This window comes from Actinokineospora sp. UV203 (assembly GCF_056323665.1).
In genome coordinates this window covers 340,874-451,284 of record NZ_CM150484.1, presented here as the reverse complement: position 1 = coordinate 451,284, position 110,411 = coordinate 340,874, and the positions used below count along the sequence as shown (strand labels likewise).

Here is a 110,411-nt window from a genome sequence, read left to right as displayed (position 1 = left end):
CAGCAGCCGTTCATGCAGAAGAACCTGCCGAAATACACCCCGGACTGGGTCCGGCGGGCCACGGTGTGGGCAGAGGCGTCCAAGCGCGAGATCTCCTACGCCCTCTGCGATGACCGTCGAACCCTCCTGTGGTTCGCCAACCAGCGGTCCATCGAGTACCACCCGACCCTGACAATGCTGCGACGTCCGGACCATGTCACCCACATGATCCTCGACCTCGACCCGCCCACAGGCGACGACAGCTTCAGCGCCGCCGTCCAAGCCGCCCTGCTGGTGCGACAGGCCTTGGCCGACTCGGGCCTCACCGGGGTGGCCAAGACCAGCGGCGCGAAGGGCGTCCACGTCTTCATCCCGGTCGACCCGGAAGCGTCCATGGAGGACGTCGCCGCCGCCACCCGAGCCATCGCCGCCCGAGCGGAACGCATCGACCCGGCGCTGGCGACGACGGCCTACATCGTCGACGACCGGGCGGGAAAGGTCTTCCTCGACTCCACCCGGTCGGGCGGCGCCACCGTAGTCGCGGCCTACAGCCCCCGCATCCGCCCCGGCACCCCCGTCTCGTTCCCCGTGGCGTGGGAGGACCTGACCTCGGTCAAACCCGCGGACTTCACCGTGCGAACGGCGCCGGCGCTGCTCGCCGACACCGACCCGTGGGCCACCCGAATGCCCGACCCCCAGCCCCTCCCCACCGACCTGGTCGACGAAGGCCACACCATTCCCGTCGCCCGCGTCCAGGCGATGCACGAGGGCAAGCGGAGGGCAAGGGCCCGCAAAGCGGCGGAGGAGGAGTCCACGTCCGAGTAGCGGTCGTTTTGCCGAACGAGGACGGGGGTAGACCCCAGCCGTACCCCAGGGAGGCCATCATGAGCGACCGCGACCCCGCCGACACCGGCGCGGAAGACTTGGACGAGGACGCATTGCACGTGGACCCGCTGGAGGAGGGTATGGAACCCCCCGAACACTGGTCGGCGGCCGACAAGTACGGCACCACCCCCGCAGAGGCACTCGCAGGCGAGGGCCTGGAGCGAAAACTCCGGGCCGAACAGGCCGACGTGACCCCGGACGACATCCCGGACACCCCGGTGGCAGCCGCCCCGATCGACGACCTCGACGAATCCGTGGACGCCGGGGACGAACCCGAGGGTTACGACATGCCCGAACCCGAACGCCAAATCCCGAACGACGCCGCCCGGAGAGGCCAGTCGGCAGATGAGGCGGGCGGTTCGATGGCGGAGACCATCCGCACTCCTCCGAACGTTGAGTAAGACCGCGATCCGAAAATTGGGGCGCGGCACCCAGACGTCGCGACTCGGCGGCCGTCCCAGGCTGCCAGTGCGAGAACGACGGCCGATGTCCACTCGGCCACGATGGGTAGCCGCGACTCCCAGCGACAAACACGGCCCCACCGAAACTTGGCCAACCCCCGGCGAGCGAACCCGGCGCGTTCTTTGTCCTGCGCTCCGAACACGGTCACCTTCAGGGACAGCGCTCGGCCCTGCACCCCGGACAAGCAAGACTCAGGGGGATAGTTCTTCGCCCCTGCGCTTCCTCTTGCCCCTCGTCCTGGCCCCGAGTTCTCGTTGGCATCAAAGGGAAGTCTCCCGCGCGTCCATAATTGAAGATGGCCAGGACGAGGGGGCAGAGCAGGGATTAAAAGCGGCCCCGAGGTTTGCTCGTCCGGGGTGGGGCTTTGGCTGGTAGGGATTCGTTGAAAGGTGCTGTCGGGCGGCGCTGCCAGAGCGGGTGGGGATTGGCTGGTCAGGCCGCTCGGAACCCCTCGACTGCGGCGTCCGGCGAAAGGTCCTGATCGCTAGTACCGTCAATTCATGTCGATGAGGCGGGTCGCTGTGGTGCTCGCTGCCCTGGTGGGTCTCTCAGCTTGTGGGGGCGATCGGATCCGGGAGGCGGAAGACGTGGCGCGGGCCTTTCAAGGGGCGTTGACGGAGAGCCGCCCCGAAGACGCATGTGCCCCGTTCGGGCCGAAGGTGCTTGAGGATGAGGATTGTGCGGCTGTCCTTGAGAAATTGAAGCCCGCCACCATCGAGGACACCGAGGTCTGGGGCGACGGGACCATTGTCCGCGCCGGGTCCGACACGATGTTCCTCAACGAGTTCAACCAGGGGTGGTTGGTCACCGCCGCCGGGTGTGTCCGCAGCGGCGAGATTCCCCACGACTGCGCGGTGGGTGGGCCATGATCGCCCGGCTCATGTTCAACCTGACCCTCGCCGTCGTGATCGGGGGCTGTGTCTACTTCATCCTCATCGGGTTGCTCCACCGATGACGAACGACGAAAGTGAAGGCGACCGGCTGCGGCGCAACGTCAACGAGTTGCTGCAGGAGCTTCGGGTCGCTCAGTCCGGAGTGCAGATCCTCTTCGGTTTCCTGCTCGCCGTGACGTTCACCGACTCCTACGAACGCGCGACGGGGTTTCAGCATGTCGTGCACCTGGTGACAGTGCTTCTCGCCGTCTTGGCGATCGCGTTGTTCACCGCACCGGCCGCGTGGCATCGGGTGTTGTTCCGGCAGGGTAGGCGCGACCTGATCGTCCACAGCGCCAACACGTTCGCCATCGCCGGATTGGCCACGCTCGCCCTCGCGGTCACGGGGACCGTCCTGCTGCTCACCGATGTGATCATCGGTCAACCGGCGTCGACCATCCTGGCCGCGGTCACCGCTATCGGGTTCGGGACCCTGTGGTTCGCTGTGCCCGCGCGCCACCGGCACCGCGGTGGCGCCGAATAGCCCGCAAGCCTCGCGCGATGGTCTCGCGCGTCCCGCTCGACGGGGGTTCCGTCGCGGCGATCGTCTCCGCCACCCACGCGACCACCTCGGGCAGCCCAAGCGGCGCGGGCGGCGGTCTGCGCAGGTCCACGTCCTCCTGGGCGGTCTGGAAGCACCGGACCACCGCCCCCTCGTCTGCCAAGCCCCGGGCCCATTCATCCCACGGCGAGTCGGGTGCGCAGGACCGCGGGTCGACGGCGACGAAGGACTTCACCTTCCGTGCCTGCGCGCCCGCCACCCACAGGACAGGCTCGGTGGCCGCCCCAGCGGTGACGATGTGCACGCGCCTGCCTTCGGTCTCGCTCAGGATCGACGTCAGAGCCGCCAGCCCCGGGCCGTCCGCCGGTAGCCGCACCCAGCCGACCCGGAGTCGGTCGGTCAGCGGTCGCCAAGTCGCGGGCAGTTCCCCGTGGCCGGCCTCCCCCGCCGGGTCGAGCACCACCGCGAGGTCCGCGTCCACCGGTCCCCGCCACACGATGGCTGGTCCGCGCCCGGCCATGTCCGTCATCATCATCGCCCCCCTAAGTCCTCTGTGGACTCGCCGACACCCACCTGGACAGCCCAGACGAGGGCGTGCACCAGCATCGACATCCGGTCGTGGCTGTCGCCGGCGTCGATCACGAGCCGGATCTGGTCGGTGACGTCCTCCGGCCGGTCGTTGAGCCACGCCAGCTGCGCGCGCAGCACGGCGCGGACCGGCGGGGCGATGGAGTCGATGTCGACGGGCAGCCCGTCGGCGTTCTGCACCTCCACGGCGAAAGCCGCGTCGGGCAGCTGAACCGCCTCGGACTCCAGGATCTTCCGCCCACCCGCGCTGATCAGCGCGGTCACGATGGCGAGAAGATCGGAGTCCGAGGCGGGTCGGCACCACTGGGCGAGCAGGTCGGACACGACGTCGATGTCACGGTCTCGGACCGCGGCCACCAGAGTGTTGATCGCGTCCGCTACGCGAGGAGTGTGCTCGGCCATGGTCTTGGCCCCTCCGGTCGAATCGGTTACGCCGTCTCGCATGGTGGCTACCCCGGTGACCGGAGGGGAAACCCGTCAAGTGCGTCGGTAGCCGCTCGGCGGCGGCATCGGCGCTCCAGTGGGCGGAATCGGTGTGGTCGGCGCGCTCGGATCCACGGCGCCGGCGGGGACATGGCTCGCGGGCCTGGTCCCCATCTGGCTCGTCTCGCTCGTTTCCGGGGCGCCGTGTCGCGGCGCGGTGGCCGCGGCTTCGTCACGCATCTTCGGGATCTCCCGCTCGGCGCGGTTCAGCCAGCCGTCCCAGCGGCTCTGCATCGGCTTGATGAGACCACCGCCGACGCCGACGATCAGGATGCCCGCGACCGTGGCGAGGACCGCCACGAGAACCGGGGTGGTGACCGTGGTGGCGACACCGATCTGGTTCAGCGCGGCGATGATGCCCAGGGCCAGGATGAAGACCGAGGCGATCGTCCCGAGCAGCCGCCCGTAGGAAAGCCCGCCCAGGGTGTTGTTGATCAGGTCCTTGACACCGGTGGCGATCGCGCTGGCCACGACCACGATGATGATCGCCACGATGGCCCTCGGCAGCCACGCGACAACGGCGGTCAGCAGCTCGGAGACCGGGTTCGGCCCGAACACGCCGAACGCCATCTGCAGGGCGATCAGCAGGATCCCGTAGTAGACCAGTTTCGCGACGATGTCGGATGCGTCGTACTTGCCGCGGTCCAACATGCGTTTGATGCCGCCGCGCTCGACCGCACGATCGAATCCGACCTTCTCCAGGCCGAAATCGACGGCTTTGGCGATCGCTTTGGCGAGAAGCCAACCGATGAACAGAATGACCAGGAACATCAGCAGCTTCGGCACGAAGGTGATGATCGACGCCCACGCATCGGATAGGCCTTGGCCGAAGTCCATGGCTTTCTCCCTTCCAGCAGGGGTCGCGACGGTTCGCGGCCGCTGGCCGAGGAATTACCCACAACGCCGTCCGCTACACATCGCACTGGTGAGGTCGCCCGCCTACCCCGCGTTACCTACCGTCGACCTGGGAGGATTCGCGATGACCTATCTCGACGTGTTCCGGCTGGCCAAGGACGCGCTCAGCGCGCGGACCGTCTACACCGAACCGTGCGAACGCGACGGGGTCACCGTCATCGCCGCGGCCACCATCCACGGCGGCGGTGGCGGCGGGAGCGGCACCGGGCTGATCACCGAGGGGGCGGGCATCGGCGTCTTCGCCCGGCCCGCGGGCGCCTTCGTCATCCGCGGGTCGTCGGTGCGGTGGCGGCCCGCGATCGACGTCAACCGGCTCATCGGCACCGTCGGCGCGGTGGTCATCGCCGTGCTGATCACGAGGCGGTGACGGTCAGCCGCGCGACTTCAGCCGGATGTTGGGCAGGATCGGCGCGGGCAGCGTCTCGGCCCACTGCTCGGGGAACTCGCCGTAGCGGCCCGACTCCCCGCCGGAGCGGGCCCGCTGCCACTGCTCGCGGAAGGTGACGATCTCGTCGTGCGAGCGGGCGATGAAGTTCCACCACATGACAATCCGCTCCCCCAGCGGTTCGCCGCCGAGCACGAGCACCCGCGCCGGCTCGTCGCCCGCTTCGAGCGTGAGGACGGTCGACCCGGTCGGCTGGTAGACCAGCTTCCCCGCGCTCGCGGTGACGCCGGCGGCGCGGACCTCCCCGGTGTCGACGAGGACCCCGTGTTCGAACCCGGCTTCCACGTCCAGACGCAAGACCTGCCCTGGCCGCAGGGTGATCTCGGCCCCCAGCAGCGGCGTGTAGGTCGCCACCGGCGACGTGTGCCCCAGCAGGGTCCCGAGGAACACCACGACGCGCGCGCCTTCGTGGTCGTGCACGGGTGGCGCGTAGTGCTCGAAGCCCGGGTCGACGAACCGGTCGCGGTCCGGCAGCGCGATCCACAGCTGCGCCCCGTGCAGCACCGACGTCCCCGGCAGCGAGTGCTCGGAGTGCGCGATCCCCGACCCGGCCGTCATCAGGTTGATCTCACCCGGTCGGACGATCACGTGCGCCCCGGTGGTGTCGCGGTGCTCGACCTCGCCGCTGAACAGCCAGGACACGGTCTGCAGCCCGGTGTGCGGGTGGCCCGCCACGGCCATGCCGCCGGTGGCGGAGACGTCATCGGGGCCGTAGTGGTCGATGAAGCACCAGGCGCCGATCAGCGACTGCTCACGCTGCGGCAGCGTCCGGCGCACCAGCATCGACCGGGGCCCGCCCAGCGGCACCTCGCGCCCGTCGAGCAGCTTGCCGGTCGGCGCGGTGTCCGCCGAGCAGACCAGCTCGGCGGGCGCCTGCTCCAGGTTGCTCACTCCCGCACCCACTCCCAGTCGCGTCGGCGCTCGTCCGATCAGGCTATCCATACATGTGGTCCCAGTAGAAGAACCGTGGGCGGAGCCCCGCCAAGCCTCCGGTTGCGACCATCCGTGCCTGCCCCGACACTGTCAGCGACAGGTATCGGAGAGCCGAGAGGTGTTCGATGATCCGAGTTAAGCGCGCGGCCGATGGCCAACAGCGCGTGACGTTCGCGCTGGCCCAGGACGACCTGCCAGGGATCGCCAAGGCATCGGTGGTCGGCAACTTCAACGAGTGGGAGCCGGGCCGCCACGAACTGCGCAGGCGCAGCAACGGCACCCTGTCGACGACGGTGGAGGTCGCGGAGGGCACGACCCTGACGTTCCGCTACCTCGGCGACGACGGCGTGTGGTTCAACGACTCCCACGCCGAGGTCGACCACCTGGGCAACTGCCGCTTCACTGTTCCGCCTCCCCGGAATTCTTAATATTTGGTCACCTGCCGTGTTGCGCGCAGACTGGCGGTGGCCGTGGTCGGCTGGCGTCACGGTCCCCTTGGGTGCGGTCGGATGTAGGTCCTCCGCGGGGCGTCACGCTCGGGTGGCGATGACTACGCGGTTCGACTCGTAGCCGTCGGCGCCGCCCACCCAGCGACCGCCGCAGGTGACCAGGACCAGTCGGTGCCCGCCGCTCTGGCCGAAGAACTCCTCGGCGCGCGCGGGCAAGTCGCCCTTCGAGACCGTCTCCACCCGCGACACCCGGTAGTTCCACGTGCGACCCGCCGCGTCCACCACGGACACGGGGTCGCCGTCGCGCGCGTTCCACAGTTCGGCGAAGGGGCCCGGCTGCCCCTTCCAGTCCACATGCCCGGCGAGCACCGTCGCACCCGTGGCGGCGTCCAGACCGGCACCCCACCACGTCGCCTCACGCACGCCGTTCGGCACCGGCAGGGTCGCGTCCTGGCCGAGTTCCTGGCGCACCAGCGTCGCCGTGCCGCCCTTGGCCAACCGGACCGTGCCGGGCCGCTGTCCCACCGGCGCGGCGGTTGGTTCGACGGGCGCGGCACTCGCCGCAGGCGGCGCGGCCGTGGTGGTCGCGGGCGCCTGCGGCGGCTCGGTGGGCAGCACCGTGCCGAGTCCGCCGAGTGCGACCGCCTGCGGCGGTGACGGCTCGTGCCGGCCGGCGACCGCGGTCCCGGACACCGTCACCGCGCCGCCGAAGGCCACCGCGACGAACAGACCCGCCCCGCCCGCGACCGCGGGCAGGGCGAGCCACCAACTCTGTCGGGCCATCCGGGGTCAGCGCCCCCAGTCCCGGCGCATGCCCCGACCGACCACGACGCGCCGGCGCGACGGTCCGTGGAGCAGGAGCAGGGCCACGAGTGCGCCGCCGACGAGCACCAGCACACCGAGCCCGACGAGCAGGCCGGTCGACGGCCCGCCGTCGTCCAGTGCGGCCGCCGCGACGGCCTGGCCGTCGCCCGCGGGGATCGTCTTGGGCACCGTGGGCACGTTGGGCTTGTTCGCGACCGTGAGCGTGAGCGTCGCCCCCGGTGCGACCTCGCCGCACGCGGATGGGGGTGCCGCGGGGTCGAACGCCTGCTCGTATCCGGGCGGCGCGGCGACCTCGATGACGCAGATCTGTTGCGGGGTGCGCAGGTTCGGCACGGCGGCGGTCCCGTCGGCACCGGTCACCACGACCGAGGGCGTCCCGTCCGCGCCGGTCAGCGGCTTGCCGTCCTGGTCCACCGCGGGCTTGGTCTTGTCGGCGCCGGTGATCCGCAGCGACACACCCGCGATGCCCTTGCCGGTCTTCTCGTCGACCTTCGCCACCGCGACCTTGCCCGGCGCGGTGACGGCCGTGACGGCCTCGGCGCCGGTCAGCTGCTTCTCGCCGCCAGTGCTTACCACGCGCTGAGTGTCGACCTGGACCGCTTGGCGTACCACCGGTTTGTCGGCGGGAGCCGACAGCGAGATCGCGACCTTCGGGTTGGGGCCGGTCGGCGTGACGTTGAGCGTCAGCGGGCCGCCCGCCTCCGGGGTCGGCAGCGTCAGCGTCTTGCGGCCCTCGACGATGGCGTCGGTGAGGGTGATCGTGACCGGCACCGCGCCCACGCCCTTGCCCGCGGCGTTGACGACCTTGACGGTCCAGGCGTCAGGCGTGCCGATGACCTGCGGCGCGGTCGGCTTGGTGATGCCGGTCGTCCACGGGCCGCGGTTGGCCACGGCGTCGGCTTTGAGCCGGTCGACGGCGGCCTTGGCGCTCGCGGGCAACTTCGCGAGGTGGAAGGGGGCGTCGTAGGCGATCTCGCGGAACGTGTTGGTTTCGTCGGTTTGGCCGGCTTTCACCGGCCCCGAGGTCCACGAGTGCAGCAGGTGCGCCAGTGCGGCGGCCTCGTCGGCGCTCTTGGTGGTCGAGTGGCGCAGCAGCAGGTAGGAGATCTGGGCCGCGACGTCCGGGCTCAGCTCCGTTCCCCATTTGGTCTTGAGCACCTCACCCGGCTGGTACTGCTCGTCGGTGTCGGGTGCGAGGTGGGCGTACTGCACGCACCACACCTGCTGCCCGTTGACCAGGTACGACCCGGACCAGTCAGTCGCGTCGGGGTTGTCCTTGTACGGCTGCGAAGGCGAGGTCTTGTATCCGAGAGCTTCCTGCACGGCGGCCGCGGCGGTGGGTGCGGCGCTCACGAGGAGGGCACCCGCCAGCAGCGAGGCACTCGCCACCCCTGCGATCAGCCGGGCGCCGAAATTGGTTCGCCCCATGGTGATGTCGGCTCCTTGCCGCCGCGGCGTGACGCTGCGACGCTGATTGACGTCGGTGGGTGATTCCCTCGCGAGCCTGGTTTCTCGGCGACCGCCACACAATCCGCCACCGGGGCGACTCCGATCGGCGGGTCAGGCGGGCACGGCCGGGCCGGTTCTCGGGATCCACATGATCGTTACCCGCGAATGGCGGATCAACCCCGTCCATGTGGGTGTCTGTCGGTCACGGAGAGGAGATCAGGCGCCGCTCGGGCCCCCGCAACATGGGCACGCCGACCGGGTGATGTGCCCCACGCACCAAGATGACAAAGAACGCAGCTCGGTCGCGGTGACGTTTCGGGGGTCCCGCACGAACACGCCATCGAAGTTGGCAGTGTTCGTGCGGGACCCCCGAAACGTCACCATCAAGGCGACCGAGCCGCGCCGGCGGGCCGGCGCCAGGTCAGAGCGACCGAGCCGCGCCAGTAGGCTGGCGCCATGTTACTGAAGCGAACCATGATCGCCGTCATCACGGCACTTGTCGCTGGTGTCATCGTCTCGTCGCCCGCCACCGCGGAGACGGGCAAGCCCGCTCAGTGCGAGTTCACCCCGACCCCCGACAATCCCGCCGCCCGACCGGTGCGGGTGCCCCGCGCGAAAGCGAAGTCGCACGGGACCGTGGATGTCAGCATCTCCACCAACTACGGAACGCTCGACTTGCGGCTCGACCGCGATAACGCCCCCTGCGCGGTGCACAACATCGTTCACCTCGCGCGGGCCGACTTCTATGACGACAGCCGGTGTTTCCGCCTCACGAACAGCGCGCGCCTGGGTGTCCTGCAGTGCGGCGACATCTACCGCGCCGAGGAAGGCGGTCCGGGCTACAAGTTCCCGGACGAGGTGACCGGCCAGGAAACCTACCCGCGCGGCACCATCGCGATGGGCAACCAGGGGCCGGGAACCAACGGCAGTGAGTGGTTCATCGTGCATTCGGTGGCCAAGATCCGGCCGGTGTACACGGTGATGGGGCACGTGACCCGCGGCATCGAGGTCATGGACCGCATCGTCGCGGCGGGCATCGATCCGGATGGCGCGGTCGACGGGGCACCCCGGCATCCGGTTGTGATCCACGATGTGCGGGTCGGGCGTTCGCACGGCTGAAACCTCGATCCGATAACGAAAACACCCGGAAACGATCAGCGGGCTCCCTCCGTGCCAAGATCGCGCTGACGCGCGGAGGGAGTCCCCGGGGATGGCAAGAGCAGGCCGAAGGAAAGCTCGGTCGAAAGCGATCCCGCTCCGGACTCGGCTGTTGGTGGCGCTGGCCGCGCTGGCGGTGCTCAGCCTGACCGCGGTGACCATCGGGTGGCTGGAGTCGAGGTCGGCGGGCGCGACACCGGCGGACATGACACCCGCCAACGATCCCGGCACCGCCCGAACGCAGTTGGCGGAGTTGGAAGTTCGCCCCGGCAGGCCGATGGCGGGGTACTCGCGGGAGGCGTTCCCCCATTGGGCCACCGTCGAAGGTCAGTGCAACGCCCGCGAGGCGGTGCTGAAGCGCGATGGTCGTGACGTGGTGGTCGACGGGCGCTGCCGTGTGGTGTCGGGCCGCTGGGTCAGCCCGTTCGACGGGGCGACCTGGACCGAACCCACCGATGTGGATATCGACCACCTGGTGCCGCTGGCCAACGCTTGGCGCAGCGGCGCGGGCGAGTGGTCGAAGGAGCAGCGCCGCGACTTCGCCAACGACATGGTTCGCCCGCAGCTGATCGCGGTGACCGACAACGTCAACCAGGCCAAGGGAGACCAGGGACCCGACACCTGGAAGCCCCCGCTGATCAGCACTTGGTGCGGCTATTCGGTCAACTGGATCGCGGTCAAGCACCACTACAAGCTGTCGGTGAACCCCGCGGAGAAGACCGAGCTCGAGAAGATGCTCGACCGCTGCTGACTTGACCTGGAGCGCGCTCCAGGAGATTGACTGCTCTCGACGCCCGGAACCACACGGGCCCGTTGAGAGGACCTCAGCGTGAAGTACCGCACGATCGGCACGGACCCGCGAACCCGCCGCACCGTCAGCGTGCTGAGCCTGGGTGCCATGCTGTTCGGCACGACCGTCGACGAGCAGACGTCGTTCGCGATCCTGGACAGGTATGTCGAGGCGGGCGGCACGTTCATCGACACGTCGAACAATTACGCGTTCTGGGTGGGAAACACCCAGGGTGGCGAGAGCGAGGCGCTCCTCGGCCGCTGGCGTCGCAGCCGCGGTGTGGGTGACGAGGTCACCGTCGCCACCAAGCTCGGCGGCCGCCCGATCGCCCCCGGCCTGAGCTTCGCCGACACGGCGCTGCCGGACAACATCGAGGGCTTGTCCGCCAAGGTGATCCGCGAGTCCGCCGCGCGCAGTGCGGAAGCGCTCGGGATGTCCACAGTGGACTTGCTGTATGCGCACGTCGAGGACTACGCGACGCCGATGGACGAGACGGTGGCGGCGTTCGCCGAACTCGTCGCCGAGGGCATGGTGGGTCTGCTCGGGGTGAGCAACCACTGGGCTTGGCGGGTGGAGCGGGCCAGGGCGACGAGTGCGGCGGCGGGACTTCCCGGGTACGAAGTCCTGCAGTACCAGCACAGTTACCTGCGTCCGCGCACTGACTTGCCGGGGAGGCGGTCAGTCGATGGCAATCAGGGTTATCTCAGCGCGGATCTGCGGGCCTATCTGCGTACCGAGCCGGACCTGGCGCTGGTGGCGTACTCGCCGCTGCTCGGCGGTGCCTACACCCGCGCGGACAAGCCACTCGGCGTCGACTTCGACCACCCCGGCACCCAGTCCCGCCTCGCGGCGGCACGCAAGGTCGCCGAGGAAACCGGGGCGACGGTGAACCAGGTCGTGCTGGCGTGGATGATCGGCCACGAGATTCCGGCGATCCCGCTCGTGGGTGCTTCGTCGGTGGCCCAGCTCGACGAGAGTATCGCCGCGGTGGCCTTGGAATTGTCACCCGAGCAGCGCGCGACTCTGGACGAGGCGCGCTGATCGCGAAAGGGCGGGCCGAATAGCCCCCAACGCCATTCGGCCCGCCATTCATTCGAATCAGCAGGTCTCACCCTTGTACCAGGCGAACTTGATGATTCCCGCGTCCCCCAGATAGGTGCGGCCCGGTTCGACGCATTCGTCGTACCCGCTCAGCCCGTGGTGTCGTTCCACCCGGATCCACACCCACGAGCCCCCGCCGCAGTGGTTGTAGTAGGCCCGGCCGGACGGGCCATCGGGGTCCCAACCGCAGGCCAGCGGGCTGACCGCGACCCGAGGACTGTTCTGGTCGACAACCGCGGCGGCCGGGGCGGCGGCGAGTCCCGCGAAGGACAGAGCAATGGCCAGCGACGCCAGCGGGCGCAGGCTTACCAGTGAACGCATTTCATTTCCCCCTTGCCACATGGGGGAAGTTGATTTCCTCCCCCAAGGAGATTCCAGCGTCGCACGGGAATGGGGTGACGGAGTAGTCCCTGAAAGGGTGAAAAGAAAACGAAGGCCGACGGGGTGTCCCGTCGGCCTTCGGTAAGCGCTATTCGATCAGACAGTGAACCCAAGCGCGCGCAGCTGCTCGCGGCCGTCGTCGGTGATCTTCTCCGGACCCCACGGGGGCATCCAGACCCAGTTGATCCGGAAGTCGTTGACCAGGCCGCCGCCGGTCAGTGCCGCCCGCGTCTGGTCCTCGATCACGTCGGTCAGCGGACAGGCCGCCGACGTCAACGTCATGTCGATGGTCGCGGTGTTGTCGTCCTCGACCCGGATGTCATACACCAGGCCAAGGTCGACCACGTTGATCCCAAGCTCAGGGTCGACCACGTCGCGCATGGCCTCTTCGAGGTCGTCCAAGGTGGCCAGGTCGGCCCGGGGGGCCTGGTCGGGCATCCCCGCGGCGCCGCGCTGGACTTCTGCTGCGTCGTTCTCGGTGCTCATCGCGCTGTCACTCCTTCGCCCGAACGGGCAACCGCGTCCTTGAAAGCCATCCAGCCAAGCAGAGCACACTTCACCCGCGCCGGGTACTTGGCCACACCCGCGAAGGCGATGCCGTCCTCCAGCACGTCCTCATCCGGTTCGACCTGACCCCGGCCCTGCATCAGCTCCACGAACGCGTCCATAGTGGACAGTGCGTCCGCCACGTCCCGGCCGACCACCAAGTCCGTCAGCACCGACGTGGACGCCTGGCTGATCGAACAGCCCTGCCCCTCGTACGACACGTCCGCGACCTTGTCGCCGTCGAGCTTCACCCGGAGGGTGACCTCGTCGCCGCAAGTCGGGTTGACCTGAAAGGACTCCGCGTCGAACGGGTCGCGCAGACCGCGTCCGTGCGGGTTCTTGTAGTGGTCCAGGATGATCTCCTGGTACATCTGCTGCAGCTGCATCACGCCACCCCGAAGAACTTGCGGACCTGGTGCAGCCCCTCGATCATCGCGTCGATCTCGGCCTCGGTGGTGTAGAGGTAACCCGACACCCGGGTCGAGGACTGCGCGCCGAGCCTGCGGTGCGCGGGCTTGGCGCAGTGGTGCCCGCCGCGCACGGCGACGCCGTACGAGTCGAGCACCTGGCTGATGTCGTGCGGGTGCAGGCCTTCCATGGTGAAGCTGATCGCCCCGCCGCGGTCGACCATGTCGGTCGGACCGAGAATCCGCACACCCGGCACTTCGAGCATCCGCTCCAGCGCGTAGCCGGTGATCGCCCGCTCGTGCGCGGCCACGTTCTCCATGCCCAGCGCGCTGAGGTAGTCGATCGCCGCGCCCAGGCCGATCGCCTGCGCGATCGGCGGGGTGCCCGCCTCGAACTTGTGCGGAGCCGGAGCGTACGTCGAGCGCTCCATCCGGACGTCCTCGATCATCTCGCCGCCGCCATGGAACGGGGGCAGCGCCGCGAGCACCTCCGACCGTCCCCACAGGACACCGATGCCGGTGGGACCCAACAGCTTGTGCCCGGTGAAGCCGATCAGGTCGGCACCGGTCTCCAGGACGTTGTACGGCAGCTGCGGTCCGGCCTGCGCGGCGTCGAGCACGACGAGCGCGCCGACAGCCTTGGCGCGGCGGGCGATCTCGGCGACCGGGTTGATCGTGCCCAGCATGTTCGACACGTGCACGAGCGAGACGACCTTGGTGCGCTCGGTGATCAGCTCGTCGATGTTCGACAGGTCGAGCCTGCCGTCGTCGGTGATGCCGAACCACTTCAGCGTCGCGCCGGTCCGCTGCGTGAGCAGCTGCCACGGCACGATGTTGGAGTGGTGCTCCATCTCGGTGACGACGACCTCGTCGCCCGGCCCCACCCGGTACGGCTCATCGGCCCAGGCCAGCACATTGGCGACCAGGTTGATCGCCTCGGTGATGCCACGGGTGAAGATGATCTCGTCGCGGCTCGGGGCCCCGATGAACGCCGCGATCTTGTCGCGGGCGCCCTCGAACGCCGCCGTGGACTCCTCGCCGAGCTGGTGCACCGCGCGCGCCACGTTCGCGTTGTGGCGCTCGTAGTGCTCAGTGAGCGTGTCGATCACCGACTGCGGCTTCTGCGACGTGTTCGCGCTGTCGAGGTAGACCAGCGGCCTGTCCTCGGCAAGCCTGCGCTGCAGGATCGGGAAGTCCTTGCGGACCTGCTCGACGTCAAACCCGTGGCCGGTCACCTGACACCCCTCTCCGTGGATTCTGTCCTGTGCAACGTCAGGAAGTGGTCGCGGCTTCCTGGATGCCCGCGTATTTCACGTAACCCTCGGCCTCAAGCTGGTCGGCCAGCTCCTTGCCACCGGACTCGACGATCTTGCCCGCCGCGAAGACGTGCACGAAGTCGGGCGTGATGTGGCGCAGGATGCGGGTGTAGTGCGTGATCAGCAGGACACCGTGCTCGCCGGAGGCCTGGAACCGGTTGACGCCCTCGGACACGACACGCAGGGCGTCGACGTCGAGGCCCGAGTCGGTCTCGTCGAGGATGGCGATCTTCGGCTGCAGCAGCGCCAGCTGCAGGATCTCGTGGCGCTTCTTCTCGCCGCCGGAGAAACCCTCGTTGACGCTGCGCTCGGCGAAGGCCGGGTCGATGTCCAGCTCGCCCATGGCGGCCTTGACCTCCTTGACCCAGGTGCGCAGCTTCGGCGCCTCGCCGCGCACGGCGGTGGCCGCGGTGCGCAGGAAGTTCGACATCGACACACCGGGGACCTCGACCGGGTACTGCATGGCCAGGAACAGGCCCGCGCGGGCGCGCTCGTCCACGCTCATGGCCAGGACGTCCTCGCCGTCGAGCGTGATCGTGCCCGAGGTCACCTGGTACTTGGGGTGACCGGCGATCGCGTAGGACAGAGTGGACTTGCCGGACCCGTTGGGGCCCATGATCGCGTGGGTCTCGCCTGCCTTGATGGTCAGGTCGACGCCCTTGAGGATCTCCTTGGGACCTTCGTCGGTGCTGACCGAAACGTGCAGGTCCTTGATCTCCAGCGTGGCCATGTCGTGCGGTTTCCTTCAGTTCGTGGTGGTAGTGACGTCCACATGGACATCCCCGTCGACAATCCTCACGGCGTACACATCGACGGGTTCGGTCGCGGGCGGAGCCGAGGGGGCGCCGGTGCGCAGGTCGAAACACGACCCGTGCAGCCAGCACTCCAGACCCTTGCGGGTCAGCTCCCCTTCGGACAGTGCCAGTTCGGCGTGCGAGCACTCGTCGCGCAGTGCGTGCACCTCGTCACCTTGGCGCACCAGCACCACGGCGACATCATCGATCTCGACGGCGTGCGGTTTGCCGTCGTCCAGATCGGACAGTGCACACGCGCGACTCATACCCCGACTGCTTCCAGTTCGGCCTCGATCGCCGCCTCAAGGCGCTCGCGCACCTCGGGAACGGTGATCTTCATCAGCAGCTCGTGGAAGAAGCCGCGCACGACCAGGCGCCGGGCTTGGTCCTCCGGGATTCCGCGAGCCTGCAAGTAGAACAGTTGCTCGTCGTCGAAGCGGCCGGTCGCGCTGGCGTGGCCCGCCCCGGCGATCTCACCGGTCTCGATCTCCAGGTTCGGCACCGAGTCGGCGCGCGCGCCGTCGGTCAGCAGGAGGTTCCGGTTGAGCTCGTAGGTCTGGGTGCCCTCGGCGGCCACGCGGATCAGCACGTCGCCGATCCACACGGTGTGCGCGCCCTCCCCTTGCAGCGCGCCCTTGTACGTCACGTTCGACGTGCAGTTCGGCTGCGCGTGGTCCACAAAGGTCCGGTGCTCGAAGTGCTGCCCGGCGTCGGCGAAGTACAGACCGGTGAGGTCGACTTCCCCGCCCCGCTCGGCGAAGGACGCCGTCGGGGACACGCGGACCAGGTCGCCGCCAAGGGTGACAACGGTGTGCTTGAGCACCGCGTCCTTGCCGATCTTGGCGTGCTGCGCGGAAACGTGCACCGCGTCGTCAGCCCAGTCCTGAATGGACACCACGGTGAGCTTCGAGCCCTCGGCGAGGACGAACTCCACGTTGTCGGCGTACACACCGGAACCGCGGTGGTCGACGACCACGACGGCCTCGGCGTACAGCTCGGCGCGAATCTGCAGGTGGCCGTAGGCGAGCTTGCCCTCGCCCGGCCCGGTGACCTTGACGGTCGTCGGAGCGGACGCGCGCTGCTCCTTGGCCGCGGTCAGGATCGTGGCCTCGGCGAACGAGCTGAACGCCTGGGCGGCGACCCGGTCGGCGGGCGTGCCCGCCTCGCCGAGCCGCTTGTCGCCACGGGCGACCGTCTCGACGGTCAGCTCACCGGGCGCGTCGATCTCGACCGTCGCGACACCGGTGGCCTCGGCACCGTTGTGCAGGCCGGCCAGCCGCTTCATCGGCGTGAAGCGCCAAATCTCCTCGCGGCCGGTCGGCACCTCGAACGCGTTGACGTCGTAGGAGGAGAACCAGTCGGCGCGCGATGCCTCGGGAACCCGCGCTCCGCTCTCAGAGCGTGGGCTTTCAACAGCGGCAGTCATTTAGCCGACGGCCCCTTCCATCTGCAGTTCGATCAGGCGGTTCAGTTCCAGCGCGTACTCCATGGGCAGCTCACGCGCGATGGGCTCGACGAACCCGCGCACGATCATCGCCATGGCCTCGTCCTCGGACAGGCCGCGCGACATCAGGTAGAACAGCTGGTCGTCGCTGACCTTCGACACCGTGGCCTCGTGGCCCATCTGCACGTCGTCCTCGCGGATGTCGACGTACGGGTAGGTGTCGGAGCGGCTGATCGTGTCGACCAGCAGCGCGTCGCACTTGACCGTGGACTTCGAGTGGTGCGCCCGCTTGTTGACCTGGACCAGGCCGCGGTAGGACGTGCGACCGCCGCCGCGCGCCACCGACTTCGACTCGATCTTCGAGGTGGTGTGCGGCGCGAGGTGGACCATCTTGGCGCCCGCGTCCTGGTGCTGGCCCTCGCCGGCGAAGGCGATGGAGAGGACCTCACCGTGGGCGTGCTCGCCCATCAGGTAGACGGCCGGGTACTTCATGGTGACCTTGGAGCCGATGTTGCCGTCGATCCACTCCATGGTCGCGCCCTCTTCGGCCTTGGCGCGCTTGGTGACCAGGTTGTAGACGTTGTTCGACCAGTTCTGGATGGTCGTGTAGCGGCAGCGGCCGCCCTTCTTCACGATGATCTCCACGACCGCGGAGTGCAGCGAGTCCGAGGAGTAGATCGGCGCGGTGCAGCCCTCGACGTAGTGCACGTAGGCACCTTCGTCGACGATGATCAGCGTGCGCTCGAACTGGCCCATGTTCTCGGTGTTGATCCGGAAGTAGGCCTGCAGCGGGATCTCGACGTGGACGCCCTTGGGCACGTAGATGAACGAGCCACCCGACCACACGGCGCCGTTGAGCGCGGAGAACTTGTTGTCCCCGTGCGGGATCACCGAGCCGTAGTACTCGGCGAACAGCTCCGGGTGCTCCTTGAGCGCGGTGTCGGTGTCGAGGAAGATGACACCCTGCTTCTCGAGCTCCTCGTTGATCTTGTGATAGACCACTTCGGACTCGTACTGGGCGGCGACACCGGAGACCAGGCGGGCCTTCTCGGCCTCGGGGATGCCCAGCCTGTCGTAGGTGTTCTTGATGTCCTCGGGCAGGTCTTCCCAGGACTGGGCCTGCTTCTCCGTGGACCGCACGAAGTACTTGATGTTGTCGAAGTCGATCCCCGACAGGTCGGCGCCCCAGCTCGGCATGGGCTTGCGGTCGAAGAGCCGCAGACCCTTGAGCCGGGACTCCAGCATCCACTCGGGTTCGCTCTTCTTGGCCGAGATGTCCCGGACCACGGCCTCCGACAAGCCGCGCTGGGCGGCTGCGCCCGCGACGTCCTTGTCGGCCCAGCCGAATTCGTAGCGACCCAGGGAGTCGATGGTCTCTTCCTGGGTGAGCTGCGTGGTGGTGCGCTGCTCGGCAGCGGCAGTCATAGGGACTTCCCTCCATGCGGAACGGGTGAAGCGGTCTTGCCTGAGGACTGGAGCGGCACGTGCGTAGTGCACGCGGCGTCGCCGTTCGCGATCGTCGCCAGGCGCTGCACGTGGGTGCCGAGAAGCGCGGCGAACGCCGCCGTCTCGACCTCGCACAGCTGGGGGAACTCCGCCGCGACGTGCGCGACGGGGCAGTGGTGCTGGCAGAGCTGCTCACCGGCGCCGACACTTCGGGTCGACGCAGCGTAACCCTCGCGGGTCAGCGCGACGGCCAAGGCCCGCGCCCGCTCCGCCGGGTCCGCGACCGAGGTGATGGCGGCGCGGTGACGGTCGACCAGGGTGCCCATCCGGCGCTCCGCGAACGCGCGGACGGCCTGCTCTCCCCCGCTCTCGGCGAGGAAGCGCAGGGCGGAGATGGCCAGGTCGTCGTAGGCGTGGCCGAACCGGGAACGGCCCGACTCGGTCAGCAGGAAGAGCTTCGCCGGCCGGCCGCGGCCGCGGTGGCCCAGGCGCGGGGCCTCACGGGTGTGGGCCTCCCCATCGGCCACCAGGGCGTCGAGGTGCCTGCGGACGGCGGCGGGGCTGAGCCCCAGCGCGTCGGCGACCGCGACGGCCGAGATCGGTCCCTGCTCCAGCAGCAGACGGGCCACACCAACCCTGGTGCGGCCGTCCTGCTGCCCGACGCCGGCGAGACCATGGGTCTCCTCCGGGGTCCGCGGAGCGGGGGCGGTCTTTTTCACAACACAAGTGTGTCTTATTTCCGACGCAGGGGCAAAGGCGGGGTACCTCCCGGTGACCGGCATCACCCCGCGAGTCGCCCCTTCCAGCAGGTGAGTCGCCCCTCCAGGCAAGCGAGTTCGACATTCAGGCAGGTGAGTTGCGCATTCAGGCGGTGCCGGGTCGGCGAAACCATGGTCCGAATGTCGATGAGCGACCGCGAATGTCGAACTCGCTTGCCTGAATGTCGAACTCGCTTGCCTGAGCGGGCGACTCACTTGCCTGGAGGGGCGACTCGCGGGGTTGTGGTGACCGGGCTTGGGTGGGGGGTGGGGGTGGATAGGCTCTTCGGCGTGGTGACGGCAGAGACGGGGCGGCGCGTGCGGGTGTCCGACGACGAGGCGGGCGCGCTCAACGCTGTGGAGCGCAAGCAGCTCGACGTCGTGCGCCGGTTCGGCACAGTAGGCGCGCTGCTACTCGCCGTGGGCTCGCTGGGCGCGGGGGCCGCTCCGGTGTTCAACCCGGTGATCCGGCTCCCGGTGTTCAACCTGTTCATCCGGATGACCACGGTGTCGCTGGCGATCGGGTTCACCGGCGTGTTCATGATCGTGGTCGCCTGGCTGGCGCTGGGCAGGCTGTCGCGCCCCGGCCGCGAGCGCGTCGTGTCCGTGCCGCAGATGGCCCGGACGCTGGTGATGTGGATCGCGCCGCTGGTGTTCACCGTGCCCAGCTTCAGCCGCGACGTCTACAGCTACCTCGCGCAGAGCGAGATCGTGGCCCGCGGCATGGACCCGTACACGCTAGGGCCCGCTCAGGCGCTCGGTGTCGAGCACCCGCTCACCCAGGGTGTGCCGACGATCTGGCGGGAGACGCCGTCGCCGTACGGCCCGCTGTTCCTCACCCTGGGCAAGGCCATCAACTGGCTCACCGGCGACCACGTCGTCCACGGTGTCGCCTTGCACCGACTGCTGGCGCTGATCGGCCTGGCGATGATCGTGTGGTCGCTCCCCCGGCTGGCCAAGCGGTTCGGGGTGAGCCCGGTGAGCGCCCTGTGGCTGGGCGCGGCCAACCCGCTGGTGCTGTTCCACCTGGTCGTGGGCGTGCACAACGAGGCGCTGGCGATCGGGCTGATGCTGGTGGGCTTCGAGCTGGCGCTCACCCGGATGGCGAAGGTGACCTCGGACGGCCCGTTCCCGCCGTGGCAGCGCGGTGAGTTGGCCTGGTACGCCACCGGGGGCGCGGTGATCACGCTCGGCGCGGCGGTGAAGATCCCGGCGGCGCTGGCGTTGGGCTTCCTGGGAGTGATGATCGCCCGGCGGATGGGCGGGACGTGGAAACACCTGTTCCAGGTCGCGGGCGGGCTGGGCGTGGTGTTCCTGGTCGTGCTCACCGCCTGCTCCTTCGGCAGCGGCCTTGGCTACGGCTGGGTCAGCACGCTGAACACCGCGTCGACCATCAAGAGCTGGCTGGCGCCGATGACCGCGCTCGGCTTCGGCGCCGGCGGCCTCGGGATCCTGATGGGCCTGGGCAACCACACCGACGCGGCCATCACCGTGGCGCGGCTGTTCGGCGCCATCATCGGCCCGCTGATCGCGGCGAAGCTGCTGCTCGACAGCTTCCGGTGGAAGCTGCGGCCGCTGACCGGCCTCGGTGTGGCGCTGGGCGCGGTGCTGGTGTTCGGCGCGGCCGTGCACGCCTGGTACCTGCTGTGGGCGGCGGTCCCGCTGGCCGCCGCGGCGGGCAACACCCGGTTCCGCACGGCGGCGACGGTGATCAGCGCGAGTCTCGCGGTGGTGCTGGCGCCGACCGGGGGAACCTTCGACGGGCACATCTTCGTGCTCCCCTACGCCTACCTCGCCGCCGCGATCACCACCCTGGCAGCGGTCGCCGTGGTGTGGCGGCACCTGCCGTGGCCGCCCGCCCGCCGGGTGACCACCGGCACGCCTTAGGCTTTCGAGTCGTGAGTGTGCCCGCCGTCGAGGTGTCCGACCTGGCCAAGAGTTACGGGTCCACCCCTGCCGTCGACGGCATCGGGTTCACCGTGGAACGTGGCTCCGTGCTGGCCCTGCTCGGGCCCAACGGCGCGGGCAAGACCACCAGCATCGAGATCTGCGAGGGCTTCCTGCGCCGCGACGGCGGTTCGGTGCGCGTCCTCGGCCTCGACCCGGCCACCGACGGCGAGAAGCTGCGCCCCCGGATCGGCGTGATGCCCCAGGGCGGCGGCGCCTACCCCGGCGTGCGGGTCGACGAGATGCTCACCCTGGTCGCGGCCTGTGCGGCCAACCCACTCGACCCGGCCTGGCTGCTCGACATCCTCGGGCTCGCGGGCGCGACCCGGACCCCGTACAAGCGCCTCTCCGGCGGGCAGCAGCAGCGGCTGTCGCTGGCCTGCGCGCTGATCGGCAGGCCCGAGCTGGTGTTCCTCGACGAACCCACAGCCGGGATGGACCCGCAGGCCCGCAGGCTGGTCTGGGAACTGGTGGCCGCCCTGCGCGCCGACGGCGTGAGCGTCCTGCTCACCACCCACCTGATGGAGGAAGCCGAAGCGCTCGCCGACCAGGTGGTGATCATCGACCACGGCCGGGTGGTGGCCCAGGGGAGCCCGCGCGAGCTGACCGAGCAGGGTGAGGACGATCAGCACCTGAAGTTCCGGGCCAAGTCCGGACTGGACACCACGCTGCTGCTGGCGGCGCTGCCCCAGGGATGCCGGGTGAGTGAGCCGATGGCGGGCCAGTACCTGGTGACGGGCACGGTCGACCCCCAGGTCGTCTCGACGGTGACGTCGTGGTGCGCGCAGCAGGGCGTCCTCGCCCAGGAGCTGCAGGTGGGCAGGCGCAGCCTGGAGGACGTCTTCCTCGACCTGACCGGACGGGAGCTGCGCTCGTGACCGCACGATTCGAGCCCGGCACCTTCACTCCCGCGCCGGGGGCGGGCAAGCCCCTGCGGATGCTGCTCACGCACGCGCGCACCGAGGCCATGCTGACCCTGCGCAACGGTGAGCAGGTCCTGCTGACGGTGCTGATCCCACTGGCGCTGCTGATCGGCCTCAGTGTGCTGAAGATCATCGAGATGCCCGAACCCCGAGTCGACTCGGTGACGCCCCGGATCTTCGCCCTCGCGGTCATGTCGTCGGCCTTCACCGGCCAGGCGATCGCGTTGGGCTTCGACCGCCGCTACGGCGTCCTCAAGCGCCTCGCCGCGACGGCGCTGCCGCGCTGGCTGCTGGTCGCCGGCCGGGTGCTCGCGGCTTTGGCCGTGGTGGTCCTGCAGTTGGTGCTGCTGGCGGTGACCGCGGTCCTGCTGGGCTGGTCCCCGTCACCGTCCGGTCTGGTGTGGACAGTGCTGCTGGTGGTGCTGGGCACGGTGGCGTTCGGGGCACTCGGCGTGCTGCTCGGGGGCGCGTTGAAGGCTGAGGTCGTGCTGGCACTGGCCAACATCGTGTGGTTCGTGCTGCTGCTGGCAGGCGGCATCATCGTCGCCGCCGACTCACTGCCCGACGGCATGGCGACAGTGGTCCGACTCCTGCCCAGCGCGGCACTGACCGAGGGACTGACGACAGCCCTGGTCGAGGGCAAGGTGCCGGACTGGTCGGTGTTCGCGATCCTCGCGGGCTGGGGCGGCGGCGCGGCGCTGCTGGCCACACGCACGACAAAGCTCGTCTGACCGGCTGATGGGCGCTGCCGCCGGCCCTGGTCGAGGGGGGACGCGACTGAGCCGGCGACAGCTAAGAGAGGCGAAGGGGGAGTTCGCCCTCTGACGACCGAGTGTAGTAGCCCATGATCACCGCGTGGGAATGAACGGTGAAGATCTCCCCGTTCAGCGCACGATGGGAGTCCGGCCACATCGGCGGCCGGCCGCGGACGCGCTCTCAGGGGCGCCCGCCTACCATCGTCGCGTGCTGCCGCAATCGTTGAAGGACCGGATCGACCGTCTGCCCGCGCAGGGTGTCCGCACCCAGCGCGCCGTCGCGATCGCTGTCGTCGTCACGCAGGCGCTGATCGCGGTCACCGGGTCGGTGGTCCGGGTCACCGGGTCGGGGCTGGGCTGCACGACGTGGCCGCAGTGCCATCCGGGCAGCATGGTGCCGGTCGACCACCCGGAGTTCGCGGCCCTGCACCAGTGGATCGAGTTCGGCAACCGGATGCTGACCGGCGTCGTCGGCTTCATCGCCATCGCCGCGTTCTTCCTGGCCTACCTCGACCGCCCGCACCGCCGCCGCTACCTGCGGCTGGCTTTGATCATGCCGCTCGGGGTGCTCCTGCAGGCCGTCATCGGCGGCGCCACCGTACGGCTGGACCTGCTGTGGTGGACCGTGGCGGTGCACTTCATGGTCTCAGCCGTGATGGTGTGGCTGGCCGTGCTGCTCGTCCACGCGGTCGACGAGGGGGACGGGCCGAGAGTCGTTCGCGGGCCGACTGGATTGCGCGGGCTGCTGAGCGCCACGGTCGTGGTGCTCGCCGGGCTGCTCGTGGTCGGCACGATGGTCACCGGAGCGGGCCCGCACGCGGGCGACCCGGAGACGCCGCGACTGGGGCTGCCGGTGGAGACGCTGGCGCACGTGCACGCCGCGTTCCTGTTCGTCTACCTCGGCATGGTGCTCGCCGTCGGGTTCCTGCTGCACTCGCGCGCGGACCGTGCGCTGTGGCGCCGGTTCTACGCCTTGGTCGCCGTCGTGCTCGCGCAGGGCTCGCTGGGGTTCGTCCAGTTCTGGACGGGCGTGCCGGAGATGCTGGTATCGCTGCACGTTCTGGGCGCCATGGCGGTCATCGTGGCCACCGCGAGCCTGTGGTGCGCGACGCGCGACTACCCGCGCGCGCCCGCCGAGGCGGACGAAGCGCGGGCCGTCGCGGTCTAGGTCCTAGCTCAGCCTCGGGTCCTGGCGGCCATCTTGCGCCGGTGCCCGGCGCCGATCTTGGTGGCCGCCACGGTCTCGCGGTCCCACTCCGAGAGTTCGAGGCCCTCGATCGTCGCGACGAGGGCCTCCCCCGCGGCGGGGCCGGGCACGATGATGTCGCCCATCACGCCGTCGTCGCCGACGAGCACCACGCGGGCGCCGGTGCGCCCGATGTTCTGGACAACGGCCCGGCTCGGCTTGCCATGCTCCGCGACGAACGCGGTGGCGGCCTTGACGGCCTGGGCGGGGACCTGGGGTTCGGTGTTCTCGTCAGCCACGGACCGAGCTTAGGACCAACCGGGCGGTGAGACCCGTCCACCGTGAGCGGTTCCACTCGGGCATGCTTGGAACATGACAAAGGCAGTGGTGGTGACGCGCACCGGTGGCCCCGAGGTGCTGACCTACGCGGACCGGGATGTCCCCGCCCCGGGCCCCGGCGAGGTGCTCGTAGGGGTGGCCGCGGCGGGCGTCAACTACATCGACACCTACCACCGCGACGGCATCTATCCCCTGCCGCTGCCCTTCGGCCTCGGCCTCGAAGGCGCCGGGACGATCACCGCGGTCGGCGACGACGTCGGCGACCTCGCCGTGGGCGACCGGGTCGCCTGGGCCGACGCGATGGGCAGCTACGCCGAACACGTGCTGGTGAGATCCACGGTGGCGGTCCGCGTCCCCGACGGCGTCGACGACGAGACCGCCGCGGCCGCGATGCTGCAGGGACTCACCGCCCACTACCTGGTGACCTCGACCTATCCCGCCCGACCGGTGGACACGGTGTTGGTGCACGCGGCGGCGGGCGGCGTCGGGCTGCTGCTCGTGCAGCTGGCCAAGGCGCGCGGCGCCCGGGTCATCGGCACCGTGTCCACTTCGGACAAAGAGGCGCTGGCCCGGGAGGCGGGCGCCGACGAGGTGATCCGGTACACCGAAGAGGACTTCGTCGCCCGGACGCTGGAGCTGACCGACGACGAGGGCGTCGCGGCGGTGTACGACGGTGTCGGCCGCACGACGTTCGACGGCAGCCTGTCGGTGGTGAGGCGACGCGGGACGCTGGCGTTGTTCGGCGCCGCGAGCGGACCGGTGGACCCGGTGGACCCGCAGCGGCTCAAGAAGGGCGGTTCCCTGTTCCTGACCCGACCGAAGCTGGCTGATCACGTTGCCACGGAAGAGGAACTGCGGTGGCGGGCCGATGAGCTGTTTGGCTCGATCGTCGGCGGGAGCTTGAAGGTGCGGATCGGGGGCAGGTATCCGCTCTCCGAGGCACGGCAGGCCCATGAAGATCTGCAGGGCAGGCGCACCACCGGCAAGCTCCTGCTCATCCCCTAGCCCGTCCAACCCATTGGGCGAACTGAGGCCACCGCATACCGGCGCCCAAGGGGCACCGTGACGGCGGCCGACCACGGTTACCGACTATCCGCGGCGGCCGCTCGCCAAGGTGACTCGACTTTGAATTTCGGGGAGGCGGAACCTCAGGTGACCTGGACGGCGTCGATCACGAAGACGAGGGTTTCGTTCGCGGCGATGCCGTTGCCGCCCTGGCCGTAGCCCTTGTCCGGGGGAACGACCAGGAGCCTGCGGCCGCCCTGCTTGATGCCGACCAGGCCCTCGTTCCAGCCGTCGATGACCGAGGCCTCGCCGACGCCCTGGAGGGGGAAGGGCTGGTTGCGCTTCCAGGAGGAGTCCTTCTCGGTCTTGTTCGACCAGGTGACCAGCAGGTAGTGGGTCAGCATGTCGCTGCCCTTCACGACCTCCTTGCCCGTGCCCGGCGTCAAGTCCTTGACGATGAGCTTCTTGGGCGGCGCGCAGGTGGTGGGAACGGTGATCTCGGGCTTGGAGTTCGCGGCGCCGGTGACTTTGATGTCGTCGGCGGTGCACTCGGCGCCATTGGCGGCGGCGCTGGTCGGGGCGGAGGACTCGCTGGTCTTGGTGGGCTGGGCCGCGGCCGGGGTGCTGGGGCCACTCGGCGGCTGGGTGGAGGCCTGCTCCGTCGGGGCGCAAGCCGTCAGGCCCACCGCCACCGCCGCCGCGATCATGATCTTGCCGACGTTGTGCATGGTCAGCGAGTCTAGAAAAGGCCCTCGGACGAGCCGCACCCGGTCTACCCGAACGTGAATCCTCACCCGAATTTCGCAATCCACGGGCAGGAAATCGCGCGTAAAGTGACTCCGCGCGCCTGATCGGATACTGACCGCGTTCGCCCGTTCGTGTGCGCCCCAAGGAGGTGACCATCGTGCCCGCGGATGCCGAGGGCCTCCGCACCCACCCGATCCAGGAGCTCTTCTGGACCCGAACGGGTCTGCTGCTCCTGATCCTGCTCGTGGTGTCGGGAACGTCGATGTGGACTTCGAGCGGTCTCGACCCGGGTACGGCCAAGAATCTACTCGCCGCGCTCGGCACCGGGACCATGGTGTCCGCCGTCGTCGGGTTCGGCCAGACGCTGATCACCGCCACGGCCGCCCAGCGGGCGATGGTGACGCCGGTGATCGAAGAGAGCAGGCGCGCGCTTCGCGAGTTGTCGGCGGAGTACCGGGCCCTCAACCAGGAGTTCTTCCCCACCCACGTCTTCGAGGCGACCACCGACCCCGACCCGACGTTCAACGCCCTGATGATGCGCGACCTCAAGGACACCAGGCAGTTCTGCTTCCGCGGGTTCTCCGGCCGTCACGCCGCGGTCCGCCTGCTGCACTCCCACGCCGAGTGGGAAGTGCGGGCCGTCGTGGCCGATCCGCGGGAGCGGACGGCGATCAGCGGACGTGCCCGGCACCTGGTGCGCAACGCCGGGGTCGACGCGGACTACGAAGGCATCCAGGCGACGCTGCACGAGGAGATCCGCATCGGGCTCGTCGGCCTCTATCTGGCCCGCGCCCGGTGTTCGGTGATCGACGTGACCGTCATCGCCGATCCCCCGCTGGACCGCCTGGAGATGTTCGACGACAGCGTCTGGATCACCCTCTACAGCGACGTCGCGGGCGTCGCCTCGCTCTACCCGCGGACCCTGCGCTTCTCCGAGGGGTCGTTCATCTACTCCATGGAACGCGCCGATTTCGCGCGCCTGCGCGGCGCCCGGGAAGCGGGGCGGTTCCAGATCACCCCGGACACCACCCGGGCGGAGTTCCTGGCGCACTTCGAACGGGTCACCGGCACCGCGCTCACCGAGAAGCGGTTCCGTGAGCTGGAAGCGAAGTTCCACACCTTCCGCCATGACTTCTCCGCCAAAGCCGAACTGGAGGCCTGATCCCGTTGTCGACCGCGCTGTCCGAGCTCGCCGACCGGATGCGCACCACGCCCGCGCGCCGCTGGTCCGCCGTGCACGACTGCTTCGGCTCCTGGGTGGACGGTTCGACGCTGAGATCCGTTTTGCGCCAACACCTTATGAGCCTGGGACCGGACAAGGCCGCGGCCCTGATCGGCCGCTCCCGGGAGACCACGACCCACTTCGCCTGGTGCCTGCGCGACCGCGAGGCCGAGCCGTTCACCTTCTGGCTGCACGAGTACAAACCGCAGAGCGACTGGCGGCCCGGCTACGCCGATTCCGTGCACAACCACCGGTACCACTTCTGCACGGTCATCCTGCGCGGCGGCTACCTCCACGAGCGCTACGCCACCACGATCGACCCCGACACCGGCCTGATCTCGGCGGCGACCCTGCTGCGCCGCACCGAATGCGGTGTGGGCGAGTCCGGGTACCTGCTCGCCGACGAGTTCCACCGCATCCCCAGCGCGGCCGACCAGACGATGACGTTCCTGGTGAAATCCCGCCCGGTGAGCGCCGCCAGCCTCTCGTTCGACCCGGCCACCAAGATCGGCCACCGCCATGTCCCCGTCGAATCCAGACTTGAGGAGCTGACCAACAGGATCTGAAACGACTTACCATCAGCCCCACCCGATTCCACACCGCTCGGGAGGGGTTCCATGTCCACGCCAGTTCTGTCCACCGAGTCCGTCGGCGCCGCCGCCATCGCGCAGGTCAGCCGCCGGGTCCAAGTGCTGTGCAGGCGCTACGCCGACCGACTGCCGTTCCACGGCTGGCACCACGTCAGCTTCGTGCGCGACAAGGCTGTCGAGTTCGCCATGCTCAACGGGTCCGACGTGGCTGTCGTGGAGACGGCCGCGCTGGTCCACGACGTCAACTACCTCGTCCGGCGCAACTCCTTCGCCGCGGCGGGAAGCGCGCTGCGCAGGCGCATCCTGGCCGACGCGGGCATCGGCGCGGCCACGGTCGACTGGATCGACGCGCTCGTCGACGAAGCGGAGATGCGCACCCGGCACCGTGACATCTCGCTGGAAGCACAGGCACTCAGCGATGCCGACACGCTCTTCAAGGCGCTGCCGGTGACCCCGGTCGTGTTGGCGCACAAGTACTTGGCGGAGAACGGCGTCAGTTTGCGCGAGCTGGCGGACAAAATCGTCGGCGAACAGCGCGACGTGCACGACGAGGGCTTCTACTTCTACTCCCCCGCCGCCGCCGCGAGCTACTCCCGTTGGGCCACCGCGAACCTCGAACTGTGGTCCTGCATCAAGGAATCGCTGAACGACCCCACCGTCGAACGGCTACTCAGCGCGGTCGGGTGACCCCGCCGCCGAATGGGAAATCCCTGGCCCGACACGGGTGGCAGGCACGGCGAGTCAGCTGACAGCGAGCCGCTCGGCCGCGGCGCGCACGATCGACGCGGGGTCCAGGCTCACATCGATCTCCGTGCCCTGCTCGTCGACGTCGAGGGGCTCCAGGGTCGCGAGTTGTGAGTCGAGGAGGGACACCGTGGCGAAGTGGCCCTGGCGTCCCCGCAGGCGCTCCGCGAGCAGTGCGCGGTCGCCGCACAGGTGCAGGAACCAGAGTGGCACCCCGGCCTCGCGCAGTCGGTCGCGGTAGCGGCGGGTGAGCGCCGAACACGCGACCACGCACCCCGTGTCCGCATGGGTGGAGATCCACTCCGCGACCGCGGCCAGCCACGGTTCCCGGTCGGCGTCACGCAGCGGCAGGCCCGCCGCCATCCGGGCCACGTTCGCCGGGGAGTGGAAGACGTCGGCATCGCCCCAGGGCAGCCCCAACCGCTCGGCGAGCAGCGCGGCCACGGTGCTCTTCCCCGACCCCGCCACACCCATCACGACGACAACCGACACCTGTCCCCTCCCGGTCCGCAGCTCAAGAAGATCATGCTCCTGTCCACGCACCCGTGCACGTCCACCACCCCGCCCCCGGCCTACCCCGGCCGACCTGCTCCACCGACCGCCACCACCGACCGCCGCCTAAGGGGACCGTGACGCAAGCCGACCCCGGTAACCCAACCCATCCGCACCGTCACCCGCCAGGTGACCCGACGTTTAAATTCCGGGGAGGCGGAACAGCGGGAGCGACAGGGCCGAGTCGACGGCGAGGGCCACGAAGACCAGCGTCAGGTAGCTGTTCGACAGGTGGAACAGCTTCATCGGGTTGCCCGGCTCACCACGCCGGATGGCGCCGTTGAGGCGGTGGGCGAAGATCAGGAACCACAGCCCGGCCAGCAGCGCGAACGTCGCGTAGACCCAGCCGGTGGCGGGCACCAGCAGCAGCGTCCAGGCCACCATCACCCACGAGTAGATGACGATCTGCTTGGCCACTTGCCGCGGCGTCGCGACCACCGGCAGCATCGGCACACCGGCCGCCGCGTAGTCGTCGCGGAATTTCATCGCCAGTGCCCAGAAGTGCGGCGGGGTCCAGAAGAAGATCACGCCGAACATGACCAGCGCGGGCCAGCCGACGTCGCCGGTGACGGCCGACCAGCCGATGACCACGGGCATGCAGCCCGCCGCCCCGCCCCAGACGATGTTCTGGGCGGTGCGCCGCTTCAGGATCATCGTGTAGACGAGGACGTAGAACAGGATCGCGCCGACGGCCATCGCCGCGGCGAGCAGGTTCGTGGTGGCCCAGAGCCAGGCGAACGACAGCACGCCCAGGATGACGCCGAAGATGAGCGCGTTGCGCGTGGGCACGGTGTGCAGGGCCAGCGGGCGCTGCTTGGTGCGCTTCATCAGCGCGTCGATGTCGGCGTCGACCACGCAGTTCAGCGCGTTGGCGCTGCCCGCGGCCATGGTGCCGCCGAACAGGGTGGTCAGGACCAGCCACGGCGACGGGATGCCGCGCTCGGCGAGCAGCATCGCGGGGACGGTCGTGACCAGCAGCAACTCGATGATGCGCGGCTTGGTGAGCGCGACGTAGGCCTTGAACACCTCACCGCGGGTCGGCGCGGACGGGGGAACGGCATCGACGGGCACTGGCATCACCGACGACATCTCGCTCCTCTAATCTGCTCGCGAACCGGCTGAGACGCCGGTCACGGCGGTTGCGGTTGCGCCACGGGACGCCCGCGACACCGAAGGAAATGTTAACCGCGAGTCTCCTGGGTACCCGTATCGGGTGGCGGCGCGGACGCCGAAGTCGGTCGCGAATCACATCGGCGGACCTCGGCGACTACGCTGACCACGGACCAGGGATGGCATGCGGGTCCGGCCAGGTCGCCCCCTACGGTATTGATCTAGAATCCGGGGCAAAGGGTGATCATGAGCCGCGAACCCGCCAGACGTGGAAATGGGAGCTCAAGTCCGTGTCCGTCAGTGAAGTACCCAGTGAATTGACCGAACTCACCACCGCGGTGCTGCCCGAGGACTGGACTGACCTCGACAAGCGCGCGGTCGACACGATCCGCGTGCTCGCCGCCGACGCCGTGCAGAACGTCGGCAACGGCCACCCCGGCACGGCGATGAGCCTGGCGCCGCTGGCCTACTCGCTCTACCAGCGCGCGATGCGCCACGACCCCAGCGACCCGGACTGGATCGGCCGCGACCGGTTCGTGCTGTCCTGCGGGCACTCCAGCCTCACCCAGTACCTGCAGCTGTTCCTCTCCGGCTACGGCCTGGAGATCGAGGACATCGCCGCGCTGCGCACCTGGGGCTCCAAGACCCCGGGCCACCCCGAGCACGGCCACACCAAGGGCGTGGAGATCACCACCGGCCCGCTGGGCCAGGGCCTGGCCTCCGCGGTCGGCATGGCGATGGCCGCCCGCCGCGAGCGCGGCCTGTTCGACCCGGACGCCAAGCCGGGCGAGAGTGTCTTCGATCACCATGTGTACGCGGTCGCCTCCGACGGCGACATCGCCGAGGGCGTCACCTCCGAGGCGTCCGCGATCGCGGGCCGCCAGCAGTTGGGCAACCTGATCGTCTTCTACGACGACAACGAGATCTCGATCGAGGACGACACCAAGATCGCGATGGCCGAGGACACGGCCAAGCGCTACGAGTCCTACGGCTGGCACGTGCAGCGCGTCATCGGCGGCGAGAACGTCACCGGCATCCTCGAGGCGATCGAGAACGCCAAGGCCGAGACCGGCAAGCCGTCGTTCATCCTGCTGCGCACGGTGATCGGCTACCCGGCGCCGAAGCTGATGAACACGGGCAAGGCGCACGGCGCCGCGCTGGGCGACGAAGAGGTCGCCGCGGTCAAGAAGATCCTGGGCTTCGACCCGGAGCAGACCTTCGAGGTCGACCCGGCCGTGCTCGCCCATGCCCGCGAGGTCGCGGAGCGCGGCAAGGCCGCCCGCGCCGACTGGGAGACCGAGTTCGAGAAGTGGGCGCGGGCCAACCCGGAGCGCAAGGCGCTGCTGGACCGGGCGAGCGCCTACAAGCTCCCCGAGGGCTTCGTCGAGGCGCTTCCGAGCTGGGACCCGGACGCCAAGGGTGTCGCCACCCGCAAGGCCTCCGGCGAGGTGCTCAACGCCATCGGCGACCTGCTGCCCGAGCTGTGGGGCGGCTCGGCCGACCTGGCCGAGAGCAACAACACCACGATCTCCGGCGCCGACTCGTTCGGCCCGGTGGAGTCGGCCACGAAGCACTGGAACGCGCAGCCCTACGGCCGCACGCTGCACTTCGGTGTCCGCGAGCACGCCATGGGCTCGATCCTCAACGGCATCGTGCTGCACGGCCCGACCCGCCCCTACGGCGGCACGTTCCTGGTGTTCTCCGACTACATGCGCCCGGCGGTCCGACTCGCCGCGCTGATGAAGCTGCCGGTCACCTACGTCTGGACGCACGACTCCATCGGCCTCGGCGAGGACGGCCCGACGCACCAGCCGATCGAGCACCTGGCCGCGCTGCGTGCGATCCCAGGCCTGGTCGTGCTGCGCCCGGGTGACGCCAACGAGACCGCCGCGGCGTGGAAGGCGATCCTGTCGCAGTCCGACGCCCCGGTCGGCCTCGCGCTGACCCGGCAGAACCTGCCGGTGCTGGAAGGCACCAAGGAACTCGCGGGCGACAACGTCGCCAAGGGCGGCTACGTGTTGGCCGAGGAGACCGGTGGTCCGGCGCAGGTCGTGCTGATCGCCACCGGCTCGGAGCTGCAGCTCGCGGTCGAGGCCCGCAAGGTCCTCGAAGCCGACGGCGTGCCGACCCGTGTTGTTTCCATGCCGTCCATGGAGTGGTTCCAGGATCAGGACCAGGCCTACCGCGACACCGTCATCCCGCCGAACGTCAAGGCCCGAGTGGCCGTCGAGGCGGGCATCGCGCAGCCGTGGCACCGCTACGTCGGCGACACCGGCGAGGTCATCTCGATCGAGCACTTCGGCGCGTCGGCGGACCACCAGACGTTGTTCCGCGAGTTCGGCTTCACGACCGAGGCCGTCGTCGCCGCCGCCCGCCGCACCCTCACCGCCAACGGAGGCGCCAAGTGAGCGACAACCTGAAGACTCTTTCCGACGCCGGTGTGTCCATCTGGCTCGATGATCTCTCCCGCGAACGTCTCACCTCGGGCAACCTCGCCGAGCTGATCCGCGAGCAGCACGTGGTCGGCGTGACGACCAACCCGACGATCTTCGCCGGTGCTCTCTCGGCAGGCGAGGCCTACGACGAGCAGGTCCGTGAACTGGCCGCGCGCGGCGCGTCGCTCGACGCGGCCGTCCGCGAGCTGACCACCACGGACGTGCGCAACGCGTGCGACCTGTTCCGCAGCCACCACTCGGCCTCCGACGGTGTCGACGGCCGGGTGTCGATCGAGGTCGACCCGCGGCTCGCGGCCGACACCGAGGCCACCGTGGCCGAGGCGGCCGACCTGTGGAAGACCGTCGACCGACCGAACCTGCTGGTCAAGATCCCGGCCACGGTCGAGGGCATCCCCGCGATCGCGCGCACGCTCGCCGAGGGCATCAGCGTCAACGTCACGCTGATCTTCTCCGTCGAGCGCTACCGCGCGGTCATGGAGGCGTACCTGACCGGCCTGGAGCGGGCCAGGGAGAACGGCCACGATCTCAAGTCGATCGAGTCGGTCGCGTCCTTCTTCGTGTCCCGTGTGGACACCGAGATCGACAAGCGGCTCGACGCGCTGGGCACCGACGAAGCGAAGGCACTGCGCGGCAAGGCCGCCATCGCCAACGCCCGGCTGGCGTACGCGGCGTTCCAAGAGGTCTTCCAGGGCGAGCGCTGGGAAGCGCTGGCCGAGGAAGGCGCCCGTCCGCAGCGTCCGCTGTGGGCGTCGACCGGGGTCAAGAACCCGGACTACCGCGACACGATGTACGTCGACGACCTCGTCGTCGCCGACACGGTCAACACCATGCCCGAGAAGACGCTGCGCGCGGTCGCCGATCACGGCAAGATCACCGGTGACACCGTCACCGGCACCGCCGCGCAGGCGCAGGAGGTCTTCGACAAGCTCGCCGAGGTCGGGATCGATCTCGACGACGTCTTCCGGGTGCTGGAGACCGAGGGCGTCGACAAGTTCGAGAAGTCGTGGGCCGAATTGCTTGAGACAGTGCAGGGACAGCTCGACAAGGCGCACTAGGAAAGGCTGACGCCACGTGGCACACCCCGGAGAGACCGTCGCAGTAACCATCGTCGACCAGCGGCTCACCGAGGAAGCCGCCTCGCTCGTCCAACAACTCGTGGACGACGCCGTGGCGTCGAAACTCGCGGCTCAGGACCCCACGCTGTGGGGTCCTGAGGCCGAGTCCGAGTCGGCCGTCCGGCTGGCCTGGACCACGCTGCACGAGACCTCGCGCCCGCTGCTCGCCGAGATCGACGCCCTCCGCGCGGAACTGCACGCGGAGGGCGTCGACCGGGTGGTCCTCGCGGGCATGGGCGGCTCGTCGCTCGCCCCCGAGGTCATCACCGGCACGGCGGGTGTTCCGCTCGTCGTGCTCGACACCACCGACCCCGGCCAGGTGGCCGACGCGCTCGCGGGCGACCTGACCCGGACGGTGCTGGTGGTGTCGTCGAAGTCGGGTTCCACTGTGGAGACCGACAGCCACCGGCGGATCTTCGCCCAGGCGTTCGCCGCCGAGGGCATCGACGCGGCCTCGCGCATCGTCGTGGTCACCGACCCGGGTTCACCGATGGAAGCCGCGTCCGTGGAAGCCGGCTACCGCAAGGTGTTCCTGGCCAACCCGAACGTCGGCGGGCGCTACTCGGCCCTCACCGCGTTCGGCCTGGTGCCTTCCGGGCTCGCGGGCGCGGACGTCGCCGGACTGCTCGACGACGCGGCCGACGCGGCCCGAATCCTCGCCACGGACACTCTCGACAACCCGGCCCTGGTGCTGGCCGCCGCTCTCGGCGCGGCCCACTCGCGGGGCGCGGAGAAGATTGTCATCGCCGACACCGGCTCCGGCTTCAAGGGCTTCGGCGACTGGGCCGAACAGCTCGTCGCCGAGTCCACCGGCAAGGGCGGCACCGGGCTGCTGCCGGTGGTCGTGGCCGACGCCGACTCCCCCGGTTTCGCCGACGCGGGCGACGACGCGACGCCCATCGCGATCGGCCCGCCGGTCAGCGCCATCGCCACGTCGGGTCCGCTCGGCGGGCAGATCCTGCTGTGGGAGTACGCGACGGCGATCGTGGGCAGGCTGCTGGGCATCAACCCGTTCGACCAGCCCGACGTCGAGACGGCGAAGAAGGCGGCGCGCGCGCTGCTCGACTCCCCGGACGCCTCGACCGAGGTCGCTCCGTCCTTTGTGGATGGCGCGGTCGAGATGTACCCGTCCGACGGCTGGCTGCCCGAGGGCGTCGACTCGCTCCCGGGTGCGCTGACCGCGCTGCTCGACGCCGCGCCCGAGTTCGGCTATGTGTCCATTCAGGCCTATCTCGACCGGCTCGACGACGCCTCGACCCTGCTGCTGCGCTCGGAAATGGCGCGGCGCAGCGGTTTGCAGACCACGTTCGGTTGGGGACCGCGGTTCCTGCACTCGACCGGGCAGTACCACAAGGGCGGGCACCAGAACGGCGTGTTCCTGCAGATCACCGGCGCTGTGGCGGAAGACCTGCCGGTGCCCGACCGCCCCTACACCCTCGGCGTGCTCCAGCACGCGCAGGCGCTCGGCGACGGCCAGGTCCTCGCCGAGCACGGCAGGCCCGTCCTGCGCCTGCACTTCACCGATCGCGCCGCGGGGCTGGCGCACCTGGTCAAGGCCCTCACGGAGGTTAACCGGTGACAGCGTCCAAGACGCGGTGGGCGAACCCGCTGCGCGACGAGCGGGACAAGCGGCTGCCGCGGATCGCGGGGCCGTGCGGCCTGGTGATCTTCGGCGTGACCGGCGACCTGTCCCGCAAGAAGCTCATGCCCGCGATCTACGACCTGTCCAACCGCGGCCTGCTGCCGCCGGGCTTCTCCCTGGTCGGGTTCGCCCGCCGGGACTGGGCCGACCAGGACTTCGGGCAGATCGTCTACGAAGCGGTCAAGCAGCACGCGCGCACGCCGTTCCGTGAGGCCGTGTGGGACCGGCTGGCCGAGGGTTTCCGGTTCGTGCCGGGCACTTTCGACGACGACGCCTCGTTCGACACCCTCGCCACGACGATCGCCGACCTCGACCGGGAGCGCGGCACGAGCGGCAATCACGCGTTCTACCTGTCGATCCCGCCGAGCGCGTTCCCGGTGGTGACCAAGCAGCTCGCCCGCGCCGGGCTGGCCACTCCGGCCGGGCCGGACGAGTGGCGCCGGGTGGTCATCGAGAAGCCGTTCGGCCAGGACCTGGCCTCCGCGGTCGCGCTGAACAAGGTCGTCAACAAGGTCTTCCCCGAGGAGTCGGTGTTCCGCATCGACCACTACCTCGGCAAGGAGACCGTCCAGAACCTGTTGGCGCTGCGCTTCGCCAACCAGCTGTTCGAGCCGATCTGGAACTCCCACTACGTCGACCACGTGCAGATCACCATGGCCGAGGACATCGGCCTGGGCGGGCGCGCGGGTTACTACGACGGCATCGGCGCGGCCCGCGACGTCATCCAGAACCACCTGCTGCAGCTGCTGGCGCTGACCGCCATGGAGGAGCCGGTCTCCTTCAACCCCCACGCTTTGCGCACCGAGAAGATCAAGGTGCTGGAGGCGACCAAGCCGGTCGGGCCGTTCGCCGAGACCACCGCCCGCGGGCAGTACCTGGGTGGTTGGCAGGGCGGGCAGAAGGTGCTCGGACTGTTGCAGGAGGAGGGTTTCGCGAAGACCTCCACCACGGAGACGTTCGCCGCGATCACCCTGGAGGTGAACACGCGGCGGTGGGCCGGGGTGCCGTTCTACCTGCGCACCGGCAAGCGGTTGGGGCGGCGGGTCACCGAGATCGCGGTCGTGTTCAAGCGCGCGCCGCACCTGCCGTTCGACGAGACGTCCACTGAGGAACTCGGGCAGAACGCGCTGGTGGTGCGGGTGCAGCCGGACGAGGGCATGACCATGCGGTTCGGCTCGAAGGTGCCGGGCAACGCCATGGAGGTCCGGGATGTGTCGATGGACTTCAGCTACGGCCACGCCTTCACCGAGTCGTCGCCGGAGGCCTACGAACGGCTGATCCTCGACGTGCTGCTCGGCGAGCCGTCGTTGTTCCCGGTGAACCAGGAGGTCGAGCTGTCCTGGGAGATCTTGGAGCCGGTGCTGAAGTACTGGAAGACCGCGGGCAGGCCTGAGGGCTACGCCGCGGGCACGTGGGGGCCGGAATCCGCGGACAAGATGATGTCGCGGACCGGCAGGCACTGGAGGCGACCTTGATCGACAATCGTTTTCCCGATCACGGTGGCCGACCGGGTGCGGGTGTCCCGCATAAGCACTGGAGGCGACCTTGATCATCGACCTGCCCTCAACGACGACTTCGCAGGTCAACAGCAAGCTGGTGCACCTGCGTGAGCAGGGTGGCGCCAACACCCTGGGCCGGGTTTTGACGCTGGTGATCGTCACCGACGACGGCGAGCGCGTCGAGGACGCGATCGACGCGGCGAACGACGCCAGCCGGGAGCACCCGTGCCGGGTGATCGTGGTGGCCCGCGGCGCGAAGAAGGCCGCGGCGCGGCTGGACGCGCAGATCCGGATCGGCGGCGACGCCGGTGCGAGCGAGGTGATCGTGCTGCGCCTCTACGGCCCGTTGGCCGACGAGGGCGCGAGCTGCGTGATCCCGCTGCTGCTGCCGGACGCCCCGGTCGTGGCGTGGTGGCCGTTCGAGGCGCCCGCGAGGCCCTCGGACGACCCGATCGGCAGGCTCGCGCAGCGGCGGATCACCGACTCGGCGGCCGAACGGCACCCGATCAAGGCCCTGCAGACTCGCCAGAAGCAGTACGCCGACGGCGACACGGACCTGGCCTGGACCCGGCTGACCTTGTGGCGGGCGGTGCTGGCGGCGGCGTTGGACCTGCCGCCGTACGAGAAGGTCACCGCCGCGTCGGTCAGCGGCGGCGGCGACTCGCCGTCGACCGACCTGCTCGCGGCGTGGCTGGCGACGTTCCTGAACGTGCCGGTCAAGCGGATCAACGCCGGCGACGGGCACGGGATCGTGTCGGTGGCGATGGAGCGCCGGTCGGGCACGGTGGAGCTGCAGCGGCCGGACGGCAAGGTCGGCACCCTGACCCAGCCGGGCCAACCCGCGCGCCGGGTGGCCCTACAGCGTCGGGAGGTGCGGGACTGCCTGTCGGAGGAACTGCGCAGGCTCGACGCGGACGAGATCTACGAGGCGACACTCAACGGGCTCGCGAAGGTGACCCGCGGCCGGGCGACGGCGGCCCGCAAGCAGGCTCCGACACAGCCGGCGGGCACGCCGAGGCCTTCGGCGAAGGTCGCGGCGAAAACCGCGGCGGCCGACGACAAAGCCAAAACGGCCCCGGGAACCTCGGTGACGAAGTCGTCCGCGAAGACAACGACGGACGGCAAAGCCAAGACGCCCACGGGGACCTCCGCGAAGACCTCGGCGGACGGCAAGGCGAAGACCGCAGGCGGCGCGACGAAGTCCTCGCCCAACGGATCACCCGCCTCGGCGAAGCCCCGCACTGCCTCATCCGCGGCGAAGAAGGCCGCGCCCAAGCCGAAGGCCACCTCATGAGCCGCCCCCAGGTCGTCGTCTACCCGAGCCCGGCTGTGCTGGCGGCGGCCACCGCGGCCCGGCTGATCACGCGACTGGTCGACGTGCAGGCCGCCACCGGTTCGGCGTCCTTGGTACTGACCGGCGGCGGCACCGGCATCTCGGTGCTGGAGCAACTGCGCGCCACTCCCGCCCGCGACGCGGTGGACTGGTCGAAGGTCGACTTATACTGGGGCGACGAGCGGTTCCTGCCGTCAGGCCACCCGGACCGCAACGAAACCCAGGCGCGGGCGGCGTTGCTCGACCACGTACCGGTCTCCCCGCGGCGGGTCCACGCGATGGCTCCCTCCGACGGCGAGTTCGGCGACGACCCGGACGCGGCCGCGGCGGCCTACGCGGAGCTGCTGGCGAACGCGGCGGAGCCGGAGGACCACGGGCCGGTGCCGAAGTTCGACATCTGCCTGCTTGGGGTCGGCGAGGAGGGGCACACGCTCTCGGTGTTCCCGGGTTCCCCCGCGGTGTATGAGAAGGAGCCGACGGTGGTGGCCGTCCGCAACTGCCCCAAGCCGCCACCGACCCGCATCAGCCTGACCCTGGAAGCGGCCCGCCGCTCAACGGAGGTATGGCTGATGACCACGGGCGAGAACAAGGCCCCCGCCGTGGCAATGGCCCTGTCCGGCACCGGCGAGGTCCAACTACCCGCCGCAGGTGCCAGAGGCACCCACCGCACCCTCTGGCTCCTCGACAAGCCCGCCGCCACCAAGGTCCCCAACGTCTTCACCCCACCCCTCTCCTAACCGCGAGTCGCGGGTTAGCGGAGGCCGTTGCGGGTGGCGATCTTGACGAGGAGGTCTGGGTCGTCGCTGATGATGCCGTCGGCGCCGAGGTCGATCACGCGCTGCATGGTGGGCTCGTCGTTCACCGTGTACGGGATGACCTTGAGGCCACGTCGGTGCAGGCCTGAGATGTCGGGGCCGTGGAAGTAGGTCGGGTCCTGGCGTAGGTACCAGTCGGGCGAGGTGACCTTGGGCTGGGCCGGGTCGTGGACCTGCCAGTTGGAGGACACCGTCGAAGCACCCGACTGGCGGACCAGCTTGGCGAGATCCTGGTGCTTCCACCAGTCCAGTCCCCCGGTCCACGGGCTCTTCACCGACGGATCGCCGTAGGCCGCCTGCAGCGAGCACTCGTCGGCGAGCGTGGCGCACTCGGCTGGGCCGTACTGCCACACCAAGGCCACGGTCCGCACCCGCGGGTCAAGATCCCGCGCCAGCATGATCGTCCGCCAGTCGAACGACTGCAGCGTCGTGCGGGAAGCGAATCCGGAGCGGACGATCTCGCCGATCACCTTGCGGGTGAACACGTCATAAGGCACCGTGTCGTCCGCGGTCGGGCTGATCTTCGTCTCGATGTTGAACCCGATATCGCCACGCCCGCTCGACCGCACCAGGTCGAACACCTCCGCAAGCGTCGGGATGCGCTCCCCCGGCACCGCCTGCTGCGCCGGGAACTCCGGCAGCGTCTTCGACCCACAGTCGAGCGTCTTGACCTGACCCAGCGTCAGGTCACGGATTCGCTTCCCCACATAGGGAAACTCCGGGTCACCCGCCGAAACCGGCGCGGTGTCGACACAGTGCGAGCCATTGACCGTCCGGTCGTGGATCACCACGACATGACCGTCCGAGGTGACCCCGGTGTCCAACTCCAAAGTGGACACACCCGGATTGCTCAGCGCATAGGAGAAAGCAGCCAAGGTGTTCTCCGGCCGAACCGACCGGGCCCCACGGTGGCCCTGGACGTCGAACGGCGAGCCATAAGCACGTGGGAGGCGGTAGCCCCGGGAAGCGAGCAGGCCCCGTAGCCGGTCGGGGTAGTCGGTGATCAGGCCGTCGACGCCGTCGTCAAGGAGTTTGGCCATGGTCGGCACGTCATTGACCGTCCACGGGATCACCTTGATCCCGTTGCGGTGCGCGTGCGAGACCATCGACCGGGTCACGTACGGGCGGTAGCCGGGGTCGATTACCGAGCCGCCCTGCGGGAAGCCGTGCACGGGAGAGAACGTCGTGACGCCGAAGGACTTCACGGCCGCGATGGGGTCGCCGCCGAAGTCGTCGATGTCGATGCCGCCCAGCCACGGCGACGCGCCCGGCTTGCCGGTCTGCAGGAAGTCGTAGTTGGTCAGCGCGACCAGCGGCACCCGCGGCGCGACCTGGCGCATCCGCATCAGCGCGCCCCAGTCGAAGCTCTGCACACTGACCCGGCGCTCCACGCCCGCCGCCGCGATCTCCCGGGCGGTGAGCTGGACGAACTTCTCGCGCGGCGCGGTCTCATGCGGGGCGCCCGCCTCGACCTTGGTCTCGATGTTGAACCGGACGTCGTTGGCGCGGTAGCGCTCGGCCAGCGCGAACACCTCACGCAGCAGCGGCATCCGAGAACCCGGCGCCAACTCCTGTCCAGGCCGGTCGGCGAGCCGGACCGACCCGCAGTCGAGGGTGCGCACCTGGGCGAACGACAGCGTGTGCACGAACTTCCCGACGTAGGGGAACTCCGGGTCGCCTGCGACGACCGGCGCGGTGTCGCGGCACTTGCGCGCGTCGACCCTGCGGTCGTGGGTGACCACCGCCTGGTCGTCCTCGGTGATCTGGACGTCGAGTTCCACAGTGGACACGCCGAGCCGGAACGCGGTGCCGAAAGCGCTGAGCGTGCTCTCCACGCGCAGCCCGAGGCCGCCGCGGTGGGCTTGCAGGTCAAAGGAACGGGGCGGCTCGGCGGTGGCGGGGACGGCGGATAGGCAGGCCGCGGCGAGGACCACGGCACCTGCCCGGACTAACCTGGATGGGGTCATGACCCGGATGGTGGCAAGCCGAGATGGCCTATCGGTGGCCTGCGGGCAAACTCAGGACGCGCGCACGCGATCCGGGAACTCCGCGCCCAGCAGACCGAGCATCGTGGTGGCCTTGACCGCCGTCTCCTCGTACTCCCCCGCCGGGTCCGACAGGGCGATGATCGCGCCGCCGACACCGAAGCCGACCTGGCCGGGTCGGGCCACCAGGGTGCGGATCACCATGCTCAGATCGGCCGCGCCGCTCAGCGAGAAATAGCCGATCGCTCCCGAGTAGACACCGCGCGGGCCGCGTTCGAGCCGGTCGATGATCTCCATGGTTCGTACCTTGGGCGCACCCGTCATCGACCCGCCGGGGAACGCGGCGCGGACGCAGCGGACGGCGGAGACCCCTTCGGACAGTTGCGCGCGGACCGTGCTGACCAGGTGGTGCACGGTCGCGTAGGTCTCGACCTCGAACAACCCGGGCACGTGCACGGACCCGATCTCGGCGTAGACGCCCAGGTCGTTGCGGACGAGGTCGACGATCATCAGGTTCTCGGCGCGGTCCTTCTCGTCGGTGGAGAGGTCGTGGCGCAGCGCCTCGTCCTCGGCCTCCGTGCGGCCGCGCGGGCGGGTGCCCTTGATCGGGCGGGACTCCACCTGGCCGGACGCCGTGACGGATAAGAACCGCTCCGGGGACGTGCTCAGCACCGACAGGTCGCCGAAGCGCAGCAGCGCGCCGAACGGGGCCGGACTCTTGCGGCGCAGATACCGGTAGGCCTGCCACGGGTCGATCGTGGCCCCCGCGGTGAGCACGTTCGTCAGGCAGACCTCGTAGGTCTCACCGTCGGCGATCGCGGCCTGGCACTCGTCGATCATCGCCAGGTACGCGGCCCGGTCGTGGCGCGGGGTGAGGGCTCCGGCGACCACACCGCGCTCCACCGGCAGCGCGGGCGCGGGGGCCGCGGCGAGGTCGACCAGCCGGGCCGCGGTCCGGTCCGCCCACTCCACGTCGAACGCCAGCAGGAACACCTCGCCGGTCGCGTGGTCGAACACCGCCGCCCGGTCCACGAAGACCATCTGCGCGTCCGGGTCGGGCGAGTGGTGGACCCGGTCGGCGCCGCACTCGGCCTTGAGTTCGTAGCCCAGATAGCCCACCCAGCCCAAGGCGAAGCCGAACGGCAGGTCCGGCACCTCGACCCGCCACCGCGCCAGGTCGGCGTCGAGCCAGGCCAGGAACTCGTCCTGGACGACCTCGACACCCGTGCGCGAGGTGATGGTGACCTGGCCGGTCCACACGTCGGAGGTGGCGACGCGGGCCAGCGGGCCGGAGGCGTCGCCGAGGAACGAGAACCGGCCGCCGGTGGCACTGTCGAGCCAGAAGGCGTGCGCGGAGTCCCGGTAAAGGGCGTCGAACGTCTCCTCCGCGGTGACCGGCACCGTCAGCTTGCGGACATGGACCCGCGCGGCGGGCGGCGGCTCGGGGTGGTGGGTCTCGGGGACGGGCGCGGCGACCACGGTCTCGCGCGGGTGTTCGTCCCACCAACGGCGGGTCAGGTCGGCGAAGTTCGCCAGCAGGGCGTCGCCGTGTTCGGTGCACACCGACTCGGGGTGGAACTGCACGCCCCACGCGGGCCGCTCGCGGTGCCGCACGCCCATGAGGACGCCGTCCTCGGCCCAGGCGGTGGCTTCCAGCTCGTCGGGCAGGTCTTCGACGGCCAAGGAGTGGTAGCGCACGACCCGCATCGGCGACGGGATCCCCGCGAACAGCTCGCGGCCGTCGTGGCGGACCTCCGACAGCCTGCCGTGGCGCACCTCGGGTGCCCGGGTGACCTCGGCGCCCGCGAGCAGGCACAGCCCCTGGTGGCCCAGGCACACGCCCAGCAGCGGCTGGCGCGCGGCGGCGAGGACGGCGCGGCTCAGCCCCATGTCGCGGTGCACGGCGGGATGGCCGGGCCCGGGCGAGATGACCACGTTGTCGAAATCGACCAGCCCGCCGAGGTCCCAGTCTTCGTCATTTCGGACAACAGTCGGCCGAGCGCCATCGATGGCGGCCAAAGCCTGGTAAAGGTTGTAGGTGAAGGAGTCGTAGTTATCGATGATCAGCGTACGCAAATCTCCTCCTCCCCTCCCCGCCAAGCTTGTGGCCGGCGATTTGCTCTCGCACAGAATCGGGCACTACTTCGTCCCGATATGGGCGATTCTCCGTCGTTGTGGGTAGCGAACCCCGCGACTGCTCGTGGGCCAGAAAGGCGATCCATGCCACACCTACCGCGCCGCCCGGGCTCGAACCGCAAGAATGCTACAACCTCGAAGACCGTTCCCGAGCAGCGCGCGGCCACGCATGACCAGCCTGAGCAGCGAGAAACGGTCTTGGACACGGCGCTCGTCAATGGAGGTGGCACCCTGGTCGCCCAGATGGTCGTTCCTGACGACACCGCCCTGGTGACGCCCGCCCGGACAGCCGGGCAAGCGCGTCGCCGATTCCCCCTGCCGCCAAGACTCGCGGCCCTCTGGGCCGACCCTCGGATCAGGGGAATCGTCTCCGACATCGCCGCCACGTCGATCGCCGCGCTCGACGTGTGGCTGGTCGAGCCGGACGGTGCCCCCGGCTACTCGCTTTGGCTGTCGTGGCTGGCCGTGCTGGCGATGCCGCTGCGCCGACACGTGCCGTGCGTGGCGCTGGTGCTGACCATCCCGGGGTTCTTCACCGGGTGGGCCCAGCTCGCCGCGATGATCGCCCTCGGGACGCTGGCCAAGCGCTACCTGTTGACCTGGCGGACGCTGGTGGCGGCGTTCCTGGTCGGGCTGTGCAGATTCGTGCTGTGGCCATGGGCCGACTTCCTCGAACTGACGTGGCGCGAACACTTCCTCGACGCGATCTACGGGGTGCTGGTCGCCGGGATGCCCGTGGCCATCGGCATGTTGATCACGGTTCGGCAGGAGCTGTCGGCCCGGATCAACCAGCTCGCCCGCAGCCGCGCCCGAGAACAGCGCCTGCACGCCCAAACCGTGCGCTCGGCCGAACGGGCCAAACTCGCCCGGGAGATGCATGACGTGGTCTCCCACCAGGTGACCCTGATCGCGATGCAGGCCGGGGCGCTGAAAGTGTCGGCCAAGGACGCCGAGTCGGTGGAGGCCGCGGAGACGATCCGCGCGCTGAGCACCCGGACGCTGGAGGAGCTGCGCGAACTTGTCGGCGTCCTGCGGTCCGGTGGCGACGAGGACGAATACCAGCCAGGACTGGAGAACATCGGCACGCTCGTCCACGGGTGCGACGTGTCGGTGACGCTGGCGATGGAGGCGTCGCCGGAGCTGCTGCCCGCCCCGGTGTCGCGGGCGGCGTACCGGACGATCCAGGAGGCCTTGACCAACGTGCACAAGCACGCGGCGGGGTCACCGACGACGGTGCGCGTGCAGACCGCTGGGTCGACGCTGGTGGTGGAAATCCGTAACGACCGGCCGAAATGCCGTCCATCCGGGCTTCCGTCGGGCGGGCACGGGTTATTGGGGCTGCGCGAGCGGGCCGGTCTGCTTGGCGGCACTTTTACCGCCGGACCGACAGCGGACGGCGGTTTCCGGGTGCGCGCCACATATCCGCTTTCGGTTTAGATTTCAAATACTCGCGGGGCGTTCGTAAACGGAAAAGCCACCCCAGGGAACCCTGGGGTGGCTTTTCCAGCTGAAAGTCAGCCTTCGCGGCGAGCGCGGAGCTTGGCCAATGCCTCGGCCAGGATGGCTTCGCCATCGGCGTCCGAGCGGCGCTCCTTCACGTAAGCGAGGTGTGTCTTGTACGGCTCGTTGCGCGGCGCCTTCGGCGGCTCTTTCTCATCGAGCCCGGCCGGGAGGCCGCAGCGCGGGCAGTCCCAGGACTCCGGGCGCTCCGCGTCGAGGGCGAACGACGGACGCGACTCGTGTCCGTTCGCGCACCAGTAGGAAACTCGTTGCCGAGGGGCGGACTCGCCTCGCTCGGATTCACCCATGGGACCAGCCCCGACCCGGGTACCCCGGATCGCGTTGCCACCGGCCATTGATGTTCACACCCCCACCACGTGGTTCGTCAGTTTGTCCTGCGAGCCCCGCCGCCTGGCCCCAGCCCGGCAGCGGGTGAATGCCGACTCAGATGACCTTGACGAGCAGGCCCAAGCCGATGACGCAGATGATCCAAACCGACCCGACGAACAGCGTCACACGGTCGAGGTTCTTCTCGACGACGCTGGAGCCGGAGAGGCTGGACTGCATTCCGCCGCCGAAGAGCGAGGAGAGGCCACCGCCGCGACCGCGGTGCAGCAGCACCAACAGGATCAGCAGAAGGCTGGTCACGATGAGTGCGATCTGCAGGGTCAGAACCATGTCATCCTCGCTGTCGAACGGTGGAAGCAACAGGCTACCTGGTGCGGCACAGGTCTTCGAGCACCGCCCCGGCCTGATAGCCGCGAACTGTTACCAGATATCCCAGGCGCCCGCATCCGCAAGAACGCCGCGGGCCGGGCAGCGCAATGCTACCCGGCCCGGAAAAGCGTCCTCACCTACGGCAACGGTCCGCCTGCGGCCAGTGCGCAGAGCTTGGTGAACTCGTCGGCCTGCAGGCTCGCACCGCCGACGAGAGCGCCATCGATGTCGTCCTGCGCGACCAGTTCGCCGATGCTGCCGGACTTCACCGAGCCGCCGTAGAGCACGCGCACGGTGTTGGCGACGTCGTCGCCGTATTTCTCCGAAAGCTGCTTGCGCAGGGCGAAGCAGACTTCCTGCGCGTCCCGCGGGGTGGCCACGCGGCCGGTGCCGATCGCCCACACGGGCTCGTAGGCGATGACCACCTTGGCGACCTGCTCGGCCTTGAGACCCTTGAGGCCCTCGACGAGCTGCGTGGTGCAGTGCTCGACGTGGCTGCCTGCCTCGCGGACCTCGATGCGCTCGCCCAGGCACAGGATCGGCGTGATCCCGTGCTTGAGCGCGGCCTTGACCTTCTTGTTGACCAGCTCGTCGGTCTCCGCGTGGTACTCGCGGCGCTCCGAGTGGCCCACGGTGACGTAGCTGCAGCCGAGCTTGGCGAGCATCAGACCCGACACGTCGCCGGTGTAGGCGCCGGAGTCGTGCGGGGAGATGTCCTGCGCGCCGTACTTGAGCAGCAGCTTGTCGCCGTCGGTCATGGTCTGGATCGACCGGATGTCGGTGAACGGCGGCAGCACGGCCACCTCCACCTTCGCGTAGTACTTCTCGGGCAGCGAGAAGGCGATCTTCTGCACCAGGGCGATGGCCTCAAGGTGGTTGAGGTTCATCTTCCAGTTGCCCGCGATCAGGACTTGCCTAGCCACTTCAGGCCTCCAGGACCGCTACGCCGGGGAGCTCTTTGCCCTCCAGGTATTCCAGCGACGCGCCGCCGCCGGTGGAGATGTGGGAGAACCCGTCCTCGGGCAGGCCGAGCAGCCGCACGGCCGCCGCCGAATCGCCGCCACCGACGACGGAGAACGAGTCACCGTCGACGATCGCCTGGGCGACACCACGAGTGCCCTCAGCGAACGGAGCCAGCTCGAACACACCCATGGGGCCGTTCCAGAAGACGGTGCCCGCCGACCGCAGCACGTCGCTGTAGCGCTCGACGGTGATCGGGCCGATGTCCAGGCCCTTCCACGCCTCGCGGATGTGCCCGGCAAGGACTGTGTGGGTGTTGGCCGAGGCGGAGAAGTCGTCGGCGATCACGATGTCGGCCGGGAGCATGATCTTGTCACCGGCGTCGGCGAGCAGCCGCTTGCAGGTGTCGATCATGTCGGCTTCGAGCAGCGAGTCGCCGACGCCGTGGCCTTGCGCGGCGAGGAAGGTGAAGCACATGCCGCCGCCGACGAGGAGCGTGTCGACCTTGGGCAGCAGCGACTCGATGACCGCGAGCTTGTCCGACACCTTGGAGCCGCCCAGCGCCACCACGTACGGCCGCTTGGGCTCGCCCGCGAGCTGCCGAAGCACCTCGACCTCGGCGAGCACCAGGCCGCCGGCGTAGGCCGGGAGCTTGGTGGCGATGTCGTAGACCGAGGCCTGCTTGCGGTGCACCACACCGAATCCGTCGGAGACGAACGCGCCGTCAGCGCCGACCAGCGCCGCGAACTCGTCGGCCAAGCCACTGCGTTCAATGGCGTCTTTGCTCGACTCGCGCGCGTCGAACCGCACGTTCTCCAGCAGTGCGACGCCGCCGTCGGCCAGGCCGTCCACAGTGGACTTGGCCGACTCCCCCACGACGTCCGTCGCGAGCGCGACGGGCTTGCCGAGGAGTTCGCCGAGCCGCGTGGCGACCGGGGCGAGGGAGAACTTCGGGTCCGGGCTGCCCTTGGGCCTGCCCAGGTGCGCCGCCACGACGACCTTCGCGCCGGCTTCCGCCAGCTTGGAGATCGTCGGCAGCGACGCCTGGATGCGGCCGTCGTCGGTGATCTTGTCGCCGTCCAGCGGGACGTTGAGGTCGGAGCGCACGAACACGCGCCGGCCCTGGACGCCCTCGGCGATCAGGTCGTCAAGAGTTTTCATCGCGTTCAGAGCTTGGAGGCGACGAGCGCGGTCAGGTCGGCGAGGCGGTTGGAGTAGCCCCACTCGTTGTCGTACCAGCCGACGACCTTGACCTGGTTGCCGTTGACCTTGGTCAGCGGCGCGTCGTAGATGCAGGAGGCCGGGTCGCCGACGATGTCGGTGGAGACGATCGGGTCCTCGTTGTAGCGCAGGATGCCGGCGAGGGCGCCCTCGGCGGCCGCCTTGTACGCGGCGTTGACCTCTTCGAGGCTGACCTCGCGGCCCAGGGTGACGGTGAGGTCGGTGGCCGAGCCGGTCGGCACGGGCACGCGCAGCGCATAGCCGTCGAGCTTGCCCTTGAGCTCGGGCAGGACCAGGCCGATGGCCTTCGCCGCACCGGTCGAGGTCGGCACGATGTTCAGCGCGGCCGCACGGGCGCGACGCAGGTCGCTGTGCGGGGCGTCCTGCAGGTTCTGGTCCTGGGTGTAGGCGTGGATCGTGGTCATCAGGCCGCGCTCGACGACGAACGAGTCGTGCAGCACCTTCGCCAGCGGAGCCAGGCAGTTGGTGGTGCAGGAGGCGTTCGAGATGACGGTCTGCGAACCGTCGTACTGGTCGTCGTTGGCGCCGAGGACGACGGTCAGGTCCTCGCCCTTGGCGGGCGCGGAGATGATGACCTTCTTGGCGCCACCCTCGTCGACGTGCTTGCGCGCGTCGGCGGCGTTGGTGAAGAACCCGGTGGACTCGATCACGACGTCGACGCCGAGGTCCTTCCAAGGCAGCTTGCCCGGGTCGCGCTCGGCGAGGGCCTTGAGGTGGTGGTCGCCGACCTGGATGCCCTCGTCGGTCACCTTCACGTCGTAGGGCAGGCGGCCCAGCACGCTGTCGTACTTGAGCAGGTGCGCCATCGTGTTGATGTCACCGAGGTCGTTGAAGGCCACGATCTCGATGTCGTGGTCGCTGGCCTCGAGCGCCCGCCAGAAATTGCGACCGATGCGACCGAAACCGTTGACACCTACGCGAACCGTCACCGTGCGTCTCCCTCATCCCTTGGGTTGGCCTAACTGGTACTCCGGTGAACCCTAGCGCCCGCGCGTGGTGCCGCAGGTCAAGAGGTCGGCCGTCTCTCTTTATCGAATCAGAGAGACGTCATGAACACCAGAGGCCCGGCCGGAGTGATTGAGCGCCGGTGACGAAACACGGCTGATCTGTTCATCTGGGCCGGAGTGGAGTCCGCCCGCCCCCACGCCGGGCGGACTCCAGTCCGATTCCCCCTCCGCGGGTGCTCCTCCCCCAAGCAGCACCCGCGCTCCCATGAGTACAAGTGCGGGATCTCATGGTTTGGATACACAGATGAGACGGGAGTCACAATTTGGATCCCGTCTGGGCCGCGCTCAATGTCCTGAGCGCACCCACACCACGGCGAACTACGCCGCCACGGCCTGAACCGAGGCTCAGACGCATCGCCTGCACTACGCGTCGGCCTCAAGCATGTCGGGAGTCACGGCGCTCTCCGTGTCCGGCAAACCCATTTCCTTGGCCCGCTTGTCGGCCATCGCCAACAGGCGTCGAATCCGGCCTGCCACCGCGTCCTTGGTCATCGGCGGCTCGGAGAGCTGGCCCAGCTCCTCAAGAGATGCCTGCTTGTTGTTCAGCCGCAGCTCGCCCGCCGCCGTCAGGTGTTCCGGGGCCTCTGGGCCCAAGATCTCCATCGCGCGCTCCACCCGAGCCGCCGCCGCGACGGCCGCGCGGGCGCTGCGGCGCAGGTTGGCGTCGTCGAAGTTGGCCAGGCGGTTGGCGGTGGCCCGCACTTCCCGGCGCATCCGGCGTTCTTCCCACGCCAGGACGCTGGAGTGGGCGCCGAGCCTGGTGAGCATGGCGCCGATGGCGTCGCCGTCACGCACAACCACGCGGTCAGCGCCGCGAACCTCGCGGGACTTGGCCTGGATGCCCATTCGACGCGCGGCGCCGACGATGGCCAGGGCGGCTTCGGGGCCGGGGCAGGTGATCTCCATGGCCGACGAGCGGCCGGGTTCGGTCAGGCTGCCGTGAGCCAGGAACGCGCCTCTCCACGCGGCTTCGGCGTCGCAGACGCCGCCGGAGACGACGGGGGCGGGGAGTCCTCGGACCGGGCGGCCGCGCGGGTCGAGCAGGCCCGTCTGGCGGGCCAGGCCGTCGCCGTCCTTGACGACCCGGACGACATACCTGGTGCCCTTGCGCAGGCCACCGGAGGTGATCACGTGGACGTCCGCGTGGTGCCCGTACAGGTCGTGGATGTCCTTGCGCAGGCGACGGGCCGCCGAGCCGGTGTCGAGTTCGGCCTCGACCACCACCCGCCCGGCCACGATGTGCAGGCCGCCGGCGAACCGCAGCAGCGACGACACCTCGGCACGCCTGCAGCATGTCTTGGACACCGCCAACCTGCTCAGCTCGTCCTTGACCGCGGCTGTCATCGCCACTGGTACTCCTCTCCCTGGCCCGGGATACGGGCCGCCCCGCCGTCTATCCCACCACGACACGCCGAAGGGTTCAGCGTCCCCTCACCGAACCGACGGCGCGTCGCAGGCTCTCGGCGAGGGCGTCGGGGTCGTGGCGGTCACCCGCCGGGCCCGAGGCGATGGTGTCGAGCAGCAGGTCCGCCCCGAGTGCCTTCGCCGCACGTCGGAGGCGGTCCGGGGTGGACACGGCGTCCGCGTCGGCGACGACCGCGTCGATCCGCAGGCGGGGCGCGTGTTCGCTCAGAACGTCGAGATGACGCTCCGGGGAGAACCCGGCGGTTTCCCCCGGTTGGGGGACGAGATTGAGCACGACGACCCGGGTCGCGGCGGTTCGCACGAGCGCGTCGTGCAGTTCCGGGACAAGCAGGTGCGGCAGGACGCTGGTGAACCACGAGCCCGGACCGAGCAGGACCACGTCGGCGTCGCGGACCGCGGCGACCGCTTCCGGGCACGCCCTCGGCGGCTGGTCGCGGTGGGCCGCGTTGTGCAGGCGGATGCGACGGACCCGGCCGGGCGTGGTCGCCACGGCGACCTGGCCGCGGATGCGGCGGACCGTGCTCGGGTCTTCCTCCAACCCGGTCACGTCGGCCTCGATGTCCAGTGGCTCCAACGACATCGGCAGCACCCGGCCGGTCACGCCGAGCAGTCGCGCGGCTTCGGCCAGTGCCGCGACCGGGTCGCCGAGGACCTCCAGCAGACCGGCGAGTACGAGGTTGCCGATCGCGTGACCGGCGAGCGCCCCGGTGCCGCCGAAGCGGTGTTCGAACACCTCGGCCCACGCCCGCGGACCGGCGAGCGCGGTCAGCGCCTTGCGCAGGTCACCCGGCGGGAGCAGGCCGAGCTCACGGCGCAGCCTGCCCGACGAGCCGCCGTCGTCGGCGACGGTCACCACGGCGGTGACGTCGTCGGTGAGCAGGCGCAGCGCGGTGAGCGTGGCGTGCAGCCCGTGGCCGCCGCCGAGGGCGACGGCCCGGAGGCCCGGTTCCGGTGCGCTCACTCGCGCCCCAGATCGCGGTGCACGACCTTCACCGCCATGCCGTCCTCATCGGACAGTCGCCTGGACAGTTCCTCGGAAATCGCGACACTGCGGTGCTTTCCACCCGTGCAGCCGACGGCGAGAGTCAGATAACGCTTGCCCTCGCGGCGGTATCCGGCGCCGATGAGGCGCAGCAGCTCGTGGTAGCGGTCGAGGAACTCGTCGGCGCCTTCCTGGCTGAGCACGTAGTTGCGGACGTCCTCGTCGCGGCCGGTCTGGTCCTTCAACTCGGGGATCCAGAACGGGTTCGGCAGGAAGCGCACGTCCATGACCAGGTCGGCGTCCATCGGCAGACCGTATTTGTAGCCGAAGGACAGCACGGTGACCCGCGTGCTGGTGCCCGCGTCGGAGCCGAACGCGTCCTCGATCTTCGCGCGGAGCTGGTGCACCGACAGGGTGGAGGTGTCGAGGACGAGGTCGGCTTCCTCGCGCAGCGGCATCAGCAGCGAGCGCTCGGACTTGATGCCGTCGACGAGCCTGCCCTCGCCCTGCATCGGGTGGCCGCGGCGGACGTGCTCGAAGCGGCGCACCAGGACGTCGTCGGTGGCCTCCAGGAACAGCACCCGCGGCTTGTACCCGCGCGCGTCGAGGTCCTTGATGATCGCGGAGAGGTCTTCGGTGAAGGCGCGGCTGCGCACGTCCATCACGACGGCGACCTTGGAGATGGCGCCGCGGGCCTGCGCGCCCAGCTCGACCATCGTGGAGATCAGCTCGGGTGGCAGGTTGTCGACGACGAACCAGCCGAGGTCCTCCAGGCACTTGGCGGCCGTGCTTCTGCCCGCTCCGGAAAGACCGGTGACCACGGCGACTTCGACGCCAGGCCCAACATGTTCCGTCTTCACTGCTTTTCCTCGCCCCTGTTCAATGCGGTGTGAACGGCTTTCGCTGTGGCCAGGCCGATGCCCGGCACCTCGGTGATCTCCTCGACGGTGGCCGCCGTGAGCCGCTTCACCGAGCCGAAGTGCTTGATCAGCACCGCCCGGCGACTCTGGCCCAGTCCGGGCACATCGTCCAACGCCGACATTGTCATCCGCTTGGCGCGCTTCTGCCGGTGATAGGCGATCGCGAAGCGGTGGGCCTCGTCACGCACCCGCTGCAGCAGGTAGAGCGCCTCGCTGGTGCGCGGCAGGATGGACGGCTCCGGCTCGGCGGGCAGCCACACCTCTTCGAGCCGCTTGGCCAGCCCGATCACCGCGACGTCGGTGACCCCGAGGTCGGCGAGGACGTCGGCCGCGGCGTTGGCCTGCGGGCCGGCGCCGTCGACGACCAGCAGGTTCGGCGGGTAGGCGAAGCGGCGGGGTTTGCCGGTGTCCGGGTCGATGCCGGGGGTGCGGTCCTGGCCGCCGGACTCCCCCGCGTACTTGGCGAAGCGGCGGCGCACGACCTCGGCGATCGAGGCGACGTCGCCCTCGGTGGCGGCCTCGCGGATGGCGAAGCGCCGGTACTCGTTCTTGCGGGCCAGGCCGTCCTCGAACACGACGAGGGAGGCGACGACGTCGCTGCCCTGGATGTGGCTGATGTCGATGCACTCGATGCGCAGCGGCGCGCTGTCGAGGCCCAGGTTGTCCTGCAGTTCCTGCAGAGCGGCCGAGCGGGCCGTCAGGTCGCCCGCGCGGCGCAGTTTGTGCTGGGTGAACGCCTCTTTGGCGTTGCGTTCGACGGTCTCCATCAGCGCCCGCTTGTCCCCGCGCTGCGGCACCCGGACCTGCACCCGGGAGCCGCGCAGCCCGGTGAGCCACTCGCCGATCGCGTTGGCGTCGGCGGGCAGCTCCGGGACCAGGACCTCACGCGGGACCGAGTTGGCTGTGTCGTCCACATCATCGGCAAGGTCAGCCTGATCGCCGTAGAACTGGCTGAGGAACTGGTCGACCAGCCCGGTGACGGGGGATTCCTCGCCCGCGTCCTCCAGCCGGTCGACGACCCACCCGCGCTGGCCGCGGACCCGGCCGCCGCGCACGTGGAAGACCTGGACGGCGGCTTCGAACTCGTCGTAGGCGAAGGACACCACGTCGGCGTCGGTGCCGTCGCCCAGGACGACGGCCTGCTTCTCCATGGCCCGCCGCAGGGCGCCGATGTCGTCGCGGAGCCGGGCGGCGCGCTCGAACTCCAGCTCACTCGACGCCTGGGCCATCTCCTTCTCCAGGCGGCGGACCATGGCGTCGGTCTTGCCGGAGAGGAAGTCGCAGAAGTCGAGCACGATGGCCCGGTGCTCATCGGCGCTGACCTTGCCCACGCAGGGCGCGGAGCACTTGTCGATGTAGCCGAGCAGGCAGGGGCGTCCGATCTGGCCGTGCCTGCGGAACACGCCGGTCGAGCAGGTGCGGGCGGGGAAGACACGCAGCAGCAGGTCGAGCGTCTCGCGAATGGCCCACGCGTGGGCGTACGGCCCGAAGTACCGCACACCCTTCTTGCGGGCGCCGCGGTAGACGTGCAGGCGCGGGTATTCCTCGTTGAGGGTGACGGCCAGGACCGGGTAGGACTTGTCGTCGCGGTAGCGGACATTGAACCGCGGGTCGAACTCCTTGATCCAGTTGTACTCCAACTGGAGCGCCTCGACCTCGGTGGACACGACCGTCCACTCGACAGCACCGGCGGTGGTCACCATCTGGCGGGTGCGCGGGTGCAGAGAGGTGATGTCGGCGAAGTACGAGTTCAGCCTGGAGCGCAGGCTTTTCGCCTTGCCCACGTAGACGACCCGGCCACCAGGATCACGGAATTTGTACACGCCAGGCGCGTCCGGGATGGTGCCGGGAGAGGGTCGGTAGGCGGACGGGTCGGCCACATCCACAACCCTACGGCCGAGCACCGACAGCGGCGGCAGGGGCCGTCGGGAAGTACGGTGGTGCGGGGTTGATCACGACGATGACATGGGGTTGAACATGGGCGTGCGGACCGCGATGCGGAAGATGCTCGCGAGCCAGTTGGGCAATCCCCGGGGGCTGATGGGCAAGACGGTCGCGAAGCGGCTGAACAAGGTCAACCACGCCGCCACCAGCATGGCCGTCGAGGCGCTCGCGGTGGTGGACGGTGAGGTCGTCGCCGACCTTGGTTTCGGCGGCGGAGTGGGTCTGCGGCTCCTGCTCGACACGAAGGCGTCCGAGGTCCATGGCGTGGACTACTCCGCTTCGATGGTGGACCGCGCTCGGCGCGAGTACCGCGACGACCGGCTGCGACTGGTGACCGGGTCGATCACGGCGCTGCCGCTGCCCGACGACTCGGTCGACGGGCTGATCACGCTGAACACGATCTACTTCATCGAGGATCTGGCCACCGCGTTCGACGAGATCGGCCGGGTTCTTCGGCCAGGCGGGCGGGCCGTGATCGGCATCGGCGACCCGGATGCGATGGCGAAGACGCCGGTCACCGAGCACGGGTTCATCGTGCGACCGGTGGCCGACGTCGTGGAGACGCTGGAGCGGGCGGGTCTTGCGCTGACGGCGCACCAGCGGGTCAGCGAGTCCGAAATAGCCCCTCACTTGCTGGTAGTCGGCCACGCGAAATAACCGCCGCCCGTGCGGCGATCCCCGCCCACACGCAGCCCCCTTGATCAGCGGTGACCAAGGGGGCTGAAGTGTGGATACGCCGTGGGATCACACCATCGGGATCAGGCGAACACGACCTTGTCGCCCTCCACCTTGACCGGGACCTCCTTGAGGCCCGTCGTGGCGGGGCCGCCCTTGAGCGCGCCGGTCGCGCCGTCGAAGGTGCTGCCGTGGTTCGGGCACGTGATCGTCCCGCCGGCCGGGGGCGAGACCACGGTCCCCTGGTGCGGGCACGCCGCGTTGAATGCCTTGACGGTGTCGGGCGTCGGTCGGACCAGTACGAGCGGGCCCTTCGGGGTGCTCGGCAGGACCAGGCCGCTGCCCTCGGGGACGTCGGCCAGCGCGGCCAGCGGACCCGACGGGGTGGCGCCGCCCGGCGTGCCCGTGCCGCCACCCGAAGGGGTGGGGGCGGTGGTGTCGGAACAGGCGGCGACGAGAGCGCCTGGGGCGACCAGGGCCACCATCAGGCCGCACAGGACCTCGCGGCGGGACCGGGCTTCGGGTTTCGTGGTGGGTTCTACGGCTGTCAAGCGAGCCTCCAGGTCCGGGAAGGATCTACACCTTTCCCTACGCGGGCCCAGAGCACGAGGTTCACCCCAGGGCGAGATGCGTGCGCAACGCGTCGTCGAGGCGTTCCAGCAGCTCCGGGGGCAGCTTGCCGATGCGCTTGCGCACCCGGGTGGTCGCGATGGACCGGACCTGCTCTGCCTGCGCTTTCGAGTCGACCACCAGCCCGCACGCCTTCGAGGGCAGCAGGACCTGGAAGCCGAACACACGCTCGATGTTCGATGTGATGGGCACCACGGTGACCACACCACGGCCCGTGCGCGCGGCGACCGCGTTGGCGGCGTTGTTGCTGACGATCACCGCCGGGCGGACCTTGTCGGCTTCGGAGCCGCGGGCCGGGTCGAGGTCGACCAGGTGGATGTCACCGCGCCGCATCGGCCATGCCGTCGGCGGTGGCGGCGTCCCACAGGCCCGCTTCCTCGGCCTCGTCCCACTCGGCGAAGGCGGCGGCGTACTCGTCCTGCAGCTGCGACTCGCGCAGCCGGGCGATGGCGAGCTGGATCACCGAGGACCGCGAGGCCTCACCGGCCCGCGCTGAGTACTCGTCGATGAACCGGACGTCGTCCTCCGGCAGGCTGACGCTGAGCTTCACCCCGCCGATACTACCCGTGGTAGCACCTGCCGTGCTACCGCCGCGCGTGCGCCTCCCGGTGCAGGCGCCGCAGCTCGCGGATGCCCTCGACCGCCCGGGCGCCGTCGACCGCCTGCAGGGCCATGACCGGCACATACTCGTCGTCAGGCAGCTCCAGCCGGGCCCACGACGCGCCCTCGGGAAAGCTCACCGACACGATGACCGACCAGTCGAAGTGCGTGGTCCCCAGCAGGTTGCGCACGTCGACCCCGTCGGCGTCGGCGCTCACCTTCGGCCGGGTGAACCACAGCGCGCCGCAGGCCAGGAGCACGCCGATGCCCGCCATGGCGACCTGGTCGGACGGCTGGAAGAAGACCCCGGTCGGGGTGTTGCGCAGCAGGACCGCCACGGTGGTGAACACACCGATGAACACCACCGCGAACGTCCCCGCGACGAAGCGAACCTTGCGCGGTCGAGCGGTCACTGGAATCCCTGTTCCGTCCACGGGTGCCGCAGCCCACGCACCGCGAGCGCCGTCTCCAGCGCCGCCGCGCAGGCCTCGTAGCCCTTGTCCTCCGCCGAGTCCGGCAGGCCGCTGCGGTCGAGCGCCTGCTCCTCGGTGTTCACCGTGAGCACCCCGTTGCCCACCGGTGTGCTCTCGTCGAGCGACACCCTGGTCAGGCCGTAGGTCACCGCGTCGCACACGTACTCGAAGTGCGGGGTGCCGCCGCGGATGACCACGCCGAGCGCGACGACGGCGTCGTGGTGCTTGGCCAGTTCCTGGCAGACCACCGGCAGCTCGATGGCGCCGGGGACACGGACAACCGTGGGTTCCACGATTCCCGCCTCGGTCGCGGCGGCCAGCGCGCGCTCCAAGAGCCGGTCGGTGATCTCCGCGTGCCATTTGGTCGCCGCGATGCCCAGCCGGACACCCTCACACCGGGGAACCCCGGTCTGGGGCCTGCCTTCGCCGCTCACTTATCCTCCCCCGTCGACACAGCGGCCGCGGTTCCGCCGTCGTAGTGCTCCAGCTCGGCCAGGTGGTGGCCCATCCGGTCGCGCTTGGTGCGCAGGTAGTGCACGTTCTCCGGGTTCGGCCACACCGACAGCGGCACCCGGTCGACCACGGTCAGCCCGTAGCCCTCAAGGCCGACCCGCTTGGCCGGGTTGTTCGTCAGCAGGCGCATCGTCTTCACGCCGAGGTCGACGAGGATCTGCGCGCCCGTGCCGTAGTCGCGGGCGTCGGCGGGCACACCCAGCGCGAGGTTCGCGTCGACGGTGTCGTGGCCGTCGTCCTGCAGCTGGTAGGCCTGCAGCTTGTGCATCAGGCCGATGCCGCGGCCCTCGTGGCCGCGCATGTAGAGCACGATCCCGCGGCCTTCGGCGGCCACGGCCTCCTGGGCGGCGTCGAGCTGGGGGCCGCAGTCGCAGCGCAGCGAGCCGAAGACGTCGCCGGTGAGGCACTCGGAGTGGACCCGGACCAGGACGTCGGCGCCGTCGCCGAGGTCGCCGTAGACCAGGGCCACGTGCTCGATGCCGTCGAGCAGCGAGTCGAACCCGACCGCCCGGAACGTGCCGTGCGCGGTGGGGATGCGGGCCTCGGCGACCCGGACGACCTGCTTCTCGGTGCGCCTGCGGTAGGCGATCATGTCGGCGATCGTGATGATCGCCAGGTCGTGCTCGGCGGCGAAGACCTGCAGCTCGTCGAACCGGGCCATGTCGCCTTCGTCCTTCTGCGACACGATCTCGCAGAGCACGCCCGCGGGTCGTAGACCGGCCATGCGGGCGAGGTCGACGGCGGCCTCGGTGTGCCCGGGCCTGCGCAGCACGCCGCCTTCCTTCGCGCGAAGCGGCACGACGTGGCCGGGGCGGTTGAAGTCGCGCGGCGTGGAGTTCTCGTCGGCGAGCAGCCGGATGGTGTGCGCCCGGTCGGCGGCGGAGATGCCGGTGCTGACGCCTTCCTTGGCGTCCACGGTCACCGTGTAGGCCGTGCCGCGCACGTCCTGGTTGGTGTGGAACATCGGCGGCAGGTCGAGCCGGTCGCAGTCGGACTCGGTCAGCGGGACGCAGATGTAGCCGGAGGTGTAGCGGACCATGAAGGCCATCAGCTCCGGGGTGGCCTTTTCCGCGGCGAAGATCAGGTCGCCCTCGTTCTCGCGGTCCTCGTCGTCGACGACCACCACGGCCTTGCCCGCGGCGATGTCGGCGATCGCCCGCTCGATGGCAGCGAAGTCACTCACCGGTGTTCTCCTCCTCGGTGCCGCGCCCGGTCGATCCGAGGTGCGGGATAGCCAGTCTTTCCACGTATTTGGCGATGACGTCCACTTCCAGGTTGACCTTGTCGCCGGGCTTGCGGACGCCGAGCGTGGTCGCGCGCAGCGTCTCCGGGATCAGGCTGACCGAGAACCAGTCCGCACCCACCTCGACGACGGTCAGGGACACGCCGTCGACGGTGATCGAACCCTTCTCCACCACATACCGCGCCAGGCCGCCCGGGAGGCTGATCTTGACCAGTTCCCAGTGCTCGGAGGGCTCGCGCGAGATCAGCTCGCCGGTGCCGTCGACGTGGCCCTGCACGATGTGCCCGCCGAAGCGCTGCCCCACGGCGGCGGCGCGCTCCAGGTTCACGTGGTCGCCCTTGGCGACCTTGTCGAGGCTGCTGCGGAGCAGGGTCTCGCGCATGACGTCGGCGGTGAAGCTGCCGTCGGCGAGGTCGACCACGGTCAGGCAGACGCCGTTGACCGCGATGGAGTCACCCTGCTTGGCGTCGCTGGTGACCAGCGGCCCGGCGATGGTGACCCGCGCGGCGTCCGCGAGATCCGCCACGGCGATGACCTCGCCGCGTTCCTCGACGATCCCGGTGAACACCGACTGCCTCCTAGTTCCGGTCCGGCACGGCGGAGATCCGCACGTCCGGTCCACACATGGTGACGCCTTCGACCCTGAACCGGTGAGCCCCGGTGATGGTCGACACGCCCGATGCGCCCAACGCCACAGGCCCGTCACCCAGAAGCGTAGGCGCTACGTAAGCGAGGACCCGGTCGACCGCACCCGCCTGGACGAACGCGCCCGCCAGCGTCGGGCCGCCTTCGAGCAGCACATCGACCACACCACGTTCGCCTAGAGCGGCCAAGACCTCGCCTGGTTCGCGCGTGCGCAGGTGCAGCGTCTCGGCGGCGTCGTCCAGCACGCGCGCGTCCTCGGGCAGGTCTCCGGTTCCCACGACCACTCGCAACGGCTGCCGATCCGCCGTTGTTCCGTCGGCATCGCGAGCGGTCAGCGCGGAGTCGTCGGCGAGGATCGTGCCCCGGCCCGCGACGATCGCGTCGACGCGTCGGCGCAGGTCGTGGACCTGCTCGCGGGACTCCTCGGAGCTGATCCACCGGCTGGTCCCGTCGGCGGCGGCGACCCGGCCGTCGAGGGTGGCGGCGTACTTCCAGGTGACGTGCGGACGCCCGGTTCGCGCGTAGTGCAGCCAGGCGCGCAGCGGGCCGCGCTCGACCTCGTCGGCCAGCAGTCCACTCTCGACGGTGACGCCCGCCTCGGTCAGCACGGTGCGTCCGCCCGCGGCGGCGGGGTTGGGGTCGGCGACGGCGAAGACGACCCGCGCGACCCCGGCGGCCATCAGGGCGCGGGTGCAGGGCGGGGTGCGGCCGTGGTGGGCGCACGGTTCGAGGGTGACCACGGCGGTGCCGCCGCGGGCCTTGGTACCGGCGTCGACCAGGGCCATGACCTCGGCGTGCGAGCCGCCAGGCGGCTGGGTGGCGCCCACGCCGACCTGGTTTCCGTCGGCGTCGAGGATGACGCAGCCCACCGGCGGGTTGGGACTCGTCGTCCCCCGCACCGCGTCGGAGCACGCGATGGCGGCCCGCATCGCCGCGGTCAGCTTGTCGTCCACCGGATCAGTTTCGCAGGGTGCGCCGGCCGGCTCGCGCGGGATCAGACGAAACGGTTGTTGGCCGAGACCGCCTGGGTGCGCAACGCCTCGATCGCGCGCGCGGGATCGGCGGCGCCATAGACGGCGGAGCCCGCCACGAAGCAGTCGACGCCTGCCTCCGACGCCTGTTCGATCGTGTCGCTGTTGATGCCGCCGTCGATCTCCACCAGGAGGTTCAGGTGGCCGGTGTCGACGAGGTTTCGCACGGTGCGGACCTTGTCCAGCACGTCGGCGATGAAGCTCTGGCCGCCGAACCCGGGCTCGACCGACATCACCAGGAGGGTGTCGTATTCCTTGAGGACGTCGAGATACGGCTCGATGGGCGTGCCCGGCTTGATCGACAGCCCGGCCTTCGACCCGGCCGCGCGCAGGTCGCGGGCGAGCTTGATCGGGTCCTTGGCCGCCTCGACGTGGACGGTGACGTTGTGTGCGCCGGCCTCGGCGTAGCCGATGGCCCAGCGGTCCGGGTCCTCGATCATGAGGTGGCAGTCCATCGGGATGTCGGTGACCTTGAGCAGCGACTCGACGATGGGCAGGCCGAGGGTCAGGTTCGGCACGAAGTGCGCGTCCATGACGTCGACGTGGACCCAGTCGGCGCCGTGGATCGCCGCGAGCTCGTCGGCGAGCCGGGCGAAGTCGGCGGACAGGATGCTGGGCGCGATCATCGGTGCGGTGGACACAGGCCCGGAGCATAAGCGCCGGTAGGGGCCGCGCACGAACCGGGAACCCGCGCCGTGAGCCAGCTCTCGGAAATGCGGTCGCGGCCCGAGGTACGTTCGGTTCATGGCGAACGTGCTCTCGGTCAACGTCGGCGTCCCGCGACCCGTCGAGGGGAAGTCGGGGCTCAGCGCGATCGACAAGCGGCCGGTGGGCCACCCGGTGGCCGTCAGCGTCCCCGGACGGTCGGCCAGTGGCGTGGCGGGCGACCACATTGTCGACGTCCGGCACCACGGCGGCCCCGACCAAGCGGTCTACGCCTACGCGCGCGAAGACCTCGACGCTTGGGAGACCGAGCTGGCCACTCCCCTGCCGTCGGGCGTGTTCGGCGAGAACCTGACCACGCGCGGCATCGACGTGACCGGCGCCGAGGTCGGCGAGCGGTGGCGGATCGGCCGGGACCTGTTGCTGCAGGTGACCGAGCCGCGCATCCCGTGCCGGGTGTTCGCGGTGTGGATGGAGCAGCAGGGCTGGATCAAGACCTTCACCCAGCGGGCGATCCCGGGCGCGTACTTCAGGGTGATCACGCCGGGATCGGTCAGCGCGGACGACGAGATCACGGTGGTCCACCGGCCCGGACACGGGGTCACGATGGGGATGATGTTCCGGGCGATCACGCTCGAACCCGAACTGCTGCCCGAACTGCTCGCCGCCGACGACCTTTCCGACGACCTTCGGGCCCGGATCACCGGGCGGCTCGCCAGGTAACCCTCTTCGCCCGCAAGCAGCTCACCACCACGGCACGACTCCATTGTGGACAATCCCGACCGCCACCCAAGGGGACCGTGACGGAACCCGACCACGGCCACCACCAATCCGCACCGGTCACACAGCAGGTGACCAACTCTCGAAATTTCGGAGAGGCGGACCAGTGGCGGACTAGTCGAGGTAGGCGCGTAGGCCCTCGATCACCAGCCCCAGCCCGAAGTCGAACAGGTCGTCGCCGCTGCCGGCGAACGCGTCGTCGGACAACCCGGCCATCATGGGGTATTCGCCGGTGGCCATAGCCTTCTCCAGGATCGGCGCCTGGGTGGTCCAGAACTCCTCGTCGGTGACGCCGGTCCGCTCCTCCGCGCGTATCGCGTTGACCATCGTGCGCGCGCAGCTGCTGACGAATCCGTCGACGATCACCAGGATGTTGATCTTCTTCTGGTCCGACAGCGTCATCCCGCTCAGCCCGCTCAGCGCGTGTTCGAGCCCGGCGAGCGCGTTCGGCCCGAGCACCGGCCGGGCCTGGTCGACCTGGAGCATCCACGGGTGGCGCAGGTACAGGGCCATCCCGCCGCGCGCGTAGCGCTCCACCGCGGTCGGCCAGTCGGTCGCGGGCTCGGCGTCGGAGTCGGGGATGACGCAGACGCGGTCGAGCATGAGGTCGAGCAGTTCGGCCTTGCCCGGCACGTAGCGGTAGAGCGACATGACGCCCGCGCCGAGTTCGCCGGAGATCCGGCGCATCGACACCGCCTCCAGCCCGTCGGCGTCGGCCACGGCCACCGCGGCGGCGACGATCCGGTCGAGGGTGAGACCGGGTTTGCGGCCGCGTCCGGGTTTGTCGGCGAAGTCCCACAGCAGTTCGAGACTGCGGTTCAGGTCGCCACTGCCGCTGTGTTCCGTCGTCGTCATCCGTCGCTCCCAAAATTTTTGGGTACACCGTACCCCTATTAGGGTACAGTGTACCCATGCCTGGTGAAGAGTATGCCGTCCGCGCCGAGGACCTGCAGAAGCGGTATGGGGAGAAGCGCGCGCTCGACGGTCTCGACTTGACGGTGCGACGCGGTGAGGTACACGGGCTACTGGGGCCCAACGGCGCGGGGAAGACGACGGCGGTGCGCATCCTGGCGACACTGCTGAGGATGGACGGTGGCCGCGCGGTGGTCGCCGGACACGATGTGGCGCGCGAACCCGCGCTCGTGCGCCGCAGCATCGGCCTGGCGGGTCAGTTCGCCGCGGTGGACGAGATCCTGTCCGGTCGGCAGAACCTGGAGATGTTCGGCAGGCTGTTCCACCTGGGGGCACGCGCGGCGAAGACCAGGGCGAAGGACCTGCTGGTCCAGTTCGATCTGGTGGAGGCGGCCGAGAAGCCGGTCAAGGGGTACAGCGGGGGTATGCGCCGGCGGCTGGACCTGGCCGCGAGCATGATCCTGGCCCCCGAGGTGATGTTCCTCGACGAGCCCACCACAGGGTTGGACCCGCGCGGCCGCAACGAGGTGTGGCAGGCGGTGCGGGCGCTGGTGGCCGAGGGCACGACGGTGCTGCTGACGACGCAGTACCTGGAGGAAGCCGATCAGCTTGCGGACCGGGTGGCGGTGATCGACCGCGGGCGCACCATCGCCGACGACACCCCGGACGCGCTCAAGCGGGACATCGGGGACCGCATCGAGGTGGTGGTCCGGGAGGCGGGCGACCTGCCGAAGGCGGCGAGCATCGTCGGTCGGGCGTCGTCGGCGGAACCGACCGTCGACCAGGACGAGCGCACGGTCCAGGCCCCGGTGGAAGACCGCGTGGCGGCGCTGACCGAGGTGGCCAGGGCGCTCGCCGACGCGGGCGTGCGGGTCGAGGACATCGGTTTGCGCAGGCCCACGCTGGACGAGGTGTTCCTGCGGCTCACGGGACACCGGACCGAAGAGACCGAGGAGGCGGCCCGATGACCACAGCCGCACCCACACCCACTGGCCGGCCGGCGATGGCCGGTCGCCTGGCCGCTCACCACCGCCCGACCAATCCCGAGGAGGCGGCCCGATGACCACCGCTGTGGAAGCACCCAAAGGCAAGCTCTACTGGGCCGTCACCGACTGCTTCACGATCGTGCGCCGGGACCTCAACCACCTGGTCCGGCAGCCCTCGCTGTTCGCATGGCAGCTCGGGTTCCCGATCGTGTCCGTGCTGCTGTTCGTCTACGTGTTCGGCAGTGCGATGGATGTCGGGGCCGCCGACTACAAGAGTTTCGCGATGCCCGGCATGTTCGCGATGACCATGGCGTTCGGCTTCATGAACACCGCCTACGCCGTGGCCATCGACAAGGAGCGCGGCATCACCGACCGGTTCCGCTCGATGCCGATGGCGCAGTCCGCCGTCGTCACCGGGCGCGGCGTGTCCGACCTGTTCAGCGCGACCATCGACCTGGTGGTGCTGGCGGCCATCGCGCTGGTTGTCGGGTGGCGGTCGAACGGGTCGGTCATGGCGACGCTGTCGGCGTTCGCGTTGCTGCTGTTGTTGCGGTTCGCGCTGATCTGGATCGGGGTGTTCCTCGGTCTGCTGGTGCCGAATGTGGAGGCGGCGGGCAGCCTGTTCGCCGTCGCGTTCCCGTTCGGGATGATCTCCAGTGTCTTCACGCCGCCGCACCTCATGCCGGACTGGCTCGGGGCGATCGCGATGTGGAACCCGGTGTCCTCCACGGCGAACGCGGTGCGCGAGCTGTTCGGCAACCCGGCGCCCAGCGGCGGCAGCTGGATCGAGGAGAACGCGATGCTGATGGCGGTCGTGTGGCCGCTGGTGATCACCGTGATGTTCCTGCCGTTGGCGGTGCGGAAGTTCCAGCGCCTGGGTCGCTGACCAAGGTCAAGCAGAAGGGGTGCCCAGCCGGGTCGGCGAACACTCGCCATTTGTCCCCGCCCGGCTGGGTCTCCGGCTTGGTCGCGCCCAGCTCCAGCAGCCGGGTTTCGGCCGCGTCGAGGTCGTCGACGTCGAAGTCGAGGTGGATCTGCTGCGGCACGGTTTGGGCGGGCCGGCGTGGCGGTCGGTAGTCATCGACGCGTTGGAAACCGAGGAAGAGGCCGTCCGCGCGAGTGAGGCCGGCGAAGTCACAGTCGGACTTCGGGTGAAGCTCGAACCCGGTGGCCTGCCGGTAGAACTCGGCCAGCGCCTCGGGATCGGCGCAGTCGAGGGTGATCGCCGTCAGCTTCATCATGCTGCCGAACTCAATCACAGCGGTCAGGTCGCGGCGATAAGGTGCGGGCATGTCCCAAATCCCGCGCAAGACTCGGCTCGCCGCCTACGTGATCTGCGTCGACGACGGCAAGGTGCTGCTCTCGCGGTGGGTCAGCCCGAACGGCCCGGTGTGGATGCTGCCCGGCGGCGGGATCGACTTCGGCGAGGACCCGATGGATGGCGCGATCCGCGAGGTCGAAGAGGAAACGGGGCATATCGCCGAAATCGACGCCCTGCTCGGCATCGACACGATCGTGCGCCCGAACTTCCACGGCGTGCGTGTGATCTACGAAGGTCGGGTCGTCGGCGGGGAGCTGCGGTTCGAGGTCGGCGGCAGCTCGGACATGGCCGCCTGGTTCGACCTCGACGAGGTCGACGACCTGGTCCACGCGGAGATGCTCGACACCGCGCTGGCCCTGCTGCGCACCCGGCCGGCGACGGGCAGGCTCGCTGGTTGAGTTTCCGGGGGTGAGATCTCGTCCCCGATCGGGCAATGGCTGATCACCGTGTCCCCTGGTGAGATGATCAGATGACCAAGCACGACACCGCCAGGGACCGCGCGATCGGCAGCCTCTTCGCCGAGTTGCGCGCGGCAGCCGAAATGAGCACGTCGGTCGCGGCCGAGAAAGCGGGCTTCTCCAACGCCACGCTGAACCGGATGGAGAACGGCATCCGCCCGACGAGTCCCGAGGCCGCCGCCGCCCTCTTGACGGTCTACGCCGTCCCCAAACTCGAACGCAAACGCATCCTCACTCTGATCAGCAGCCCTTTGTCGCCGACCTGGTGGGGCCTGCTCTCCACCATCGGCATGACCAAGCAACCCATCCTGGCGGCGTTCGAGGCGCAGGCCACCCAGATCACACACGTGAACATGGTGCGGATACCCGGCCTCCTGCAAACCCCCAGCTACATCCGCACCTTGGTACACACCACAGGAGTCACGGGCGTGGAAGCCGAGCATGGTGTCAAGGCCCGGTTGGAGCGCCAGGAGGTGCTACGGAAGCCGCGATCACCCAAGTATCTCGCCATGCTGGACGAGTCCGCGCTTCGCCGAGTCGTCGGCAGCGCCGAGGTCATGGCCGAACAGGTGCAGCACCTCGCCGACCTGGCGGAATTGCCTCGCATCGACATTCGCGTGGCGCCGTTCGACCTGCCGAGATGGGAGGGTTCCGACAGCAACCACGGCCTCTTGCAGTTCAGCAAGGCTCCAACGGTTCTCCACTTCGACACCTCGGTCATGATCTTCACCGATGACCCCGGCGAAGTCGGGAAGTGTCATGCGAGTCTGGATAAGATGCTCCGAGATGCACTGAGTTCAGCCGAATCAGTGAAATTTCTCCGCCGCGTGGCCCTCGAATACCGACGAAGGTGAAACACGATGGATCTTGATCACGCACAGTGGCGCAAGTCGAGCCGCAGCACTGGCGACACTGAAACAGAGTGCGTCGAGGTCGCGTTCGTGCCGGGGACCGTGGGTGTGCGGGATTCCAAGAAGCCCGAGGCGGGCGCGCTGGTCGTATCCGAGCAAGCCTGGCGATCGGCCCTGGCCACCTTTCGCTGACCGTGGAGTTCATCGAGGCCGTGCGAGCCGGGTTGGCCGAGGTCAGCCACCCGGTGCGGGCACCGGACATGCAGCGGTACATGAAGTCCGACATGCCTTTCCACGGCGTCCCCAAGCCCGAGCGGACCGCACTGGTGCGAACCCTGTTCGCCGAGCACGTCTTCACCGACCGCGCCGCCTGGATCACCGCCGTCACCGAACTCTGGCGAGACGCCGAGTACCGCGAGGAACGCTACGTCGCCCTCGACCTACTCGCCCACAAGCCTTACGCCCCCTGGGACGGCATCGACCTGCTCCCCCTCTACGAGGAACTGATCGTCACCGGCGCCTGGTGGGACTTCGTCGACGAGATCGCCGCCCGCCGAGTCGGCCCCCTCCTGCTCGCCCACCCCGACGCCCTGACCCCCACCATGCGCGCCTGGGCCACCGACCCCGACCGCTGGAAGCGCCGCACCTCAATCCTCTGCCAGCTCAAGGCGCGCGACGCCACCGACCCCGACCTGCTGACCGACACCATCGAGTCCACAATGGACGACCCGGACTTCTTCCTACGCAAAGCAATCGGCTGGGCCCTGCGCGAGTACGCCAAGACCGACCCCGGCTGGGTCCGCCACTTCGTCGACACCCACCCCGAGCTGTCCCCACTGTCCCGCCGCGAGGCGCTCAAACACCTCTGACCTCGCATGAGGCCATTTCGCTGCGGAGCGCCCGCAACGTGTCGAGTTCGCGATCGATCGCACGTCGCTTGGCCTCAAGACGCTCGACTTCCCGGGCGAGCAACTGCTCCATGACGCCGGTGCGCTCCTCGGGTGGGGCCTCCAGGCAGGGGAGCAATTCGTTGATGGTGGCGCTGCACAGGCCGGCGGCGAATAGGTGCTGGATCATGACGACCCGCTCGACCATCGAGCCGTCGAATTCGCGCCACCCGCCGGGCGTGCGCTCGGCGCGGATGAGCCCGTGCTCCTCGTAGTAGCGCAGGGACCGGGTGCTGACGCCGCCGGCATCCGCCAGCTCACCGATGCGCATGAGACCTCCTGAAGCTGTCCGCCCGCTCCCAGTCTTGCAGTTGACACCGGTGTGAAGTTCCACCATGGAGGGGCCCACCCATCATGGGACGTAACTCACCTCAAGGAAAGACACCTGCCATGCACTGGTTCCACCTCGGCATCGCCGTGGTCTTCGAGATCGCCGTCGCCATCTCCGCGGGCAAAGCCCACGGCTTCACCCGACCCGCCTGGACCACCGCCACGCTGGTCAGCGGGGGCATCGCCACCTACTTCCTCAGCTTGGCGCTTCTGACCTTCGACGTCGGTGTCGGCTACGCGATCTGGACCTCCGTCGCCGGCGTCGGGATCGTCGTCCTCGGCGCTCTCCTCTTCGGCCAGCGGCTCGACTGGCGCAAGTTCCTCGGCATCGCCGCCGTCATCGCCGGAGTCGTCGGCCTCCAGCTCAGCGGAGCGGCGTGATGCCGCAGAACCAAACACGAGCATGGCTCGTACTCCTGCTCGCCGGAGCCTTCGAGATCGGCTACGCCCTCTCCGTCGGCGGCAGTCAGGGCTTCACCGTGCTCTCGTGGTCGCTCGTCGCGGTCGTCTTCTTCCTGCTGACGCTCTTCGCCCTCAGCCTCGCCCTGCGCACTATCGACATGGGCATCGGCTACGCCGTCTGGGCAGGCATCGGCGCCGTCGGAGCCGCACTGCTCGGCCCCCTCTTCTTCGGCGAGATCCTCACCCCGGTCAAGGCCTTCTGGCTCACCGTGATCATCGTCGGCGTCGTCTGGCTCAAGCTCTCCGATCGGCCCAACCGGCCCGCACACGACTAGGGCCGCAACATCGTCCGCGGATCACGCCTGTCTCCGGCGTCCTCCCACGCAGCCCGCACACCCGGTGCGGGCTGCGGGTGCGGGTCGCATTTGCTATCGGAGACCCGGCCCTGCTGACGCTGCGGCACCTTGCCACTGGCCAGGTAGTCGGCTACCTGGTTGTCGACGCAGAGGTTGCCGAAGAGGCTCGACGAGTGGGTTGTGCCGCCGACGCCTTCGATGAGGGCGGCGTTGGGGAAGCGGTCGCGGACCTCAAGGGCGCCCTCGAACGAGGTGGCGCCGTCCAGGGTCTCGTTGATCAGCAGCATCGGCGGCGCCTTCGAGCCGTCGACCTCGACCGGCTTGCCCGGTGTGCCCGTCCAGTACACGCAGGGCGCGTTGTACCAGGCGTTGCTCCAGGTCTCGAACGGCGCGGTCGCGTAGATCCGCCAGTTGTCCACCCGCCAGCGGTCCCAGTTCGTCGGCCACTGCACGTCCGTGCACTGGACGCCCAGGTATACCGCGAAACTGTTGTCCGACCCCGGTTCCTGGCTGTGGAGGCCATCCCAAAGCGCCTTGATCCCGGAGAAGTCGCCCGCGCCACGGTACTTCGAGTACGCGGACGCCAGATCGGTCCAGCCGTACACGAAATAAGCCGCCCGCAGGAATACATCCGCCAACTCGTCCGGTCCGATCACCCCACCTGCGGGCGTCTGACGCAGCTTCTCCAGCTCCGCGTAGTACCCGGCCTCGATCTCCCGACCATCAGTGCCCAGGTGATAGGCGTCGTCGTGCTTGGCGAGCCAGTCGAAGTAGATCTTGATGTTCCGGTCGAACCCGATGTTCTGGTTGAGATTCGCCTGGTACCAGACGTATCGCGGGTCGACCACGCCGTCGAGAACCATCCGGCGCACCCGCTCGGGGTACAGGGTCGAGTAGACCTGGCCGAGGTAGCTGCCGTAGGAGTACCCGTAGAAGTTGAGCCGCTCCTCGCCGAGCGCCGCGCGCAGAAGGTCCATGTCCCGGACCGTGTCGACCGTGCGCAGGTGCTCCAACAGGTCGCCGCCCTCGGCCCCGCAGGCCTTGGCGTAGCCCTTGGACCGGTCGAGCCAGATCTGTTCGAGTTCCCTCGACACCGGCACGTAGTACGGCCGGTTGTAACTGAAGTAGCCGCTGTCGCAGGACAGCGAGGGCTCGCTAGCCCCGACGCCGCGCGGGTCGAGACCCACCCAGTCGTAGGCCTTGCCCGCGCCCTTCGGCACCCGGTCGCCGAGCACTGCCATGAACAGTCCGGCACCGCCGGGGCCGCCCGGGTTGGTCAGCATGACGCCCTGGCGCTGGTCGGCAGGCACGGTCGCCTTGATCCGCGACACCGCGAGCTTGATCTTCGCGCCCGCCGGCTCCGCGTGGTTCAGCGGGACTTCGAGCTTCCCGCATTCCGCCCCGCGCACGACCAGCGCCGGATGCTCGCACGGACCCCAGACGATCGGCTCCTGGGACGCGCCCACCGTCGGCGACAGAACCACGATTCCCGCCACGACACCCACAGCCGCGGCGGCGGCCACGATCTTCCTCACAATGCCCCTTCGATCATGTCCGGTGTCGGACCGGATCACCCGATGCTGCCCGGTTCGGCTCCGCAGGGGAACCGCACCGCGCGGCGTTCTCGGTGGGGACTGGAGAAACGCTCAGCCGTCGTGGGCCGTCAGTGTCACGCGCGCAGCGCGGCGCCGAAACGCTCGGCCGCCGAGGCCACCGCAGCATCCCGCGCCGTGGTCGCCTCGTCCACCGTCAACGTGCGGTCTGCCGCGCGGAAGCGCAGCGAGTACGCCAGCGACCGCTTGCCCTCGCCGACCTGCTCACCGGTGAACACGTCGAACAGGCTCAGGTCTTCCAGCAGCTCGCCGCCGCCCGCACGCAACGCGTCGGACAGCTCCTCGGCGGGCACCTCGTCGTCGACAACGAGCGCCACGTCGAGCAGCACCGGCGGGTACGGCGAGACGCGTGGGACGGGCCTGTGCTCGGTCAGCGGCAGCGCGTCGAGGTCGATCTCCATCGCGCAGGTGCGCGCGGGGAGACCCATCGCCTCGGTGACCTTCGGGTGCAGCTCACCCGCGTGCCCGACGGGGAACCCGCCGACGCGCAGCTGCGCGCACCGGCCCGGGTGCCACGGGGCGAGGTCGGCCTTGTGGACGGTCAGCTCGACACCGGCGGCCCGGGCGACGGTCTTGGCCGCCTCGACCGCGTCGGCCCAGCTCGCCTGCTCGCCCTTGCCCCACCAGCCCGCGCGCTGCCGGTGGCCCGCGAGGACGACGGCGACGTGGGCGGGCTGCATCGGCAGGGTGCCGTTGAGCTGGAGGATCTCCTCGTCACTCGGCCGGTCCTCGACGCCCACCTCGGGCATCGGAACGCGCTCGGTGCGCGGCAGCACGACCTGCCCGATATGGAAGATCGAGACGTCCTTCGCGCCACGGGAGACGTTGCGCGACAAGACATCGAGCATCCCCGGCAGCAGCGTGGACGCCAGCTCGGCGCGGTCGGCCTCCAGCGGGTTGCTCACCGACAGGGTGCGCCTGCGGATGTCGTCGCCGGCGAGACCCAGCTGGTCCCAGACCGTCTTGGCGACGAACGGGAACGGCAGCACCTCGACGTAGCCCGCCTCGGCGAGCGAACGGGAGACCGCGCGCTGACGCCGCTGCTTCGGGCTCAGGCCCTGACCGGCGGGCGCGGGCGGCAGCACCGACGGGATCGTGTCGTAGCCCTGCAGGCGCAGCACCTCCTCCACCAGGTCGGCGGGCTGGGTGAGGTCGGCCCGCCAGGTCGGCGGGTGCACGGTGACGCTCGGCTTGCCGTCCTCGCTGGTGCCGAAGTCGACCAGGCAGCCGATCTGCTGCAGCCGGGAGACGGTGACGCCGCGGTCGTAGCGGATACCCGCCACACGGTCGGGCAGGTCCATCGCCATGGTGAGGGCCGCGGGCGCGGTCGGGTTGCCCACGTCGGTGCGGCCGGGCTGGATGCTGCCTTCGCCGTGCTCGCGGAGCAGGCGCGCGGCCCGCTCCAGCGCGGCGGGCGGCAGCGCCGGGTCGACCACGCGCTCGAAGCGCTTGGACGCCTCGCTGGGCAGCTTGTGCCTGCGCACCGCGCGGGCGATCGACGCCGGGTCCCAGATCGCCGCTTCGAGCAGGATGTCGGTGGACTCGGCGCTGACCTCGGTACTCGCGCCGCCCATGACGCCGGCGAGCGAGATCGGGCCGGACTCGTCGCACACGACGATGTCGTCGGGGTCGAGCGTGCGGGTCACGTCGTCGAGGGTGACTAGCTTCTCCCCCGCCGCCGCCCGGCGGATCGTGAGACCGCCCTTGAGCTTGGTGGTGTCGAAGGCGTGCATCGGCTGGCCCATTTCGAGCATCACGTAGTTGGTGATGTCGACGGCCAGCGAGATCGAGCGGACACCCGCGAGCATCAGCCTGCGGTGGATCCACCACGGCGTCGGCGCGGTCGGGTCGACCCCGGTGACGCGGCGGACCACGAACCGGGCGCAGCCGTCCTCGTCCTCGATGCGCACCGGCACGGACTCGGAGTCGGCCTCGGGCACCTCGATGGCGGCCGGGTCGATCATCCGCAGGTCGAACGCGCAGGCCAGCTCACGGGCCAGGCCGCGCACCGAGAAGCAGTAGCCGCGGTCGGGGGTGAGCGCCAGCTCGATGACCTTGTCGGTCAGGCCGAGCAGGTCGATCGCGTCGTCGCCCGGGGCGATGTCACCGGTGGGCAGCACCATGATGCCCGCGTGGTCGTCGCCCAGGCCCAGCTCACGCGCGGAGCAGATCATGCCCTTGCTGGTCCGGCCGTAGGTCTCGCGCGCGGTGATGGTGAAGTCGCCGGGCAGGACGGCGCCGGGCAGCGCGACGACGACCAGGTCGCCCTCGACGAAGTTCGTCGCACCGCAGATGACCTGCGTCGTCGCCGGAAAAGAATCGGAATCGACGTCTGTGTCGATATCTTCAGGGTCGCCGAGCTCGACGGTCACGAACCGGATGGGCTTCTTGAACTCGGTGAGCTCCTCGATCTCGGCCACCCGGCCGACCACGAGCGGACCGGTGACCGGCCCGAGCGTGCTGATCTCCTCCACCTCCATGCCGACCCGGACGAACGCGTCCGCGATCTGCTCGGCGGTGAGGTCCCGGTGTTCCTCGGTGAGCTCAAGCTGCTGGATGAGCCAGCTGACGGGGATCCTCAACTACGCCTCCGTGCCGAAGGGAAGGGTGAACCGGACATCGCCCTCGACCATGTCGCGCATGTCGGGGATGCCGTTGCGGAACTGCAGAGTGCGTTCCAGGCCCATGCCGAACGCGAAACCGGAGTAGACCTCCGGGTCGACGCCGCAGGCGCGCAGGACGTTGGGGTTGACCATGCCGCAGCCACCCCACTCGATCCAGCCGGGGCCGCCCTTCTTCTCGGCGAACCACACGTCGAGCTCCGCGGAGGGCTCGGTGAACGGGAAATACGACGGGCGCAGCCGGACCCGGGCGTCTGGGCCGAACATGGCCCGGGCGAACGCGTCGAGCGTGCCCTTGAGGTGGGCCATCGTCAGGCCCTTGTCCACGGCCAGGCCCTCGACCTGGTGGAACACCGGCGTGTGCGTCGCGTCGAGCGCGTCGGTGCGGTAGACGCGGCCCGGGGACACCACGTACACCGGCAGGTCACGGGCCAGCAGCGAGCGGATCTGCACCGGCGAGGTGTGCGTGCGCAGGACGAGGCCCGAGTTCTCCGGGGCCACGTAGAAGGTGTCCTGCATCGTGCGCGCCGGGTGGTCCTTCTTGAAGTTCAGCGCGTCGAAGTTGAACCACTCGGTCTCGATCTCGGGGCCCTCGCCCACCTCATACCCCATGCCGACGAACACGTCGGCGACCCGCTCGGACAGCGTGGTCAGCGGGTGGCGGGCGCCTCTGGGGGTGCGGTCCCAGGGCAGCGTGACGTCGACGCCCTCATCGCGGAGCACGTGCTCGTCACGCTCGGCTTGTAAGACCGCGCGGCGCTCGTCGAAGGCGGCGTTGATCAGGGTCTGGGCCTCGTTGACCCGCTTGCCCGCCTCGGAGCGCGCCTTGGGAGGCAGCGCGCCGATCTCGCGGCGGGCCTGCAGGAGGGGGGACTTGTCACCCAGGTGGGCGGGCTTCACCGCGGCGAGCGCGTCGAGGTCGGCGGCGGCGGAGAACTCCTCGCGCGCTTTCTCGACAGCGGCCTGCAGAGTCTCCGGTGAGAGCGCCGCGACCTCTTTCGGGTCGTACGGGTCGTTGGCTCCGGACATGGTTGGTGGACAGCTCCCGAGGTCCTGTGATGGCCGAGCGGTACACCCGATCGGCCGGGTGAGCACGTTGATCCTAGGTGATGGAGGTCGAGCGCCCCCATCGAGTTGCCCGCACCGGCATGCTCGAAGCTCATGCAGCCCGCTCCCCGGGACCGACGAGCGGCTGATTCATAACCACCGAAGCGATCTCGGCCGACACGCTTCGGTGACGTCGCATCGTCCGGCGAGGTGCCATGCGCGCCGAGGTCGTGCAGCGAGACGCTGCCGGAACGTTCTGGGCACCTCACGGAGCCGGTACGGGAGCTGGAGTGCGTTCACCGACCCGCTGCTTCCCTCAGGCACTTCCGACCCTGCAACGTCGGTTAAGCCGACGGTCGCAACCAGCGTCACAGTGCAGGATCGGAGATCTTCGCCAAATTCCACGTGGGATCCATCGAACTCAAGGATGATTCGCAACCACATGCCGTTGCTCTAGGTTCACGACAAGTCCATCGGCTTGTCCCCGTCCTCCCCCGGCTGCATATAACGCGGCGCCCAGGCGGGACGCCCCTCGCCCACATTGAGGTCGGCGACGGTCGAGTAGTCCTGGCCATCGACATACTCGACGGCGTCCACCGGCACCCAGGTCTCTACCAGCCCAGACTCGATCCACTCCGTGTACGGCGGATCCGGCATGAAGTGCCGGTACCACATCGGCACCGCCACCTTCAGCCACCGGAATCCGCCCGGCCTCAATTCCGACGCGAAGAGTTTCACCACCAACCGCTCTCGGGACGGCAGGGTAAGAAGCACGTCCGGCGCACCCATGCCTTTATATTCGCGTTTAACGTCGAGCCGAGAAACCAGGTCGTCCATAGAATCACCTAACATGGTGCCGAACCGTTATGAAACGTGGTCGCCGCTCTGATCGCGGAATTTCCACAAATGTGCTGCAGTTCCACAGCGGTGTAATTCTTGTACTTGCCTGAGATCATTCCTTCGACGTCTTGGATCCCCTTCATGTTGAAACTGATCTTGCCGCCACCGTCGACCACCTGGTCGATCATCTTCCGGAGGTTCTCTGGCGTCGCGACACCACGCGGCAGCAGCGAAGCGAACTGTGGATCCGCATAAGTCACCGCACCGTACTCCTGGGCGAATCGCTGCAGCGCGTTGCTGTCGACCCCCCGGATTGTGTTGAGGCCGAGCGCGAGATGCGTCCCGCAACCCGTATTGTGCACCAGAGCCGAGCTCGATCCCACAGACACGAAGTACGTGTGGAGGTCCTCGACTGTCAGGTCATACATCGTCGCGCTGCCGGCGAAATTGTGAACGCGCTCGACGACGCCAGAAGTACCGGCCGCCGCCATCACCGAGTGACCGACCGCCATCGCACCGGCGAGAACCCATGTTTCCAGCGTGTGGTCCCAGACCTCGTGGTGTTGAGTGGTCCGTACTACTGCGGAAACACCAGCCGCATCCTTGATTGACAGGTTAGTGAGATCGGTGTCGAGATTCCGATGCACGGCGAGAACCCGCCGCGGCGCTACCACCCCGGTGATCGGGTCCGCCGCCAGCACATAATCTCCGACCTCGACCGTGTCAATCGCCTGGACGGTTCCGTCCTCCATGATCACCATCGTGTCCGGCGCGAAGCTATTCCCACATGCCTTCGCAAGCCCGGCACCCGTGGCTGCGGCGGATCGACCCTTGGCGCCCGCGTTGGCGGCGTCGTCGAGCATACTTCCGAACTTGCCCAAGCCGATCCCGACGACGGCGGCGCCACCAACGGCGGCAGGTACCGCGACCATGGGTGGCAAGGACGCTTCCGCCATTCCCCCGGCCACGGCGAGACACGTTACGACCCCGGTCGCAATGCACGCGAGTGCTGCCGTGACGCCGACCACAACGAGAACTGGAACCCACCACGGGTAGTCCGGATTCACGTGGCCGGGAATGTGCTCGAGCCTCCACTCCTCGCCACTGACCGGGTAATACTCGCCGTCCACGTAGTTCCAGTTGCGGTCGTTGATCGCCGGCGGTTTGGCCACCCTCGACAGATCGATCACCGGCCGCCCGTACTGGCCGACCTTCGACGCATACGCCCCTTGGGGCGTCGCCCACCCCTTACCACCATTGCAACTACCGCAGTTATGGGCCGTGCCTGATCCCGCAGACGGAGCGCTCGACGGGGTTCCGCCGCCACATGGCGGGCAGTTGACGCCAATGTCGGGCCGGGAGCACATGTCGCACCACAAGCCGGTTGGGTCGCTGTAGTCGACCGGGTTGTTGTTCGCGTAGGCGTACCCGGTCCACGACTGCGGATCACTCAGGTCCAGGACCGGGTCGACGCTGATGAACCGGCCAAGCGCCGGGTCGTACTCACGGGCACCCAGGTGCACCAGCTTGGTGGTGTCCTCGAATCCGCCGACGAACCCATGTCGATCCGGCCACATCGCAGGCGCCGCGCCCCGGATGTTGCCGTACGGGTCCTGGTGCCGGCGGGTCACCGCGAGCGTCGACGCGGTGATGCTCGCGGTCGCGGTGCTGTGGTGATCCACAAGCTTCCACGTGAGCCCGGCACCATTGCGCACGGCTACCTGCTGCCCGCCGTGGGAGTAGAACCGGGTCCCGGTCGCCGTCGATGTGCCGGTCCCGACGAACAGCTCAGTGTTGCCCACAGACAGGGTTGTCCCCGTCGGGTCCCGGGTGATGAGCCGGTTGCCGTCGGCGTCATACAGATACGAAGACAGCTTGCCTGCCGGGTCCTTCACCGTGGCGACGCGACCCTCGATGTCATAGGTGAATTCGTAGTTCGCCCCGGTTTTCGACCGGTTTTGCGTGCCACCGGACGGGTAGTAGCTGAATAACTCAGTGGTGGGAGCACCCCCACCGATCGTCGTCTTCGCCGACTGAACCGCGTGCGGTTGCTTAGAGCCAGGAGTCGGGTAGGACAGCTCGGTGACGGTGTTGCCGCTCGCGGCGTACCGGGTTTCGCTGGTCCGGTTTCCCGTGACGTCGTGCGTCCACTCGTTCCAGTACGGCGCGGCGCCACCGAGCCCAGCGGTGGAGGGAGCAGCCGCGCAGTCACCGGACGACGGCGTCCACGCCTTCGTCAGGCGCTGCAGATAGTCGTACCCGAAGCACTGGGTGTCGGAAGCAGCGCCCGGCGGGGTGTCAGCGATCTTCGTGAGCGCGCCGGATTGGGTGTACGTGTACGCCCGGTTCGCCACCCAGTTCTCGGTGGCCGTCGCCCGGACCGCCGCCATCGAATTGAGCCTGCCGGTGCCGTCCTCGTACGTCCACGTCGTCGAGACCTGCTTGGGATCATTCGCCGCGGCGTAGTTGAGCCTCAGCACCTGGCCGTTCTGGTTGTACGTGGTCTCGGACACCAGCATCGTGGCTCGGGCGAGATCTCACGCCACGGGGAGGGCACCGACTTTCGAATTGGACTGAACGCTCGGAGCACCTGCTCCGCACGGCCTATCGACACGGCCGGATGCGCATCCGGCGACCCGAACTCCGGATCGACCTTCAGGTCCACGAAGGACTCGGGACACCCGGGCGGGCCGGCGGGGTTGTCGCCGACGACAGACGGGTCCCCACTCGCGTCAACCGGCTCACGACAGGTTGTCAGGACTTCTGGAGGCAGCCTCGCCGCGCGACCTCGCCATCGGTGCCTGACGCGCGGAGCTCGGTCCGACGTGCTGTATACGACCTTAAGATTCTTCACGTCCCGCAGGACACCTGTACTGTCACAGCGCCCGCGCTCCCTACCGCTGTTGAGGTTCCGTCTTGGCCCAGACCTTCGGTGTGAACCTGCGCGGCGTCATCGATCTGCTCAGCCACCACCTCTACAGCAGCCCCCGGGTCTACCTGCGCGAACTACTCCAGAACGCGGTCGACGCGGTCACCGCGCGCAGGCTGGGCGACCCGTCGGCGCCCGGTCGGATCCTGATCGAGTCCACCGAGCGGACCGGCAACGGGACCCTGCGGATAACGGACACGGGGATCGGCCTCGACGAGTCCGAGGTGCACTCCCTGCTGTCCACCCTGGGCGGCACGTCCAAGCGCGACGAGCTGGGGTTCGCCCGGCAGGACTTTCTCGGGCAGTTCGGCGTGGGGCTTCTCTCCTGCTTCCTGGTCGCCGACGAGGTGCGGTTGGTGAGCCGGTCGGCCAACGGGAGCCCGGCGGTGCGCTGGGTCGCCCACGGCGACGGCACCTACGAGGTCGAGGTCGACGACTCCGCCCGCGCCGAGGTCGGCACGACGGTGGAGCTGGTCCCCCGGCGCGACTGCGACCACTGGGCCGAGTACGACACGGTGGCGATGTTGGCCGCCGAGTTCGGGTCGCTGCTGCCGGTGGAGGTCCGGGTCGCCGGGCCGAACGGGCAGGTGCTGGTCACCGAGGACGAGCTGCCGTGGGCCCGCAAGGCCGACGAGTCGGTCGCCCAGCACCACGACCGGCTGGCCGAGTACTGCCGCGAGACGCTGGGCTTCGAGCCGTTCGACGTGGTGCCGCTGGAGTTCGGCGCGGTCGGGCTGACCGGGGCGGCGTTCGTGCTGCCCGCGGGCGCCAACCCGGGGACCCGGCAGGCGCACCGGGTGTACCTCAAGCGGATGCTCGTGGGCACCTCGATCGAGGGCCTGCTGCCCGACTGGGCCTACTTCGTCCGGTGCGTGGTCGACACGTCGGCGCTGCGCCCGACCGCGAGCCGCGAGGCCCTCTATGAGGACGAGACGCTGCTGGCCGTGCGCGACGCGCTGGGCACCCGGCTGCGCGACTGGCTGCTGCGGCTGGACGCGACCGAGCCGGAGCGGGCGGGCGCGATGCTCGCCGCGCACCAGCTCGGCATCAAGTCCGTCGCGCTGATCGACGACGAGCTGCTGCGCCTGGCCGAGCGCTGGGTGCCGTTCGAGACGACCCGGGGCACGATGCCGCTGCGCCAGTTCCGCCGCGGCCACGCCACGGTGCTCTACACCCCCGACGTCGACGAGTTCCGCCAGCTCGCGCCGGTGGCCCGCGCCCAGGGCATCGGCCTGGTCAACGCCGGCTACGCCTACGACACGGAGCTGCTCAAGCGGCTGGCCACCCTCGACGGGGCCAACACCGCGCGCCGGGTGGAGCCCTCGGAGCTGCTGGCCGCCCTGGGTCGCCCCAGCGCTCAGGTCGAGGCGACGATGAAGCGGACGATGTCGGTGGCGGCGAAGGTCCTCGACGGCCACGACTGCGAACCCATGCTGCGCGACTTCGACCCGGTGTCGCTGCCCGCGCTGCTGGTGGCCGACGCCGGAGGGGCGCGTCGGCGCGACACGGCCGACGCCCGGGAGACGGCGGACCCGCTGTGGCAGGACCTGCTCGGCAGGTTGGTGGACGCCGAGTCGGGCGCGGCCCAACAGTTGGTTTTGAACACGCGCAACCCGCTGGTCGCCCGCCTTACAGGCATCGACGACTCGACACTGCTGGAGACGGCCGTGCTCGCGCTGTATGTCCACGCGCTGCTGCAGTCGCACCGCCCGCTGCGCCCCAAGGACACCGCGACGCTCAACGGGTCCTTCCTGGACTTGCTCGACCGCGCCATCGGCGACTGAACACCGGAGACGAGCAGAGTATGTCCACGTCAGAACCGGACGAGTCCCGCGACCGCGTCGCCCACATGGTGCACGCGACCGAATCGATGCCCGCGGGCCAAGCCAAGTGCGAGGCCCTGGAGCGGGCCGCGCGCGCGGCCGACGCGGCGGGCTTCACCGACTACGCCGTCGCCGCCCGGCTGATCCTGGTCAACGCCTACCGGGAGATCCGCCGCTACGACCTGATGCTGACGCCGTTCGCCTGGCTGCGCACCACTGAGCGGCTGCACCCGGAGAGCTTCGACGATTGGGCGCTGCACCAGTTCAACTGGATGCACAAGTGGCTGCCGACCGGGCTGCTCGGCGATCCCCGGTTCAGCCTGGAGCAGATCGGCGCCGTGGTGGAGGAGCTGGCCGAGCGCTACCGGCAGCAGGGTTTCTCGCTGCATCCGGTGCACGACAAGCTGCGCGCGGTCGCCCACCACATCGGCGACACCGAGGCCGCCGACGCGCACTTCGCCGCGTGGCGGGCGGCCGAGCCCGACGAGATGAGCGACTGCGCGGCGTGCGTCGTGGACAGCCAGGTCGGGTATTTCGTCTCCCGCAAGCGATTCACCGAGGCCATCGACGCGGCCCGCTCGGTGCTCACCGAGCCGTCGGACTGCGCCGAGCAGCCGCACGGGGTGATGGCGTCGCTGCTGGAGGCGTACCTCGCCACCGGCAGGCTCGACGAGGCCGCCCGCGCGCACCTGGTGTCGTACCGGGTGGTGCGGGACACCCCGCAGGCCCGGTCGGCGCTGCACGCGCACCTGCGGTTCTGTGCTTTGACCGGGAACGCCGCGCGCGGCCTGGAGATCCTGACCCGCAACCTCGACGTGCTCGCCGACGCGCCGAGCCCGAAGGTCCGACAGGACTTCGCGGCCGCCGCCGCCCTGTTGCTGAGCCGGGTGCCCGACCGCGCGGACCGGATGTTCCGGGTCGGTGACAGCGCGCTCTCCGGTGAGGAACTGTGGGCGCACTGCGTCGAGACGGCGCGGAGCACGGCGAAGAAGTTCGACGAGCGCAACGGGACCGACGCGGCGAGCCTGCGGGTCGAGGAGACCCTGGCGCTGCCCGACGCTCACCCGATCGTGCTGGCCGTGCCCGGGGCCGCGGCGGTCGTCAAGGCTGTCGAGAAGGCCGATCTCGCCGACCCGGTGGACGTCGCCGGGCGCGCGTGCGCCGCGATGGACGGCGGCGGCCTGTTCACCGGCGCCCGGCTGCTGGCCGCGCTGCCCGCCGACCTCGACGGCCTGCTGCCCGACGGGCTCGCCGCCCGGGTCGCCGTGCACCGCACCTGGCTCGCGCGCCGCGCCACACCCGAGGAGCTGATCGACAGCCTCAACGGCATCCTCGTCCGGCTCACCACCGCGGGCGAGGACGCGGCGGCGGCCCGGCTGCACTCGTTCCTCGCCGACCTGCTGAGTTCGGTCGAACGCCCGGACGACGCCGCCTCGCACGCGCGTCTGGCCCTGGAGATCGCGCACCGCGCGGGCGACCCGATCGGCGTCATGCGCGCCCACCTGGCCAAGGCGGACCTGCTCGCCGACACCGACCCGGAGCGCGCCGCGTCCGAAGTGGACAAAGCGGAGCGGATCGCGGTCGAGTCGGCCCCCAACCGGCTCGGCGGGGTCCGCAAGGCGCGCGCGGAACTGTTGGAGCGCAAGGGAGATCTCGACGGCTCGCTGAAGATCATCGAGGCGCTCGCGGCCGACGCCGACAGGTGGCCGGAGTCGACCCGGCTCGCGGTGAGCGGCCACCGGGCCCGGCTGCTGGCCAATCTCGGGCGGGTCGAGGAGTCGGTCGAGCAGTTCGCGCACTTCGTCGAGGTGGCGCGCACGTACCCGGGTCCGTGGGTGGCCGAGGCGCTGATGCAGTCGGCGAGCCTGCTCGACCAGACCGACCTCGCGGGGTCCCACCTGCCGGTCCTGATCGACGCGGTCGCGGCGGCCCGGGCGTACCTGACTCCGGGCGCGGTCGGCCAGGCGTGCCTGCACCTCTCGGCGGGGTATCTGGCGGCCGGTCGGGACATCGAGGCGGCGGAGACCCTGGAGGAAGCGCTGCGGCTGATGCCCACGGCGTTCGTCGGCCCGGTCGCGGATATCCACTACCGGCTGGCCCTTGCCTGCCGAAACCTCGGCGAATTCGACAGCGCCGCCAACCACTTCGACGCGGTCCTGGCGACGGCTGATGACGGCGACCACGGCCTGCGCGCCCACGTGCTGTTCCAACTCGGCGACGCCCGGCTCGAACTCGGGGACTACCCGGGGGCGGCGGCGTCCTTCCGCGAGTCGGCGGCGACATGGCAGGTGGCCGACAACCCGGTCGCGGCGGCGGAGTCCTTGGTCAAGCTCGCCCACGCGGCGGGGTTGGACGACCTGCAGGCGGGTTTGCTCGCGTTGGACGAGGCCGCCGACTTGCTCCCCGACGACTCGGTGCCGGGGGCGTTGGACCAGCAGGCGGATGTGATCGGGTTCCGGGTGGCGTTGTTGGCGCACCACCAGCGGTTCGCCGAGGCGCTGGAGGTCAACCAGCGCTCGGAGGAGTACGCGGTCCGGCTGGGAAACAGCGAGTGGCACGCGTTCCTGGCCGGGCGGGCGGCTCGGCTACGGCTGGATCTCGGGCAGCTGGCGGCGGCTGAGTCGGATGCCCGGCGGGCGGCGGCTTTGCTGACCGACGACGCCGGGGACGCGACGGTCGGGGCGGTGTTGGGGACGTTGGCGCGGACGTTGGAGGAACAGGCGAAACCGGTGGACACCGATCCCCTGGTCCGCGAACTCACCGACCGGTTGTCCCACTAGGACTTCGCGGCGCTGTTCTGAGCCAGGTCGCGTTGGCAGCGGGCCAGGCTTCGCAGGCCGTGCAGTGCGAACAAGGGTTTGACCGGCCACGCCTCCCCGAGCCGATAGTCGGCGGCCCGTACCAGGCGCTCGGCGAGGTCGGGGCGCTGGCGACGCAGGTAGAGGCGCGCTTTCAGTGCGTGCAGCGGATGCGACACGATCTTGATCTGGTCCACGTCTTCGATCAGGGCGATCACGTTTCGGATGTTCTGCCAGGTGCTCAGCGACTGTTCGTCCAGCCGGACCGGTCCGGTGAAGCCGCATTCGGACACCGCGTGACGCGCGAGCAAAGCGGCCTCGGACACCGGCGCGGCGCCGGTCGCGCCGCCGGAGCAGACCAGAATCGACCTGGCCAACGTGTGGTCGATGGAACGCAGCGCCGCGCGCACCCGCCACCGGTTCAGCGCGTTGGCCCGGTCGCCGCGCGGGTTCCGGTACCCGAGTACGACCACCGCCTCAGAACGCGCGGGCAGATTCTTGTGCACCAGAGCGCGGGAAGCCCGCCAGTGCACGATCTCGCCCCACGCGGCGAACCCGAAGAACCCGAGAACCACCAGCGCCTGTCGTGTCACGTCGTGATCCTCTCAGTCCGACTGGTCAAGTTCGCTATCGGCGGACTGTCAGCTGCCGTCGTGGTCGCCACCCACGACCGACAAACTGTGGCGGGACACGGAATCCTGGCCACGGTCGCGCGTGACTACGCTGGAGAAGTGACATCGGATCTCGAGATAGCACTGAGTGATGAAGACCGTCGCCTTGTCGCGCACTGGGCCGCCGAGTGCGCGGAGCGGGTGTTGCCGCTGTTCGAGGCGAAAGCCCCGTCCGACCCCCGTGCACGCGAGGCGATCGAGGGCGCCCGGGCGTTCGCGCTCGACGGCAGGCGGACAGCCCGCCTGCGCTCTGTCGGCTGGGCGGCTTTCGCGGCGGCGCGCGAGGTCGGCGACCCAGCGGCCACCGCCGCCGCCCGCGCCGCGAACCTCGCGGCGGCAGCGGCGTACACCCACGCGCTGGCGACGGCTCACCAGTCCAGACATGTTCTCGGGCCTGCGGTTTACCAGGCCCAGGCCCGAGAACTGGCGGCGGGCAACGATCCCGCTGTCGGAGATGAGGAGATCCGCTGGGCGATCGAGCAGGCGTCGCCGACAGTTCGCGAGGTTGTGCGGCGGTTTCCGGCTCGCGAGCCGGGACGCACTCGGCTGGCCACACTCTTCTACGAGCTTGACGCCGGCCTGCGTCGCCGGTCCTAGGGGAAGCGCCGGAAGGCCGTGCGGTAGTCCCTGGGGCGTCGGCCGGTGTGTTTGGCGAAGAGGGCGGCGAAGGAACCGGGGTCCCGGTATCCGACCGCGGCGGAGATGGCGGCAACGGTTCGGTCGGTCGTTTCGAGGAGGTGGCGGGCGCGGCGGACGCGTGCGGAATGGAGGTAGTCGAGGGGGCTCTGGCCCGCTTCCTCCGCGAAGCGCCGCAGCAGGGTCCGGGTGCTGACGTTGAAGGTGTCGGCCACCGCGGTGAGGTCGTATCGGTTGGCGAGGTTCTGGTCGAGCAGGCGCATGACCCGGTGGGCGAACTCGCTGCCGGGCTTCGGCAGGAGGCGCGTGTCGACGTAAGGGGTCTGGGATGACCGCGCGTCGTCGACCAGGGCGACACGCGCGGTTGTCCGGGCCACTTCGGCGCCGCTGTGTTCGCGGATCATGCCAAGCGCGAAGTCGTACATGGCACTGAACGCGGCGGTGGTCGTGACTCCCTTGTCGGTCACGACGAGCCGGTCCGCCCGGACGTCGGTGTCGGGGCAGCGTCGGGCTAGTTCGTCGGCGAAGAGCCAGGATGTGGTGGCCTGGCGCCGGTCGAGCAGCCCGGCCTCGGCGAGCAGGAACGCGCCGACACAAATCGAGACGACGGGATTGCCCGTTGCGGCGTGGCCGCGGATCGCCGCGACCTCAGGCGCGAGACCGGTGAGCCTCGCGTCGATGTCGAGGTCCCGCCTGAGCTCGAACCCAGGCACGACAAGGACATCGACGTCCCGCAGCGGCGAGACCGCCAACGCCGCACCACCCGACGCGGCGACGCGACGGCGTGGCGAGAGGAGCGACACCTCGTATCCGGCGCGGTCCGGCCCCGCGACGTGCATGGCCATGGTGAGGAGATCGGGCACGCCGAAGACCTCGGAGGCGAAGCAGCCTGGGTAAGCCAGGACGCCGACTCGCAGCATGTGGCGAGATTACCCCGATACCTGGCGATCTGGCCTATCCCGGCCGACGGACGCGATGGTCCACGCTGTCGCCATGACCGACGATGCGATCAACGACTTCTCCCGCAGGCCCGTGGAGGTGGACGGCGTGGCGAAGACGGTCTACGTCGCGGGTTCCGGGCCCGCCGTGGTGCTCATGCCGGAGATGCCCGGCATCAGCCCGGACGTCCTGCGGCTCGCCCGGTGGGTGCGGGACGCGGGGTTCACCGTGTACGTCCCCTCGCTCTTCGGGACCGACGGCGCCTACCCGACGGCGGAGGCAGGCGAGAAAGTGGCCCGCCGCGCGTGTGTCAGCGCCGAGTTCCGTGCGTTCGCCGGGGGCGGCACGAGCCCGGTGACGCTGTGGCTGCGCGGGCTCGCCCGGCTCGCCCACGCCGAGTGCGGCGGCCCGGGAGTCGGCGCGATCGGCCTGTGCTTCACGGGCAACTTCGCCCTCACCATGGCCCTTGAGCCCGTCGTCATCGCGCCCGTGGTCAACCACCCGTCACTGCCGTTGGACGACCCCGCCGGACTGGAACTCGGAGAGGAGGACGCGCACGCGATCCGCGACCGCGTCACGCGCGACGGCCTGAAAGTCCTCGCCTACCGCTTCGCAGGCGACCGCTGGTGCACCGCCGCGCGCTTCGCGGCCTACCAGTCACTCCTGGGCGACGCCTTCGACGGCCGCGTCCTACCGAACGACGCCGCGAACCCCACCCCTCCCCCGTTCTTCCGCGACGTCGTCGAAACTCCGCACAGCGTCGTCACCGCGCACCTCGTGGACGAGGAGGGACACCCCACACTGCGGGCCAGGGACGAGATCCTCACCTTTCTGGTTGACCGCCTGAACCCGTTCGGTCACGGCGAACAGTGAGATGGCCGGGGCGGGGCCCGCGCCCGCCACGGCCAGAGTCATCCCCCCGACCACGACGCCGTTGATGCTCCAGAAGACGGCGACCGAACCGCCGGTGATGGAAATGCCACCCCAGCAGAAGTCCATCGCCTGGCCGTTCGACGGGGTCATCGACCAGGCACCGGCACCACCGCCCGCCACGGCGACCGGACTGGTCCACATCGACCCGGAGTAGGTGTAGCTGCCAGCGGAGCCGAAGTAGATGTTCGCGCTGATCCCACCGCGAATGAAACCCCAGAGCGAGGCGCCGCCCGCATAGACGCTGGTGCCCGTTCCCACTCCGGCACCGAGCTTGGCCAGGGCGTCGTCGGCGGACTGCTCACTGTCGATCGACAGCCCCAGTTCCTTGACCACGTCGTCCACGTTCCGGCCGAGGTAGGACTCCATCGTCTTCACGCTCTCCGCGGAAGGCGCGTCGTTGCTCGCCAGAGTCTGCTGGCCCGTACATACCAACGCGCCGGGTCACTGCTCTGGCGGGCACGGCCGCACAGGACGACGATGGGCAGAAGGAGGGGCAAAGGAGGCAGCCATGACGATGCAAATCACCTGCGCGTGCGGCTACATCTTCCGCGCGGAGGACGAGGCCACGCTGTGGGAGAAGGCGCAGGAGCACATCGCGTCCGCGCACCCGGACATGGTGGGCAAGACGAACAAAGAAGACATCCTCGCCCAGGCGGAGCTGACCTGACCGCGGGCGCTCAGCCACCCGCGCGCAGCAGCCGTTGGTGCACCACGGATACCTCGGTGCCCGGGGCCGCGCCCAGTTCGTCGGCGAGCAGGCACCGCAACCGGTCGTACACCCGCAGTGCCTCGGCCTGGTTGCCGGTGCGTTCGAGTGCGGACATCAGCAACTGGTAGCCGCTCTCGCGAAACGGCGCGCGCTCGATCAGGCCGCGCGCGACGCGTTCCGCCTCGGGCAGTTCACCGATCGCCAGCATCGCCTGTGTGTGGCACTCCAGCGCCCAGACTTCGACCTCACCCAGGCGCGGCCGCCACTCGTCGATCCACGGCGCGTCGTGGCCGAGCAGGAACGTGCGCCGCGCGATCGCATATGCGCTGTGGGCGGGCTGCCACGCCTGCTCAGCGCGGCCCGCCGACAGGTGGGCCTGCGCGGTGTGCAGCCTCTCGATCGCGAAATGCAGGTCGACCAGGACGGAGTCCTCGGCGACGAAACGCAGGGACGAGCGACCGGCGATGCGCTCCTTGCCGATCACTCGGCGAACCTTGGACAGCAGCGACGCCAGCGCGGACTCCGGGTCGGGCGGTTCGTCGTCACCCCAGAGTGCGAAGACCAGCTCGTCGCGGGTCACCCACCGCTCGGCGTTGGCGGCCAGGTAGGCCAGCGCGCACACGCCCTTGCGACCGGGCAGGTGCGACTCGACGCGAACACCGTCGCGCAGGATCGCGGGCCTGCCGCAGAGCTGCACCCTCGTCGACCACTGCAAGGTTTCTCCAACCTTCGTGCCGCCTTGCGCCAAGGGTAGCCCGGCACTCTCCGGTGGAGCAGGGCAAAAGGCCCCGCACCGAATCATCAGGAGAAGTCATGGCTTACCTCATCAACTGCGACGACGGCGTTCAGGTTCGCGGCGAGACCGTCGAGGAGCTGCTGGACAACGCCGAGGAGCACATCCGCACCGCGCACCCCGACCTGGTCGGCCAGGTCAGCCGCGAAGCGCTGTTCGCGCAGGCGACGGAGGTGTGAGGTGAGCACCCCGACACTGCCGAAGAGCGATTTCGACTCCGACCGCGCGGACGCGTTCGTCGGCACCGCGCTCACCAACACCACCGGCTTCGCGGTCACAGTGCTCGCGGGCATCGGCGACCGGCTGGGGCTCTGGCGCGAACTCGCCGAGGGCGGGCCCGCGACCAGCGCCCAGCTGGCCGAGCGCACGGGCGTCGACGAGCGCTACGCCCGCGAGTGGCTGGCGGGCATGGCCACCGCCGAGTACCTCGGCTACGACCCGGCGACCGAGGCGTTCACCCTGCCCGATGAGCACGCGCCGGTGCTCGCGCAGGAGGGTGGGCCGGTGTTCTTCGGCGGCACGTTCCAGATGCTGCACGGCATGGTCAGCGTGTACGACGAGCTGCTCGAGGTGTTCCGGACCGGCGGCGGCATCCGGCAGGAGGCCTACCACCCGGACATGTGGGACGGCATGGAGCGGTTCACCGCCTCCTGGTTCGAGAACCTGCTCATCCAGGAGTGGATGCCTGCGCTCCCCGAGGTGGACCGCGCGCTGCGGGCAGGCGCGGTCGTGGCGGACGTCGGCTGTGGTCGCGCGCGGAGCCTGATCAAGCTGGCGGAGGCCTACCCGGCGTCCCGGTTCGTCGGCATCGAGTCCTACGCGGGCACCATCGAGGCCGCCCGGGCCACGGTGGCTCGGGCCGGTCTCACCGACCGGGTGCGGATCGTGCACGCGGACGCGTCGCTGGATCTGCCCGGCAGCTACGACGTGATCTTCACCTTCGATGTCGTGCACGACGCGGTGGATCCGGCCGGGCTGCTCCGCCGGATCCGGGGCGCACTGCGCCCCGGCGGGAGGTACGTGTGCCTCGACATCAACGCCTCACACCGGGTGCAGGACAACGTAGGACCGCTGGGTGCCCTCTTCCACGGCTGCAGCCTGATGTACTGCATGACGACCTCGCTCGCGCACGGCGGCACCGGCCTCGGCACAACGGGGTTCAACGAAGAGGTGGCCCACTCCCTGTGCACCGACGCGGGTTTCACGCGGTTTCGGCGGGTACCGCTGGAAAACCCGTTCAACAACCTCTACGAGATCGCGCCCTAGTGCGACAAGGCCTGCCCCGAGGGGCGAAAGCCCCTGGGGCAGGCCTTGCCACCGCACCAAGCGTCAGACAGCTGCCAGGGTGGCCACCCCCGGACCCGCGAGCTCGTCGAGCCCTACCCGCCGGCCGGAAATGGCCAGGAGCAAGGAAAGTGCGGGTCCGCTGACGTCCGGTCCGTCCCCGATGGACAGGTCAGCGTCCGTCGCGGTGAGCCGTATGCCGGTCACCAACTCCTTGGCGCCGCCGAACGACGCCGGGGTGCGGGCCTGGTAGCGAAGCGACCTGACCACGGCCTCCGGAGCGTACGAGCGGGTGATGCCCAAGGGGCGGCGGATGTCCTCACCGTGCAGGACCTCCTCGACGAGCCTGCTGTCGAGCGGTGCGGGCGGGGTCGACGTTCGCGACGCCACCCGACGCAGGCGTTCCAGTGTCTCCCCCGGTGTGGCGCCGCGCTCGCGGGTCACGCCGTGGGTGTTCTGGCGGTGGAAATCGAAGCGGGCGCGGATGAGGCCTGTCACGAAGCCAATGCGAGTCGCTTTGGCCGTGTCAATCAGGTGGGCGACGACGTCGTGGACGGTCCAGCCCGCACACAGTGACGGCGTGTCCCATTGTTCGTCATCGAGGTGGGTGAGGTCTTCGATCAGCGCCGCTCGCTCCGCGTGCGCCATCGACCAGACTTCGTTCTTCACGGCTGCTCCTTCGCTCGACCCTAGGGCGTGTCCGCCGGATCAGGTCGTGATTTGTCTGGTTTGGCGCGGATCCAGTCGAGGGTCTCGACGATGTCGTTGGTCGCTTGCCAGTGCAGACCCAGCTTGTCGTAGCGTGTGGCCAACGCCCGGAACTGCTTGCGGCGGTTGTAACCCCGCTCGACCTGGTTGCGTCGCTTGTAGTGCTCGGCATCGAAACTCGGAGGGCGACCACCGGCCGATCCCTTACGCAGCCGATTGGCGACCTGATCCCGACGCTGCGGGATCACCGCCTTGATCTTCCGCAGGCGCAACGCTGCCCGATTGGCCTTGCTGCCATAGGCTTTGTCCCCGGTCAGCGAGTCCGGTCGCTGCCGAGGCCGACCAACACCACCAGGCCGGCGCACCGCGATCTGCTCCAGCAGCGGCACCAGCTGGGTCACGTCAGCGGCTTGACCTGGTGTGACCCGGGTCGCCAGTGATCTTCCCCGACCATCGGTGATAGTGTGGATCTTGGACGTGAGACCACCCCGAGACCGGCCCAGTCCTTGCGCTGCCCGCGATTCCTCGGCACTCAGCCCCCTTTACGGGCACCTGCGGCGTGCTGATGAGCCCGCACGATCGTGGAGTCGACCTGGGCGTCCCAATCGATCTCCTCGTCGACTTCGGCACGCCCGATGACCTGCTGCTTGAGCTGCGCCCATGTGCCATCCGCAGCCCACCGCCGATACCGTTCATAACAGGTCTTCCACGGCCCATACCGTTCCGGCACGTCCCGCCAGGGCGCACCAGTGCGCATCCGCCACAAAATCCCGTTGATCACCCGACGTCGATCTCCCCAACGCCCGCCCCGGCTTTGGCTCACCGCCGGCAGCAACGGCTCCAAGATCGCCCATTCCGCATCTGTCAGATCACCACGCGCCACACCAGTATTTGATCAGATGTTCCGGCGGACACGCCCTAGTGTCTGCCAAGTGAGACTCCCGGCGCGGCGGAAACTCGTCGATCGACGCGCGGGAACTTAGGCGCGGTGGGCGCGGGCGCTGGCGTAGAGACACACCGCGGCGGCGGTGGCGAGGTTCAAGCTCTCGGCGGCGCCGTAGAGGGGGACCTTCACCACCGAGTCCATTTGGGACAGCACGTGGTCGTCCAAGCCGTGGGCCTCGCTGCCGAAGACCCAGGCGGTCGGGCCCGTCAGCTCACCGGTGGCTTCGAAGAGGTCGTGGGTGGCGTGGCCGTCCGCCGCGATCAGTCGCAGACCCGCTGAGCGGCAGGCGTCGAACACGGCGGCGGTGTCTCGGGAGCGGATCAGCGGCAGGTGGAAGACACTGCCGGTCGACGCTCGCACGCACTTGCCGTTGTGCGGGTCGACGGTGTCGCCGGCGAACACGACCGCGGAAGCACCCGCCGCGTCCGCGACACGTGTCACGGTCCCGGCGTTGCCTGGGTCGGAGACGCCGACCATGACGGCGACCAGCGGACCCGCCAGCGAACCCAACGGCTGGTCGAGGACGTCGCAGACGGCGATGATGCCTTGCGGCGTAATGGTTTCCGACAAGCCGGAGGCGGCTTTGTCGTTGACGTACGAGACCGGCACGCTCACCGAGTCGAGCAGTTCGGCGTTGCGCGCGGCCGCCTCGGGCGTCACGAAAAGCTCGTGGACCCGCCCGAAAGCCAACGCCTCACGCACCGCTTGGGCGCCTTCGACCAGGAACCGGCCAGCCTTGTCCCGACCCGCGCGGCGGGTCAGGGCGCGAGCGGCAGCGACCCGGGGGGTCCGTTCAGTGAACGGCTCCACCCCGGGTCGCTGCGAGCGCATGCTCAGGAAGCTGCCTCGGCCTCGGCGGCCTTGCCCTGAGTGCCTGCGTTGACGCGGGCGATCTCGACCAGCGCGGTGAACGCGGTCGGGTCGCTCACGGCCAGCTCGGCCAGGATCTTGCGGTCGACCTCGACACCGCCGACCCGAAGGCCCTCGATGAAGCGGTTGTAGCTCATGCCGTTCTGGCGCGCGGCGGCGTTGATCCGCTGGATCCAGAGCTTGCGGAAGTCACCCTTGCGGGCCCGACGGTCCCGGTAGGCGTAGTTGAGCGAGTGGAGCACCTGCTCCTTGGCCTTGCGGTACAGCCGCGAGCGCTGGCCGCGGTAACCGCTGGCGAGCTCAAGAGTCGTGCGGCGCTTCTTTTGGGCGTTGACCGCCCGCTTGACGCGTGCCACGGTTCCGTCCTGTCGATCTAGTGGGCGGAGTTACCCGCCCGGTGGGCATTCGGGGTGTCTTAGCGAGCGAGCATCCGCTTGAGGCGCTTCTCGTCGACCTTCGCGACCTCGGCGGTGCCGGAGAGCCTGCGGGTCACCGAGGTGGGCTTCTTCTCCAGCTTGTGGCGAAGGCCTGCCTGCTGACGGCGGAGCTTGCCCTTGCCGGTGACGCGGACTCGCTTGGAGGCCCCGGAATGGGTCTTCATCTTCGGCATGTTGGTTCCTCGTCTCGTGCCGTCCCGAGCCTTGGTGGCACTCGGGGCGACAGCCAATCGGGGGTGTTCGTCGACCGGCGGGACCGGTCAGGGCTCCTCGGTCGAGCTCTCGCTCAGTTCGTCGGAGTCCGCGCCCTCGGTCGTCTTGGGCTTGGGCTTGAGGTTCTTGTGCGGCGCCAACACCATGATCATGTTTCGGCCGTCCTGCTTGGCGGACGACTCGACGAAGCCCAGCTCCTCCACGTCCTCGGCGAGCCGCTGCAGCAGTCGGAAGCCCAACTCGGGGCGGGACTGCTCACGGCCGCGGAACATGATGGTGACCTTGACCTTGTTCCCGTGCTCGAGGAAGCGAACGACGTTGCGCTTCTTGGTCTCGTAGTCGTGGGAATCGATCTTCGGCCGGAGCTTCTGCTCCTTGATGACGGTGAGCACCTGGTTGCGCCGGGACTCCCGAGCCTTCTGCGCGCTCTCGTACTTGAACTTTCCGAAGTCCATGAGCTTGCATACCGGCGGGCGCGCCTGAGGTGCGACCTCCACGAGATCAAGATCCGCTTCCTGCGCGAGCCGGAGGGCGTCCTCTATGCGGACGATTCCGACCTGCTCGCCGTTGGGTCCGACAAGTCGGACTTCCGGCACGCGGATGCGGTCGTTGATGCGTGTCTCCGTGCTGATGGGGCCTCCTCGGTCCAGTGATATGACAGCGCGCGAGTGAGGGCCCCTGAACTACATCGAGCCCCGATGCCTGATGGCATGCGGGGCCCGCTTCCGACCGATCCTCGACACTGGCGTCGGTTAGGACACCGTCGAGTACACCAACAACACACCGAATGAACGGCGGGTTTTCAGTGACCGGACCCGGCCGCCTCGCGGTGACTCGGGTGGGAGCGGGGGCTCCACTTTGCCGCCCCCGCGCTAACGGGGGCTGGTCGCACGTGGAATGGTACCAGACGTGAACGACGGCCTTGACACCCCTGACAACGCTGACGCCCGGTCCACTGATCTGGACAACGATCGGGACCTGGCGAGTATTCCCAGCGTGGAGGTGATCAGCCGGGCAGCGGTGATGCTCATGTCGGCCTCGGCGGAGCGTCTCGGGCTGGCCGACGCCGACCCGGAGAGCAGCCCGCACCGGGACCTGGACGAGGCGCGACGGCTCATCACGGCGCTCGCCGGGCTGGTGACCGCGTCGGTGGAGTACCTCGGGCCACACGCCGGACCGATCCGGGATGGTCTGCAGTCGCTGCAGCGCGCGTTCCGGGAGTCGTCGGCGTTTCCCGACGAGCCTGGCCAGGGCCCCGGGGAGAAGTTCACCGGCCCCGTCTACTGACGCGAGTCGCCCCTTCCGGCAACCGAGTCGCCCCTCCCGGCAGATGAGTTCACCATTCGTGATCGCGAGTGTCGAACTCGCTCGCCTGGAGGGGCGACTCGGTTGCCGGAAGGGGCGACTCGCGCTGGGTCAGCGGCTCCAGACGTACCAGACCTCGGGTCTGCCGACGGTGCCGTAGCGGGGTTTGCGGGCGACCTGGCCGTTGTCGGCGAGGTATTCGAGGTAGCGCCGGGCGGTGACCCGGGAGACGCCGACCTCGTCGGCCGCCGCGGTCGCGGGCAGCCCCTCCGGGGCGGCCCGCACGGCGCTGATGACAAGGTCCAGGGTGGGGGCGCTCATTCCCTTGGGCAGCACCAGGTTGTCCGACCCGCGCAGCGCGCCGAACGCTTCGTCCACATCGGACTGACCGGCCGCCTCGCCGTGGCGGACGTGGGCGCGAAAGCGGGCGTATCCCTCAAGTTTCTCGCGCAGGCCGGCGAAGGTGAAGGGCTTGAGCAGGTACTGGACGACGCCCGCCGACACCGCCGCGCGCACGACGTTGAGGTCTCGGGCGGAGGTCACGGTGATCACGTCGGCGGCGTGCCCGTTGGCGCGCAGGGCGCGGACGACTTCGAGGCCGTGGGCGTCGGGCAGGTAGAGGTCGAGCAGGACCAGGTCGACCGGGGTGGCGTCGAGGAACCGCAGGGCGTCGCGTCCGGAGTGGACGACGCCGGCGACGGTGAAACCGGGCACCCGCCCGACGTAGAGGCGGTGCGCCTCGGCGGCGACGGTGTTGTCCTCGACCACGAGCACGGTGATCATGGCCGCCCCATCCGCCGGACACCCGCGAATCGCCACGGGCCGAACGCGGCCTGGCACTCGACCAAGGTCATCACGGCCGTTCTCCTCTCGGCAGGCGCACAGTGAACACCGCGCCCACCTCACGCCCCACCTCGACCGTGCCCCCGGCCCGTCGCACCGCTTGACCGACCAAGGCCAGACCCAGCCCCCGTGAGTCGCCCGGCTTGGTCGACCACCCGCGCTGGAACACCTGCTCGTGGGCGTCCTCCGGGAGCCCGGCCCCGCTGTCGGCGACCCGCAGGACCAGTTCGTCCGCGTCGCTGTGGGCGCTGATCCGCACCCAGCGGCCGGCGCTGTCGGCGGCGGCGTCGACGGCGTTGTCCACCAGGTTGCCGAGGATGGTGACCAGGTCCCTTGCCGGGACGCCGCCCTGGTCGGCGATCTCGGTGTCCTCCGCGACGATCAGCTCCACCCCGCGCTCGCTCGCGTCCGCCGCCTTGCCCAGCAGCAGGGCGGCGAGGACGGGCTCGGCGACCGCGCCGACGACCTGGTCGGTCAGCCGCTGGGCGATGGCCAACTCCCCCGTGGCGAACTCGACGGCCTCCGTCTGCCGACCGAGTTCGACCAGGGACACGACCGTGTGCAGCCGGTTCGCGGCTTCGTGCGCCTGCGCCCGGAGGGCTTCGGCGAAGCCGCGGACGGTGTCGAGTTCCCCGGTCAGGGCCTGCAGGTCGGTGCGGTCGCGCAGGGTCACCACCGTGCCCAGAGCACGGCCGTCCTGGTGCACGGTGGAGGAGTTGACGACCAGCATGCGGGTGTCGGTCAGGTGCAGTTCGTCGTGCATCTCGGTGTCCGAGAGCAGCCGCTCGACCAGGGCGTCCGGCAGGCCGAGCTCGTCAACGCGCTTGCCGTCGGCGTCGGCGGGCAGGTCCAGCAGGGCGCGGACACCGTCGTTGCACAACGTGACCCGGTGGTCGTCGTCGACCAGCACCAGCCCTTCGCGGACGGCGTGCAGGATCGACTCGTGGTAGCCGATCATCCGGCGCAGCTCGGCTGGGGCCAGTCCCCCGGTCTGGCGCCGCAGCCGCCTGCTGACCAGGTAGGTGGCGAGCGCGCCGAGGGCGAGGATCACCGCGGCGATCACGACCAGCCACAGCACCCGGTCGGCGACTTGCGCGCTGATCGCCGAGACGCTGATCCCGGCGCTGACCAGCGCGATCACCCGCCCATCGACAGTGGTCACCGGGACGACCGCGCGCACCGACGGTCCGAGGGTGCCGGTGTAGGTCTCGGTGAACGCCCGGCCCGCGAGCGCCTCGGCGGTGTTGCCGAGGAACCGGCCGCCGATCATCGCCGGGTTCGGGTGGGTGAACCGGACGCCGTCGGTGCTCATGATCGTGATGAAGTCGACCCCGGTGTCAGCCCGCACGCGCTCGGCGTAGGGCTGCAGCACCGCGGTCGGGTCCGGGCCCGTCACGGCCGTCGCGACGGTCGGCCCGCCGGCGATCGCCTTGGCCAGCGCGGTCACCTCCGCGGCACTGGACTCCTCGGCCCGATCGGCCATATCCGCCCAGGCCAGGGCCGCGCTCGCGGCCACCAGCAGACCCACGATCACCACCTGGACGACCAGGAGCTGCCGGGCCAAGCTCCACTGCTTCATCTCAACAGTGTGAACGCTATGAACTCAATCGTGACCGGGGCCACAACAAAGGAGACGGTGTTCGGCAACCAGCCACAGAGAGGCCCCCACCGTGTCCACACGCACCGAACCCCGCCGCAGGGACCGAACCCACTACCTCTACCTGGCCGTCATCGCGGCCGTCCTGCTCGGCATCGCCGTCGGATTCGCGGCGCCAGATGTCGCGAAGTCGCTCAAGCCGTTGGGGACGGCGTTCGTCAACCTGATCAAGATGATGATCAGCCCGATCATCTTCTGCACGATCGTGCTGGGCGTCGGCTCGGTGGCGCGGGCGAGCAAGATCGGCAAGGTCGGCGGCCTGGCGCTGGGCTACTTCATGGTCATGTCGACGGTCGCGCTGGGCATCGGGCTGGTCGTGGGCAACATCCTGCACCCCGGTGACGGCCTGCAGCTGACCGAGGCGGTCGCCGCCAAGGGCGAGGCGCAGGTCAAGTCGGCCCAGGGGACGACCGAGTTCCTGCTCGGGATCATCCCGAAGACACTGGTGTCGGCGTTCACCGAGGGCTCGGTGCTGCAGACCCTGTTCGTCGCGCTGCTCGTCGGCTTCGGACTGCTGGCTCTCGGCTCCCGCGGCGAGCCGGTGCTGCGCGGCATCGGGCACATCCAGACGCTGGTGTTCCGGGTGCTCGGCATGATCATGTGGGCGGCGCCGATCGGCGCGTTCGGCGCGATCGCGGCGGTGGTCGGCGAGACCGGGCTGGCGGCGCTGAAGAGCCTCGCGGTGATCATGCTGGGCTTCTACGCCACCTGCCTGCTGTTCGTCGTGGTGGTGCTGGGCGTGCTGCTGTGGCTGGTCGCGCGGGTCAACCTGTTCTCGCTGCTGCGCTACCTCGGGCGTGAATTCCTGCTGATCCTGTCGACGTCGTCGTCGGAGGTGGCGCTGCCGCGGCTCATCGCGAAGATGGAGCACCTGGGCGTGAGCAAGCCGGTCGTCGGCATCACGGTGCCCACCGGCTACTCGTTCAACCTCGACGGCACCGCGATCTACCTGACGATGGCCACCCTGTTCGTCGCCAACGCCATGGGCAACCCGCTCTCGGCGGGCGAGCAGATCTCGCTGCTGCTGTTCATGATCATCGCGTCCAAGGGCGCGGCGGGCGTGACCGGCGCGGGGCTGGCGACCCTGGCGGGCGGCCTGCAGTCGCACCGGCCGGAACTGGTCGACGGCGTCGGCCTGATCGTCGGCATCGACCGGTTCATGTCCGAGGCGCGGGCGCTGACGAACTTCGCGGGCAACGCCGTCGCGACCGTCCTGGTGGGCACGTGGACCAAGGAATTCGACCGCGGACAGGCCGCGCGGGTGTTCGCCGGGCAGGCACCGTTCGACGAAGCGTCACTGGTCGATGACCAGGAGGAATCGGTTCCCGAGCCGCGGCACGAACTGCTCGAACAAACCGCCGCGCGGCCGTAGCCTGACCCGGTAGTTGTTCGTTGAACGACTGAACCGCCCGCCGTCCGATGCCCCCGGAGCGGGCGGTTTGGTATGTAAAGCGGATCTTAAATACATAGTTAAGATCGCGTGATGCACGAGGCGCTGCCGGTCGACCGCACAAGTTACATCGGTCGCCACGAGGAGCTCGCCGTCGCGAGGAAGCTGCTCGCGGCAGGCCCGATCGTCACGCTGGTCGGGCCCGGCGGGGTGGGAAAGACCAGGTTGGCGGCCCGGGTCGCGACCGAGGCGCGCTTCAACGACGGTGTCGCGTTCGTCGAGCTGGCCGACTTGGGCGACCCGCAGCTGCTGGCGGGCACGGTCGCGGACAGGCTGGGGCTGCGCGACCAGACCGCCCGGCCCGCGGTGGACGCGGTCGTCGAGCACCTGCGGGACCGGCGGACGCTGCTGGTGCTGGACAACTGCGAACACCTGGTCAGCGCGTGCGGGGAGTTCGTCGCCGCGCTGGTCTCCGCGTGCCCGCGGCTGGCGGTGCTGGCCACGAGCAGGCAGTCGCTCGGCATCTCCGGTGAACGGCTGCTCTCGGTGCTGCCGCTGGCGGCGCCGAAGGCCGACGAGGTGGTCAATGCGGCGGACGCGGAGCGGTTCGACTCGGTGCGGCTCTTCGCCGACCGGGCGGCCGCGGTCGTGCCCGGGTTCACCGTCACCGACGGGAACTGCCAGGACACCGCCCGGGTGTGCCGGGCGCTCGAAGGGCTGCCGCTGGCGATAGAGCTGGCGGCGGTGCGGCTGCGGTCGCTGTCGCTGACCCAGATCGCCGAGCGGCTGAGCAGGCCGATGTCGCTGCTGACCGTCGGCAGGCGCACCGGCCCGCCGCGGCAGCAGACGCTGCGGGCGATGATCGACTGGAGCCACCAGCTGTGCTCGGAGCCGGAGCGACTCGTGTGGGCGCGCGCGTCGGTGTTCTCGGGGACCTTCGGTCTTGAGGCCGCCGAGCAGGTGTGTGGCGGCGCCGGTGTCGAGCCCGGGCTGGTGCTCGACCTGGTCGACGCCCTGTTGGACAAGTCGATCCTGGTCCGGGAGGAACAGGACGGCCTGGCCCGCTACCGGATGCTGGAGACCTTGCGTGAGTACGGGCACGACCGTTTGTCGGCGTCCGGCGACACGGCCCGGGTCCGCCGCCTGCACCGCGACTGGTACGCCGAGCTGACCGCGCGGCTGGAGAGCGGGTGGGTCGGCAAGGACCAGATCGCGTGGGTCGCGCGGCTGCGCAATGAGCACGCGAACCTTCGGGCCGCGCTGGACTTCTGCGTGACGGAGCCGGGCGAGGCGACCGTCGGGCTGGTGATGGCGACCCGGATCGGGCCGTACTGGGGCATCCGCAGCCTCTACAGCGAGGCCAGGATGTGGATCGACCGCACGCTCGCGCTGACGCCTGCCGACGCCCCCGAGCGGGTCGGCGCGCTGCGCCTGCACGGGATGTTCGCGCTGCTGCAAGGTGATCGGGAGGCCGCCGAGCAGCTGTTGGCCGAGGCGGAGGAGCTGTGCGCGGACCGCACTGAGGGCGCGTACATCGCTGTCGTACGCGGGATGGCGGCCCTGTTCGCCTTGGACGGTGTTCGGGCTCGGGACCTGCTGGACGGCGCGCGGGCGGTGTTCCGCGAGTCGGGGGTGCTCAACGGGGAACTGTTCGCCGCCTACCTGGGTGCGTTGGCCACGGCGCTGTGCGGTGATCCGGACAAGGGGCGGATCCGGCTGCGGGAGACCATCGCGACGTGTGAGCGGATGGGCGAGGTCTCGTACCACTCGCTGGCGCTGTGGGCGTTGAGTTCCATCGAGATCCTGTTCGGCGATCCGGGCTCCGCCCACCGGGCGGCGCTGCCGGCGTTGCGGCTCACCGGGCTCATCGACAACCGGATCGTCGAGGCGTTCCTGATGACCAACCTTGTCCTGATCGCCGCCGACAAGGGCGAACACCGACGCTGCGCCTTGCTACTGGGCGCCGCCGACTCACTGTGGACGGCGCTGGGGACCGACCCCGAGGAGGTGAGCTGGCTCAGCGGCCACCGGCACGAGGCCATCGCCGCCACCCGTGGGGCTCTCGGGGAACCGGCGTTCGCCGACGCCCGCGCGGCGGGTCGGGCGATGCCCCGGTGTGAGGCGGTCCGGGTCGCGTTGAACGACACCGTGCCCGCGATCGCCACGGTCGCCGGTGGTTTCGGGCCGCTGACCCGGCGGGAAGCCGAGATCGCGGGCCTCATCGCACAGGGGCTGACCAACAAGAACATCGCGGCGAGGCTGTTCATCGCGCCTCGCACGGCGGAGACGCATGTGGCGCACATCCTGGCGAAACTTGGGTTCAACACACGGGCGCAGATCGCGGCATGGGTGATCCGGCAGCCGGATTCACCGCCTCGGTAGCTCGCAGTGAGGTGGCTGGGTGTCAGTCCTGCCAGGGAACGAAGTCCGGCAGGTCCTTGCTGACCAACCCGGTGAACTCCGGCGCCCGCTTCTGCAGGAACGACATGATCCCCTCAACCGCGTCAGCGGTCCCGAACGCGTGCGCGATCAGTTTCGAGTCCAGCTGGAACGACGCCTCCGGCGAAGGTTCGCCGAGCATGTGGACCAACGTCCGCCGAATCACCGCCTCCGACACCGCGGCAGTGTTCGCGATCAGGTCCCCAGCAAGCGCATAAGCCTTGTCCAGCAACACCTCCGGCGCAACCACCTGAGTCACCAACCCACCGGCGAGCGCTTCCTCAGGGGGAATCAACCGCCCGGTGAGCATCCAGTCCTGCGCGCGCCCCAACCCGACGAGCCGCGGAAGGAACCACGTGGAACCGCCCTCCGGAAACAAGCCCCGGCGCGGGAACACAAACCCGAAGCGGGCGTTCGACGCCGCGATGCGGAAGTCCGCGGGCAGCACCAAGGTCGAACCCACACCCACAGCAGACCCCTGGATCGCGGCGATGACCGGCTTGGTCAGCCGCGACAGCGGTCGGGTGGCGCGGGTCGCCGGTTCGACCCACCCAGGCACCGTGAAGTCCGAGACATCCCCGCCCGACATGTCCATGCCGACGCAGAAGTCCTTGCCGTTGGCCGCGATCACCACGACCCGGACCTCGTCGTCGGCATCCGCGAGGGCGAAGGCCGCCGCGAGTTCGTCGGCCATTTGGTTGGTGTAGCCGTTTCGGGCTTCGGGGCGGTTCAGCGTGACGGTGGCGATCCGGTCGGCGACGGCGTAGGTGATGGCCTCGAATGTCATGGCACTCCTCGGGCTCACAGCGAGCGGGCGATCAGGTCTTTCATGACTTCATTGGCCCCGGCGAGAATCCGCATCACGCGGGCGCCGGTGTAGATCTGGGAGATCGGGTACTCGGCCATGTACCCGTAACCGCCGAACAGTTGCAGGCAGCGGTCGGCGACCTCGCCCTGGCGGTCGGTGAGCCAGTACTTGACCATCGCCGCGGTCGGCACATCCAGCTCGCCGCGCAGGTGTTTGGCGATGCAGTCGTCAAGGAAGGTGCGGCCGATCCGGGTGATGGTGGCGCACTCGGCGAGTTCGAACCTGGTGTTCTGCATGGCGAACAGCGGTTTGCCGAAGGCCTCACGCTGCTTGGTGTACTCGGCGGTCAGGTCGACCGCGACCTCCATCGACGCGACCGCCAGCGCGCCGGTCAACAGGCGTTCCTGGGGCAGTTGTCGCATCAGCTGGACGAACCCGGCGCCCTCGGCCGGGCCGAGCAGGTTCGACTGGGGCACGCGGAGTCCGTCGAAGAACAGTTCGGCGGTGTCCTGGCCCTGGTTGCCGATCTTGTGCAGGATCCGGCCGCGCTGAAAGCCGGGAGTGTCGTCGGCGACCTCGGCGACGATCAGGCTGATGCCCGCCGCGCCGACGGCGTCGCCGGTCTTGCAGGCGATGATCACCAAGTCGCACAGGGCGCCGTTGGTGATGAACGTCTTGGCGCCGCTGATGAGGTAGTCGTCGCCGTCCTTGGTAGCGCGGGTGGCGATCGCCTGCAGGTCCGAGCCGGTGCCGGGCTCGGTCATCGCGATGGACCCGACCCACTCGCCGCTCGCGAGCTTGGGCAGCCACCGCAGCTTCTGCTCCTCGGAGGCGTAGGCGAGCAGATAGTGCGCGACGATACCGGCGTGCACGACGAAGCCCATCGCGTGGTCGCCCGCGCGGACCTGCTCCTCGATCAGCACGATCTCACTGGCGAACGTGCCGCCACCCCCGCCGTACTCCTCGGGGACCGACATGCAGTTGAGCCCCAGCTCCCCCGCCCGCGCGTACAGCTCGCGGTCGGGGTGGCCCTGCTCGATGAACCGCTCCTCGTGCGGGGCGACCTCCTTGGTGAAGTAGGTGCGAGCGAGGTCGCGCACGGCGGCCAGCTCGTCGTCCATCCACGGTGACCGCACGGTTCGCAGCATGGACCGACTGTACGATGCAACATCTGATGTTGCAATGTTGCAGTAGGCTGAACCCGTGAGCAGCGACCTGTCGACCAGCCGGATCCTTGATGCCGCGCGTGATCTCTTCACCGACGTCGGCATCCGCCGCACCACGCTGGAGGACATCGCGCGCCAGGCCGGGGTGGACCGCGTGACCGTCTATCGGCGGCTCGGGTCGAAGAGCGACGTCGTGGTGGCGGTGTCCAACCGGGAAGCCCGCCGCGCGTTCGACGAGGTGTTCCTGGTTGCCGACAAGGCGGACACGGCGGCGGGCCGGATCGCGGTCGTGTTCGCCCGGATCGTGCACCTCCTGTGGACCCATCCCCTGTTCACCCGGCTGCTGAAGCTGGAGCCGGACACCGCGCTGCCGAAGATGACCACCGAGGCGGGCGGCGCCATGTCGCTGGCGATCACCGGGCTGGTCGAACTGCTCGACAAGGCGGTCGACGACGGCCTGCTCGCTCCCGCCGACGACTTCCGCGCCCGCGCCGAGATCGTGGTGCGGCTGGCGCACTCCTTCATCGTCACCCCGCGGGCCGATATCGCCCTGGGCACCGAGGCCGACCTGATGGAGTTCGCCCACGCCCACATCGTCCCGATCATCACCGGGACCCGGTGATGGCGCGTCCTGCCGACTGGGCGGCACGCCGGTAGCGTCGCACTTGTGATCGGATTGCCCGACGACGTGACGGCCTGCCTCTTCGACCTCGACGGCGTGCTGACCAGCACGGCGGCGCTGCACGAGACCGCCTGGAAGCAGACCTTCGACGGTTTCCTGGCCGCCCAGGCCGGGTCGGACGAGCCGCCGTTCAGCGAACGCGACTACACCGCCTATGTGGACGGCAGGCCGCGCGCCGACGGTGTGCGCACCTTCCTCGCCTCGCGCGGCATCACGCTGCCCGAAGGCCTGCCCGACGACGATCCGGACGATCCGACCGTCAACGGTGTCGGCAACCGCAAGAACGGCCTGGTGCTGAAGATCATCGAAGAGCAGGGGGTCCAACCGTTCCCCGGCTCGGTGGCGTACCTGGAGGCCGCGCACAGGGCCGGGCTCGCCATCGGCGTGGTCACCTCGTCGGCGAACGGGGCCCGGGTGCTCGACGCGGCCGGGCTGACCCGGTTCGTCCAGGCGCGGATCGACGGCCTGACGATCGGCGAGCGCAAGCTGCGCGGCAAACCGGCGCCGGACTCGTTCCTGGCCGGGGCGGCCGACCTCGGCGCGACCCCCGCGACGACGGCCGTGTTCGAGGACGCGCTCGCCGGGGTCAAGGCGGGCCACGACGGCGGATTCCGCTTCGTCGTCGGCGTGAACCGCGCCGACCAAGCCGAGGAGCTGCGCGCCAACGGCGCCGACATCGTCGTGCTCGACCTCGCCGAGCTACTGGACGAGCCATGAGCGAGCTTGCGAGCGAATCAACGTCACAGTGCCTTCGCGAGTGGAGCCACCCAACCTGTGAGGTGGTCGCATGAGCGAGCTTGCGAGCGAATCAACGTCACAGTGCCTTCGCGAGTGGAGCCACCCAACCTGTGAGGTGGTCGCATGAGCGAGCTTGCGAGCGAATCCATGTCACAGTGCCTTCGCGAGTGGAGCCACCGAACCTGTGAGGTGGTCGCATGAGCGGCTACGAGGTCTCGCCGTGGGAGCTGCGGTGGCGCGGCCTCGCGATCGACCAGCTGCACCGGACCGAGTCCACGTTCGCGCTGGCCAACGGGCACATCGGGATGCGCGGCGCGTTGGAGGAAGGCGAGCCGGTCGGGTTGCCGGGCACCTACCTCAACGGGTTCTACGAGTCGCACGCGCTGCCGTACGCGGAGATCGGGTACGGCTACCCCGAGGACGGCCAGACGATCGTCAACGTCACCGACGGCAAGATCATCCGCCTGTTGGTCGAGGACGAGCCGCTGGACGTGCGCTACGGCCGCACCCTCGCCCACCAGCGGTGGATCGACTTCCGCTCCGGCATCCTCAGCCGGGACACGGTGTGGGAGTCGCCGACCGGCCTCCGGGTCCGCATCCGGTCGCAGCGCATGGTGTCGTTCACCCAGCGCGCGGTCGCCGCGATCCACTACGAGATCGAGCCCGCCGACGACCTGCAGCTCGTCGTGCAGTCCGACCTGCTGGCCAACGAGCCTATCGAGCCGCGCGGCAAGGACCCTCGGGTCGCCGCCGCCCTGCGCTCGCCGCTGGTCGCCGACTTCGCCGCCGCCAATGGCTACGGCGCGGTGCTGGTGCACCACACGCGCGAGTCCGGTCTGCGGATAGCCGCGGGGATGGACCACGAGATCGACACCGCCGACGGCATGCGCACCGACATCCGCGCCGAGGGCGACCTGGCCCGGCTGACCGCGGCGGTCGACGTGCCGGCGGGCGGGAAGCTCCGGCTGGTCAAGTACCTCGGCTACGGCTGGTCGGCGCAGCGGTCGGTGCCCGCGCTGCGCTCGCAGGTCGAGGCGGCGCTGGCGGGCGCGCTGCAGACCGGCTGGGCGGGGCTGCTCGCCGAGCAGCGCGCGTTCCTCGACGACTTCTGGACCGCCGCCGACATCGAGATCGAGGGCGACGAGCGGCTGCAGCAGGCCGTCCGGTTCGCCCTGTTCCACATCCTGCAGGCGGGGGCGCGCGGGGAAAGCCGGGCCATCGCGGGCAAAGGGCTCACCGGCCCCGGCTACGACGGGCATGCCTTCTGGGACACCGAGACGTTCGTGCTGCCGGTCCTCACGTACACGATGCCCGACGCGGCCCGCGACGCCCTGCGGTGGCGGCACGGAACCCTCCCGCAGGCGCGTGAGCGGGCGAACGTCCTGGGCAAGCGCGGCGCGGCGTTCCCCTGGCGGTCCATCACCGGCGCGGAGTGCTCGGCGTACTGGCCCGCCGGGACGGCCGCGTTCCACGTCAGCGCCGCCGTCGCCGACGCCACCGCCCGCTACACCGCCGCGTGCGGCGACGACGCCTTCGACCGCGAGTACGGCACGGAGCTGCTGGTGGAGACCGCGCGGCTGTGGGCATCGCTCGGGCACCACGACCAGCACGGCGGTTTCCGCATCGACGGTGTCACCGGGCCGGACGAGTACACCGCGGTCGTCGACAACAACGTCTACACAAACCTGATGGCGCAACGGAACCTGACCGAGGCGGGCGCCGCGTGCGGGCGCAACCCGGAGGTCGCCGACCGACTGGGGGTCTCCCCCGACGAGATCGAGGCGTGGCGGCGCGCGGCCAAGGAGATGGTCATCCCGTTCGACAACCTGCTCGGCGTGCACCCGCAGTCGGAGGGCTTCACCCGGCACGACGAGTGGGATTTCGAGGCCACACCGAAGGACAAGTACCCGCTGCTGCTGCACTATCCGTACTTCGACCTCTACCGCAAGCAGGTCGTCAAGCAGGCCGACCTGGTCCTCGCGATGCACCTGCGCGGCGACGCGTTCACGCCCGAGCAGAAGGCCGCCAACTTCGCCTATTACGAGGCACGGACCGTGCGGGACTCGTCGCTGTCGGCGGGCACCCAGGCCGTGCTGGCGGCCGAGGTCGGGCATTTGGGCCTCGCCTACGACTACATCGTCGAGGCGGCGATGACCGACCTCGCGGACCTGCACGACAACGTCCGCAACGGCCTGCACATGGCTTCCCTGGCGGGCGCGTGGGCCGGTGTCGTCGCGGGGTTGGGCGGTTTCCGCGACCACGGCGGGGTTCCCACGTTCGCGCCGCGGCTGCCGTCGGAGCTCGACCGGGTGTCGTTCCGCATGTGTGTGCACGGCAGCCGCATCCAGGTCGAGATCAACCGGGACGCCGCCCACTACCGCCACATCTCCGGCGGTCCGTTGTCGACGTCGCACCATGGCAAGCCGATCGTCATCGAACCGGGACCCGGGCTGAGCCTGCCCATCCCCGAGTGTCCCCGGCTGCCCCGACCGAAGCAGCCCGCGGGCCGCGAACCCGGAAGCAGGCGCTCATGAACACCGACGACGGACGCACGATCGGCGTGGAGGAGGAGTTCTTCCTCGTAGACCCCACCGGTCGCCTGGTCACCCGCGCCGAGCAGGCACTCGCCCAAGCTGACGACGAGGTCGACGTCAAACCCGAACTGATGCGCTGCCAGGTCGAGTCGGCCACCGGAATCTGCCGCACCGGCAAGGAACTACGCGACGAACTGACGGCCCTGCGCACCACTCTCCACGACGGCGCGACGGCCACCGGCGCCCGCCTGATCGCGTCGGGCACGGTCCCCCACCGCCAGCACGACGGCCCGATGGTCGGCCCCGGCCCGCGGTACCAGCGCATGGCGGAGGCGGTGGGGCCCATCGTGTTCGGCGGGATGACCTGCGGCTGCCACGTCCACGTTGGCGTCTCCGACCGAGCGGACGCGGTGCGGGTGTGCAACCACCTCAGACCGTGGGCACCGGTGCTGCTGGCGTTATCGGCGAACTCCCCGTTCCACGACGGAACGGACAGCGGCTACGCCAGCACCCGGCACCTGCAGTGGTCACGCTGGCCGTGCGCGGGCCCGACGCCGTACCTGGAATCGCCGGAGCACTACGAGGAACTGGTCACCGCCCTGCTGTCCTCAGGCGCCGCACTCGACCGCAAGATGGTGTACTGGGACGTCCGCCCCTCGGAACACCAGCCCACCGTCGAAGTCCGCGTCGCGGATGTGCAGACCACAGTGGACGAAGCGGTGCTGCTGGGAATCCTGGTCCGCGCCTTGGTCGCCCGAGCCCTGGACAACCTGAGCACCCCCGCCCCCAGGATCCCCACCGCCGTCATCCGCGCCGGCATGTGGCGGGCGGCGAAGGACGGCTTGGAAGGCAAGGTCCCCGACCCCGACACGGGTGAAATGCGTCCCACCAAAGACATTCTGAACACCCTGATCCGCGACATAGGACCGGATGCCGCAGCAGTCAAGTCCACAATGGAGTATTTACGGGAAACCGGTGGAGGCGCATACCGACAGCGCACCGCATTCGCGCGACACCAACGTTTGGGCGAGGTTCTGAACGCGGTCACGTGGTCCCCCAAGTAGGCCTCTCGAATCGACCCGTTCGCACAGCTCGACCCCGAGGGAACCTCACCAGCGAGGCCGCCACCGAGCATCCCGTGACCACAGATGCGAGCGCCGAACACGCACCCGATACTTCACCACCGCACAAACCAGGCCGATAAGCGCGACCAGCATCACCACCACGTTCCCCGCGAGCGTCGCCACCAGCAACACCAGCGCCGTGCCGATCCCTAACGCCACAACCGGCGCCCGCCGATCGTCACGAGGCGGCACGGGATCCCAGTCACGCAGCCCGTCAGCGAAGTCGGGGTCCGCCGCCCGGGTCAGCGATTCGATCTCGTCGAGTCGCCTGCGGTCGCCCATGCTGAGCATTTCTTCCTCCTCAGCCCGCCCCGTGCCGTGGTCGCACGCCGACGCCCTCGACGAGTTCCCTGTCCACGGAGGTGATGACAACTGTTGCCCCGACGGCGAGGGCGGCGGCGGGCAGCGCCTCGGCTGCCGGTACCTCCGCGAGGTCGGGAAGGCCCGGGCCGCGCGGGACCTCGAGCGGTTCGGGCGGCAGTTCCTCGTCGACCAGGACGTCGCGGTCGGCGGCGATCAGGGCGAGACTGCTGTTCACTGTGCGACCTCCGTTCCCCGGTGCGTTCCGAGTACCCACCCGCGGGACGGTTAACCAGTTTGCCCGCACGAGGCGGCGGGCAGCCGCAGCCATGACCAGCACCGGCGAACAACCACCTCAACAGCAGCGGCCACCCGGCGACACTGAATCGATGCGACCTCGGCCGCGGGACACGATGGCCGACTACGTGGGTCGGGGTTGTTGTCGGGCAAGTCCGCGCTCGTCACCGGTGGCGACTCCGGCATCGGGCGGGCGGTCGCCATCGCCTTCGCCAAGGAGGGCGCCGACATCGCCATCGCCTACCTCAGCGAACACGACGACGCCGAGGCCACCGCGCGACTCGTCCGCGACGCGGGGCGCGAGTGCGTGCTGCTGCCCGGCGACCTGGGTTCCCGCGCACACTGCGTCGAGGTCGTCGAATCGACCGTGCACCATCTCGGCGGTGTGGACATCCTGGTGAACAACATCGCGACGCAGGCGGAGGTCGAGCGCCCGGAGGACATCACCGACGACCAGTGGCTGCGGACGTTCGAGGTCAACATCCACAGCTACTTCCGGGTGACCAACGCGGCCTTGCCACACCTGGGCGACGGCTCGGCGATCATCAACACCGCGTCGGTCAACGGGTTGCGCGGCAACAAGAAGCTCATCGACTACTCAGCCACGAAAGGCGCGGTCATCGCGTGGACGTACGCGATGGCGCAGAGCCTGGTGAAGCGCGGGATCCGGGTCAACTGCGTGGCCCCGGGCCCGGTGTGGACGCCGCTGATCCCGTCCACCATGTCGGCGGAGCACGTCGCGAAGTTCGGCGAACACGTCCCGATGGGCCGCGCCGCCCACCCGGACGAACTGGCACCGTCGTACGTCTTCTTCGCCGCCGAACGCCTGTCGTCGTACTACAGCGGCGAAGTCCTCGCGGCACTCGGCGGCGAGACCATGCCCGGCTGATCGGAGCGAGCTTCGAGTTCGCGCGAGTGGTTGGCTGCGGGAGAAAGGCGTCGACGTCCGGTTCGGCATCCACCCCGTCGCGGGCAGGCTGCCCGGGCACATGAACGTGCTTTTGGCTACGTGGTCGAGGTCTCGGCGGCCGTCTTGATCGAGGCGGCCTCCGTCTCCACGTACCGCTTGGTCAGCGACCGCGTCAGCAGCCAGCCGATCCCGGACAGCGGACCGGACACGGTCATGGCGAGGGTGAGCCTGCTCCCGTCGGGGTGCGGCTCGACGACGTGCGCGGCGGTGACGTTGGCGCCGGGCGAGCTCGACTCCCAGGTGTATGACGACCCGTCGGCCAGCTCGGTGACCGTCCACACCGCTGTGGGCAGCCGGGGCTGCCGCAACCGGGTTCGGGAGCCGACGGCCAGCGGTCCGGCGTCGAGACGCTCCACGGCGTCGACCGTCGGGATCCGCTCGGGCCAGCGCTCGACGTCGACGACCACCGCCCAGACCCGCTCGGGCGGGGCCGCGATGGTGACGGTGTGCTGCAGGCCGGGCATGCGCCGAGTGTACGACGGCCAGAACCCGCATAGCTCCAGGGCCACTGGGTGTGACGACGCTGTTGCTCCGCTGCGTACTCCCGCATCGCGCGTTCGGCGCGACTTCAGTACACCTATCGGGTCACTATGTTCACTCATCGGTGCCCGCTGACGATGACTGTTCACCTGAGACGGTGGCCTGACCTGCGGTACTTCCCGACCTGACCAGGACGTTTCAGTGTCCGAAATGGACGCACGCAATTTTGTGCGACTCTTTCGGGAAGATCGTCACGGCGCGGGGTAATCGTGGGTGCGTTACTCGCCCGATCGAATGATCAAGGCACACAGGTCGGGTGACAAGTACGTGTGGCTGCGGCGCGGCGCGGCGCGGAGTGGGCAAAGTGGCTGTGGTGGCAGCCCCGCCACCCGTGAATCGTTCCCGACAGAAATCAGGTTTCCCTTGTTCAAGAGGACATTCGCCGCCGCGGTCGTCACCGGCGCGGCGCTGATCACCGGATTCGCAACGGCCGGGACCGCCACGGCGGACCCCCAGCACCTCGCCACCGAGCCGGGTCACGGCCACTCCATGACCATCCTGGGCAACCTCTGTGTCGCCCCGTGGCAGTGGAACGGCCCGCTCGAGACGCTGACCGCAGGTCACACCGCCGGCTACGTCGCCTGCAACGGCAACACCGTGAACAACAACGGCGGCGGCCACCACCTGAGCATCCTCGACAACGCCTGCGTCGCGCCGTGGCAGTGGAACGGCCCGATCGAGGCCCTGACCGTCGACCACACCGCCGACTACGTCGCCTGCAACGACAACGTGGTCAACGGCTGACTTACGCCGTAACCACGAGGGGCGTGATCCTTCGGATCACGCCCCTTTGCCGTGCGTGGGCTCAGGGTCGGCCTCAGGGTCGACTCCTACCGGGGGTGGACAGCGGCCGACGACGCCAGGACGACGCGGGCGCACGGCATGCGCGCCCACAGTGGTGGTGGGAGAGGAGAACTCATGACCACCACCACGACGCGGATCCAGCCGGTCACCTTGCGTACCACTGTCAGGTTCGCGGGAAACTTGCTCTACGCACTGGTCGCCGTAGTGTTGTTCGGCCGGTCCGACTCGGGCGAGACCAAGTCTCGGTCGCGACAGGCACGGACGGGTGATCGCTGAGGCGGGGCGCGAACTAAGCCAGCCGAACCAAAGCAGTGATGTGGTCGCGGGCAAAGGCCCGGGCCCCCGCACCGTCATCCACCGGTATCACCCCGTCCGGAGTGAGCACCAGAGAAAGCGCGAGCCGAGCAAGGATCTCCGCGACCGGCTCCGGCTCGTAAGGTCGCACCTTGCCCTCAGCCTGCAGCCGCCGCGTGATGCCCGCGAGATAATCGCGGCCCAGAGCCAGAAACGGCCCGGCCTCGGTGGTCAGCAGCGGCAGGGTGAACTCCGGTTCGGTGACCAACAGCCGGGTCAGCAGCTGGTTACGCCGCACCCCTTGGGTGAAGGCGACGAACCCCTCCACGACCTGCTCCTCCGCCGACGCACCCTGATCAATCCGAGCGTCGACCTCTTCGATGAACCGGCGGGCCTCCCGGATGGCGACCGCCCGGATGATGTCGCTCTTCTGGGCAAACCTGCGGTACAGCGTCGCCGGGCTGAGTTTCGAGCGTTTCGCCACCTCGCCCATGCTGGTGCGGCGGATGCCGAACTCCAGGAAAGCCGATAAAGCTCCGTCGAGGATTTCGGCTTGGTCGTGCTCGCCGAGGATCATAGGAGTCCAGCCGTTCGCTTGGCTTCGTAGGCAATCTTGTAGAGGCGCAGTCGGGCGGGTGTTCGGTTTCCAACCAGGCCGATCATCTTTCCCAGGCGGCGGAAGCGTTTCTCGTCGCCGGGGGTCCACTTCAGACCGGTGATCTCGCGCATCCTCGGTGGCAGCAGACCGGCCGTGGTGAGGCGCAGGACCTCGCGGTTGAGGGGTTTGGCCAGTGCCCAGGCGACGCCGGGGACGAACCACACCGGCGGCTTGGGGACATCACTCAGCCGCAGCGAGGCCAGCACGTCGCGCACTGAGTCGTTGTCTTCCAAGCGGCTTTCCACCATGTCGGTGAAGTAGTCGTGAAAACCGCGGCGGGTGTCCGGCATGTGGTGGTCGCGCAGGCCGAGGATCCGGCCCAGCTGCCGCCACTCCGCGTACATGCGGTCCTGGTCCGCCGTGCTGATCTCCTCGCCGAGCATGTCCTTGTACCGCAGCATTGTCTCGAAGAGCGTGGCGTGCACCCACCAGTACGCCTCGGGATTCAACGCGTGGTACCGCTCCCCGTGTCGGTCGACGCCCTTGATCGTCTTGTGCAGCTCGCGCAGGCGGGCGGCTTCGTCGAGGGCCCGGTCGCCGGCGAAAATCAGGGAGAACAATGACCGCAGCGTGTCGTCGAGCCGTTTCCACGGCTCTTCGCGGAAGTTCGAGTGCTCCTTCACCCCCGCGCCGACGACCGGGTGGGCGACCTGCAGCAGCAACGCCGCACCGCCGGCGAGGATGGCGCACCGGTCCCCGCCGACGCGCCATGCCACCGACTCCGGCCCGAGCGGGCGCGGCGGTGTCTCCGGGTCCGTCACCCAGTCATCGTGTGGAGTGTCGCGGGACCGATCGACCGGGTTCATCCGCACCTCCATGAGAGAGTGACACCCAAACTCTCTCACGCTATCCAGGGGCGGGCGAGTCGTCAGGCGACGCCGTCGATGACCGGGATCAGCTGCTCCTCCTCGTAGTCGAGGTGGCGTTCGAGCTCCGCGGTGAGCCGCTCGACCTCGGCGAGCACCACCTGGGGGTCCACCCCCACGGTGGACACGGCGGAGATGACCTTCTGGAGGTCGGCGAGGAGCGCCGCGATCTTCACGTGTTCGAACCGCAGCCGATCCAGGGTCTCGGCGAGTTCGGGGTGGTTCGCATCCAGAGCCGAGAACATCCCCTGGTCCTCGTGGGTGTGGTGGATGTGCAGCCCGTGGCACATCGTCAGGCAGTTCACCCGCAGCTGCGCGCCCAGCCGCGGACCGGACTTGGCGATCTCGGCGCGGATCAGCGCGAGTTCCCGGCGGAACCCGCCGTGGACGCGCTTGAGGGCCTCGCCGAAAGTCGCGCCGTTCGGCGGGCCGCCGGAGACCTGCGCCAAGGCCACCACGGGGATGACCCTGGTCGTCTTCGCCTGATACTCGGCCCACTCGGGGTCGTCTTCGGCCGCGCGGGCGTAGGCCTCGTCGCGTTCGGCGCCTGCCAGGACGGTCGCCCGGGCCTCGTAGGTGAAGAC

114 protein-coding genes and 5 pseudogenes (2 of these 119 running past the window's edge) are annotated in these 110,411 nt (G+C 69.5%); 52 read left to right on the top strand and 67 right to left on the bottom strand.

What is annotated here, in order from left to right; genetic code table 11:
• The 4 genes from ACUZ2Y_RS02155 to ACUZ2Y_RS02140 form a co-directional block, all read left to right on the top strand.
• A protein-coding gene (locus ACUZ2Y_RS02155) for a DNA polymerase domain-containing protein (protein WP_476326369.1) crosses the window boundary here: on the top strand, nt 1–804 show its 3' portion. 174 nt of this gene lie to the left of the window's left edge; the window shows 804 of its 978 coding nt (coding positions 175–978); its start codon lies off the left edge, out of view; the stop codon is at nt 802–804.
• A gap of 59 nt (nt 805–863) precedes the next feature.
• Nucleotides 864–1,265 (top strand): hypothetical protein, encoded by a 402-nt coding sequence (locus ACUZ2Y_RS02150; protein ID WP_476326367.1) that lies wholly within the window; start codon nt 864–866, stop codon nt 1,263–1,265.
• Between the two features lie 759 nt (nt 1,266–2,024).
• Nucleotides 2,025–2,195 carry a hypothetical protein gene (locus tag ACUZ2Y_RS02145; RefSeq protein ID WP_476326365.1) on the top strand — a complete coding sequence of 57 codons (171 nt, stop codon included), beginning with the start codon at nt 2,025–2,027 and terminating at the stop codon, nt 2,193–2,195.
• Nucleotides 2,196–2,277: 82 nt separating this feature from the next.
• Nucleotides 2,278–2,742, top strand: a complete 465-nt coding sequence (locus ACUZ2Y_RS02140) for a DUF6328 family protein (RefSeq protein ID WP_476326363.1) — start codon at nt 2,278–2,280, stop codon at nt 2,740–2,742.
• Here the strand turns inward: ACUZ2Y_RS02140 and ACUZ2Y_RS02135 are convergent.
• The 3 genes from ACUZ2Y_RS02135 to ACUZ2Y_RS02125 form a co-directional block, all read right to left on the bottom strand.
• Nucleotides 2,675–3,295, bottom strand: a complete 621-nt coding sequence (locus ACUZ2Y_RS02135) for a hypothetical protein (RefSeq protein ID WP_476326361.1) — start codon at nt 3,293–3,295, stop codon at nt 2,675–2,677. The two genes, ACUZ2Y_RS02140 and ACUZ2Y_RS02135, sit on opposite strands and share 68 nt — an antisense overlap.
• Nucleotides 3,292–3,750: a hypothetical protein gene (locus ACUZ2Y_RS02130; RefSeq protein WP_476326359.1), complete on the bottom strand. Its 459-nt coding sequence runs from the start codon at nt 3,748–3,750 to the stop codon at nt 3,292–3,294. The genes ACUZ2Y_RS02135 and ACUZ2Y_RS02130 overlap by 4 nt, the downstream gene beginning before the upstream one ends.
• Nucleotides 3,751–3,825: 75 nt before the next feature.
• Nucleotides 3,826–4,668 (bottom strand): mechanosensitive ion channel family protein, encoded by an 843-nt coding sequence (locus ACUZ2Y_RS02125; protein WP_476326357.1) that lies wholly within the window; start codon nt 4,666–4,668, stop codon nt 3,826–3,828.
• A gap of 142 nt (nt 4,669–4,810) precedes the next feature.
• Here ACUZ2Y_RS02125 and ACUZ2Y_RS02120 point away from each other — a divergent pair, with 142 nt between their 5' ends.
• Nucleotides 4,811–5,113 carry a hypothetical protein gene (locus ACUZ2Y_RS02120; protein WP_476326355.1) on the top strand — a complete coding sequence of 101 codons (303 nt, stop codon included), beginning with the start codon at nt 4,811–4,813 and terminating at the stop codon, nt 5,111–5,113.
• Between the two features lie 3 nt (nt 5,114–5,116).
• Here the strand turns inward: ACUZ2Y_RS02120 and ACUZ2Y_RS02115 are convergent, their stop codons facing one another.
• The gene (locus ACUZ2Y_RS02115) at nt 5,117–6,082 is read right to left on the bottom strand and encodes a pirin family protein (protein ID WP_476326353.1); all 966 of its coding nucleotides are present in this window, start codon (nt 6,080–6,082) and stop codon (nt 5,117–5,119) included.
• A gap of 167 nt (nt 6,083–6,249) precedes the next feature.
• Between ACUZ2Y_RS02115 and ACUZ2Y_RS02110 the strand changes: the two genes are divergently transcribed.
• A complete protein-coding gene (locus ACUZ2Y_RS02110) occupies nt 6,250–6,552 on the top strand; it encodes an early set domain-containing protein (protein WP_476326351.1) in 303 nt (100 codons plus the stop codon).
• A gap of 102 nt (nt 6,553–6,654) precedes the next feature.
• On the opposite strand, the gene ACUZ2Y_RS02105 is transcribed toward ACUZ2Y_RS02110, so the two are convergent.
• Nucleotides 6,655–7,356 carry a class F sortase gene (locus ACUZ2Y_RS02105; protein ID WP_476326349.1) on the bottom strand — a complete coding sequence of 234 codons (702 nt, stop codon included), beginning with the start codon at nt 7,354–7,356 and terminating at the stop codon, nt 6,655–6,657.
• 6 nt (nt 7,357–7,362) lie between these two features.
• Nucleotides 7,363–8,826, bottom strand: coding sequence for an MSCRAMM family protein (locus ACUZ2Y_RS02100; RefSeq protein ID WP_476326347.1), 1,464 nt, complete (start codon nt 8,824–8,826; stop codon nt 7,363–7,365).
• A 477-nt stretch (nt 8,827–9,303) separates the two neighbouring features.
• On the opposite strand from ACUZ2Y_RS02100, the gene ACUZ2Y_RS02095 reads away from it, so the two are divergent.
• The 3 genes from ACUZ2Y_RS02095 (at nt 9,304) to ACUZ2Y_RS02085 (ending at nt 11,836) form a co-directional block, all read left to right on the top strand.
• Nucleotides 9,304–9,966 (top strand): peptidylprolyl isomerase, encoded by a 663-nt coding sequence (locus ACUZ2Y_RS02095; RefSeq protein ID WP_476326345.1) that lies wholly within the window; start codon nt 9,304–9,306, stop codon nt 9,964–9,966.
• A gap of 175 nt (nt 9,967–10,141) precedes the next feature.
• The gene (locus ACUZ2Y_RS02090) at nt 10,142–10,756 is read left to right on the top strand and encodes a GmrSD restriction endonuclease domain-containing protein (RefSeq protein WP_476331519.1); all 615 of its coding nucleotides are present in this window, start codon (nt 10,142–10,144) and stop codon (nt 10,754–10,756) included.
• A 78-nt stretch (nt 10,757–10,834) separates the two neighbouring features.
• Nucleotides 10,835–11,836: an aldo/keto reductase gene (locus ACUZ2Y_RS02085; RefSeq protein ID WP_476326343.1), complete on the top strand. Its 1,002-nt coding sequence runs from the start codon at nt 10,835–10,837 to the stop codon at nt 11,834–11,836.
• Between the two features lie 57 nt (nt 11,837–11,893).
• Here ACUZ2Y_RS02085 and ACUZ2Y_RS02080 read toward each other — a convergent pair whose 3' ends face one another.
• The 9 genes from ACUZ2Y_RS02080 to ACUZ2Y_RS02040 form a co-directional block, all read right to left on the bottom strand.
• Nucleotides 11,894–12,217: a DUF6355 family natural product biosynthesis protein gene (locus tag ACUZ2Y_RS02080; protein WP_476326341.1), complete on the bottom strand. Its 324-nt coding sequence runs from the start codon at nt 12,215–12,217 to the stop codon at nt 11,894–11,896.
• 156 nt (nt 12,218–12,373) lie between these two features.
• Complete coding sequence (locus ACUZ2Y_RS02075; RefSeq protein WP_476331516.1) at nt 12,374–12,715, bottom strand: metal-sulfur cluster assembly factor; 342 nt, start codon at nt 12,713–12,715, stop codon at nt 12,374–12,376.
• Between the two features lie 44 nt (nt 12,716–12,759).
• Nucleotides 12,760–13,209, bottom strand: a complete 450-nt coding sequence (sufU, locus tag ACUZ2Y_RS02070) for a Fe-S cluster assembly sulfur transfer protein SufU (RefSeq protein WP_476326339.1) — start codon at nt 13,207–13,209, stop codon at nt 12,760–12,762.
• A complete protein-coding gene (locus tag ACUZ2Y_RS02065; protein WP_476326337.1) occupies nt 13,209–14,465 on the bottom strand; it encodes a cysteine desulfurase in 1,257 nt (418 codons plus the stop codon). The genes sufU and ACUZ2Y_RS02065 overlap by 1 nt, the downstream gene beginning before the upstream one ends.
• A 37-nt stretch (nt 14,466–14,502) precedes the next feature.
• Nucleotides 14,503–15,276, bottom strand: a complete 774-nt coding sequence (sufC, locus tag ACUZ2Y_RS02060) for a Fe-S cluster assembly ATPase SufC (protein WP_476326335.1) — start codon at nt 15,274–15,276, stop codon at nt 14,503–14,505.
• Between the two features lie 15 nt (nt 15,277–15,291).
• A complete protein-coding gene (locus ACUZ2Y_RS02055; RefSeq protein WP_476326333.1) occupies nt 15,292–15,606 on the bottom strand; it encodes a non-heme iron oxygenase ferredoxin subunit in 315 nt (104 codons plus the stop codon).
• Complete coding sequence (sufD, locus tag ACUZ2Y_RS02050) at nt 15,603–16,766, bottom strand: Fe-S cluster assembly protein SufD (RefSeq protein WP_476326331.1); 1,164 nt, start codon at nt 16,764–16,766, stop codon at nt 15,603–15,605. The genes ACUZ2Y_RS02055 and sufD overlap by 4 nt, the downstream gene beginning before the upstream one ends.
• On the bottom strand, nt 16,767–18,209 hold the full coding sequence (gene sufB / locus ACUZ2Y_RS02045; protein ID WP_476326329.1) for a Fe-S cluster assembly protein SufB: 1,443 nt from the start codon (nt 18,207–18,209) through the stop codon (nt 16,767–16,769).
• Nucleotides 18,206–18,949: a helix-turn-helix transcriptional regulator gene (locus ACUZ2Y_RS02040; protein WP_476326327.1), complete on the bottom strand. Its 744-nt coding sequence runs from the start codon at nt 18,947–18,949 to the stop codon at nt 18,206–18,208. Before ACUZ2Y_RS02040 ends, sufB begins: the two co-directional genes overlap by 4 nt.
• A 330-nt stretch (nt 18,950–19,279) precedes the next feature.
• On the opposite strand from ACUZ2Y_RS02040, the gene mptB reads away from it, so the two are divergent.
• The 4 genes from mptB to ACUZ2Y_RS02020 all read left to right on the top strand — a co-directional run bounded on the left by mptB (nt 19,280) and on the right by ACUZ2Y_RS02020 (nt 23,781).
• Nucleotides 19,280–20,875, top strand: a complete 1,596-nt coding sequence (gene mptB / locus ACUZ2Y_RS02035; protein WP_476326325.1) for a polyprenol phosphomannose-dependent alpha 1,6 mannosyltransferase MptB — start codon at nt 19,280–19,282, stop codon at nt 20,873–20,875.
• An 11-nt stretch (nt 20,876–20,886) separates the two neighbouring features.
• Complete coding sequence (locus ACUZ2Y_RS02030) at nt 20,887–21,813, top strand: ABC transporter ATP-binding protein (RefSeq protein ID WP_476326323.1); 927 nt, start codon at nt 20,887–20,889, stop codon at nt 21,811–21,813.
• A gap of 59 nt (nt 21,814–21,872) precedes the next feature.
• Nucleotides 21,873–22,589, top strand: a complete 717-nt coding sequence (locus ACUZ2Y_RS02025; protein ID WP_476331513.1) for an ABC transporter permease — start codon at nt 21,873–21,875, stop codon at nt 22,587–22,589.
• Nucleotides 22,590–22,821: 232 nt separating this feature from the next.
• On the top strand, nt 22,822–23,781 hold the full coding sequence (locus ACUZ2Y_RS02020; protein WP_476326322.1) for a COX15/CtaA family protein: 960 nt from the start codon (nt 22,822–22,824) through the stop codon (nt 23,779–23,781).
• Nucleotides 23,782–23,789: 8 nt separating this feature from the next.
• Here ACUZ2Y_RS02020 and ACUZ2Y_RS02015 read toward each other — a convergent pair whose 3' ends face one another.
• Nucleotides 23,790–24,098, bottom strand: coding sequence for a hypothetical protein (locus tag ACUZ2Y_RS02015; protein ID WP_476326320.1), 309 nt, complete (start codon nt 24,096–24,098; stop codon nt 23,790–23,792).
• A gap of 73 nt (nt 24,099–24,171) precedes the next feature.
• On the opposite strand from ACUZ2Y_RS02015, the gene ACUZ2Y_RS02010 reads away from it, so the two are divergent.
• Nucleotides 24,172–25,143 carry a quinone oxidoreductase family protein gene (locus ACUZ2Y_RS02010; protein ID WP_476326318.1) on the top strand — a complete coding sequence of 324 codons (972 nt, stop codon included), beginning with the start codon at nt 24,172–24,174 and terminating at the stop codon, nt 25,141–25,143.
• Between the two features lie 143 nt (nt 25,144–25,286).
• Here the strand turns inward: ACUZ2Y_RS02010 and ACUZ2Y_RS02005 are convergent, their stop codons facing one another.
• Nucleotides 25,287–25,871, bottom strand: coding sequence for an FKBP-type peptidyl-prolyl cis-trans isomerase (locus tag ACUZ2Y_RS02005; RefSeq protein ID WP_476326316.1), 585 nt, complete (start codon nt 25,869–25,871; stop codon nt 25,287–25,289).
• A 176-nt stretch (nt 25,872–26,047) separates the two neighbouring features.
• Here ACUZ2Y_RS02005 and ACUZ2Y_RS02000 point away from each other — a divergent pair, with 176 nt between their 5' ends.
• From ACUZ2Y_RS02000 to ACUZ2Y_RS01990, 3 genes are read left to right on the top strand one after another with little or no spacing between them, the layout of a single operon-like run.
• Nucleotides 26,048–27,052: a hypothetical protein gene (locus tag ACUZ2Y_RS02000; RefSeq protein ID WP_476331510.1), complete on the top strand. Its 1,005-nt coding sequence runs from the start codon at nt 26,048–26,050 to the stop codon at nt 27,050–27,052.
• Nucleotides 27,049–27,678 carry a cupin domain-containing protein gene (locus tag ACUZ2Y_RS01995; RefSeq protein ID WP_476331507.1) on the top strand — a complete coding sequence of 210 codons (630 nt, stop codon included), beginning with the start codon at nt 27,049–27,051 and terminating at the stop codon, nt 27,676–27,678. Before ACUZ2Y_RS02000 ends, ACUZ2Y_RS01995 begins: the two co-directional genes overlap by 4 nt.
• A gap of 51 nt (nt 27,679–27,729) precedes the next feature.
• The gene (locus tag ACUZ2Y_RS01990) at nt 27,730–28,389 is read left to right on the top strand and encodes an HD domain-containing protein (protein ID WP_476326314.1); all 660 of its coding nucleotides are present in this window, start codon (nt 27,730–27,732) and stop codon (nt 28,387–28,389) included.
• 54 nt (nt 28,390–28,443) lie between these two features.
• Here ACUZ2Y_RS01990 and ACUZ2Y_RS01985 read toward each other — a convergent pair whose 3' ends face one another.
• The gene (locus tag ACUZ2Y_RS01985) at nt 28,444–28,938 is read right to left on the bottom strand and encodes a gluconokinase (protein ID WP_476326312.1); all 495 of its coding nucleotides are present in this window, start codon (nt 28,936–28,938) and stop codon (nt 28,444–28,446) included.
• A 201-nt stretch (nt 28,939–29,139) separates the two neighbouring features.
• Nucleotides 29,140–30,087 (bottom strand): heme o synthase, encoded by a 948-nt coding sequence (locus ACUZ2Y_RS01980; protein WP_476326310.1) that lies wholly within the window; start codon nt 30,085–30,087, stop codon nt 29,140–29,142.
• Nucleotides 30,088–30,398: 311 nt separating this feature from the next.
• On the opposite strand from ACUZ2Y_RS01980, the gene tkt reads away from it, so the two are divergent.
• The 6 genes and pseudogenes from tkt (at nt 30,399) to pgl (ending at nt 38,890) form a co-directional block, all read left to right on the top strand.
• Complete coding sequence (gene tkt / locus ACUZ2Y_RS01975) at nt 30,399–32,516, top strand: transketolase (protein ID WP_476326308.1); 2,118 nt, start codon at nt 30,399–30,401, stop codon at nt 32,514–32,516.
• Nucleotides 32,513–33,619, top strand: coding sequence for a transaldolase (gene tal, locus ACUZ2Y_RS01970; protein WP_476326306.1), 1,107 nt, complete (start codon nt 32,513–32,515; stop codon nt 33,617–33,619). The genes tkt and tal overlap by 4 nt, the downstream gene beginning before the upstream one ends.
• 16 nt (nt 33,620–33,635) lie before the next feature.
• Nucleotides 33,636–35,258 (top strand): glucose-6-phosphate isomerase, encoded by a 1,623-nt coding sequence (locus ACUZ2Y_RS01965; RefSeq protein WP_476326304.1) that lies wholly within the window; start codon nt 33,636–33,638, stop codon nt 35,256–35,258.
• On the top strand, nt 35,255–36,796 hold the full coding sequence (gene zwf, locus ACUZ2Y_RS01960; protein WP_476326302.1) for a glucose-6-phosphate dehydrogenase: 1,542 nt from the start codon (nt 35,255–35,257) through the stop codon (nt 36,794–36,796). Before ACUZ2Y_RS01965 ends, zwf begins: the two co-directional genes overlap by 4 nt.
• Before the next feature lie 70 nt (nt 36,797–36,866).
• Nucleotides 36,867–37,781 (top strand): annotated as a pseudogene (opcA, locus tag ACUZ2Y_RS01955) (glucose-6-phosphate dehydrogenase assembly protein OpcA); the annotation flags it as partial.
• A gap of 329 nt (nt 37,782–38,110) precedes the next feature.
• Complete coding sequence (gene pgl, locus ACUZ2Y_RS01950) at nt 38,111–38,890, top strand: 6-phosphogluconolactonase (RefSeq protein WP_476326300.1); 780 nt, start codon at nt 38,111–38,113, stop codon at nt 38,888–38,890.
• 14 nt (nt 38,891–38,904) lie between these two features.
• On the opposite strand, the pseudogene ACUZ2Y_RS01945 reads toward pgl, so the two are convergent.
• From ACUZ2Y_RS01945 to pabB, 3 genes and pseudogenes are all read right to left on the bottom strand, one after another.
• Nucleotides 38,905–39,867, bottom strand: a pseudogene (locus ACUZ2Y_RS01945) (glycerophosphodiester phosphodiesterase family protein); the annotation flags it as partial.
• 36 nt (nt 39,868–39,903) lie between these two features.
• A pseudogene (locus ACUZ2Y_RS01940) lies at nt 39,904–40,935 on the bottom strand (glycerophosphodiester phosphodiesterase family protein); the annotation flags it as partial.
• A 51-nt stretch (nt 40,936–40,986) separates the two neighbouring features.
• Nucleotides 40,987–43,029, bottom strand: coding sequence for an aminodeoxychorismate synthase component I (pabB, locus tag ACUZ2Y_RS01935; RefSeq protein ID WP_476326298.1), 2,043 nt, complete (start codon nt 43,027–43,029; stop codon nt 40,987–40,989).
• 258 nt (nt 43,030–43,287) lie between these two features.
• Between pabB and ACUZ2Y_RS01930 the strand changes: the two genes are divergently transcribed.
• Nucleotides 43,288–44,526 carry a sensor histidine kinase gene (locus tag ACUZ2Y_RS01930; RefSeq protein WP_476326296.1) on the top strand — a complete coding sequence of 413 codons (1,239 nt, stop codon included), beginning with the start codon at nt 43,288–43,290 and terminating at the stop codon, nt 44,524–44,526.
• 77 nt (nt 44,527–44,603) lie between these two features.
• Here ACUZ2Y_RS01930 and ACUZ2Y_RS01925 read toward each other — a convergent pair whose 3' ends face one another.
• The 9 genes from ACUZ2Y_RS01925 to uvrC all read right to left on the bottom strand — a co-directional run bounded on the left by ACUZ2Y_RS01925 (nt 44,604) and on the right by uvrC (nt 53,722).
• Complete coding sequence (locus ACUZ2Y_RS01925; RefSeq protein WP_091383273.1) at nt 44,604–44,945, bottom strand: RNA polymerase-binding protein RbpA; 342 nt, start codon at nt 44,943–44,945, stop codon at nt 44,604–44,606.
• A gap of 88 nt (nt 44,946–45,033) precedes the next feature.
• Nucleotides 45,034–45,267, bottom strand: coding sequence for a preprotein translocase subunit SecG (gene secG, locus ACUZ2Y_RS01920; protein ID WP_091383272.1), 234 nt, complete (start codon nt 45,265–45,267; stop codon nt 45,034–45,036).
• A 176-nt stretch (nt 45,268–45,443) separates the two neighbouring features.
• Nucleotides 45,444–46,229, bottom strand: coding sequence for a triose-phosphate isomerase (gene tpiA / locus ACUZ2Y_RS01915; protein WP_476326293.1), 786 nt, complete (start codon nt 46,227–46,229; stop codon nt 45,444–45,446).
• 1 nt (nt 46,230) lies between these two features.
• Nucleotides 46,231–47,427 (bottom strand): phosphoglycerate kinase, encoded by a 1,197-nt coding sequence (locus ACUZ2Y_RS01910; RefSeq protein ID WP_476326291.1) that lies wholly within the window; start codon nt 47,425–47,427, stop codon nt 46,231–46,233.
• Nucleotides 47,428–47,432: 5 nt separating this feature from the next.
• A complete protein-coding gene (gene gap / locus ACUZ2Y_RS01905) occupies nt 47,433–48,437 on the bottom strand; it encodes a type I glyceraldehyde-3-phosphate dehydrogenase (protein ID WP_476326289.1) in 1,005 nt (334 codons plus the stop codon).
• A 441-nt stretch (nt 48,438–48,878) separates the two neighbouring features.
• Nucleotides 48,879–49,865, bottom strand: coding sequence for a DNA-binding protein WhiA (whiA, locus tag ACUZ2Y_RS01900; protein WP_476326287.1), 987 nt, complete (start codon nt 49,863–49,865; stop codon nt 48,879–48,881).
• A 70-nt stretch (nt 49,866–49,935) separates the two neighbouring features.
• On the bottom strand, nt 49,936–50,901 hold the full coding sequence (locus ACUZ2Y_RS01895; protein WP_476326285.1) for a gluconeogenesis factor YvcK family protein: 966 nt from the start codon (nt 50,899–50,901) through the stop codon (nt 49,936–49,938).
• Nucleotides 50,898–51,782: an RNase adapter RapZ gene (gene rapZ / locus ACUZ2Y_RS01890; RefSeq protein ID WP_476326283.1), complete on the bottom strand. Its 885-nt coding sequence runs from the start codon at nt 51,780–51,782 to the stop codon at nt 50,898–50,900. The genes ACUZ2Y_RS01895 and rapZ overlap by 4 nt, the downstream gene beginning before the upstream one ends.
• The gene (gene uvrC / locus ACUZ2Y_RS01885; protein ID WP_476326281.1) at nt 51,779–53,722 is read right to left on the bottom strand and encodes an excinuclease ABC subunit UvrC; all 1,944 of its coding nucleotides are present in this window, start codon (nt 53,720–53,722) and stop codon (nt 51,779–51,781) included. Before uvrC ends, rapZ begins: the two co-directional genes overlap by 4 nt.
• 85 nt (nt 53,723–53,807) lie before the next feature.
• Between uvrC and ACUZ2Y_RS01880 the strand changes: the two genes are divergently transcribed.
• Nucleotides 53,808–54,443 carry a class I SAM-dependent methyltransferase gene (locus ACUZ2Y_RS01880; RefSeq protein ID WP_476326279.1) on the top strand — a complete coding sequence of 212 codons (636 nt, stop codon included), beginning with the start codon at nt 53,808–53,810 and terminating at the stop codon, nt 54,441–54,443.
• Nucleotides 54,444–54,544: 101 nt separating this feature from the next.
• On the opposite strand, the gene ACUZ2Y_RS01875 is transcribed toward ACUZ2Y_RS01880, so the two are convergent.
• The 9 genes from ACUZ2Y_RS01875 to rpe all read right to left on the bottom strand — a co-directional run bounded on the left by ACUZ2Y_RS01875 (nt 54,545) and on the right by rpe (nt 60,222).
• On the bottom strand, nt 54,545–55,012 hold the full coding sequence (locus ACUZ2Y_RS01875) for a Rieske (2Fe-2S) protein (RefSeq protein ID WP_476326277.1): 468 nt from the start codon (nt 55,010–55,012) through the stop codon (nt 54,545–54,547).
• A 61-nt stretch (nt 55,013–55,073) separates the two neighbouring features.
• Complete coding sequence (locus ACUZ2Y_RS01870) at nt 55,074–55,424, bottom strand: type II toxin-antitoxin system PemK/MazF family toxin (RefSeq protein WP_476326275.1); 351 nt, start codon at nt 55,422–55,424, stop codon at nt 55,074–55,076.
• Nucleotides 55,411–55,641 (bottom strand): ribbon-helix-helix domain-containing protein, encoded by a 231-nt coding sequence (locus ACUZ2Y_RS01865; protein ID WP_431422677.1) that lies wholly within the window; start codon nt 55,639–55,641, stop codon nt 55,411–55,413. The genes ACUZ2Y_RS01870 and ACUZ2Y_RS01865 overlap by 14 nt, the downstream gene beginning before the upstream one ends.
• Nucleotides 55,642–55,675: 34 nt before the next feature.
• Nucleotides 55,676–56,104, bottom strand: coding sequence for a PH domain-containing protein (locus ACUZ2Y_RS01860; protein ID WP_476326272.1), 429 nt, complete (start codon nt 56,102–56,104; stop codon nt 55,676–55,678).
• Nucleotides 56,101–56,598, bottom strand: coding sequence for a 6,7-dimethyl-8-ribityllumazine synthase (ribH, locus tag ACUZ2Y_RS01855; RefSeq protein WP_476326270.1), 498 nt, complete (start codon nt 56,596–56,598; stop codon nt 56,101–56,103). Before ribH ends, ACUZ2Y_RS01860 begins: the two co-directional genes overlap by 4 nt.
• Nucleotides 56,595–57,860: a bifunctional 3,4-dihydroxy-2-butanone-4-phosphate synthase/GTP cyclohydrolase II gene (locus ACUZ2Y_RS01850; protein WP_476326268.1), complete on the bottom strand. Its 1,266-nt coding sequence runs from the start codon at nt 57,858–57,860 to the stop codon at nt 56,595–56,597. Before ACUZ2Y_RS01850 ends, ribH begins: the two co-directional genes overlap by 4 nt.
• Nucleotides 57,853–58,488 carry a riboflavin synthase gene (locus tag ACUZ2Y_RS01845; RefSeq protein ID WP_476326266.1) on the bottom strand — a complete coding sequence of 212 codons (636 nt, stop codon included), beginning with the start codon at nt 58,486–58,488 and terminating at the stop codon, nt 57,853–57,855. The genes ACUZ2Y_RS01850 and ACUZ2Y_RS01845 overlap by 8 nt, the downstream gene beginning before the upstream one ends.
• Before the next feature lie 10 nt (nt 58,489–58,498).
• Nucleotides 58,499–59,494: a bifunctional diaminohydroxyphosphoribosylaminopyrimidine deaminase/5-amino-6-(5-phosphoribosylamino)uracil reductase RibD gene (ribD, locus tag ACUZ2Y_RS01840; RefSeq protein ID WP_476331504.1), complete on the bottom strand. Its 996-nt coding sequence runs from the start codon at nt 59,492–59,494 to the stop codon at nt 58,499–58,501.
• 65 nt (nt 59,495–59,559) lie between these two features.
• The gene (rpe, locus tag ACUZ2Y_RS01835; protein ID WP_476331501.1) at nt 59,560–60,222 is read right to left on the bottom strand and encodes a ribulose-phosphate 3-epimerase; all 663 of its coding nucleotides are present in this window, start codon (nt 60,220–60,222) and stop codon (nt 59,560–59,562) included.
• Between the two features lie 118 nt (nt 60,223–60,340).
• Between rpe and ACUZ2Y_RS01830 the strand changes: the two genes are divergently transcribed.
• Nucleotides 60,341–60,982, top strand: coding sequence for an MOSC domain-containing protein (locus ACUZ2Y_RS01830; protein WP_476326264.1), 642 nt, complete (start codon nt 60,341–60,343; stop codon nt 60,980–60,982).
• A 171-nt stretch (nt 60,983–61,153) separates the two neighbouring features.
• On the opposite strand, the gene ACUZ2Y_RS01825 is transcribed toward ACUZ2Y_RS01830, so the two are convergent.
• Complete coding sequence (locus ACUZ2Y_RS01825) at nt 61,154–61,894, bottom strand: TetR/AcrR family transcriptional regulator (protein ID WP_476326262.1); 741 nt, start codon at nt 61,892–61,894, stop codon at nt 61,154–61,156.
• Nucleotides 61,895–61,950: 56 nt separating this feature from the next.
• Between ACUZ2Y_RS01825 and ACUZ2Y_RS01820 the strand changes: the two genes are divergently transcribed.
• A complete protein-coding gene (locus ACUZ2Y_RS01820) occupies nt 61,951–62,919 on the top strand; it encodes an ATP-binding cassette domain-containing protein (protein WP_476326260.1) in 969 nt (322 codons plus the stop codon).
• Between the two features lie 91 nt (nt 62,920–63,010).
• Complete coding sequence (locus ACUZ2Y_RS01815; RefSeq protein WP_476326258.1) at nt 63,011–63,823, top strand: ABC transporter permease; 813 nt, start codon at nt 63,011–63,013, stop codon at nt 63,821–63,823.
• On the opposite strand, the gene ACUZ2Y_RS01810 is transcribed toward ACUZ2Y_RS01815, so the two are convergent.
• Nucleotides 63,768–64,229 carry a VOC family protein gene (locus tag ACUZ2Y_RS01810; protein WP_476326256.1) on the bottom strand — a complete coding sequence of 154 codons (462 nt, stop codon included), beginning with the start codon at nt 64,227–64,229 and terminating at the stop codon, nt 63,768–63,770. The two genes, ACUZ2Y_RS01815 and ACUZ2Y_RS01810, sit on opposite strands and share 56 nt — an antisense overlap.
• Between ACUZ2Y_RS01810 and ACUZ2Y_RS01805 the strand changes: the two genes are divergently transcribed.
• The 4 genes from ACUZ2Y_RS01805 (at nt 64,228) to ACUZ2Y_RS01790 (ending at nt 66,436) form a co-directional block, all read left to right on the top strand.
• A complete protein-coding gene (locus ACUZ2Y_RS01805) occupies nt 64,228–64,656 on the top strand; it encodes an NUDIX hydrolase (protein WP_476326254.1) in 429 nt (142 codons plus the stop codon). The genes ACUZ2Y_RS01810 and ACUZ2Y_RS01805 overlap by 2 nt on opposite strands.
• A gap of 71 nt (nt 64,657–64,727) precedes the next feature.
• A complete protein-coding gene (locus ACUZ2Y_RS01800) occupies nt 64,728–65,570 on the top strand; it encodes a helix-turn-helix domain-containing protein (protein ID WP_476326252.1) in 843 nt (280 codons plus the stop codon).
• Between the two features lie 6 nt (nt 65,571–65,576).
• On the top strand, nt 65,577–65,759 hold the full coding sequence (locus ACUZ2Y_RS01795; RefSeq protein WP_476326250.1) for a DUF397 domain-containing protein: 183 nt from the start codon (nt 65,577–65,579) through the stop codon (nt 65,757–65,759).
• A gap of 2 nt (nt 65,760–65,761) precedes the next feature.
• Nucleotides 65,762–66,436, top strand: a complete 675-nt coding sequence (locus ACUZ2Y_RS01790; RefSeq protein ID WP_476326248.1) for a DNA alkylation repair protein — start codon at nt 65,762–65,764, stop codon at nt 66,434–66,436.
• Here ACUZ2Y_RS01790 and ACUZ2Y_RS01785 read toward each other — a convergent pair.
• Nucleotides 66,423–66,785, bottom strand: a complete 363-nt coding sequence (locus ACUZ2Y_RS01785; RefSeq protein ID WP_476326246.1) for a MerR family transcriptional regulator — start codon at nt 66,783–66,785, stop codon at nt 66,423–66,425. The two genes, ACUZ2Y_RS01790 and ACUZ2Y_RS01785, sit on opposite strands and share 14 nt — an antisense overlap.
• Nucleotides 66,786–66,904: 119 nt before the next feature.
• Here ACUZ2Y_RS01785 and ACUZ2Y_RS01780 point away from each other — a divergent pair, with 119 nt between their 5' ends.
• The gene (locus tag ACUZ2Y_RS01780) at nt 66,905–67,225 is read left to right on the top strand and encodes a DMT family transporter (protein ID WP_476326244.1); all 321 of its coding nucleotides are present in this window, start codon (nt 66,905–66,907) and stop codon (nt 67,223–67,225) included.
• Nucleotides 67,225–67,581: a DMT family transporter gene (locus tag ACUZ2Y_RS01775; protein ID WP_476326242.1), complete on the top strand. Its 357-nt coding sequence runs from the start codon at nt 67,225–67,227 to the stop codon at nt 67,579–67,581. The genes ACUZ2Y_RS01780 and ACUZ2Y_RS01775 overlap by 1 nt, the downstream gene beginning before the upstream one ends.
• Here ACUZ2Y_RS01775 and ACUZ2Y_RS01770 read toward each other — a convergent pair.
• From ACUZ2Y_RS01770 to ACUZ2Y_RS01750, 5 genes are all read right to left on the bottom strand, one after another.
• On the bottom strand, nt 67,578–69,137 hold the full coding sequence (locus ACUZ2Y_RS01770) for an alpha/beta hydrolase (RefSeq protein WP_476326240.1): 1,560 nt from the start codon (nt 69,135–69,137) through the stop codon (nt 67,578–67,580). The two genes, ACUZ2Y_RS01775 and ACUZ2Y_RS01770, sit on opposite strands and share 4 nt — an antisense overlap.
• A 134-nt stretch (nt 69,138–69,271) precedes the next feature.
• Nucleotides 69,272–71,797, bottom strand: a complete 2,526-nt coding sequence (gene pheT / locus ACUZ2Y_RS01765; protein ID WP_476326238.1) for a phenylalanine--tRNA ligase subunit beta — start codon at nt 71,795–71,797, stop codon at nt 69,272–69,274.
• Entirely contained in the window at nt 71,798–72,865 is a 1,068-nt protein-coding gene (pheS, locus tag ACUZ2Y_RS01760; protein WP_476326236.1) for a phenylalanine--tRNA ligase subunit alpha, read from the bottom strand.
• A gap of 477 nt (nt 72,866–73,342) precedes the next feature.
• Nucleotides 73,343–73,720: a hypothetical protein gene (locus ACUZ2Y_RS01755; RefSeq protein ID WP_476326234.1), complete on the bottom strand. Its 378-nt coding sequence runs from the start codon at nt 73,718–73,720 to the stop codon at nt 73,343–73,345.
• Nucleotides 73,721–73,728: 8 nt separating this feature from the next.
• Nucleotides 73,729–76,242 carry an RHS repeat-associated core domain-containing protein gene (locus ACUZ2Y_RS01750; RefSeq protein WP_476326232.1) on the bottom strand — a complete coding sequence of 838 codons (2,514 nt, stop codon included), beginning with the start codon at nt 76,240–76,242 and terminating at the stop codon, nt 73,729–73,731.
• 397 nt (nt 76,243–76,639) lie between these two features.
• Between ACUZ2Y_RS01750 and ACUZ2Y_RS01745 the strand changes: the two genes are divergently transcribed.
• Complete coding sequence (locus tag ACUZ2Y_RS01745) at nt 76,640–78,436, top strand: HSP90 family protein (RefSeq protein ID WP_476326230.1); 1,797 nt, start codon at nt 76,640–76,642, stop codon at nt 78,434–78,436.
• 20 nt (nt 78,437–78,456) lie between these two features.
• A complete protein-coding gene (locus tag ACUZ2Y_RS01740; RefSeq protein ID WP_476326228.1) occupies nt 78,457–81,255 on the top strand; it encodes a tetratricopeptide repeat protein in 2,799 nt (932 codons plus the stop codon).
• Here ACUZ2Y_RS01740 and ACUZ2Y_RS01735 read toward each other — a convergent pair.
• Nucleotides 81,252–81,866 (bottom strand): YdcF family protein, encoded by a 615-nt coding sequence (locus ACUZ2Y_RS01735; protein WP_476326226.1) that lies wholly within the window; start codon nt 81,864–81,866, stop codon nt 81,252–81,254. The genes ACUZ2Y_RS01740 and ACUZ2Y_RS01735 overlap by 4 nt on opposite strands.
• A 138-nt stretch (nt 81,867–82,004) precedes the next feature.
• On the opposite strand from ACUZ2Y_RS01735, the gene ACUZ2Y_RS01730 reads away from it, so the two are divergent.
• Complete coding sequence (locus ACUZ2Y_RS01730; RefSeq protein ID WP_476326224.1) at nt 82,005–82,541, top strand: putative immunity protein; 537 nt, start codon at nt 82,005–82,007, stop codon at nt 82,539–82,541.
• Here ACUZ2Y_RS01730 and ACUZ2Y_RS01725 read toward each other — a convergent pair.
• Nucleotides 82,538–83,500, bottom strand: a complete 963-nt coding sequence (locus tag ACUZ2Y_RS01725; RefSeq protein WP_476326222.1) for a GlxA family transcriptional regulator — start codon at nt 83,498–83,500, stop codon at nt 82,538–82,540. The genes ACUZ2Y_RS01730 and ACUZ2Y_RS01725 overlap by 4 nt on opposite strands.
• A 73-nt stretch (nt 83,501–83,573) precedes the next feature.
• Here ACUZ2Y_RS01725 and ACUZ2Y_RS01720 point away from each other — a divergent pair, with 73 nt between their 5' ends.
• The 3 genes from ACUZ2Y_RS01720 to ACUZ2Y_RS01710 all read left to right on the top strand — a co-directional run bounded on the left by ACUZ2Y_RS01720 (nt 83,574) and on the right by ACUZ2Y_RS01710 (nt 85,119).
• Nucleotides 83,574–84,392: a dienelactone hydrolase family protein gene (locus tag ACUZ2Y_RS01720; RefSeq protein WP_476326220.1), complete on the top strand. Its 819-nt coding sequence runs from the start codon at nt 83,574–83,576 to the stop codon at nt 84,390–84,392.
• A gap of 64 nt (nt 84,393–84,456) precedes the next feature.
• Nucleotides 84,457–84,606 (top strand): hypothetical protein, encoded by a 150-nt coding sequence (locus ACUZ2Y_RS01715; RefSeq protein WP_476326218.1) that lies wholly within the window; start codon nt 84,457–84,459, stop codon nt 84,604–84,606.
• Between the two features lie 354 nt (nt 84,607–84,960).
• Nucleotides 84,961–85,119: a hypothetical protein gene (locus ACUZ2Y_RS01710; RefSeq protein ID WP_476326216.1), complete on the top strand. Its 159-nt coding sequence runs from the start codon at nt 84,961–84,963 to the stop codon at nt 85,117–85,119.
• 10 nt (nt 85,120–85,129) lie between these two features.
• On the opposite strand, the gene ACUZ2Y_RS01705 is transcribed toward ACUZ2Y_RS01710, so the two are convergent.
• Complete coding sequence (locus tag ACUZ2Y_RS01705; protein ID WP_476326214.1) at nt 85,130–85,876, bottom strand: AfsR/SARP family transcriptional regulator; 747 nt, start codon at nt 85,874–85,876, stop codon at nt 85,130–85,132.
• Nucleotides 85,877–85,974: 98 nt separating this feature from the next.
• Here ACUZ2Y_RS01705 and ACUZ2Y_RS01700 point away from each other — a divergent pair, with 98 nt between their 5' ends.
• On the top strand, nt 85,975–86,133 hold the full coding sequence (locus ACUZ2Y_RS01700) for a hypothetical protein (RefSeq protein WP_476326212.1): 159 nt from the start codon (nt 85,975–85,977) through the stop codon (nt 86,131–86,133).
• A gap of 1 nt (nt 86,134) precedes the next feature.
• Complete coding sequence (locus tag ACUZ2Y_RS01695) at nt 86,135–87,220, top strand: class I SAM-dependent methyltransferase (RefSeq protein ID WP_476326210.1); 1,086 nt, start codon at nt 86,135–86,137, stop codon at nt 87,218–87,220.
• A gap of 63 nt (nt 87,221–87,283) precedes the next feature.
• On the opposite strand, the gene ACUZ2Y_RS01690 is transcribed toward ACUZ2Y_RS01695, so the two are convergent.
• From ACUZ2Y_RS01690 to infC, 6 genes are all read right to left on the bottom strand, one after another.
• Nucleotides 87,284–87,907: a maleylpyruvate isomerase family mycothiol-dependent enzyme gene (locus tag ACUZ2Y_RS01690; protein WP_476326209.1), complete on the bottom strand. Its 624-nt coding sequence runs from the start codon at nt 87,905–87,907 to the stop codon at nt 87,284–87,286.
• 20 nt (nt 87,908–87,927) lie between these two features.
• Nucleotides 87,928–88,829 (bottom strand): IS5 family transposase gene (locus tag ACUZ2Y_RS01685; protein ID WP_476326208.1). Its coding sequence is split into 2 segments (ribosomal slippage): nt 87,928–88,481 and nt 88,481–88,829, totalling 903 coding nucleotides; the frame shifts between segments, so codons are not numbered across the junction.
• Between the two features lie 96 nt (nt 88,830–88,925).
• The gene (locus tag ACUZ2Y_RS01680) at nt 88,926–89,723 is read right to left on the bottom strand and encodes a TrmH family RNA methyltransferase (protein WP_476326206.1); all 798 of its coding nucleotides are present in this window, start codon (nt 89,721–89,723) and stop codon (nt 88,926–88,928) included.
• A 2-nt stretch (nt 89,724–89,725) separates the two neighbouring features.
• Complete coding sequence (gene rplT / locus ACUZ2Y_RS01675) at nt 89,726–90,118, bottom strand: 50S ribosomal protein L20 (protein ID WP_187223198.1); 393 nt, start codon at nt 90,116–90,118, stop codon at nt 89,726–89,728.
• Between the two features lie 59 nt (nt 90,119–90,177).
• Nucleotides 90,178–90,372, bottom strand: a complete 195-nt coding sequence (gene rpmI / locus ACUZ2Y_RS01670; protein ID WP_476326203.1) for a 50S ribosomal protein L35 — start codon at nt 90,370–90,372, stop codon at nt 90,178–90,180.
• A gap of 87 nt (nt 90,373–90,459) precedes the next feature.
• Nucleotides 90,460–91,062 carry a translation initiation factor IF-3 gene (infC, locus tag ACUZ2Y_RS01665; protein WP_476331498.1) on the bottom strand — a complete coding sequence of 201 codons (603 nt, stop codon included), beginning with the start codon at nt 91,060–91,062 and terminating at the stop codon, nt 90,460–90,462.
• A 247-nt stretch (nt 91,063–91,309) separates the two neighbouring features.
• Between infC and ACUZ2Y_RS01660 the strand changes: the two genes are divergently transcribed.
• Nucleotides 91,310–91,699, top strand: a complete 390-nt coding sequence (locus ACUZ2Y_RS01660) for a DUF1844 domain-containing protein (RefSeq protein ID WP_476326201.1) — start codon at nt 91,310–91,312, stop codon at nt 91,697–91,699.
• A gap of 129 nt (nt 91,700–91,828) precedes the next feature.
• On the opposite strand, the gene ACUZ2Y_RS01655 is transcribed toward ACUZ2Y_RS01660, so the two are convergent.
• Together ACUZ2Y_RS01655 and ACUZ2Y_RS01650 are read right to left on the bottom strand one after the other, a co-directional pair.
• Complete coding sequence (locus ACUZ2Y_RS01655) at nt 91,829–92,500, bottom strand: response regulator (protein ID WP_476326199.1); 672 nt, start codon at nt 92,498–92,500, stop codon at nt 91,829–91,831.
• Between the two features lie 70 nt (nt 92,501–92,570).
• Nucleotides 92,571–94,139 carry a sensor histidine kinase gene (locus ACUZ2Y_RS01650; RefSeq protein WP_476326197.1) on the bottom strand — a complete coding sequence of 523 codons (1,569 nt, stop codon included), beginning with the start codon at nt 94,137–94,139 and terminating at the stop codon, nt 92,571–92,573.
• Nucleotides 94,140–94,230: 91 nt separating this feature from the next.
• Between ACUZ2Y_RS01650 and ACUZ2Y_RS01645 the strand changes: the two genes are divergently transcribed.
• Nucleotides 94,231–95,589: a cation:dicarboxylate symporter family transporter gene (locus ACUZ2Y_RS01645; protein ID WP_476326195.1), complete on the top strand. Its 1,359-nt coding sequence runs from the start codon at nt 94,231–94,233 to the stop codon at nt 95,587–95,589.
• A gap of 111 nt (nt 95,590–95,700) precedes the next feature.
• A complete protein-coding gene (locus ACUZ2Y_RS01640; protein WP_476326193.1) occupies nt 95,701–97,989 on the top strand; it encodes an ATP-binding protein in 2,289 nt (762 codons plus the stop codon).
• 22 nt (nt 97,990–98,011) lie between these two features.
• On the opposite strand, the gene ACUZ2Y_RS01635 is transcribed toward ACUZ2Y_RS01640, so the two are convergent.
• Together ACUZ2Y_RS01635 and ACUZ2Y_RS01630 are read right to left on the bottom strand one after the other, a co-directional pair.
• Entirely contained in the window at nt 98,012–98,833 is an 822-nt protein-coding gene (locus ACUZ2Y_RS01635) for an enoyl-CoA hydratase-related protein (protein ID WP_476326191.1), read from the bottom strand.
• A 14-nt stretch (nt 98,834–98,847) separates the two neighbouring features.
• Nucleotides 98,848–100,002, bottom strand: coding sequence for an acyl-CoA dehydrogenase family protein (locus ACUZ2Y_RS01630; RefSeq protein ID WP_476326189.1), 1,155 nt, complete (start codon nt 100,000–100,002; stop codon nt 98,848–98,850).
• Between the two features lie 55 nt (nt 100,003–100,057).
• Here ACUZ2Y_RS01630 and ACUZ2Y_RS01625 point away from each other — a divergent pair, with 55 nt between their 5' ends.
• From ACUZ2Y_RS01625 to ACUZ2Y_RS01610, 4 genes are all read left to right on the top strand, one after another.
• Nucleotides 100,058–100,642, top strand: a complete 585-nt coding sequence (locus ACUZ2Y_RS01625; protein WP_476326187.1) for a TetR/AcrR family transcriptional regulator — start codon at nt 100,058–100,060, stop codon at nt 100,640–100,642.
• Between the two features lie 45 nt (nt 100,643–100,687).
• Nucleotides 100,688–101,419 carry a beta-phosphoglucomutase family hydrolase gene (locus tag ACUZ2Y_RS01620; RefSeq protein ID WP_476326185.1) on the top strand — a complete coding sequence of 244 codons (732 nt, stop codon included), beginning with the start codon at nt 100,688–100,690 and terminating at the stop codon, nt 101,417–101,419.
• Between the two features lie 218 nt (nt 101,420–101,637).
• Nucleotides 101,638–103,974, top strand: coding sequence for a glycoside hydrolase family 65 protein (locus ACUZ2Y_RS01615; RefSeq protein ID WP_476326183.1), 2,337 nt, complete (start codon nt 101,638–101,640; stop codon nt 103,972–103,974).
• Complete coding sequence (locus ACUZ2Y_RS01610; protein ID WP_476326181.1) at nt 103,971–105,038, top strand: carboxylate-amine ligase; 1,068 nt, start codon at nt 103,971–103,973, stop codon at nt 105,036–105,038. The genes ACUZ2Y_RS01615 and ACUZ2Y_RS01610 overlap by 4 nt, the downstream gene beginning before the upstream one ends.
• 45 nt (nt 105,039–105,083) lie before the next feature.
• Here the strand turns inward: ACUZ2Y_RS01610 and ACUZ2Y_RS01605 are convergent, their stop codons facing one another.
• A complete protein-coding gene (locus ACUZ2Y_RS01605; protein WP_476326179.1) occupies nt 105,084–105,380 on the bottom strand; it encodes a DUF3040 domain-containing protein in 297 nt (98 codons plus the stop codon).
• A 19-nt stretch (nt 105,381–105,399) separates the two neighbouring features.
• On the bottom strand, nt 105,400–105,636 hold the full coding sequence (locus tag ACUZ2Y_RS01600) for a hypothetical protein (protein ID WP_476326177.1): 237 nt from the start codon (nt 105,634–105,636) through the stop codon (nt 105,400–105,402).
• A 91-nt stretch (nt 105,637–105,727) separates the two neighbouring features.
• Here ACUZ2Y_RS01600 and ACUZ2Y_RS01595 point away from each other — a divergent pair.
• A pseudogene (locus ACUZ2Y_RS01595) lies at nt 105,728–106,584 on the top strand (SDR family oxidoreductase).
• 34 nt (nt 106,585–106,618) lie between these two features.
• A pseudogene (locus tag ACUZ2Y_RS01590) lies at nt 106,619–106,702 on the top strand (NAD(P)(+) transhydrogenase (Re/Si-specific) subunit beta); the annotation flags it as partial.
• Here the strand turns inward: ACUZ2Y_RS01590 and ACUZ2Y_RS01585 are convergent.
• Nucleotides 106,701–107,129, bottom strand: coding sequence for an SRPBCC family protein (locus tag ACUZ2Y_RS01585; RefSeq protein ID WP_476326175.1), 429 nt, complete (start codon nt 107,127–107,129; stop codon nt 106,701–106,703). The pseudogene ACUZ2Y_RS01590 and the gene ACUZ2Y_RS01585 overlap by 2 nt on opposite strands.
• 439 nt (nt 107,130–107,568) lie before the next feature.
• Here ACUZ2Y_RS01585 and ACUZ2Y_RS01580 point away from each other — a divergent pair, with 439 nt between their 5' ends.
• The gene (locus ACUZ2Y_RS01580; RefSeq protein WP_476326174.1) at nt 107,569–107,949 is read left to right on the top strand and encodes a hypothetical protein; all 381 of its coding nucleotides are present in this window, start codon (nt 107,569–107,571) and stop codon (nt 107,947–107,949) included.
• A 349-nt stretch (nt 107,950–108,298) separates the two neighbouring features.
• Here ACUZ2Y_RS01580 and ACUZ2Y_RS01575 read toward each other — a convergent pair whose 3' ends face one another.
• From ACUZ2Y_RS01575 to ACUZ2Y_RS01565, 3 genes are all read right to left on the bottom strand, one after another.
• Entirely contained in the window at nt 108,299–108,880 is a 582-nt protein-coding gene (locus ACUZ2Y_RS01575; RefSeq protein WP_476326172.1) for a TetR/AcrR family transcriptional regulator, read from the bottom strand.
• The gene (locus tag ACUZ2Y_RS01570) at nt 108,877–109,722 is read right to left on the bottom strand and encodes an oxygenase MpaB family protein (RefSeq protein ID WP_476326170.1); all 846 of its coding nucleotides are present in this window, start codon (nt 109,720–109,722) and stop codon (nt 108,877–108,879) included. Before ACUZ2Y_RS01570 ends, ACUZ2Y_RS01575 begins: the two co-directional genes overlap by 4 nt.
• Before the next feature lie 107 nt (nt 109,723–109,829).
• A protein-coding gene (locus ACUZ2Y_RS01565; RefSeq protein ID WP_476326168.1) for a nitroreductase/quinone reductase family protein crosses the window boundary here: on the bottom strand, nt 109,830–110,411 show its 3' portion. It continues 261 nt past the right edge of the window; the window shows 582 of its 843 coding nt (coding positions 262–843); the start codon falls outside the window, past its right edge; its stop codon occupies nt 109,830–109,832.

Coding starts and splice junctions, on each gene's coding strand:
- ACUZ2Y_RS02150 (WP_476326367.1), top strand. CDS start 864: ATGAGCGACCGCGACCCCGCCGACACCGGCGCGGAAGACTTGGACGAG.
- ACUZ2Y_RS02140 (WP_476326363.1), top strand. CDS start 2,278: ATGACGAACGACGAAAGTGAAGGCGACCGGCTGCGGCGCAACGTCAAC.
- ACUZ2Y_RS02135 (WP_476326361.1), bottom strand. CDS start 3,295: ATGATGATGACGGACATGGCCGGGCGCGGACCAGCCATCGTGTGGCGG.
- ACUZ2Y_RS02130 (WP_476326359.1), bottom strand. CDS start 3,750: ATGGCCGAGCACACTCCTCGCGTAGCGGACGCGATCAACACTCTGGTG.
- ACUZ2Y_RS02125 (WP_476326357.1), bottom strand. CDS start 4,668: ATGGACTTCGGCCAAGGCCTATCCGATGCGTGGGCGTCGATCATCACC.
- ACUZ2Y_RS02120 (WP_476326355.1), top strand. CDS start 4,811: ATGACCTATCTCGACGTGTTCCGGCTGGCCAAGGACGCGCTCAGCGCG.
- ACUZ2Y_RS02110 (WP_476326351.1), top strand. CDS start 6,250: ATGATCCGAGTTAAGCGCGCGGCCGATGGCCAACAGCGCGTGACGTTC.
- ACUZ2Y_RS02105 (WP_476326349.1), bottom strand. CDS start 7,356: ATGGCCCGACAGAGTTGGTGGCTCGCCCTGCCCGCGGTCGCGGGCGGG.
- ACUZ2Y_RS02100 (WP_476326347.1), bottom strand. CDS start 8,826: ATGGGGCGAACCAATTTCGGCGCCCGGCTGATCGCAGGGGTGGCGAGT.
- ACUZ2Y_RS02095 (WP_476326345.1), top strand. CDS start 9,304: ATGTTACTGAAGCGAACCATGATCGCCGTCATCACGGCACTTGTCGCT.
- ACUZ2Y_RS02080 (WP_476326341.1), bottom strand. CDS start 12,217: ATGCGTTCACTGGTAAGCCTGCGCCCGCTGGCGTCGCTGGCCATTGCT.
- ACUZ2Y_RS02075 (WP_476331516.1), bottom strand. CDS start 12,715: ATGCCCGACCAGGCCCCCCGGGCCGACCTGGCCACCTTGGACGACCTC.
- sufU (WP_476326339.1), bottom strand. CDS start 13,209: ATGCAGCTGCAGCAGATGTACCAGGAGATCATCCTGGACCACTACAAG.
- sufC (WP_476326335.1), bottom strand. CDS start 15,276: ATGGCCACGCTGGAGATCAAGGACCTGCACGTTTCGGTCAGCACCGAC.
- ACUZ2Y_RS02055 (WP_476326333.1), bottom strand. CDS start 15,606: ATGAGTCGCGCGTGTGCACTGTCCGATCTGGACGACGGCAAACCGCAC.
- sufD (WP_476326331.1), bottom strand. CDS start 16,766: ATGACTGCCGCTGTTGAAAGCCCACGCTCTGAGAGCGGAGCGCGGGTT.
- sufB (WP_476326329.1), bottom strand. CDS start 18,209: ATGACTGCCGCTGCCGAGCAGCGCACCACCACGCAGCTCACCCAGGAA.
- ACUZ2Y_RS02025 (WP_476331513.1), top strand. CDS start 21,873: ATGCTGCTCACGCACGCGCGCACCGAGGCCATGCTGACCCTGCGCAAC.
- ACUZ2Y_RS02010 (WP_476326318.1), top strand. CDS start 24,172: ATGACAAAGGCAGTGGTGGTGACGCGCACCGGTGGCCCCGAGGTGCTG.
- ACUZ2Y_RS02005 (WP_476326316.1), bottom strand. CDS start 25,871: ATGCACAACGTCGGCAAGATCATGATCGCGGCGGCGGTGGCGGTGGGC.
- ACUZ2Y_RS01990 (WP_476326314.1), top strand. CDS start 27,730: ATGTCCACGCCAGTTCTGTCCACCGAGTCCGTCGGCGCCGCCGCCATC.
- ACUZ2Y_RS01980 (WP_476326310.1), bottom strand. CDS start 30,087: ATGTCGTCGGTGATGCCAGTGCCCGTCGATGCCGTTCCCCCGTCCGCG.
- pgl (WP_476326300.1), top strand. CDS start 38,111: ATGAGCCGCCCCCAGGTCGTCGTCTACCCGAGCCCGGCTGTGCTGGCG.
- ACUZ2Y_RS01925 (WP_091383273.1), bottom strand. CDS start 44,945: ATGGCCGGTGGCAACGCGATCCGGGGTACCCGGGTCGGGGCTGGTCCC.
- secG (WP_091383272.1), bottom strand. CDS start 45,267: ATGGTTCTGACCCTGCAGATCGCACTCATCGTGACCAGCCTTCTGCTG.
- ACUZ2Y_RS01910 (WP_476326291.1), bottom strand. CDS start 47,427: ATGAAAACTCTTGACGACCTGATCGCCGAGGGCGTCCAGGGCCGGCGC.
- ACUZ2Y_RS01880 (WP_476326279.1), top strand. CDS start 53,808: ATGGGGTTGAACATGGGCGTGCGGACCGCGATGCGGAAGATGCTCGCG.
- ACUZ2Y_RS01870 (WP_476326275.1), bottom strand. CDS start 55,424: ATGCGGCGCGGTGACATCCACCTGGTCGACCTCGACCCGGCCCGCGGC.
- ribD (WP_476331504.1), bottom strand. CDS start 59,494: ATGCGGGCCGCCATCGCGTGCTCCGACGCGGTGCGGGGGACGACGAGT.
- rpe (WP_476331501.1), bottom strand. CDS start 60,222: ATGATCGCGCCCAGCATCCTGTCCGCCGACTTCGCCCGGCTCGCCGAC.
- ACUZ2Y_RS01830 (WP_476326264.1), top strand. CDS start 60,341: ATGGCGAACGTGCTCTCGGTCAACGTCGGCGTCCCGCGACCCGTCGAG.
- ACUZ2Y_RS01825 (WP_476326262.1), bottom strand. CDS start 61,894: ATGACGACGACGGAACACAGCGGCAGTGGCGACCTGAACCGCAGTCTC.
- ACUZ2Y_RS01820 (WP_476326260.1), top strand. CDS start 61,951: ATGCCTGGTGAAGAGTATGCCGTCCGCGCCGAGGACCTGCAGAAGCGG.
- ACUZ2Y_RS01815 (WP_476326258.1), top strand. CDS start 63,011: ATGACCACCGCTGTGGAAGCACCCAAAGGCAAGCTCTACTGGGCCGTC.
- ACUZ2Y_RS01805 (WP_476326254.1), top strand. CDS start 64,228: ATGTCCCAAATCCCGCGCAAGACTCGGCTCGCCGCCTACGTGATCTGC.
- ACUZ2Y_RS01810 (WP_476326256.1), bottom strand. CDS start 64,229: ATGCCCGCACCTTATCGCCGCGACCTGACCGCTGTGATTGAGTTCGGC.
- ACUZ2Y_RS01800 (WP_476326252.1), top strand. CDS start 64,728: ATGACCAAGCACGACACCGCCAGGGACCGCGCGATCGGCAGCCTCTTC.
- ACUZ2Y_RS01795 (WP_476326250.1), top strand. CDS start 65,577: ATGGATCTTGATCACGCACAGTGGCGCAAGTCGAGCCGCAGCACTGGC.
- ACUZ2Y_RS01785 (WP_476326246.1), bottom strand. CDS start 66,785: ATGCGCATCGGTGAGCTGGCGGATGCCGGCGGCGTCAGCACCCGGTCC.
- ACUZ2Y_RS01780 (WP_476326244.1), top strand. CDS start 66,905: ATGCACTGGTTCCACCTCGGCATCGCCGTGGTCTTCGAGATCGCCGTC.
- ACUZ2Y_RS01775 (WP_476326242.1), top strand. CDS start 67,225: ATGCCGCAGAACCAAACACGAGCATGGCTCGTACTCCTGCTCGCCGGA.
- pheS (WP_476326236.1), bottom strand. CDS start 72,865: ATGTCCGGAGCCAACGACCCGTACGACCCGAAAGAGGTCGCGGCGCTC.
- ACUZ2Y_RS01755 (WP_476326234.1), bottom strand. CDS start 73,720: ATGGACGACCTGGTTTCTCGGCTCGACGTTAAACGCGAATATAAAGGC.
- ACUZ2Y_RS01750 (WP_476326232.1), bottom strand. CDS start 76,242: ATGCTGGTGTCCGAGACCACGTACAACCAGAACGGCCAGGTGCTGAGG.
- ACUZ2Y_RS01740 (WP_476326228.1), top strand. CDS start 78,457: ATGTCCACGTCAGAACCGGACGAGTCCCGCGACCGCGTCGCCCACATG.
- ACUZ2Y_RS01725 (WP_476326222.1), bottom strand. CDS start 83,500: ATGCTGCGAGTCGGCGTCCTGGCTTACCCAGGCTGCTTCGCCTCCGAG.
- ACUZ2Y_RS01720 (WP_476326220.1), top strand. CDS start 83,574: ATGACCGACGATGCGATCAACGACTTCTCCCGCAGGCCCGTGGAGGTG.
- ACUZ2Y_RS01715 (WP_476326218.1), top strand. CDS start 84,457: ATGCTCCAGAAGACGGCGACCGAACCGCCGGTGATGGAAATGCCACCC.
- ACUZ2Y_RS01710 (WP_476326216.1), top strand. CDS start 84,961: ATGACGATGCAAATCACCTGCGCGTGCGGCTACATCTTCCGCGCGGAG.
- ACUZ2Y_RS01700 (WP_476326212.1), top strand. CDS start 85,975: ATGGCTTACCTCATCAACTGCGACGACGGCGTTCAGGTTCGCGGCGAG.
- ACUZ2Y_RS01680 (WP_476326206.1), bottom strand. CDS start 89,723: ATGCGCTCGCAGCGACCCGGGGTGGAGCCGTTCACTGAACGGACCCCC.
- rpmI (WP_476326203.1), bottom strand. CDS start 90,372: ATGCCGAAGATGAAGACCCATTCCGGGGCCTCCAAGCGAGTCCGCGTC.
- ACUZ2Y_RS01660 (WP_476326201.1), top strand. CDS start 91,310: ATGGTACCAGACGTGAACGACGGCCTTGACACCCCTGACAACGCTGAC.
- ACUZ2Y_RS01655 (WP_476326199.1), bottom strand. CDS start 92,500: ATGATCACCGTGCTCGTGGTCGAGGACAACACCGTCGCCGCCGAGGCG.
- ACUZ2Y_RS01650 (WP_476326197.1), bottom strand. CDS start 94,139: ATGAAGCAGTGGAGCTTGGCCCGGCAGCTCCTGGTCGTCCAGGTGGTG.
- ACUZ2Y_RS01640 (WP_476326193.1), top strand. CDS start 95,701: ATGCACGAGGCGCTGCCGGTCGACCGCACAAGTTACATCGGTCGCCAC.
- ACUZ2Y_RS01635 (WP_476326191.1), bottom strand. CDS start 98,833: ATGACATTCGAGGCCATCACCTACGCCGTCGCCGACCGGATCGCCACC.
- ACUZ2Y_RS01630 (WP_476326189.1), bottom strand. CDS start 100,002: ATGCTGCGAACCGTGCGGTCACCGTGGATGGACGACGAGCTGGCCGCC.
- ACUZ2Y_RS01615 (WP_476326183.1), top strand. CDS start 101,638: ATGAGCGGCTACGAGGTCTCGCCGTGGGAGCTGCGGTGGCGCGGCCTC.
- ACUZ2Y_RS01610 (WP_476326181.1), top strand. CDS start 103,971: ATGAACACCGACGACGGACGCACGATCGGCGTGGAGGAGGAGTTCTTC.
- ACUZ2Y_RS01605 (WP_476326179.1), bottom strand. CDS start 105,380: ATGGGCGACCGCAGGCGACTCGACGAGATCGAATCGCTGACCCGGGCG.
- ACUZ2Y_RS01585 (WP_476326175.1), bottom strand. CDS start 107,129: ATGCCCGGCCTGCAGCACACCGTCACCATCGCGGCCCCGCCCGAGCGG.
- ACUZ2Y_RS01575 (WP_476326172.1), bottom strand. CDS start 108,880: ATGATCCTCGGCGAGCACGACCAAGCCGAAATCCTCGACGGAGCTTTA.